This window comes from Streptomyces sp. NPDC042336 (assembly GCF_055581985.1).
On the sequence record NZ_JBVJEA010000001.1, the window covers coordinates 646,485 to 760,725 of the forward strand.

89 protein-coding genes and 3 tRNA genes (2 of these 92 only partly in view) are annotated in these 114,241 nt (G+C 73.0%); 44 read left to right on the plus strand and 48 right to left on the minus strand.

Annotated elements, in window-relative coordinates; all coding sequences use genetic code 11:
* Positions 1-3,419 carry the 3' portion of a cation-translocating P-type ATPase gene (locus ACZ6IM_RS03025; protein ID WP_469553974.1) on the plus strand. The gene continues 1,048 nt to the left of window position 1, outside the view, so only the last 3,419 of its 4,467 coding nucleotides appear in the window; its start codon lies beyond the left edge, outside the window; it ends in the stop codon at positions 3,417-3,419.
* A 37-nt stretch (positions 3,420-3,456) separates the two neighbouring features.
* Positions 3,457-4,023, plus strand: coding sequence for a hypothetical protein (locus ACZ6IM_RS03030; RefSeq protein ID WP_469553976.1), 567 nt, complete (start codon positions 3,457-3,459; stop codon positions 4,021-4,023).
* A gap of 7 nt (positions 4,024-4,030) precedes the next feature.
* On the opposite strand, the gene ACZ6IM_RS03035 is transcribed toward ACZ6IM_RS03030, so the two are convergent.
* Positions 4,031-5,476 (minus strand): MFS transporter, encoded by a 1,446-nt coding sequence (locus ACZ6IM_RS03035; protein ID WP_052838256.1) that lies wholly within the window; start codon positions 5,474-5,476, stop codon positions 4,031-4,033.
* Positions 5,477-5,583: 107 nt separating this feature from the next.
* Between ACZ6IM_RS03035 and dusB the strand changes: the two genes are divergently transcribed.
* Positions 5,584-6,750, plus strand: a complete 1,167-nt coding sequence (dusB, locus tag ACZ6IM_RS03040) for a tRNA dihydrouridine synthase DusB (protein ID WP_052838257.1) — start codon at positions 5,584-5,586, stop codon at positions 6,748-6,750.
* Here the strand turns inward: dusB and ACZ6IM_RS03045 are convergent, their stop codons facing one another.
* Complete coding sequence (locus tag ACZ6IM_RS03045) at positions 6,751-8,547, minus strand: alkaline phosphatase family protein (protein WP_469553978.1); 1,797 nt, start codon at positions 8,545-8,547, stop codon at positions 6,751-6,753.
* A 481-nt stretch (positions 8,548-9,028) separates the two neighbouring features.
* Between ACZ6IM_RS03045 and ppdK the strand changes: the two genes are divergently transcribed.
* Both ppdK and ACZ6IM_RS03055 read left to right on the plus strand, forming a co-directional pair.
* Positions 9,029-11,758, plus strand: a complete 2,730-nt coding sequence (gene ppdK / locus ACZ6IM_RS03050; protein ID WP_052838259.1) for a pyruvate, phosphate dikinase — start codon at positions 9,029-9,031, stop codon at positions 11,756-11,758.
* Positions 11,759-11,995: 237 nt separating this feature from the next.
* A complete protein-coding gene (locus ACZ6IM_RS03055) occupies positions 11,996-13,204 on the plus strand; it encodes an acyltransferase family protein (protein WP_469553979.1) in 1,209 nt (402 codons plus the stop codon).
* Between the two features lie 34 nt (positions 13,205-13,238).
* Here the strand turns inward: ACZ6IM_RS03055 and ACZ6IM_RS03060 are convergent, their stop codons facing one another.
* A complete protein-coding gene (locus ACZ6IM_RS03060) occupies positions 13,239-13,679 on the minus strand; it encodes an excalibur calcium-binding domain-containing protein (protein WP_052838261.1) in 441 nt (146 codons plus the stop codon).
* A gap of 183 nt (positions 13,680-13,862) precedes the next feature.
* On the opposite strand from ACZ6IM_RS03060, the gene ACZ6IM_RS03065 reads away from it, so the two are divergent.
* A complete protein-coding gene (locus tag ACZ6IM_RS03065; protein WP_052838262.1) occupies positions 13,863-14,795 on the plus strand; it encodes an oxidoreductase in 933 nt (310 codons plus the stop codon).
* A gap of 11 nt (positions 14,796-14,806) precedes the next feature.
* On the opposite strand, the gene nirD is transcribed toward ACZ6IM_RS03065, so the two are convergent.
* The 3 genes from nirD to ACZ6IM_RS03080 are packed head-to-tail and all read right to left on the minus strand — an operon-like array spanning position 14,807 to position 19,058.
* Entirely contained in the window at positions 14,807-15,196 is a 390-nt protein-coding gene (gene nirD, locus ACZ6IM_RS03070) for a nitrite reductase small subunit NirD (protein WP_052838263.1), read from the minus strand.
* Positions 15,193-17,805: a nitrite reductase large subunit NirB gene (nirB, locus tag ACZ6IM_RS03075; protein WP_469553981.1), complete on the minus strand. Its 2,613-nt coding sequence runs from the start codon at positions 17,803-17,805 to the stop codon at positions 15,193-15,195. Before nirB ends, nirD begins: the two co-directional genes overlap by 4 nt.
* Positions 17,805-19,058 carry an NAD(P)/FAD-dependent oxidoreductase gene (locus tag ACZ6IM_RS03080; protein WP_469553982.1) on the minus strand — a complete coding sequence of 418 codons (1,254 nt, stop codon included), beginning with the start codon at positions 19,056-19,058 and terminating at the stop codon, positions 17,805-17,807. The genes nirB and ACZ6IM_RS03080 overlap by 1 nt, the downstream gene beginning before the upstream one ends.
* 177 nt (positions 19,059-19,235) lie before the next feature.
* Here ACZ6IM_RS03080 and ACZ6IM_RS03085 point away from each other — a divergent pair, with 177 nt between their 5' ends.
* Positions 19,236-20,018 (plus strand): sulfite exporter TauE/SafE family protein, encoded by a 783-nt coding sequence (locus tag ACZ6IM_RS03085; protein WP_052838266.1) that lies wholly within the window; start codon positions 19,236-19,238, stop codon positions 20,016-20,018.
* A 26-nt stretch (positions 20,019-20,044) separates the two neighbouring features.
* Here ACZ6IM_RS03085 and ACZ6IM_RS03090 read toward each other — a convergent pair whose 3' ends face one another.
* Positions 20,045-20,674, minus strand: coding sequence for a class F sortase (locus ACZ6IM_RS03090; RefSeq protein ID WP_052838267.1), 630 nt, complete (start codon positions 20,672-20,674; stop codon positions 20,045-20,047).
* Between the two features lie 119 nt (positions 20,675-20,793).
* On the minus strand, positions 20,794-21,327 hold the full coding sequence (locus tag ACZ6IM_RS03095; protein ID WP_469553984.1) for a hypothetical protein: 534 nt from the start codon (positions 21,325-21,327) through the stop codon (positions 20,794-20,796).
* A 165-nt stretch (positions 21,328-21,492) separates the two neighbouring features.
* Here ACZ6IM_RS03095 and ACZ6IM_RS03100 point away from each other — a divergent pair, with 165 nt between their 5' ends.
* From ACZ6IM_RS03100 to ACZ6IM_RS03110, 3 genes are all read left to right on the plus strand, one after another.
* Positions 21,493-22,080 (plus strand): NADPH-dependent FMN reductase, encoded by a 588-nt coding sequence (locus tag ACZ6IM_RS03100; RefSeq protein WP_052838269.1) that lies wholly within the window; start codon positions 21,493-21,495, stop codon positions 22,078-22,080.
* Between the two features lie 110 nt (positions 22,081-22,190).
* Complete coding sequence (locus tag ACZ6IM_RS03105) at positions 22,191-22,958, plus strand: SDR family oxidoreductase (RefSeq protein WP_052838270.1); 768 nt, start codon at positions 22,191-22,193, stop codon at positions 22,956-22,958.
* 63 nt (positions 22,959-23,021) lie between these two features.
* Positions 23,022-23,765, plus strand: a complete 744-nt coding sequence (locus ACZ6IM_RS03110) for an SDR family oxidoreductase (protein WP_469553986.1) — start codon at positions 23,022-23,024, stop codon at positions 23,763-23,765.
* Here ACZ6IM_RS03110 and ACZ6IM_RS03115 read toward each other — a convergent pair.
* Complete coding sequence (locus tag ACZ6IM_RS03115) at positions 23,714-24,643, minus strand: LysR family transcriptional regulator (protein ID WP_469553988.1); 930 nt, start codon at positions 24,641-24,643, stop codon at positions 23,714-23,716. The genes ACZ6IM_RS03110 and ACZ6IM_RS03115 overlap by 52 nt on opposite strands.
* Before the next feature lie 68 nt (positions 24,644-24,711).
* Positions 24,712-26,355: a M4 family metallopeptidase gene (locus tag ACZ6IM_RS03120; RefSeq protein WP_469553990.1), complete on the minus strand. Its 1,644-nt coding sequence runs from the start codon at positions 26,353-26,355 to the stop codon at positions 24,712-24,714.
* Between the two features lie 166 nt (positions 26,356-26,521).
* Between ACZ6IM_RS03120 and ACZ6IM_RS03125 the strand changes: the two genes are divergently transcribed.
* Positions 26,522-26,941 (plus strand): gamma-glutamylcyclotransferase family protein, encoded by a 420-nt coding sequence (locus tag ACZ6IM_RS03125; protein WP_052842430.1) that lies wholly within the window; start codon positions 26,522-26,524, stop codon positions 26,939-26,941.
* Between the two features lie 6 nt (positions 26,942-26,947).
* Here ACZ6IM_RS03125 and ACZ6IM_RS03130 read toward each other — a convergent pair whose 3' ends face one another.
* Positions 26,948-29,089, minus strand: coding sequence for a molybdopterin oxidoreductase family protein (locus ACZ6IM_RS03130; RefSeq protein WP_052842429.1), 2,142 nt, complete (start codon positions 29,087-29,089; stop codon positions 26,948-26,950).
* A gap of 103 nt (positions 29,090-29,192) precedes the next feature.
* The gene (locus tag ACZ6IM_RS03135) at positions 29,193-29,879 is read right to left on the minus strand and encodes a SanA/YdcF family protein (RefSeq protein ID WP_052842428.1); all 687 of its coding nucleotides are present in this window, start codon (positions 29,877-29,879) and stop codon (positions 29,193-29,195) included.
* Between the two features lie 167 nt (positions 29,880-30,046).
* Between ACZ6IM_RS03135 and ACZ6IM_RS03140 the strand changes: the two genes are divergently transcribed.
* The 5 genes from ACZ6IM_RS03140 (at position 30,047) to ACZ6IM_RS03160 (ending at position 37,048) form a co-directional block, all read left to right on the plus strand.
* Positions 30,047-30,823, plus strand: coding sequence for a sirohydrochlorin chelatase (locus ACZ6IM_RS03140; protein ID WP_469553991.1), 777 nt, complete (start codon positions 30,047-30,049; stop codon positions 30,821-30,823).
* Positions 30,824-30,935: 112 nt separating this feature from the next.
* Positions 30,936-32,210, plus strand: a complete 1,275-nt coding sequence (locus ACZ6IM_RS03145; RefSeq protein WP_052842426.1) for a deoxyguanosinetriphosphate triphosphohydrolase — start codon at positions 30,936-30,938, stop codon at positions 32,208-32,210.
* A gap of 170 nt (positions 32,211-32,380) precedes the next feature.
* Positions 32,381-33,646 (plus strand): NAD(P)/FAD-dependent oxidoreductase, encoded by a 1,266-nt coding sequence (locus tag ACZ6IM_RS03150; protein ID WP_469553993.1) that lies wholly within the window; start codon positions 32,381-32,383, stop codon positions 33,644-33,646.
* Positions 33,647-33,809: 163 nt separating this feature from the next.
* Positions 33,810-35,735 carry a DNA primase gene (dnaG, locus tag ACZ6IM_RS03155; RefSeq protein WP_052842424.1) on the plus strand — a complete coding sequence of 642 codons (1,926 nt, stop codon included), beginning with the start codon at positions 33,810-33,812 and terminating at the stop codon, positions 35,733-35,735.
* A gap of 215 nt (positions 35,736-35,950) precedes the next feature.
* Complete coding sequence (locus tag ACZ6IM_RS03160; RefSeq protein WP_052842423.1) at positions 35,951-37,048, plus strand: RNA polymerase sigma factor; 1,098 nt, start codon at positions 35,951-35,953, stop codon at positions 37,046-37,048.
* An 8-nt stretch (positions 37,049-37,056) separates the two neighbouring features.
* On the opposite strand, the gene ACZ6IM_RS03165 is transcribed toward ACZ6IM_RS03160, so the two are convergent.
* The 4 genes from ACZ6IM_RS03165 to ACZ6IM_RS03180 form a co-directional block, all read right to left on the minus strand.
* Positions 37,057-38,985, minus strand: a complete 1,929-nt coding sequence (locus tag ACZ6IM_RS03165; protein WP_469553994.1) for an ABC transporter ATP-binding protein — start codon at positions 38,983-38,985, stop codon at positions 37,057-37,059.
* Entirely contained in the window at positions 38,985-40,718 is a 1,734-nt protein-coding gene (locus ACZ6IM_RS03170) for an ABC transporter ATP-binding protein (protein WP_052842421.1), read from the minus strand. The genes ACZ6IM_RS03165 and ACZ6IM_RS03170 overlap by 1 nt, the downstream gene beginning before the upstream one ends.
* Before the next feature lie 139 nt (positions 40,719-40,857).
* A complete protein-coding gene (locus tag ACZ6IM_RS03175; RefSeq protein WP_052842420.1) occupies positions 40,858-42,306 on the minus strand; it encodes a xylulokinase in 1,449 nt (482 codons plus the stop codon).
* A 44-nt stretch (positions 42,307-42,350) separates the two neighbouring features.
* Positions 42,351-42,656 (minus strand): YtxH domain-containing protein, encoded by a 306-nt coding sequence (locus ACZ6IM_RS03180; RefSeq protein ID WP_016326153.1) that lies wholly within the window; start codon positions 42,654-42,656, stop codon positions 42,351-42,353.
* A gap of 148 nt (positions 42,657-42,804) precedes the next feature.
* On the opposite strand from ACZ6IM_RS03180, the gene ACZ6IM_RS03185 reads away from it, so the two are divergent.
* The 3 genes from ACZ6IM_RS03185 to ACZ6IM_RS03195 all read left to right on the plus strand — a co-directional run bounded on the left by ACZ6IM_RS03185 (position 42,805) and on the right by ACZ6IM_RS03195 (position 43,227).
* Positions 42,805-42,877 (plus strand) — tRNA-Asn (locus ACZ6IM_RS03185).
* A 5-nt stretch (positions 42,878-42,882) separates the two neighbouring features.
* Positions 42,883-42,955: transfer RNA gene (locus ACZ6IM_RS03190), tRNA-Asn, on the plus strand.
* Between the two features lie 198 nt (positions 42,956-43,153).
* Positions 43,154-43,227 (plus strand) — tRNA-Ile (locus ACZ6IM_RS03195).
* Positions 43,228-43,274: 47 nt separating this feature from the next.
* Here the strand turns inward: ACZ6IM_RS03195 and ACZ6IM_RS03200 are convergent.
* From ACZ6IM_RS03200 to ACZ6IM_RS03230, 7 genes are all read right to left on the minus strand, one after another.
* Positions 43,275-43,439, minus strand: a complete 165-nt coding sequence (locus ACZ6IM_RS03200; protein WP_469553996.1) for a hypothetical protein — start codon at positions 43,437-43,439, stop codon at positions 43,275-43,277.
* A gap of 66 nt (positions 43,440-43,505) precedes the next feature.
* On the minus strand, positions 43,506-44,924 hold the full coding sequence (locus ACZ6IM_RS03205) for a GAF domain-containing sensor histidine kinase (RefSeq protein ID WP_052842419.1): 1,419 nt from the start codon (positions 44,922-44,924) through the stop codon (positions 43,506-43,508).
* A gap of 103 nt (positions 44,925-45,027) precedes the next feature.
* Complete coding sequence (locus tag ACZ6IM_RS03210; protein WP_052842418.1) at positions 45,028-46,092, minus strand: rod shape-determining protein; 1,065 nt, start codon at positions 46,090-46,092, stop codon at positions 45,028-45,030.
* Positions 46,093-46,234: 142 nt separating this feature from the next.
* The gene (locus ACZ6IM_RS03215) at positions 46,235-50,281 is read right to left on the minus strand and encodes an SAV_2336 N-terminal domain-related protein (RefSeq protein WP_469553998.1); all 4,047 of its coding nucleotides are present in this window, start codon (positions 50,279-50,281) and stop codon (positions 46,235-46,237) included.
* Positions 50,281-51,306, minus strand: coding sequence for an AAA family ATPase (locus ACZ6IM_RS03220; RefSeq protein WP_469554000.1), 1,026 nt, complete (start codon positions 51,304-51,306; stop codon positions 50,281-50,283). Before ACZ6IM_RS03220 ends, ACZ6IM_RS03215 begins: the two co-directional genes overlap by 1 nt.
* A gap of 112 nt (positions 51,307-51,418) precedes the next feature.
* Entirely contained in the window at positions 51,419-53,074 is a 1,656-nt protein-coding gene (locus tag ACZ6IM_RS03225; RefSeq protein WP_052842415.1) for a VMAP-C domain-containing protein, read from the minus strand.
* Complete coding sequence (locus tag ACZ6IM_RS03230; protein WP_052842433.1) at positions 53,071-53,457, minus strand: CU044_2847 family protein; 387 nt, start codon at positions 53,455-53,457, stop codon at positions 53,071-53,073. The genes ACZ6IM_RS03225 and ACZ6IM_RS03230 overlap by 4 nt, the downstream gene beginning before the upstream one ends.
* Before the next feature lie 226 nt (positions 53,458-53,683).
* Here ACZ6IM_RS03230 and ACZ6IM_RS03235 point away from each other — a divergent pair, with 226 nt between their 5' ends.
* Complete coding sequence (locus tag ACZ6IM_RS03235; protein WP_469554002.1) at positions 53,684-57,340, plus strand: S8 family serine peptidase; 3,657 nt, start codon at positions 53,684-53,686, stop codon at positions 57,338-57,340.
* Positions 57,341-57,592: 252 nt separating this feature from the next.
* Here the strand turns inward: ACZ6IM_RS03235 and ACZ6IM_RS03240 are convergent, their stop codons facing one another.
* The 3 genes from ACZ6IM_RS03240 to ACZ6IM_RS03250 all read right to left on the minus strand — a co-directional run bounded on the left by ACZ6IM_RS03240 (position 57,593) and on the right by ACZ6IM_RS03250 (position 61,888).
* On the minus strand, positions 57,593-58,969 hold the full coding sequence (locus tag ACZ6IM_RS03240) for a carboxyl transferase domain-containing protein (protein WP_469554004.1): 1,377 nt from the start codon (positions 58,967-58,969) through the stop codon (positions 57,593-57,595).
* Positions 58,962-60,419: an acyl-CoA synthetase gene (locus ACZ6IM_RS03245; RefSeq protein ID WP_052842412.1), complete on the minus strand. Its 1,458-nt coding sequence runs from the start codon at positions 60,417-60,419 to the stop codon at positions 58,962-58,964. Before ACZ6IM_RS03245 ends, ACZ6IM_RS03240 begins: the two co-directional genes overlap by 8 nt.
* An 89-nt stretch (positions 60,420-60,508) precedes the next feature.
* Positions 60,509-61,888, minus strand: a complete 1,380-nt coding sequence (locus ACZ6IM_RS03250) for an SLC13 family permease (protein WP_052842411.1) — start codon at positions 61,886-61,888, stop codon at positions 60,509-60,511.
* Positions 61,889-62,116: 228 nt separating this feature from the next.
* On the opposite strand from ACZ6IM_RS03250, the gene ACZ6IM_RS03255 reads away from it, so the two are divergent.
* Entirely contained in the window at positions 62,117-62,824 is a 708-nt protein-coding gene (locus tag ACZ6IM_RS03255) for a FadR/GntR family transcriptional regulator (protein ID WP_052842410.1), read from the plus strand.
* Positions 62,825-62,845: 21 nt separating this feature from the next.
* Here the strand turns inward: ACZ6IM_RS03255 and ACZ6IM_RS03260 are convergent, their stop codons facing one another.
* The gene (locus ACZ6IM_RS03260; protein ID WP_469554006.1) at positions 62,846-63,448 is read right to left on the minus strand and encodes a hypothetical protein; all 603 of its coding nucleotides are present in this window, start codon (positions 63,446-63,448) and stop codon (positions 62,846-62,848) included.
* 145 nt (positions 63,449-63,593) lie between these two features.
* On the opposite strand from ACZ6IM_RS03260, the gene ACZ6IM_RS03265 reads away from it, so the two are divergent.
* A complete protein-coding gene (locus ACZ6IM_RS03265) occupies positions 63,594-64,367 on the plus strand; it encodes an IclR family transcriptional regulator (RefSeq protein ID WP_052842408.1) in 774 nt (257 codons plus the stop codon).
* Positions 64,364-65,224: an SMP-30/gluconolactonase/LRE family protein gene (locus ACZ6IM_RS03270; RefSeq protein ID WP_469554008.1), complete on the plus strand. Its 861-nt coding sequence runs from the start codon at positions 64,364-64,366 to the stop codon at positions 65,222-65,224. Before ACZ6IM_RS03265 ends, ACZ6IM_RS03270 begins: the two co-directional genes overlap by 4 nt.
* A gap of 261 nt (positions 65,225-65,485) precedes the next feature.
* On the opposite strand, the gene ACZ6IM_RS03275 is transcribed toward ACZ6IM_RS03270, so the two are convergent.
* The 4 genes from ACZ6IM_RS03275 to ACZ6IM_RS03290 form a co-directional block, all read right to left on the minus strand.
* Positions 65,486-66,889, minus strand: a complete 1,404-nt coding sequence (locus ACZ6IM_RS03275; RefSeq protein ID WP_469554009.1) for an FAD-dependent monooxygenase — start codon at positions 66,887-66,889, stop codon at positions 65,486-65,488.
* Positions 66,879-68,090 carry an MAB_1171c family putative transporter gene (locus ACZ6IM_RS03280; RefSeq protein WP_052842405.1) on the minus strand — a complete coding sequence of 404 codons (1,212 nt, stop codon included), beginning with the start codon at positions 68,088-68,090 and terminating at the stop codon, positions 66,879-66,881. Before ACZ6IM_RS03280 ends, ACZ6IM_RS03275 begins: the two co-directional genes overlap by 11 nt.
* 94 nt (positions 68,091-68,184) lie before the next feature.
* Positions 68,185-69,369 carry an MAB_1171c family putative transporter gene (locus ACZ6IM_RS03285; RefSeq protein ID WP_052842404.1) on the minus strand — a complete coding sequence of 395 codons (1,185 nt, stop codon included), beginning with the start codon at positions 69,367-69,369 and terminating at the stop codon, positions 68,185-68,187.
* The gene (locus ACZ6IM_RS03290) at positions 69,366-69,905 is read right to left on the minus strand and encodes a hypothetical protein (RefSeq protein WP_052842403.1); all 540 of its coding nucleotides are present in this window, start codon (positions 69,903-69,905) and stop codon (positions 69,366-69,368) included. Before ACZ6IM_RS03290 ends, ACZ6IM_RS03285 begins: the two co-directional genes overlap by 4 nt.
* A 269-nt stretch (positions 69,906-70,174) precedes the next feature.
* Between ACZ6IM_RS03290 and ACZ6IM_RS03295 the strand changes: the two genes are divergently transcribed.
* From ACZ6IM_RS03295 to arfA, 4 genes are read left to right on the plus strand one after another with little or no spacing between them, the layout of a single operon-like run.
* Positions 70,175-71,533 (plus strand): extracellular solute-binding protein, encoded by a 1,359-nt coding sequence (locus ACZ6IM_RS03295; protein ID WP_469554012.1) that lies wholly within the window; start codon positions 70,175-70,177, stop codon positions 71,531-71,533.
* Positions 71,530-72,471: a carbohydrate ABC transporter permease gene (locus ACZ6IM_RS03300; protein WP_052842402.1), complete on the plus strand. Its 942-nt coding sequence runs from the start codon at positions 71,530-71,532 to the stop codon at positions 72,469-72,471. Before ACZ6IM_RS03295 ends, ACZ6IM_RS03300 begins: the two co-directional genes overlap by 4 nt.
* Positions 72,468-73,337, plus strand: a complete 870-nt coding sequence (locus ACZ6IM_RS03305) for a carbohydrate ABC transporter permease (RefSeq protein WP_052842401.1) — start codon at positions 72,468-72,470, stop codon at positions 73,335-73,337. Before ACZ6IM_RS03300 ends, ACZ6IM_RS03305 begins: the two co-directional genes overlap by 4 nt.
* A 53-nt stretch (positions 73,338-73,390) precedes the next feature.
* Entirely contained in the window at positions 73,391-74,899 is a 1,509-nt protein-coding gene (gene arfA / locus ACZ6IM_RS03310; RefSeq protein ID WP_469554014.1) for an arabinosylfuranosidase ArfA, read from the plus strand.
* A 39-nt stretch (positions 74,900-74,938) separates the two neighbouring features.
* Here the strand turns inward: arfA and ACZ6IM_RS03315 are convergent, their stop codons facing one another.
* Complete coding sequence (locus ACZ6IM_RS03315; RefSeq protein WP_052842399.1) at positions 74,939-77,716, minus strand: beta-galactosidase; 2,778 nt, start codon at positions 77,714-77,716, stop codon at positions 74,939-74,941.
* 96 nt (positions 77,717-77,812) lie between these two features.
* On the opposite strand from ACZ6IM_RS03315, the gene ACZ6IM_RS03320 reads away from it, so the two are divergent.
* Positions 77,813-78,271, plus strand: a complete 459-nt coding sequence (locus tag ACZ6IM_RS03320) for an Rrf2 family transcriptional regulator (RefSeq protein ID WP_052842431.1) — start codon at positions 77,813-77,815, stop codon at positions 78,269-78,271.
* Between the two features lie 52 nt (positions 78,272-78,323).
* On the opposite strand, the gene ACZ6IM_RS03325 is transcribed toward ACZ6IM_RS03320, so the two are convergent.
* Complete coding sequence (locus ACZ6IM_RS03325; RefSeq protein ID WP_052842398.1) at positions 78,324-79,892, minus strand: substrate-binding domain-containing protein; 1,569 nt, start codon at positions 79,890-79,892, stop codon at positions 78,324-78,326.
* A 261-nt stretch (positions 79,893-80,153) separates the two neighbouring features.
* Here ACZ6IM_RS03325 and ACZ6IM_RS03330 point away from each other — a divergent pair, with 261 nt between their 5' ends.
* Positions 80,154-81,122: an arabinan endo-1,5-alpha-L-arabinosidase gene (locus tag ACZ6IM_RS03330; RefSeq protein WP_469554017.1), complete on the plus strand. Its 969-nt coding sequence runs from the start codon at positions 80,154-80,156 to the stop codon at positions 81,120-81,122.
* A gap of 40 nt (positions 81,123-81,162) precedes the next feature.
* On the opposite strand, the gene ACZ6IM_RS03335 is transcribed toward ACZ6IM_RS03330, so the two are convergent.
* The 4 genes from ACZ6IM_RS03335 to ACZ6IM_RS03350 all read right to left on the minus strand — a co-directional run bounded on the left by ACZ6IM_RS03335 (position 81,163) and on the right by ACZ6IM_RS03350 (position 85,883).
* Positions 81,163-82,374, minus strand: a complete 1,212-nt coding sequence (locus tag ACZ6IM_RS03335; protein ID WP_052842396.1) for a PucR-like N-terminal domain-containing protein — start codon at positions 82,372-82,374, stop codon at positions 81,163-81,165.
* Between the two features lie 196 nt (positions 82,375-82,570).
* Positions 82,571-83,512, minus strand: coding sequence for a hypothetical protein (locus ACZ6IM_RS03340; RefSeq protein WP_469554019.1), 942 nt, complete (start codon positions 83,510-83,512; stop codon positions 82,571-82,573).
* Positions 83,513-83,559: 47 nt separating this feature from the next.
* Positions 83,560-85,140 carry a DUF6801 domain-containing protein gene (locus tag ACZ6IM_RS03345; protein ID WP_469554021.1) on the minus strand — a complete coding sequence of 527 codons (1,581 nt, stop codon included), beginning with the start codon at positions 85,138-85,140 and terminating at the stop codon, positions 83,560-83,562.
* A 110-nt stretch (positions 85,141-85,250) separates the two neighbouring features.
* Positions 85,251-85,883, minus strand: a complete 633-nt coding sequence (locus ACZ6IM_RS03350; protein ID WP_052842393.1) for a hypothetical protein — start codon at positions 85,881-85,883, stop codon at positions 85,251-85,253.
* A gap of 652 nt (positions 85,884-86,535) precedes the next feature.
* On the opposite strand from ACZ6IM_RS03350, the gene ACZ6IM_RS03355 reads away from it, so the two are divergent.
* The 14 genes from ACZ6IM_RS03355 (at position 86,536) to ACZ6IM_RS03420 (ending at position 99,976) form a co-directional block, all read left to right on the plus strand.
* On the plus strand, positions 86,536-87,546 hold the full coding sequence (locus ACZ6IM_RS03355) for an ABC transporter ATP-binding protein (RefSeq protein ID WP_052842392.1): 1,011 nt from the start codon (positions 86,536-86,538) through the stop codon (positions 87,544-87,546).
* A complete protein-coding gene (locus ACZ6IM_RS03360) occupies positions 87,543-88,307 on the plus strand; it encodes an MlaE family ABC transporter permease (protein ID WP_052842391.1) in 765 nt (254 codons plus the stop codon). The genes ACZ6IM_RS03355 and ACZ6IM_RS03360 overlap by 4 nt, the downstream gene beginning before the upstream one ends.
* A gap of 5 nt (positions 88,308-88,312) precedes the next feature.
* Positions 88,313-89,119, plus strand: coding sequence for an MlaE family ABC transporter permease (locus ACZ6IM_RS03365; RefSeq protein ID WP_052842390.1), 807 nt, complete (start codon positions 88,313-88,315; stop codon positions 89,117-89,119).
* Between the two features lies 1 nt (position 89,120).
* Positions 89,121-90,377 (plus strand): MCE family protein, encoded by a 1,257-nt coding sequence (locus tag ACZ6IM_RS03370; protein ID WP_469554023.1) that lies wholly within the window; start codon positions 89,121-89,123, stop codon positions 90,375-90,377.
* Positions 90,374-91,438 (plus strand): MCE family protein, encoded by a 1,065-nt coding sequence (locus tag ACZ6IM_RS03375; RefSeq protein ID WP_052842388.1) that lies wholly within the window; start codon positions 90,374-90,376, stop codon positions 91,436-91,438. Before ACZ6IM_RS03370 ends, ACZ6IM_RS03375 begins: the two co-directional genes overlap by 4 nt.
* Positions 91,435-92,475, plus strand: a complete 1,041-nt coding sequence (locus tag ACZ6IM_RS03380; protein ID WP_052842387.1) for an MCE family protein — start codon at positions 91,435-91,437, stop codon at positions 92,473-92,475. The genes ACZ6IM_RS03375 and ACZ6IM_RS03380 overlap by 4 nt, the downstream gene beginning before the upstream one ends.
* On the plus strand, positions 92,475-93,518 hold the full coding sequence (locus ACZ6IM_RS03385; protein WP_052842386.1) for an MCE family protein: 1,044 nt from the start codon (positions 92,475-92,477) through the stop codon (positions 93,516-93,518). The genes ACZ6IM_RS03380 and ACZ6IM_RS03385 overlap by 1 nt, the downstream gene beginning before the upstream one ends.
* On the plus strand, positions 93,515-94,750 hold the full coding sequence (locus ACZ6IM_RS03390) for an MCE family protein (RefSeq protein WP_469554025.1): 1,236 nt from the start codon (positions 93,515-93,517) through the stop codon (positions 94,748-94,750). The genes ACZ6IM_RS03385 and ACZ6IM_RS03390 overlap by 4 nt, the downstream gene beginning before the upstream one ends.
* Positions 94,747-96,030 carry an MlaD family protein gene (locus ACZ6IM_RS03395; RefSeq protein ID WP_052842384.1) on the plus strand — a complete coding sequence of 428 codons (1,284 nt, stop codon included), beginning with the start codon at positions 94,747-94,749 and terminating at the stop codon, positions 96,028-96,030. The genes ACZ6IM_RS03390 and ACZ6IM_RS03395 overlap by 4 nt, the downstream gene beginning before the upstream one ends.
* On the plus strand, positions 96,027-96,536 hold the full coding sequence (locus ACZ6IM_RS03400; RefSeq protein ID WP_052842383.1) for a hypothetical protein: 510 nt from the start codon (positions 96,027-96,029) through the stop codon (positions 96,534-96,536). Before ACZ6IM_RS03395 ends, ACZ6IM_RS03400 begins: the two co-directional genes overlap by 4 nt.
* On the plus strand, positions 96,536-97,249 hold the full coding sequence (locus tag ACZ6IM_RS03405) for a nuclear transport factor 2 family protein (RefSeq protein WP_052842382.1): 714 nt from the start codon (positions 96,536-96,538) through the stop codon (positions 97,247-97,249). Before ACZ6IM_RS03400 ends, ACZ6IM_RS03405 begins: the two co-directional genes overlap by 1 nt.
* Positions 97,250-97,275: 26 nt before the next feature.
* Positions 97,276-97,824 carry a nuclear transport factor 2 family protein gene (locus tag ACZ6IM_RS03410; protein ID WP_469554028.1) on the plus strand — a complete coding sequence of 183 codons (549 nt, stop codon included), beginning with the start codon at positions 97,276-97,278 and terminating at the stop codon, positions 97,822-97,824.
* A gap of 48 nt (positions 97,825-97,872) precedes the next feature.
* A complete protein-coding gene (locus ACZ6IM_RS03415) occupies positions 97,873-98,637 on the plus strand; it encodes a hypothetical protein (protein WP_052842380.1) in 765 nt (254 codons plus the stop codon).
* A 76-nt stretch (positions 98,638-98,713) separates the two neighbouring features.
* A complete protein-coding gene (locus ACZ6IM_RS03420) occupies positions 98,714-99,976 on the plus strand; it encodes a lytic transglycosylase domain-containing protein (RefSeq protein ID WP_469554030.1) in 1,263 nt (420 codons plus the stop codon).
* Positions 99,977-99,992: 16 nt separating this feature from the next.
* Here ACZ6IM_RS03420 and ACZ6IM_RS03425 read toward each other — a convergent pair whose 3' ends face one another.
* From ACZ6IM_RS03425 to ACZ6IM_RS03460, 8 genes are all read right to left on the minus strand, one after another.
* A complete protein-coding gene (locus ACZ6IM_RS03425; protein ID WP_469554032.1) occupies positions 99,993-101,657 on the minus strand; it encodes a pyridoxal phosphate-dependent aminotransferase in 1,665 nt (554 codons plus the stop codon).
* Between the two features lie 124 nt (positions 101,658-101,781).
* On the minus strand, positions 101,782-102,930 hold the full coding sequence (locus ACZ6IM_RS03430) for an aldose epimerase family protein (protein ID WP_469554034.1): 1,149 nt from the start codon (positions 102,928-102,930) through the stop codon (positions 101,782-101,784).
* Between the two features lie 65 nt (positions 102,931-102,995).
* The gene (mmsB, locus tag ACZ6IM_RS03435; RefSeq protein ID WP_052842376.1) at positions 102,996-104,240 is read right to left on the minus strand and encodes a multiple monosaccharide ABC transporter permease; all 1,245 of its coding nucleotides are present in this window, start codon (positions 104,238-104,240) and stop codon (positions 102,996-102,998) included.
* The gene (mmsA, locus tag ACZ6IM_RS03440; RefSeq protein ID WP_052842375.1) at positions 104,237-105,796 is read right to left on the minus strand and encodes a multiple monosaccharide ABC transporter ATP-binding protein; all 1,560 of its coding nucleotides are present in this window, start codon (positions 105,794-105,796) and stop codon (positions 104,237-104,239) included. Before mmsA ends, mmsB begins: the two co-directional genes overlap by 4 nt.
* A 32-nt stretch (positions 105,797-105,828) precedes the next feature.
* Positions 105,829-106,938 carry a multiple monosaccharide ABC transporter substrate-binding protein gene (gene chvE, locus ACZ6IM_RS03445; protein WP_052842373.1) on the minus strand — a complete coding sequence of 370 codons (1,110 nt, stop codon included), beginning with the start codon at positions 106,936-106,938 and terminating at the stop codon, positions 105,829-105,831.
* A gap of 95 nt (positions 106,939-107,033) precedes the next feature.
* On the minus strand, positions 107,034-108,005 hold the full coding sequence (locus tag ACZ6IM_RS03450; RefSeq protein WP_052842371.1) for a hypothetical protein: 972 nt from the start codon (positions 108,003-108,005) through the stop codon (positions 107,034-107,036).
* 135 nt (positions 108,006-108,140) lie between these two features.
* Entirely contained in the window at positions 108,141-109,157 is a 1,017-nt protein-coding gene (locus ACZ6IM_RS03455; RefSeq protein ID WP_052842369.1) for a zinc-dependent alcohol dehydrogenase, read from the minus strand.
* Positions 109,154-110,320 (minus strand): mandelate racemase/muconate lactonizing enzyme family protein, encoded by a 1,167-nt coding sequence (locus ACZ6IM_RS03460; RefSeq protein ID WP_052842368.1) that lies wholly within the window; start codon positions 110,318-110,320, stop codon positions 109,154-109,156. The genes ACZ6IM_RS03455 and ACZ6IM_RS03460 overlap by 4 nt, the downstream gene beginning before the upstream one ends.
* 215 nt (positions 110,321-110,535) lie before the next feature.
* Between ACZ6IM_RS03460 and ACZ6IM_RS03465 the strand changes: the two genes are divergently transcribed.
* A complete protein-coding gene (locus ACZ6IM_RS03465) occupies positions 110,536-111,294 on the plus strand; it encodes an SCO2400 family protein (RefSeq protein ID WP_469554036.1) in 759 nt (252 codons plus the stop codon).
* Between the two features lie 29 nt (positions 111,295-111,323).
* Here ACZ6IM_RS03465 and ACZ6IM_RS03470 read toward each other — a convergent pair whose 3' ends face one another.
* From ACZ6IM_RS03470 to ACZ6IM_RS03480, 3 genes are all read right to left on the minus strand, one after another.
* Positions 111,324-111,752 carry a hypothetical protein gene (locus ACZ6IM_RS03470; protein WP_469554037.1) on the minus strand — a complete coding sequence of 143 codons (429 nt, stop codon included), beginning with the start codon at positions 111,750-111,752 and terminating at the stop codon, positions 111,324-111,326.
* Between the two features lie 112 nt (positions 111,753-111,864).
* Entirely contained in the window at positions 111,865-113,160 is a 1,296-nt protein-coding gene (locus ACZ6IM_RS03475) for a GNAT family N-acetyltransferase (protein WP_052842886.1), read from the minus strand.
* A gap of 256 nt (positions 113,161-113,416) precedes the next feature.
* Positions 113,417-114,241, minus strand: the 3' portion of a protein-coding gene (locus ACZ6IM_RS03480; RefSeq protein WP_469554038.1) for a tetratricopeptide repeat protein. Its footprint extends 159 nt past the window's final position; 825 of the gene's 984 nt are visible here — the last part of the coding sequence; its start codon lies off the right edge, out of view; its stop codon occupies positions 113,417-113,419.

Genomic DNA, 114,241 nt, shown 5'->3' on the forward strand with positions numbered 1-114,241 from the left:
GGCCCGCCGCTTTCCACGCCGTACTGAGCGCCGCGCTGTCCCGCACGGGTGTGCTGGTGCGCGATCCCGGGCGGCTGCGGCAGCTGGAGATGGCCCGCACGGTCGTGCTGCACCCCAGCGCCCTGCGGGTGCCGGGCGCGGGCGCCGACCCGTGGACCGAGGACGTGCTGGACGCGGCGCGGCGCGCGGGGCTGCGCGTGGTCATGGTCGAGGACCCGGCGCTGGCCGACTTCACCGGCCTCGCCGACCAGGTCGTCGGCGCCGGGCGCCCGCTCGCGGACGTCGTGGCCGAACTGCGCGCCGAGGGCGGCGTCATCACCGTCGTACGGCCGCTGCCCGGTGACGACGGGTCGGTGTCGGCCGGACTGCTCGCCGGGGACGTGGCCGTCGCGCTGGCCGACGCGGGCTGCCCGGTGGCCTGGGGCGCGGACGTGCTCGCGCCGCAGGGGCTGGCCGACGTGTGGCGGGTGCTGCGGGCGGTGCCGGTGTCCCGGGCGGTCGGCAGCCGCTCGCAGACGCTGGCCCGGTCCGGGGCCGCGCTGTCCGGGCTGCTGGTGGCGGTCGGCGAGGCACGCGGCAGGAACCGGGGCGGCGTGTCGTCGCTGCTGGGGATGCGGCACGCGCCGGTGGACGCGAGCGCGGCGGTGGCCCTGCTGTCCGGGACGCGGGCCGCGATCGGCGTGGCGATGGCCCGCGCCCCGCGTCCCCGGGCCCGGGTGGCGTGGCACGCGCTGGACCCGGACGACGTACGGGAGCGGCTGGCGCGGGAGCGCGAGCCGCGGCCTACCGCCGTGGAGCAGGCCGCCGCCCGGCTGCGCGCCGCCGCCGACCGGGCCGGCCGGGTGCCCGTGCTGGCCCCGGTCCGCTGGTCGTGGCAGCTGGCCCGCGCCGTACGCGGGGAGCTGGACGACCCGCTCACCCCGGTGCTGGCGGTCGGCTCGGCCGCCTCCGCGATCCTCGGGTCGGTCGTCGACGCGCTGCTCGTCGTCGGCGCCCTCGACCTGAACGCGCTGGTCGGCGGCTTCCAACGGCTGCGTGCCGAGCGGGCGCTGTCCGGGCTGCTGGCCGAGCAGAAGCAGAAGGCCCGCGTCACCGAGGAGCCCGCGGGGGAGGGGCAACCCGCGCGGGACGGTGGCCGGTTCGGGGCGGAGGGAGAGCAGCGGGCCCGGGACGGCGGGGAGTTCGCCGCCCGGGGCGGCGAGCCGCGGATCGTGGACGCGGCCAGGTTGCACCCCGGTCACGTGATCGAGCTGAAGGCGGACGACGTGGTGCCCGCCGACGCCCGGCTCCTGTGGGAGGACGGCTTGGAAGTGGACGAGTCCGCGCTGACCGGTGAGTCGCTGCCGGTGGACAAGTGCGTGGACCCGGCCCCCCGCGCTCCCGTGGCGGAGCGGTACTGCATGGTCTTCGAGGGCACGACCGTGGTGGCCGGGCGGGCCCGGGCCGTCGTCGTCGACACCGGCGACCACACCGAGGCGGCGCGGGCGGTCGCGCTGGCGGCCCGTACGCCGTCGGCGGCCGGAGTGCAGGCCCGGCTCCAGGAGCTGACCCGCAAGGCGCTGCCGCTCACCCTGGCGGGCGGCGCCGCGGTGACCGGGCTCTCGCTGCTGCGCGGGGCGCCGATCCGGCAGGCCGTCGCCGGCGGCGTGTCGGTGGCGGTGGCCGCCGTGCCCGAGGGACTGCCGCTGGTGGCGACGGTGGCCCAGCTCGCGGCGGCCCGCCGGCTCAGCCGCCGGGGCGTCCTGGTGCGCACCCCGCGCACGCTGGAGGCGCTCGGCCGGATGGACACCGTCTGCTTCGACAAGACGGGCACCCTCACCGAGAACAGGCTGCGGCTGTCGCGGGTCGCGGGCACCGACGGCACGGTCCGCCGGGTGGGCGACCCGGAGACCGCCGGCACCGTACGGGTCGCCGCGCGGGCCTGCCCCCGGCTGAACGGCGACGGCGCCCGGCCCACCCACGCCACCGACGAGGCGGTCCTTGACGCGGCCGGGGACGACCCCGGGTGGACGCAGGAGGAGGGCCTGCCCTTCGAGACCTCCCGGGGCTACGCCGCCGCCGTCGGACGCGAGGACGGGGCAGGCCCCGCCGTACTGGTGGTCAAGGGCGCCCCCGAGACGGTGCTGCCCGCCTGCGCCGGCCTGCCCGCGCACACCGCCGAGGTGGCACAGCGCCTCGCCCGCGACGGACTGCGCATCATCGCGGTGGCGCGGCGGACCCTGGCCGAGGGCGAGGAGGCGTCCGACGTCCTCGAACAGCAGCCCTCCGAGCTGGAGTTCACCGGACTGCTCGCGCTGGCCGACGTGGCCCGCGAGACCTCCCCGGCGCTGGTGCGCGGGCTGCGCGAGGCGGGCGTACGGCCCGTGGTGCTGACCGGCGACCATCCGCAGACCGCCCACGCCATCGCCGTCGACCTGGGCTGGCCCGAGGACGCGGTCGTGGTCACCGGCGACGAACTCGCCGCCGCCGACCGCACCGCCCGCTCCCGGATGCTGCGCGACGCGGACGTGGTGGCCCGGGTGGCGCCCGAGCAGAAGCTCCTGGTCGTCGAGTCCCTGCGGGACGCCGGACGGGTCGTCGGCATGGTCGGCGACGGCGCCAACGACGCCGCCGCGATCCGGGCCGCGGACATCGGCGTCGGGATCAGCGCCCGGGGCTCGGCCGCCGCCCGCAACGCCGCCGACCTGGTCGTCACCGGCGACGACCTGCTGGTCCTGGTGGAGGCGGTGCGGGAGGGCCGGGCGCTGTGGCACAGCGTCGCCGACGCCATCGCCATCCTGATCGGCGGCAACGCGGGCGAGGTCGGCTTCGGCATCCTCGGCACGGTGCTGGGCGGCGCCGCCCCGCTGTCCACCCGCCAGATGCTGCTGGTCAACCTCTTCACCGACCTGTTCCCCGCGATGGCGGTCGCGGTGACGAAGACGGGGGACCCCGAGCAGGAGGCCGCAGATGCGGGCGCGCCGCTCGGTACGGCGGTGCTGGGCGAGCCCCTGCTCAGGCAGATCAGGCACCGGGCCCTGACCACCGCGCTCGGGGCCACCGCGGCCTGGCTGCTGGGCCGCTTCACGCCGGGCACCCGGCGCCGCTCGACGACCATGGCCCTGTGCGCCGTCGTCGGCACCCAGCTCGCCCAGACCCTCGCCGACCGCCGCGACAGCCGCCTGGTCCAGGTCACCTCCCTCGGCTCCGCCGCCGCCCTGGTCGTCCTCGTGCAGACCCCGGGCGCCAGCCGCCTCTTCGGCTGCACCCCGCTGGGCCCGGTCGCGTGGACGGGCGTGGCCGCGGCGATCGCGCTGGCGCTGGCGGGGCAGCGGGCGCTGCCGGGCGTGGAGGACGCGATCGTGAAGTACTGGCCGAAGGTGGCGCAGCGGCTGCCGGTGGCGAAATCCGGTGCGGCGCCGCGGGGCGCGGAGGGATGATGCGCGGGTCCGCCGTCGCTGACCGAAAGGCGTGTCCGTGCTCCCCCTGGACGAGATCCGGACGCTGCTGAGGGAACACGACGACCCGCGTCACCGGGAACGGCCCCGGGACTTCGACCCGGAGGTCGCGGCGCGCCGCTTGGCCCTGCTCACGGGCGCGCTCGAGCGGCGTCTCGGGCCGTCCGGCCGGGCGGGGCTGTACCAGGACTCCAGCGCGTGCGGACGGTTCTGGGCCTCCACCGACGGCGCCGGTCCCGCCGGGGGTCTGTGGGTCGAGCTGAGCAACTTCGGCGGCTTCGTCACCGCCGGGACGGGCACCGACTGGACCGCGGACTCCGCGGCGGGACTGAGCGGGGAGTTCGTGACCTGGCTGGACGAGGTGTGCACGGCGGCGGGGTGCGTCTTCGTCCCGCTCGACGTGCTGCTGGAGCCGTACGACGGCCCGACGCCGACCCTGGTGGACGAGGACCGGGCCTTCGCCCGGACACTCGCGGCGCTCGGCCACGACAGCCACGACAGCCGCGACGGCCACGACAGCGAGGACGGCGAGGACGGCGAGGAAGTGCTGCCGGTCAGGGCCGACCGGTACTTCGACTACGTCTGAGGCACCGTCAGGCCCCGGCCCGCGCCGCCTCCCGCACCTCCGGCGACGCCAGGCGCTCGGCCGTGCGCTCCGCAGTCCGGTGGGCCCAGCGGCCGCTCGTGACGGCGCCCAGGACGAGGACCGAGAGGCCGCAGGCGGCCAGGATCCACCAGCCGGGGCGGGCGGCGGAGACGAAGGTGTCGCGGTACGACGATCCGCTCACGCCCGCCGCCAGCACCGCGCCGATCACCGCCACGCCGAGCGTCTGGCCCAGCTGGCGGCTGGTGGAGGCGACGGCCGCGGCGACCCCGGCCTGCGCGCGGGGCATGCCGGAGACCGCGGTGTTGGTGATGGGCGCGTTGACGAAGCCGAAGCCGATGCCGAACAGGACGTAGCCGAGGAAGAGCGTGACGTCGGAGGTCTCGGCCTCGAAGGCGGCGAACAGCGTGCCGCTCGCGGTCAGCGCGCCGCCCGCGATCAGCAGGGGCAGGCGCGGCCCCCGGCTGCCGACCAGCCGGCCGGCGAGCGGGGCGCACAGGAAGGTCGGGACGGCCATCGGCAGCATCCACAGGCCGGCCTCCAGGGCGCTCAGACCGCGCACGTTCTGGAGATACAGCGTGGACAGGAACAGGAAGCCGCCCAGCGCCGCGAACGCGCTGATCGCGATCACGGTGGCCCCGCTGAACGGCGCCGACCGGAAGAAGCGCAGCTCGATGAGGGGGTCGGTGCGACGGGGCTCGTGGACGAGCAGGCCGATCAGCGCGGCGAGGGCCAGCACCGCGAAGGGCAGGACCGTCGTGAACCCGGCGTTCGGCGCCTCGATGATCGCGTACGTCAGAGAGCCGAACAGCACGATCACCATCAGCTGGCCCAGCGGGTCGGGGCGGCGGGCCTTCGGCGCGCGGGACTCGGGGACGAAGCGGAGGGTGAGCAGGAGGGCGGCCAGGCCCACCGGAAGGTTGACCCAGAAGATCGAGCGCCAGCCGACCGATTCCACCAGCACACCGCCCACCAGCGGACCGGCGGCCATGGATATGCCGACCACCGCACCCCAGACGCCGATCGCACGGGCCCGCTCGCGCGGGTCGGTGAAGGTGTTGGTGATGATGGACATCGCGACCGGGTTGAGCATCGAACCGCCCACCGCCTGCATCATCCGGAAGACGATCAGCGAGGACAGGTCCGGGGCCAGCGAGCACAGCAGCGAGCCGAGGGTGAAGATCACCAGACCGGTCATGAAGACCCGCTTGCGGCCGATCCGGTCGGCGGTGGAACCGGACAGCATCAGCAGGGCGGCCAGCACCAGCGTGTACGCGTCGACCGCCCACTGCAGGCCGGACGTGCTCGCGTGCAGGTCGCGCTGCATGGAGGGGAGGGCGACGTTGAGGATCGTGTTGTCGATACTCACGATCAGCAGGCTCATGCAGCAGATCGCGAGCACGAGCATGCGGCGGCGATGGGTGAGCTCGGGCATGGACTCCAGCCTACGCCGACTTCGATAGTGCGTCTAACTAATGACCGATGCATGGTCTTCGTCCACGGGGCACGACGGCACGGTCCCGCGTGCGTGACAATGGGGGAATGTCCACGCTCACCACGCCCGCCCCCGACACCACCGCCGCACCCCTGCGGATCGGCCCGCACACCGTCGCGCCGCCCGTGGTGCTGGCGCCGATGGCCGGTATCACCAACGCGCCGTTCCGCACGCTGTGCCGTGAGTTCAGCGGGGGCAAGGGCCTGTTCGTGAGCGAGATGATCACCACCCGGGCGCTGGTCGAGCGCAACGAGAAGACCATGCAGCTGATCCGCTTCGACGCGACCGAGACCCCGCGCTCGATCCAGCTGTACGGCGTCGACCCGGTGACCGTCGGCAAGGCCGTCCGCATGATCGCGGAGGAGGACCTCGCCGACCACATCGACCTGAACTTCGGCTGCCCGGTGCCGAAGGTGACCCGCAAGGGCGGCGGCTCGGCGCTGCCGTACAAGCGGAACCTGCTGCGCGCCATCGTCCGCGAGGCCGTCACCGGCGCCGGTGACCTGCCCGTCACCATGAAGATGCGCAAGGGTATCGACGACGACCACCTCACCTGTCTCGACGCCGGCCGGATCGCCGTCGAGGAGGGCGTCAGCGCCATCGCCCTGCACGGCCGCACCACCGCCCAGCACTACGGCGGCACCGCCGACTGGGACGCCATCGCCCGCCTCAAGGAGCACGTCCCGGAGATCCCCGTCCTCGGCAACGGCGACATCTGGTCCGCCGAGGACGCGCTGCGCATGGTGCGGGAGACCGGCTGCGACGGCGTCGTGGTCGGGCGCGGCTGCCTGGGGCGGCCGTGGCTCTTCGCCGACCTGGTCGCCGCCTTCGAGGGGCGCACCGACGCCTTCGTGCGGCCCACCCTGCGCGAGGTCGCCGACGTGATGGTGCGGCACGCCACGCTGCTGGGGGAGTGGATCGGGGACGAGGCGCGGGGCGTCATCGACTTCCGCAAGCACGTCGCCTGGTACCTCAAGGGCTTCGCCGTCGGCTCCGAGATGCGCAAGCGGCTCGCGATCACCTCCTCCCTCCAGGCGCTGCGCGCCGGGCTGGACGAGCTGGACCTCGACCAGCCCTGGCCGGCCGGTGCCGACGGTCCCCGCGGCCGGACGTCCGGCAACAACCGGGTGGTCCTGCCGGACGGCTGGCTGAAGGACCCGTACGACTGCGCGGGCATCGGCGAGGACGCGGAGCTGGACACCTCCGGCGGCTGATCAGCCCCCGGCCCCGGTGGGGTGCGGGACCGAGCCGTACGCCGTCAGGAAGCGGTCGCGGAAGGCGCTCATCTTCCACACCGGGGCGTCGTGGGCCGGTTTCAGGCCCTCCGTCCAGTTCCAGTCGCCGATCGCGTCGAGCACCTTCGGGTCCTTGGCGACGACCGACACGGGCACGTCCCGGCTGGCCTTGTTCCCGCTGACGCGGGCGAGCGGCTGGTGGTCGCCGAGGAAGACGAGGACGGTGTCGTCGGTGCCGTAGCGCTCCAGCCACTGGGTGAGGCTGGTGACCGAGTACTGGATCGACTTGCCGTACTCCTCCTTCGAGCGGGCGGAGTCGGTGATGACGTCGGACGCCTTCACGCCCGAGGCCTCGATGCCGTCGTACACCGACCCGTCGCCGACCTCGTCCCAGCCGACCATCCTCGGGACCGGCGCCCAGGGCTGGTGGCTGGAGGTGAGGATGACCTCCGCCATCAGCGGCTTGTCGCGCTTCCTGCCGTGCTCCAGGCGCTGGAAGGCCTCCAGCGCGTACTGGTCGGGCATCGTCGACCAGCTGAACTTCGGCCCCTGGTAGCCCACGTCGGAGGCGTCGTACACCTTGTCCAGGCCGTACCAGTCCGCCTCCGGCCAGGCCTTCTGCACCCCCGGCATGACCCCGACGGTGTCCCAGTCGCCGGTCTTGCGGAACGCCTTGGTGAGGGTGAGGTGGTCGCCGGCCGTGACGGTGCGGTAGCGCTGCTGGTTGTCCACCCACAGGCCGGACAGGAAGGTGGAGTGGCCGAGCCAGCTGCTGCCGCCGTACGTCGCCGAGGTGAGCCAGCCGCTGCGGGCGTGGAAGCCCGCCTTCGCCAGCGCCTCGGTGCTCGCGTCCAGCGTCCGGTCGACACCCGGTGCCATCACCGGGTCCTCGATCGCGCTGCGGCCGTAGCTCTCGATGAACGTGAAGATCATGTCCTTGCCGCGCAGGTCCGGGACCAACTGCGCGCCGGGTGTGGCGCCGAAGCGGTCCGCCTTCGCCTCCTTCGCGAAGGCCGCCTCGTCCCGCAGCGTGTCCACGACCCGGTGCGCCTGCGCCTCGGCGGCGCGGGACGCGCTCGTGGTGGCGACCGGCACACCGAAGGTCTGCACGCCCAGCGCCACGCAGGTCATCCACACGGTGGCCGCCATCAGCGCGCCCCGTGCCGCCCGCTCCCGGTGCGCGGCCAGCAGCTCGCCGAGCCGGACCGCCGCCAGCGCCGTGAGCACCAGCAGCGCGAGGGCCAGCACGACGGCGCCCACCGCGGCCCAGGCTGCCGCCGCCCCGCCCATCGAGTCCGCCACGAACGACTGCGCGTCGTCGAGCAGGCCCCAGTCCAGCACGAGGTTGAAGCTCCGGCCCAGGTACGCGGTGAAGCCCATGTCGAGCAGGTTCAGCACGGTCAGCGCCCCGAGGGCCGCCCCGAACAGCGCCGCCGCCACCAGGCGCGGCACGCGGGGCAGGCAGAGCAGCAGCACCGCCGCGACGACCGCCTCCGCCGGGATCCGCGCGAAGCGGCTGGGCTCCAGGGCGACCAGGGTGTTGGGCAGCAGGAGCGCCCCGAGCACCAGAATGGCCGAAAGGGCCGTGGTGACCCGGCGGACGGCCAGGGCGGCGCGCGGGTGCCGGGCGCGCCAGGCCCACCGGTGGGCCAGACGGGCCCGAAGGGCTTGGAGGGCCGCGAGGGCCTTGAGCGGGCCGGATTCGGGGGTGTCGGGGTCGTCGGGAGCGTTGCCGGAGGGCCGCGACGGCCGGCGGAAAGGCGTGATGACGGGCACCCGAAGGTCCTTCCGTGCGAAACCCGGTGGACGACGGGCCCCGGCGAGGGGGCCGGGACCCGCCGGACTCTCGTACGTCCGCCACCGGCGGTCCGTTCACCGGTCCGCATGGTGAAATCCCGAGGACTGTGGCAGCGTGATTCTCGCCACCTCTGATATGAGGGGCGCTCAGATGAGCGGATCTTGAGCGACTCCACTTCTCAAAGAGTGGCACTGAGTGCCATGCGCTGATCGTTCATCGAGCGAACTCAAACGTGGCGAATGCCGCTCATGTGAGCGAGGAGTCGGGCGTTCGAGAGTTCCCGCGTTCAAGAAGTGAAAACACAAGCGGCCGGTCGCTTGCCAAGCCTTGACTTTCGATCCGCTGGCGGACGAACGGTTACGGGCGCACGACACGCAAGTGGACGTACCCAGACGCCTTTGATCTGGGTACATTCCTCGCCGTCAGGGCAGCCACCGCGTCCTCGAGGAGTCGAGACCCGTGTCGGAAAACAAAGATCCCCAGGTAGCGAACGCACCCAAGTTCGTTTACGACTTCACCGAGGGCAACAAGGACCTCAAGGACCTCCTCGGCGGCAAGGGCGCCAACCTCGCCGAGATGACCAACCTGGGTCTCCCGGTCCCTCCGGGCTTCACGATCACCACCGAGGCCTGCAAGACCTACCTCGACAGCGGCGAGGAGCCCGCGGCACTGCGTGACGAGGTGAGTGCGCACCTCGACGCCCTTGAAGCGAAGATGGGCAAGAAGCTCGGGCAGGCCGACGACCCCCTCCTCGTGTCGGTGCGCTCCGGGGCCAAGTTCTCCATGCCCGGCATGATGGACACCGTCCTCAACATCGGCCTCTCCGACAAGTCGGTGCAGGGCCTGGCCAAGCAGGCCGGCGACGACCGCTTCGCGTGGGACTCCTACCGCCGCCTGATCCAGATGTTCGGCAAGACCGTCCTCGGCGTCGACGGGGACCTCTTCGAGGAGGCGCTGGAGGCGGCGAAGGCGGCCAAGAAGGTCGCGGTCGACACCGAGCTGGAGGCCGCCGACCTCAAGAAGCTCGTCACCAAGTTCAAGAAGATCGTCAAGACCGAGGCGGGACGGGACTTCCCGCAGGACCCGCGCGAGCAGATGGACCTCGCCATCAAGGCGGTCTTCGACTCCTGGAACGGCGAGCGCGCCAAGCTCTACCGCCGCCAGGAGCGCATCCCGCACGACCTCGGCACCGCCGTCAACGTCTGCTCCATGGTCTTCGGCAACCTCGGCCCCGACTCCGGCACCGGCGTCGCCTTCACCCGCGACCCCGCCTCGGGACACCAGGGCGTCTACGGCGACTACCTGCAGAACGCCCAGGGCGAGGACGTCGTCGCGGGCATCCGCAACACCGTCGCGCTGGCGGACCTGGAGCAGATCGACAAGAAGTCGTACGACCAGCTGATGCAGATCATGGAGACGCTGGAGAACCACTACCTGGACCTGTGCGACATCGAGTTCACCATCGAGCGCGGCCAGCTGTGGATGCTCCAGACCCGCGTCGGCAAGCGCACGGCGGGCGCCGCCTTCCGCATCGCCACCCAGCTCGTCGACCAGGGCCTGATCGACGAGGCCGAGGCACTCCAGCGGGTCAACGGCGCCCAGCTCGCCCAGCTGATGTTCCCCCGCTTCGACGAGGACGCCAAGGTCGAGAAGGTCGGCCGGGGCATCGCCGCCTCGCCGGGCGCGGCGGTCGGCAAGGCGGTCTTCGACTCGTACACCGCCGTCAAGTGGTCCCGCTCCGGCGAGAAGGTCATCCTGGTGCGCCGCGAGACCAACCCCGACGACCTGGACGGCATGATCGCCGCCGAGGGCATCCTGACCTCGCGCGGCGGCAAGACCTCCCACGCGGCCGTGGTCGCGCGCGGCATGGGCAAGACCTGTGTCTGCGGCGCCGAGGAGCTGGAGGTCGACACCAAGCGCCGCCGGATGACCGTGCCCGGCGGGCACGTCGTCGAGGAGGGCGACGTCATCTCCATCGACGGCTCCTCCGGCAAGGTCTACCTCGGCGAGGTGCCGGTGGTGCCCTCCCCGGTCGTCGAGTACTTCGAGGGCCGCATGCACGCCGGCGCCGAGGACGCCGACGAGCTGGTCGAGGCCGTGCACCGGATCATGGCCTTCGCCGACCGCAAGCGCCGGCTGCGGGTGCGCGCCAACGCCGACAACGCCGAGGACGCCCTGCGCGCCCGCCGGTTCGGCGCCCAGGGCATCGGCCTGTGCCGCACCGAGCACATGTTCCTCGGCGACCGGCGCGAGCTGGTGGAGCGGCTGATCCTGGCCGACACCGAGGCCGAGCGCGAGGAGTCCCTGAAGGAACTGCTCCCGCTCCAGAAGCAGGACTTCGTCGAGCTGTTCGAGGCGATGGACGGCCTGCCGGTCACCGTCCGCCTGCTCGACCCGCCGCTGCACGAGTTCCTGCCCGACATCACCGAGCTGTCGGTGCGCGTGGCGCTCGCCGAGTCCCGCCAGGAGCCGCACGAGAACGAGCTGCGCCTGCTCCAGGCCGTGCACCGGCTGCACGAGCAGAACCCGATGCTGGGCCTGCGCGGCGTCCGCCTCGGCCTGGTCATCCCCGGCCTGTTCACCATGCAGGTCCGCGCCATCGCGGAGGCCGCCGCCGAACGCAAGGCGGCCAAGGGCGACCCGCGCGCCGAGATCATGATCCCGCTGGTCGGCACCGTCCAGGAGCTGGAGATCGTCCGCGAGGAGGCCGACCAGGTCATCGCCGAGGTCGAGGCGGCCACCGGCGCCAAGCTCAAGCTGTCGATCGGCACGATGATCGAGCTGCCGCGCGCCGCGCTGACCGCCGGTCAGATCGCCGAGGCCGCGGAGTTCTTCTCCTTCGGCACCAACGACCTGACCCAGACCGTGTGGGGCTTCAGCCGCGACGACGTCGAGGCCAGCTTCTTCACGGCCTACCTGGAGAAGGGCATCTTCGGCGTCTCCCCGTTCGAGACCATCGACAAGGACGGCGTCGGCTCCCTCGTCGCCGCCGCCGCGAAGGCCGGCCGCGCCACGCGTCCCGACCTGAAGCTCGGCGTCTGCGGCGAGCACGGCGGCGACCCGGAGTCGGTGCACTTCTTCCACGAGGTGGGCCTGGACTACGTCTCCTGCTCCCCGTTCCGGATCCCGGTGGCCCGCCTGGAGGCGGGCCGGGCGGCGTCGCGGTCGAAGGGCAGCGACCACCGGTAACCCGGAAGGGGCCGAAGACCCCGGAGCCGCCGTCTGTCACCCGACCACCCTCACCGATCGGCGGCGGCTCCGGTCCACGAGAAAGGCGGCACCCGTGCGGGGGTGCCGCCTTTCGTGACGCGTTTTTTGTGACACGTTCAACGGTGTGAATCCCTGTGTGCTGAGCAGCAGCAAGCTGTCAGCAGTGTTGGAGGGCCCTGGCAGCGGACAGCGGCCGACACCCGGAACGGTGGTTGGATGACGCAGACGGATCACAGGGAACCGGCCGGCACGACCACCCGGGACGGGACCGGGGACACAACCGCCGACGCGGTGCCCAGTCCCCGGACCGTGGCGCGGGAGCGGGTCCCCGAGGCAGGGCCCCCCGTCCGCAGGAACCGGCTCGCGGCCCTGGACGGGCTGCGTTTCCTGGCCGCCCTGTCCGTCGTCTTCTTCCACTTCGTCGGCCAGGTGCCCTCCACGATGCAGACCATCTGGGACCGCCCCGTCGACACCGTCTTCCCCGAGGCCCACGGCTACTTCGCCTACGGCCGCCTCGGCGTCGAACTCTTCTTCCTGATCAGCGGTTTCGTCATCTGCATGAGCGCGTGGGGCCGCACCCCGCGCGACTTCTTCATCTCCCGCGTCACCCGGTTGTACCCGATGTACTGGGCGGCCATCGCGATCACGGCCTGCGTGATCTACTTCGCCGACAACCCGTTCGGACACCCGCACCCGCGCGTGCTCTTCGCCAACCTGACGATGCTGCAGACCCCGCTCGGGGTGGAACACCTCGACTCCGTCTACTGGACGCTCTGGCCCGAGCTGTGCTTCTACCTCACCTTCGCGGTGGTGGTGTGGAAGGGCCTGACCTACCAGCGCGTGGTGATCTACTGCGGCCTGTGGACGGTCGCCGCCGTGCTGGCCCCCAGCGCCGACATCCACCTGCTCACGCTGCTGGCGAACCCGCCGTCCGCGCCGTACTTCATCGCCGGCATGGCCTTCTACCTCATGTACCGCTACCGGCCGACCCCGCTGCTGTGGGGCATCGTCGCGATGTCGTGGCTGGTGGCGCTGCACTACCTGCTGACGCCCGACGGGGGCCGCCTCAACTGGGACTCCTGGCAGCCGGACCGCGCCTGGCTGGTCCTGATCGTCACGGTGTTCTTCCTGCTGATCGCCGCCGTCGCCCTCGGCTGGACCAGCCGCATCCGCTGGCGCGGCCTGACCGTCGCGGGCACGCTGACCTTCCCGCTGTACCTGCTGCACGACGCCATCGGCGTCAACGTCCTGCACCGCTTCGGCGACCGGGCCCACCCGTGGGTCGTGGTCTGCGTCACCGTCGCCGCCCTGGTCGCGCTCTCCTACGTCGTGCAGCGGTTCGTGGAGCGCCCGGTGGCCCGGGCCGCGCGGCGCTGGCTCAGCAGCGCCGCCTTCAGCCTCAAAGCGCCGGAGCCCCGCCGCTGAACGGTCGGGACTCCAGGAGTGCGCCGGGGCCGGGTCAGGCCGCGCCGTCGCCCCGGCGCCTGCGCGCGGCCAGCATCAGCCCGCCGCCCGCGAGCACGACGAGCGCGCCGCCCGCCGCGAGGTAGGGCGTGCTGTCGCCGCCGCCGGTCTCGGCCAGGTCGGTGCCCTGCTGCCCGGCGGCCTCTTCCCCGCCGCTCTGCTCGCTCCCGGAGTCCTCGCCGCTCCCGGCGCCCGCCGCGTCGTCGGCGGGCACGAAGCCGGCCGGCGGCTTGTCGCAGCCGACGCCGTCCTTGTCGCGGTCCAGGTGCCCGCCGTAGTGCTCGTCACCCTGCTTGATGTTGGAGTAGCCGTTCTCGTACGCCTCGGTGCAGTTCTTGAACGGGTGGGTGCCGTCGTGCGCCTGGGCGGCGGCCGGCAGGGCGGCCAGGGCCAGTGCGGCGACGGTCACGGCGGCGGGCTTGCGGAGCAGCTTCATCGAGAGTCCCGGGAATGGTGTGGAAGAGCGGACCTGAGGTGACGAAGCTATTGAGGTGACCAACATGTGGTGGGGTTATGAAGGACTCGTGATGGGAACGTGACGTGACCGGACGGTAGCTCTCCGCTCAGGCCCGCCGGGCGCGTACGGTGAGAGAGGTCCGGACCAGCGAAGGAGCCGCGGATGACCGGCTGGAGCACGGGCGACATCCCCGACCTGGACGGGCGCGTCGCCGTCGTCACCGGGGCCAACGGCGGCCTCGGCTACGTGATCGCCCGGGAGCTGGCGCGCAAGGGGGCGTGTGTCGTGCTCGCCTGCCGCAGCGGGGAGCGGGGGCGCGCGGCCGTGGAGCGCCTTCTCGGCGAGGTGCCCTCCGCCGCCGTGGAGCAGGCGCGGCTGGACCTCGGGGACCTCGCCTCGGTCCGGGAGTTCGCCTACGGACTGCCGTACGAGCGGGTGGACCTCCTGGTCAACAACGCCGGGGTGATGGCGCTGCCGCACAGCACGACGGTGGACGGCTTCGAGACCCAGTTCGGCGTCAACCACCTGGGGCACTTCGCGCTCACCGGGCTGCTGCTGCCCTCCCTGCTGGCCGCACCCGGCGCCCGGATCGTGACCGTCTCCAGCTTCCTGCACGTGCTGGCCAACGTCGATCCGCGCGACCTCAACAACGTGCGCCGGTACGGGCGCTGGACCGCCTACGCCCGCTCGAAGTCCGCCAACCTGCTCTTCACCCACGAACTGGCGCGCCGGCTCGCGGCACGGGAGGACGCCTCGGACGTACGCGCGGTCGCCGCCCACCCCGGGTACGCGGAGACCGGACTGGCGACCGCCGGGCCCCGCGCCGAGGGGCGCCGCCTCGCCGAGCGGCTGGCGCGGCTCGGGAACCGGGTCGTCGCCCAGTCCCCGGAGGCGGGCGCGCTGCCCGTCCTGTACGCCGCGACCGCGCCCGGCGTGCCCTCCGACTCCTTCACCGGCCCGTCCTTCGCGATGTGGCGCGGGGCGCCCGCACCGTCCTGGCGGGCGTCCTGGACCACCGACGACGCGCTGGGGGAGCGGCTGTGGGCCGCCTCCGAGCGGCTGACGGGCGTCGTCTACGACGCGCTGCTGCCCTGAGGAGGGCTGGGTCAGGCGGCCTTCACGGCCTGCACCTGGTACGTCTCCACGCGCATCGCCTCGTCGTCCAGGCACTCGCCGGTCGTGAGGTCGAAGCGCTGCTTGAGCAGCGGGGAGGCGACGAACGGGCGGCCCCGGTGGGTGCCGGTCAGGCCGCGGGAGAGGACCGCCGCGCCGGTGAACGGGTCCCGGTTGTCGATGGCGTACAGGCCGCCGTCCCGGTCGCGGAACAGGGCGACCTGGCCGCCGTCCGGGAGCAGCGCCGCCACGCCCCGGCCCGGGAGCAGGACGCCCAGGTCGCAGGCCGTGAACCAGTCGTCGGTCAGCCGGAGCCGGACCTTCAGGTCGGTCGTCTCGGTGGCCGGGGCCTCGGTGGCCAGGGGCTCGGGTGCCAGGGTCATCGCCGGGTGCTTCCTTCCAGGAGGTCGTCTTCCGAGGGGCGCCGCAGGCCGATGTTCAGCAGCGGCAGGTCGGGCTTGATCTGGTCGCGCTCGGGCACGAAGCCCACGACCGGGTCCGGGGTGTCGGGCGCGTTGACGAACGACACGAACCGGGCCAGCTTCTCGGGGTCGTTGATGGTCTCGGCCCACTCGTCGCGGTAGTGGGACACGTGCCCCCGCATCAGGGACTCCAGCTCGTCGCAGATGCCGAGCGAGTCGTGCACCACCACGTCCCGTACGTGGTCCAGGCCGCCGGGGATGCGATCCAGCCAGGTGGAGGTGCGCTCCAGCTTGTCGGCGGTGCGGATGTAGAACATCAGGAACCGGTCGATGAGGCGGACCAGTTCGGCGTCGGAGAGGTCCTGCGCGAGCAGGTCCGCGTGGCGCGGGGTGGCGCCGCCGTTGCCGCCGACGTACAGGTTCCAGCCGTTGGAGGTGGCGATCACCCCGAAGTCCTTCGACTGGGCCTCCGCGCACTCGCGGGCGCACCCGGAGACCGCCGACTTCAGCTTGTGCGGGGACCTCAGGCCCCGGTAGCGAAGCTCCAGGTCGATCGCCATGCGCACCGAGTCCTGGACGCCGTAGCGGCACCAGGTCTGCCCCACGCAGGACTTCACCGTGCGCAGCGACTTCCCGTACGCGTGCCCCGACTCGAAGCCGGCGTCCACCAGCCGCGCCCAGATCAGCGGCAGCTGCTCGACGCGGGCGCCGAACATGTCGATGCGCTGGCCGCCGGTGATCTTCGTGTAGAGCCCGAAGTCCCGGGCGATCTCGCCGATCACGATCAGCTTCTCCGGCGCGATCTCACCGCCGGGGATGCGCGGGACGACGGAGTACGAGCCGTTCTTCTGGAGGTTGGCCAGGAAGTGGTCGTTGGTGTCCTGGAGGGCCGCCTGCTCGCCCTCCAGGACGTAGCCGCTCGCGCCGATCGCCGGGGCGAGGGAGGCGATGATCGAGCCGACCGCCGGCTTGCACACCTCGCAGCCCTCACCGCCCCGCGCGCCGTCCCGGCCGTGCCGGTCGAGCAGCTCCCGGTAGGAGGTGATCCGCAGGGCGCGGACGATCTCGTACAGCTCCTCGCGGGTCTGCGCGAAGCAGCCGCACAGGCCCTTGTCGACCTCGACGCCGCTCGCCTCCAGCTCCGCGGTGACCAGCTGGCCGAGCACCTTGACGCAGGAGCCGCAGCCGGTACCGGCCCGGGTGCACTTCTTCACCTCGGGCACGGTCGTGCAGGAGTGCTCCGTCACCGCGCCGCGGATGGTGCCCTTGGTGACGTTGTGGCAGGAGCAGATCACCGCGTCGTCGGGCAGCGCGGCCGGGCCCAGCTGGGCCGGGGCACCGGCACCGGCGGGCAGCACCAGGGACTCGGGGGAGACCGGCGGGACCGAGCCGGTGAAGGCGCGCAGGGTGCCGTACGCCTCCGCGTCGCCGACCAGGATGCCGCCGAGCAGCGTGCCGTCGCGGCCGACGACCAGCTTCTTGTACAGGCCCGCGCGGGAGTCGGAGTAGACGACGTCCAGGCAGTCGGCGGTGGCGCCGTGCGCGTCGCCGAAGGACGCCACGTCCACGCCGAGCAGCTTCAGCTTGGTGGACAGGTCGGCGCCGGTGAACGCGGCCTCGTCCCGGGCGATGGTCGCGGCTGCCGTCTCGGCCTGCTCGTACCCGGGGGCCACCAGGCCGTACACCCGGCCGTCGGCGGCCAGCGCGCACTCGCCGATCGCGAACACGTGCGGGTCGGTGACCGTGCGGCACTGCTCGTCCACGCTGATGCCGCCGCGCTCGCCGACCGCGAGGCCGCAGTCGCGGGCCAGCTGGTCGCGGGGGCGGACACCGGCGCTGAACACCACCAGGCCGGTGGCGAGTTCGGAGCCGTCGGACAGCTTCATGCCGGTGACCGCGCCGTCCTCGCCGGTCACGACCTCCTGCGTGCCGACGCCCGTGTGGACGGACAGGCCCATGTCCTCGATGGTGCGCAGCAGCGCCGCGCCGCCGCCCTCGTCGACCTGCACCGGCATCAGGCGCGGCGCGAACTCCACGATGTGCGAGGTGAGTCCGAGGCCCTGGAGCGCGCCGGCCGCCTCCAGGCCGAGCAGCCCGCCGCCGACCACCGCGCCGGTCGTCACGTTCTTCGCGTACTCCTCGATGGCGAGGAGGTCCTCGATCGTCCGGTAGACGAAGCAGCCCTCGGCGTCCTTGCCGGGCACCGGCGGGACGAAGGGGTAGGAACCGGTGGCCAGCACCAGGACGTCGTAGTCGACGGTCAGGCCCGAGCGGGCGGTCACCCGGCGGGCCTCGCGGTCGACGGTCTCGGCCGGGTCCCCGACGCGCAGCTCGATGCCGTGCTCGGCGATGAACGCCGGGTCGGTCATCGACAGGTCCTCGGGGGTCTTCCCCGAGAAGTACGAGGTGAGCTGGACGCGGTCGTAGGCGGGGCGCGGCTCCTCGCACAGGACGACGACGCGGTGCGTGCCGGTCAGGCCGCGCTCGGCGAGGGCCTCCAGGAAGCGCTGGCCGACCATGCCGTGGCCGACCAGCACGATCGTGGGGGTGTGCCCCGGGGTGGCGGTCATCAGGAGCCTCCGTCTTGGGTGAGCAGGTGGAGCAGGGGGCCGCCGTCGGAGGGGAGCGGCTCTGCTCCCTCCCAGGCGCGTGCCAGCGCGCCGACGGTGCCGAGTTCGCCGACCAGGACCCCGCCGACCAGCCGGTCGTCGCGGACGACGACCTTGCGGTAGGTGCCCCGGGTGGCGTCGGCGAGCTGCACGACGTCGTCGCCGGGGCGGGGGTCGGTCTCGCCGAACGCGGCGAGGTCGAGAGGGCTGTCCGGCCCGTCGAAGGGGCCGCCGGGCCGGGGGCCGGCGGGCCCGGTGAGGGTGAGCCGGGTCAGCGAGCGGGTGCCGGTGTAGCGGGCGGTGCCGTCGTCGGCGAGCAGCTCGGCCAGCACCTGCGCCTGTTCGAGGGCGGGCGCGGCCAGCCCGTACACGTGTCCCGCGTGCTCGGCGCAGTCGCCGACGGCGCGGATGTGCGGGTCCGAGGTGCGCAGCTCGTCGTCGACGAGGACGCCCTTGCCGACGTCGAGTCCCGCCTCCCGGGCGAGCCCGACCCGCGGCCGGACCCCGCACGCGAGCACCACCAGGTCGGCGCCGAGGGCGTACCCGTCGCCCATCTCCACGGACCGCACCGCTCCGCCGACGCTGCGCACGTCCCGTACCCGGCTCTCGGTGTGGACCTCGACGCCGAGGCCCTCCAGGTGCCGCCGCACCAGCGCGGAGGCCGCCGGGTCGAGCTGCCGCTCCATCAGCCGCTCGGACTGCTGGGCCAGGACGACCTGGGCGCCGCGCTCGGCCAGCGCACGGGCGGCGGACACACCGAGCAGCCCGCCGCCGACGACCACGGCCCTCGCCCCCGGCCGCACCGCCTTGGACAGCCCCAGGCAGTCGTCCATCGTCCGGAACGCGTGCACGCCCTCGGGCAGCTCGTGGTCCGGGGTGAACAGCCCGCGCAGGGGCGGCAGCACGGCGTTGGAGCCGGTGGCCAGGACCAGCGTGTCGTAGGCGGTCACGGACCCGTCGGCGCACCGCACGGTCCGCCCGGCCCGGTCGATGGCGGTGACCCGGCCGCGCAGCAGCCCGGCGGGCGCCGGCAGCGCGATCACCTCGGGGCTGTACCGTCCGGCCAGCACCTCGGCGAGCAGCACCCGGTTGTACGGGCGGTGCTCCTCGTCGCCGAGCAGCAGCGCGGGCGTGCCCAGTTCACCGAGCCGCCGGGCGAGCGTCACGCCCGCGAGTCCGGCGCCGATCACCACCACACGCGTTTTCGAGGTCATGCCGTCGAGCCTGCGGTGCGGGTGTTACCCGGCCGCATCCCTTCTGTTTCCCACGGGGAACGCTGCCCTCAGCGGCAGCGGGGCAGGGGTGTGAGGGCGGCGGCCCAGCGCGCGGGAACCTCAGAAGTCCCTCATCTCGATGGACGGCACATCCATCCCGTCCATAGGGTCGCGATCATGCCCGACATATCGCTGACCACGGTCGTCCTGCTCTGCCTCGCCGCGCTCGCGGCCGGCTGGATCGACGCCGTGGTCGGCGGCGGGGGCCTCCTGCTGCTGCCCGCGCTGCTGCTCGGCCTGCCCTCCGGCACCCCGGCCGCGCACGCGCTGGGCACCAACAAGGCGGTCGCCATCGTCGGCACCACGGGCGCGGCGGTGACGTACGCCCGCAAGGCGCCGGTGGACGTGCGCACCGCCGTACGCATCGGCCTGGCGGCGCTGGCCGGATCGTCCGGCGGGGCGTTCTTCGCGGCCGGGATGAGCACCGAGGTGCTCAAGCCGGTGATCATGGTGGTGCTGCTCGCGGTGGCGGCCTTCGTGATCCTGCGCCCCGCCTTCGGCACCGCGCCCGCCACCGGACCGGCCACCCGCCGCCAGATCCTCGCCGCGATCGGGCTCGCCGGTCTCGGCATCGGCTTCTACGACGGCCTCATCGGCCCCGGCACCGGGACCTTCCTGGTCCTGGCCCTCACCGCGCTGCTCCACCTGGACCTGGTGACCGCCTCCGCCACCGCCAAGATCGTCAACTGCTGCACCAACGCGGGCGCCCTCGCCACCTTCGCCTGGCAGGGCGCGGTGCTGTGGCAGCTGGCCGTCCTGATGGCCGTCTTCAACCTGGCCGGCGGCATGTTCGGCGCCCACACGGCCCTCAAGAAGGGCAGCGGCTTCGTCCGCGTCGTCCTGCTGACGGTGGTCTTCGCGCTGGTGGCGAACCTGGCGTACGAACAGTGGGTGGCCTAGAGCGGGCGCGGGGTGTCCCGGGTGGCTCAGCGGCTCCCCGTGAGGTGGGCGAAGACGACCACGTTGCCCTGGTACCCGGTACCGCGTGAGTAGGGGCCGCCGCAGGTGATGACCCGCAGTTCGGGACGGCCGGCGGCGCCGTAGACCTTCTCGTCGGGGAAGGCGTCGGCGGCGTAGACCTCCACCGCGTCCACCGTGAACACGGCGACGCCGCCGTCGCGCCGGTCGACCTCGATCGCCGCGCCCTTCGCCAGCGCGCCGAGGCGGTAGAAGACGGCGGGGCCCTCCGCGTTGTCGACGTGCCCGGCGACGATCGCGGTGCCCTTCTCACCGGGGGTGGTGCCCGCCTCGTACCAGCCCGCGAGGTTCTTCTTCTCGGCCGGCGGCACGTCCAGGCTGCCCGTCCCGGTCAGGCCCAGGCCCGTCAGCGGGGCGTCCACGCCGATCGCCGGGATGCGGATGCGGTCCGGCGGGGAGGGCGGCAGCGCGGGCGCGGCGGCCCCCCGGTCGGCCTGCCCGGCCCGGTCGGTGCGGGCCTGCGCGGCCGAGGGCTGGGGCGGGGCGTCGGGACGGGCGCCGCCGATCAGCAGCCACCCGCCCGAGCAGAGGGCGACGGCGGTGACGGCCGCTATCGCGGTGTCCTTGACCCTGCGCATGACGTCCCCTCTCCCTCGCGTCCCTGGGGATCCCCTGCCCCCTCCGGGCCGCGAGGGGCGTCGGACCCGGAGGGGGTGGGGAAGTGCGGTACCGGCGGACGGGCAGCGGAGGGTGCCCGTCAGATCCCGTCGCCTCTCGCCCGGCGATGCAGGAGCCAGGTACCGCCCGCGGCGGCGACGGCGAGAGCCGCCACGCCGGCCGCGGTCTGCACGGGGTCGGGGCCAAGAGCGCCGCCGACCCCCGTCTTCACGCTTCCTCGGGGGTACACCTGCTCGGCGGCCGAGGTGAGCGTGACCACCAGGTCGCCCGTCACCCGCCGCTCGTCGTCCCCACAGGTCGCGACGATCTCGTACGTCCCCGGCTGCGCGCCCGGCGGCACCTCGAAGTGCCCCGTCGCCTCGCCCTCGCCCGTGCCCGGCGCCAGCGGGAACGCGCCCGCGCCGACCGCGCTGGCGTCGCCCGCCGCCGAGCCGGCCTTTCCGCACACCGCGGTGGTCACCACCGCCCGGTCGCCCGGCACGACCGAGGACGGATACACCGTCAGGCCGCCGGTGACGACGGTCTCCCCGGCGTACACCGGGGCCGCGGTGGTCAGACCCACGGCCGCGGCGGCGAGCGCGGTACCGGTCAGCAGGCGGGCGGTACGTCGCATCGGTGCTCCTTTGAGCTCTTCGGTGGCCCCTGCCCTACCGAGGAAAGTGGCACCGGGCCCGGCCCGCCCCCCGAGCGGGGGTGAACGGGTGACCGGTGCCTCCGAACGAGCCCGGGAGCGAGACGGCTTGACCTCGACCAAACTTGAGGTACCAGGCTCTGCCGCATGGACACCACTACCGCACCGCTCCGCGTCACCCTGCTCGTCGGCAGCAACCGCCACGGCCGCTTCGGCCCCGTCGTCGCCGACTGGCTCCTGGACCACCTCGGGGCCCACGACGACCTGGTCCCCGACGTGGTGGACGTCGCCGCGACCGACCTGCCCACGACCCTCGCCCCGACCCCGGAAGCGACCGCCGCGCTGGCGGAGATCACCCCGAAACTGGCGGACGCCGACGCGTTCGTCGTGCTGACCCCCGAGTACAACCACTCGTTCCCGGCGGGTCTGAAGAACGTCATCGACTGGCACTACACCGAGTGGCGGGCCAAGCCCGTCGGTCTGGTCTCCTACGGCGGTCTGGCCGGGGGCCTGCGGGCCGCGGAGCACCTGCGTCAGGTCTTCGCCGAACTGCACGCCGTCACCGTCCGCGACACCGTCTCCTTCCACAACGCGGGCGCGTCCTTCGACGACGGGGGCAGGCTCAGGGACCCGGCCGGTCCGGACGCGGCCGCCAAGACGATGCTCGACCAGCTGGTGTGGTGGGGACGGGCCCTGCGGGAGGCGAGGGAGAGGCGGCCCTACGACGGCGCGTGAGACGCCATAGGAGCTTCCTATGGCAGCCGCTGCAATTTCGTCTTTGCCCCCGGATATTTCCCGGAACTACCGTGAGTGCGTCATCACGAGATTCCGGAAAGGCCAGTGGAATGACCACGAACGAAAACGCGGCGGAAAATCGGGAACTCGCCGGAAAGCGGGCCCTCGTCACCGGCGGCACTCGGGGAATCGGGGCGGCGATCGTCCGCCGCCTGCTGGACGCCGGCGCCGAGGTGATCACGACCGCCAGGTCGGCGACGGACCCGGCACCGGAGGGGGCGGGCTTCGTGCAGGCGGACGTGCGGACGCCCGCCGGGACCGAGGCGCTCGCCACGGCCGCGCGGGAGCGGCTCGGCGGGGTCGACATCCTGGTCCACAACGCGGGCGGCGCGCGGCCCCACAGGGACGGCCTGGTCATCCCCGACGAGGAGTGGCTGGACACGCTGAACCTGAACCTCCTCGCGTCGGTCCGGCTGAACTCGCTTCTGGTGCCGGGCATGCGGGAACGGCGCTCGGGGGCGATCGTGCACATCTCCTCGGCCGCGGTCGCGCCCCCGGCGCCCCCGTTCCTGCACTACCAGGCGGCGAAGGCGGCGCTGGACAACTACAGCGCCGGACTGGCCGCGACGCTGGCCCCCTTCGGTGTCCGGGTCAACACCGTCAGTCCCGGCCGGACCTCCACCCCCGGCGGGGAGGAGACCCGGGAGCACTGGGCGAGCCTGGACGCCGGACCGGCCGCGAGCGGCACCGCACCGCTGGGGCGCGACGGCCTGCCCGACGACATCGCCCACGCGGTGCTGTTCCTCGTGTCCGACCGGGCGGGCTGGGTGACCGGGGCCGGCCTCGCCGTGGACGGCGGGGAATATCCCCGGGGCTGACATTCCAGGGGTGCACCCTCCGAAAAAACGAAGCTGCAAAAGTCTGCGAAAAGGGACCCGGAAATGGGAATGTACAGCAACAAGAATGCCGTGATCACGGGTGGCGGCAGTGGAATGGGTCTCGCGATGGCGGAACTGCTGGTGGCCGGCGGAGCCCGCGTCGTGATCACCGGCCGTTCGCAGGCCACGCTCGACGCCGCGCGGGACCGGCTCGGCGACAACGCCGTGGCCGTCCGCGGCGACGTGGCCTCACTGCCGGACCTGGACGCCCTCGCCGACCGCGTGAAGGCCGAACTGGGCACGGTGGACGCCCTGTTCGTCAACGCCGGCGTCGCGGCCCTCACGCCGCTCGACTCGACGACCGAGGAGGCGTACGACGAGCTGTTCGCGATCAACGTCAAGGGTGCCTGGTTCACCGTGCAGAAGCTCGCCCCGCTGCTGAGCACGGGCGCCGGAGTCGTCCTCACCACCTCGGTCGCGAACGTCGTCGGCATGGCGGACACCAGCGTCTACGCGGCCGGGAAGGCGGCGCTGCGCTCGATGGCCCGCAGCTTCTCCCGCGAGCTGCTGCCCCGCGGCATCCGGGTCAACGCGGTCAGTCCGGGACCCGTCGACACGGGAGCCCTGGACGCGACGATGACCGCCGAGGAGGCCGAGCGGTTCAAGGCGGAACGGGTCGCGGACAACCCCATGCGGCGCTTCGGCACCCCCGAGGAGATCGCCCGGGCCGCCGCCTTCCTCGCCTTCGACGCCACCTACACGACCGGCGCCGAGCTGGCCGTGGACGGCGGCGCCACCCAGCTCTGAGCGAACCGGTACCAGGTCTCCTGCCGCAGGAACTCCAGCAGCGCCGTCTCCGCCGGGCCCGCGCCGGGCCGGACCGCGGCGACGACGGGCTGGGACACGGCCGGGGACACCGGCCGCACCAGGTGCTCGTGGCCGGGGGGCACCGCGGAGGCCGGGACGAACGTCACCCCGAGGCCGTGGGCGGCCCAGCGCACGGCCGTCGCCGTCTGGGAGACCCGGGCGACGGTGGTCGGGGAGAGCCCGTTCTCCCGGAGCACGTCCACCAGTACGCCGTCGAGGGCGCTGGCGGGGTCGAACCGCACCCACGGCTCCCGCTCCAGGTCCCGCAGCGCGACCCGGTCCGCGGCGAGCTGCGGGTGCCCGGCCGCCAGCACCACGACGAACTCCTCGTCGCCGAGGTGGTGGCCGTCGTACAGGCCCTCGTCGCACGGTCCGGCCATGATGGCGAGGTCCAGCACGCCGCCGCGGGCCAGCCGCTCCAGCTCGGTGGGGTTCGGCTCCTCGAAGACGGTGATCTCGAGCCGCGGGAAGCGGCGGCGCAGCGCGCTCAGGGCGCCCGGCAGCTGCCGCGTGCCCAGGCCCATCTGCACCGCGACCACCAGCTCGCCCGCCAGCTCCTCGGCGCCGGCCCGCGCCGTCGCACGCGCCCGGCGCGCCGCGTTCACCGCGACCTCCGCCTCCCGCAGGAAGGCGCGGCCGGCCACGGTGGGCACCAGCCCGGTCGGGGTGCGGGAGAACAGCTCCACGCCGAGGTCCCGCTCCAGGCCGCGGATCTGCTGGGACACCGAGGGCTGGGCGACGCGCAGCGCCTCGGCCGCGGCCGTCACCGAGCCCTCCTCGGCGACGGCCAGGGCGTACTCGAACTGCCTCAGGCTCATCGCGGCCGTCACCCCTCGCTTGTGGTCTCGCCGCAAGGGTAAGCGAGCGCGGGACGGCGCCGTCGCCGTCAGCCGACGTCCACCGCGCTCCACGCCGCGCCGACCGCGGCGTACTCGGCGCTGCCGGTGCCGTACAGGTCACCGGCCGCGCTCAGGGTGGCGGCGCGGGCGCCCGCGTAGTCGGTGGACGAGGTCATGTAGACCGTGAGCGCCCGGTACCAGATGTCGCCGAGCTTGTCCCGGCCGATACCGGAGACCGTGGAGCCGTCGCAGGTCGGCGAGTCGTAGGCCACGCCGCCCACGGTCCGCGCACCGCTGCCCTCGGCCAGCAGGTAGGCGAAGTGGTTGGCGACGCCGGAGGAGTAGTGGACGTCCAGGTCGCCCAGCGAGGTGCTCCAGCAGTCGGCCGAGCTGCCGTCCCGGCTCGGCCGGTCCAGGTAGCGCAGGGCGTCCCGGCCGAAACCGTCCCGGACGACCTTCTCGCCGATCAGGTAGTCCCCGGGGTCGGCGGAGCTGTCCGCGTGCCATTCCACGAGGGCGCCGAAGATGTCCGAGGTCGCCTCGTTGAGGCCGCCGGACTCGCCCGAGTACGTCAGGGCGGCCGTCTTCGACGTCACCCCGTGCGACATCTCGTGCCCGGCGACGTCCAGCGAGACCAGCGGCCCGAAGGCCGTCCCGTCACCGTCGCCGTAGGTCATGCAGAAGCAGCCGTCGTCCCAGAAGGCGTTGTTGTACCGGGTGCCGTAGTGCACGCGGTTGTACGAGCCCTTGCCGTCGCCCGCGATGCCGCGGCGCCCGTGGACGTCCTCGTAGTAGTCCCAGGTGGCGTCGGTGCCGTACTGCGCGTCCACCGCCGCCGAGACGCGGTCGTCCGCGTTCCCCGTGCCCCAGTGGTTGTCGGCGTCGGTGAACGGCGTGGCGGGCGCCCGGACCAGGCAGAGGGTGAGGAAGCACAGGTCGGTCCGGTTCTCCGCGTCACCCGTGTACGTGCCGCCGCGCGTCGGGTCCGTGAGCCGGTACGACGACCCCGACGGCGTCGTCTCCAGCGGCACCGTGCCTCCGTACAGCGACTTCCCGTCGCCGGACGCCGACTCGATGCTGTCCCAGGCGTCGATGCGGGCGCCGGTGCCCGCGTCGGTCAGCACGGTGCGCGCGACCGGGTTGCCGAGGGAGTCCAGTGCCGCGGCGTCGGTCCGCCAGGCCAGCTTCGGGGCGCCGTGCAGGGCGTCGACGACCAGCTCGGGCTCGGCGGTGAGCTTCCTCAGCAGCTCGCCCGGGTTGGCGGCGCGCAGCGCGTTCGCGGCCAGGCCGGCGGCCCTGGGCGCCGACAGCCTCGGGGTGACGGTGGGCGGGGAGAGCGGGGTGTCCGTCGCGCGGTCGGCGCCGCGGAAGTCGCCGTCGGGAGCGAGGTGGACGACGAAGTCGCCGCCGAGCACGGGGAGGTGGCGGTAGGTGCGGTCGTAGCGGACGTGCTGGGTGCCGTCCGCGTCGACGATGACGTCGCGGACCGCGGTGTCCTGGGCGTCCGTCAGGTCCAGGGCCGCGGCGTGGTCCGACAGGGCCGCCGCCGCGTGGCCGAGGGCGACGGCCCGGGACGGGCGGCCGGCGGCCGTGGCGCCGGGCGCGAGGGCGGCGATCAGCAGGGCCGCGGTGGTGGCGGCGGTACCGGCCAGGACGAGACGGGGGCCTCTGACGTGCCGTATTCGGCTCATCGGACTCCTTGTGGGGAGGAGCGCTCCAGGGCGCGTGGGGGAGGGGGAGTTGGGGGAGAGGGGGGAGGGGGTGATGTCGACTCAGGTTTAAAGGTCCATGACATGTCATGTCCATAGGTCCTCCGGTGAAGATCGCGGGAGGCATGGGGGGAGAGAATGACCCTCCGTGGACACCGCGCGACTTCCGTTCTTCGTCTACGGCACGCTGCGCCCCGGCGGCCGCAATCACGACGCCCTGCTGCGCGGACGCGTCCGCGCCGAGGAACCCGCACGGCTGCACGGAGCCGTGCTCTACGAGGGGCCCGGATACCCCTACGCCGTCGAGGCGGGCGAGGGGACCGTGCGCGGGGAGATCGTCACCGCCCGGCCGGCGGAGTACGACGCGCTGCTCGCCGAACTGGACCGGCTGGAGGAGTACGCGCCGGGCGACCCGCGCAACCTCTACGACCGCGTGGCCAGGACGGTCGTCAGGGACGGCGACGGGGCGTCCGTCCGGGCCTGGGTGTACGTCGCCGCGCCCGCGGTCGCCGGCCGGCTCAGGGCGCGCGGCCGCCGCGTCGAGGGCGGGGACTGGGCGGTGCGCTGACGGCTGCTACCGCGCCACCGTCTCCACCCGCACCGCGCACACCTTGAACTCCGGCATCCGCGAGGTCGGGTCCAGGGCCGGGTTGGTCAGCGTGTTGGCGCGGCCCGCGCCCGGCCAGTGGAAGGGCATGAACACGGTGTCGGGCCGGATGCCGGTGGTGATGCGGGCCGGTGCCACCGCTCGCCCCCGCCGGGACACGACCGCCAGCTCGTCGCCCTCCGCTGCCCCCAGCCGCGCCGCGAGCCGCGGGTGCAGCTCCACGAACGGGCCGGGCGCGGCGGCGTTCAGCTCGGCCACCCGCCGGGTCTGCGCGCCGGACTGGTACTGCGCCACGACCCGGCCCGTGGTGAGCAGCACGGGGTACTCGTCGTCCGGTTCCTCGGCGCTCGGCCGGTGCGCCACGGGCACGAAGCGGGCCCGGCCGTCGTCGGTGGCGAAGCGGTCCAGGAAGAGGCGCGGGCTGCCCGGGTGGGGCACGGCGTCGGCGTCGGCGGAGTCCGCGGCCGGCGCCGGGCAGGGCCAGAAGACACCGTTCTCCTCCGCCAGCCGGCGGTAGCCGATCCCGGAGTAGTCCGCCGGGCCGCCCGCGCTCGCCCGCCGCAGCTCCTCGAAGACCTCCTCGGGCTCGGTCGGGAAGCCCTTCTCCACGCCGAGCCGCCCGGCCAGCCCGTGCAGCACCTCAAGATCGCTGCGGACCCCGTCCGGCGGGGTGATCGCGCGCCGCCGCAGCAGCACCCGCCCCTCCAGGCTCGTCGTGGTCCCCGTCTCCTCCGCCCACTGCGTCACCGGCAGCACCACGTCCGCCAGTTCGGCCGTCTCGGAGAGCACCACGTCGCAGACGGCGAGGAAGTCCAGCGAGCGCAGCCGCTCCTCGACGTGCGCGGCGCGGGGCGCGGAGACGACCGGGTTGGACCCCATCACCAGCAGCGACCTGATGTCGGTGCCCAGCGCGTCCAGCAGTTCGTACGCGCTGCGCCCCGGCCCCGGAAGCGAGTCGGGGTCCACGCCCCACACCTCGGCGACGTGCCGCCGCGCCGCCGGGTCGGTCAGCTTGCGGTAGCCCGGCAACTGGTCGGCCTTCTGGCCGTGTTCGCGCCCGCCCTGCCCGTTGCCCTGCCCGGTCAGACAGCCGTACCCGGACAGCGGCCGCCCGGCCCGCCCGGTCGCCAGGCACAGGTTGATCCACGCGCCCACCGTGTCCGTGCCCTTGGACTGCTGCTCGGGCCCGCGCGCGGTGAGCACCATCGCAGCCTCGGGCGCGCAGAACAGCCGTACCGCCTCCCGCAGTTCGGGGACGGACACCCCCGTGATCCGCTCCACGTACTCCGGCCAGTGCGCCATCGCCGCCGCCCGCGCCTCCTCCCAGCCCGAGGTGCGCTCCTCGACGTAGTCCGCGTCGACGCGGCCCTCGGCGACGACCAGGTGCAGCATGCCCAGCGCGAGGGCGAGGTCGGTCCCGGGCCGGGGCGCGAGGTGCAGGTCGGCCTGCTCGGCGGTCTTCGTGCGGCGCGGGTCGACGACGATCAGCGTGCCGCCGTTTTCCCGCAGCTCGGTGAAGTAGCGCAGGGACGGCGGCATCGTCTCCGCCGGGTTGGACCCGACGAGGATCACGCACCCGGTCCTCGGGATGTCCTCCAGCGGGAACGGCAGCCCCCGGTCGAGTCCGAACGCCCTGGTCCCGGCCGCCGCGGCCGACGACATGCAGAACCGTCCGTTGTAGTCGATCTGCGAGGTGCCCAGTGCCACCCGGGCGAACTTGCCGAGCGCGTACGCCTTCTCGTTGGTCAGCCCGCCCCCGCCGAACACCCCGAGCGCGTCCGCGCCGTACCGCGCCCGCGTCCGCTCCAGGTTCCCGGCGATCCGGTCCAGCGCCTCGTCCCAGCCGGCCGGCACCAGCGCGCCGTCGTCCGACCGCACCAGCGGCGAGGTCAGCCGCGCCCCCGGCGCGAGCAGCTCCGGCGCGGTACGCCCCTTGCCGCACAGCGCGCCCCGGTTCACCGGGAAGTCCGCCCGCTCGGACACCTCGACGGTGCCGCCCTCGACGGGCGTCAGGTTCATCCCGCACTGCAGGGCGCAGTACGGGCAGTGCGTGGGCGTGGACGTGGCGGTGCCCGGGGCGGCGGTGCGGTGCGTGCCGGTGTTCTGCATGCCGCCCAGCCTGCGGCTTCCGTGTTACGCGACCGGGCGGCGCTCTGTTACACCGCCGGGACGGCGACCTCCCCGCCGCCGCCGGGCCGCGGTGAGGCAGGCGTCATCCGGCGTCGGCCAGGGCCCGCGCCACCCCCGGCTCACGGGGACCGAGGAAGTGCGGGTCCGGCTCGAAGACCGCGTCCAGCGCCGCCTTGCCCGCCGCGAGGATCTCCCGGGCACCCCCGTAGTACCAGGTCACGTCGTGCTCGTCGGCCACCCCGACCCCGTACGACGTCACCCCCGCCTCCTGGCACAGGGCGACCGCCCGCCGGATGTGGAAGCCCTGGCTGATCAGCACCGCCCGGTCGACGCCGAAGATCCGCTTGGCCCGGACGCAGGAGTCCCAGGTGTCGAACCCCGCGTAGTCGCTGACGATCCGCCCGTCCGGGACGCCGTGCCTGACCAGGTAGGCGCGCATGGCGTCCGGCTCGTCGTACTCCTCGCGGCTGTTGTCCCCGGTCACCAGCACCACCTCGATCCGGTCCGCCCGGTACAGCCGCGCCGCCGCGTCCAGCCGGTGCGCGAGGTACGGCGACGGCTCCCCGTCCCACAGCCCGGCGCCGAAGACGACCGCGACCTCGGTGCGCGGCACGTCGGCGACGGTGCGCAGCCGGTCGTCCGTGACCAGGCGCAGCCACGTGGCGGGCAGCAGGGCCAGCACGCACCCGGCCACGACCGCCCGTACCAGCCGCCGCCGCCCCTTCCGGGTGCGCGGCAGGCGCGGGCGGCGAAGTCTCGGGCGGCGCATCGAACGGTCCCCTCCTCGGTCGGTCCCTGACACCAGGGACGTCCGGGCGGGCCGTCCGGTTCACCCGGCATCGCTCACACGAGGGGGGCGGTGCCGTGTGAACCGACGGAAAATCCCCGTGACACCCACGCAACCGGGAGGCAACGTCCGGCGGCCACTCTCGGTACATGACGGCGACGACAGTGACGAGCAACAGGACCAGAGCGGCCACCGGCGGCACCCCCGCCCTGGTCGTCGTCGCCCACGGCAGCCGCGACCCCCGCGCGCTCAGCACCGTACGGGCCCTCCTGGACCGGGTCCGCGCCCTGCGCCCCGGACTGCCGGTGCACCTCGGCCACATTGAACTGAACGCCCCGCTCCTCCCCGACACCCTGGCCGCCCTCGGCGACGGGGAGGCGGTCCTCGTCCCCCTCCTGCTCAGCCGCGGCCACCACGTCGGACGGGACATCCCGGAGATGGCCGCCGCCGCACCGGCCCGCACCCGCGTGGCCGCCCCGCTCGGCCCGCACCCCCTGCTCGTCGACGCCCTGCACGACCGCCTCACCGAGGCCGGGTGGCCCGCGCACGCGGGCCCGGAACACGCCGTCGTCCTCGCCTCGGCGGGCTCCCGCGCCCCGGCCTCCCGCAGGGACACGGCCCGCACGGCGGCGCTCCTCGCCACCCGCCTCGGCGTCCCGGTCGTCCCCGCGTACGCCTCGGCGGCGACCCCGACGGTCCCGGAGGCCGTGCGCGCGCTGACCGCCCGGGGCCACCGCAGAGTGGCCGTCGCCTCCTGCTTCACGGCCCCGGGCCGCTTCGCGACCGAGTGCGCGGCGGCGGCCCCGTGGATCGCATCGGCCCCGTTGGGCACCCACCCGTCGATGGCCCACCTGCTCCTGCGCCGCTACGAAGAGACCAGGAAGACGCGCGGCACTTCTGAATGCCTGGCGATGGCCGCCCCCTGAGCGGCGCGGGGAACCGCGCGACAAGCCACGGACGGCCCGTGGTCGCACGACTGCAGAACCCGGCGGACGAGCAGGCCCCCGACTGTCACACCTTCCCCTTACTGTTCATGACATGGAAGGCACCGCACCCCCCACCCCGTACGACCCCGCATCAGTGGCCCGCTACGCCCCCGAACCCGACAAACGCCCCGGCCGCACCGCCTTCCAGCGCGACCGCGCCCGCATCCTGCACTCCTCCGCGCTGCGCCGCCTCGCCGGGAAGACACAGGTCGTCGCGCCGGGGGAGGGCAGCCCCGTATGGGACGCCAGCCCCCGCACCCGCCTCACGCACTCCCTGGAGTGCGCCCAGGTCGGCCGGGAGCTGGGCGCCGCCCTCGGCTGCGACCCGGACCTCGTGGAGGCGGCCTGCCTCGCGCACGACCTCGGCCACCCGCCCTTCGGACACAACGGCGAACAGGCGCTCAACGCCTTCGCCGAGGACTGCGGCGGCTTCGAGGGCAACGCCCAGTCCCTCCGCCTGCTCACCCGCATCGAGCCCAAGCGGTTCACCGAGGACGGCTCCGTCGGGCTCAACCTCACCCGCGCCACGCTCGACGCCGCGACCAAGTACCCGTGGCCGCGCGGCGCCCACCCGCACGACCCGCTCTCGCCCAAGTTCGGGGTGTACGACGACGACCGCCCCGTCTTCGAATGGCTCCGCAAGGACGCCCCCGACGCCCGCACCTGCTTCGAGGCCCAGGTCATGGACTGGGCCGACGACGTGGCGTACTCCGTGCACGACGTCGAGGACGGCCTGCACGCCGGTCACGTCGACCCGAACTGCCTGCTCGCCGACCCCGAGCGCGAGGCGGTCTTCGAGGCCGCCGTCGGCCGCTACGTCCCGGCCGGCACCGACCACGCCGAACTCGCCGCCGCCCTCGACCGGCTCCTCGCCCAGGACTGGTGGCCGCACGGCTACGACGGCTCCGCGGTCGCCCAGGCGCGGCTGAAGGACGCCACCAGCCAGCTCATCGGCCGTTTCTGCCTGGCCGCCGAGGCCGCCACCCGGGCGGCGTACGGCGGCGGCCGGCTCACCCGGTACACCGCCGAACTGGTGGTGCCCCGCGGGACCCGCATGGAGTGCGCCGTCCTCAAGGCGGTCGCCGTCCGCTACGTCATGCAGCGCACCGAGCAGGAGCGGCTCCGCGCCGACCAGCGGATCGTCGTCGCGGAGCTGGCCGAGGCGCTGACCGCCCGCGCACCCGACGGACTCGACCCCCAGTTCCGCGCCCTGTTCGACGCGGCCGACGGCGACCGGGCGCGCAAACGGGTGATCGTCGACCAGATCGCCTCCCTCACCGACGCCTCGGCCCGCTCGCTTCACGCCCGCCTGACGGGGCATCCATGAGACTGGCGGCGGGACGGGTGTGACCCGGCGGCGCCACGATCGCCCGGAAGGCGGTACTCGGGCGGTCGGAACGCTTCAGGTCGTGGCCTGATCGGGTCGTTCCCCCTTCCCGCACCACGCCGCGTGCGGGACGCTCGCATGTGGCGGCACCCTGACGAGGAGGCAAACAAGTGGTCGACGCGGATCAGACATTCGTCATCGTCGGAGGCGGCCTGGCGGGCGCGAAGGCGGCCGAGACACTCCGCACGGAGGGCTTCACCGGCCGGGTGATCCTCGTCTGCGACGAACGCGACCACCCCTACGAGCGCCCGCCGCTGTCCAAGGGCTTCCTGCTCGGCAAGGAGGAACGGGACAGCGTCTTCGTGCACGAGCCCGCCTGGTACGCGCGGCACGACATCGAGCTGCACCTCGGCCAGACGGTCGTCGCGATCGACCGCGCCGCCAAGACCGTCCACTACGGCGACGACGGCACCCACGTCAGGTACGACAAGCTGCTCATCGCGACCGGCGCCGAGCCCCGTCGCCTGGACGTCCCCGGCACCGACCTCGCGGGCGTCCACCACCTGCGCCGCCTGGCCCACGCCGAGCGCCTCAAGGGCGTCCTCGCCTCCCTCGGGCGGGACAACGGGCACCTGGTGATCGCCGGCGCGGGCTGGATCGGCCTGGAGGTCGCGGCCGCGGCCCGTGAGTACGGCGCGGAGGTCACCGTCATCGAGCCGTCCCCGACCCCGCTGCACGGCGTCCTCGGCCCCGAACTGGGCGCCGTCTTCGCCGAACTGCACGAGGCGCACGGCGTCCGCTTCCGCTTCGGCGTGAAGCTGACCGAGATCGTCGGCCAGGACGGCATGGTGCTGGCCGCCCGCACCGACGACGGCGAGGAACACCCCGCGCACGACGTGCTCGCCGCGATCGGCGCCGGCCCGCGCACCGCGCTCGCCCAGGCCGCCGGTCTGGAGATCGCCGACCGCGTGCACGGCGGCGGCATCGCCGTCGACGAGAACCTGCGCACCTCCGACCCCGACGTCTACGCGGCGGGCGACGTCGCCTCCTTCCACCACGCCCTCTTCGACACCAGCCTGCGTGTGGAGCACTGGGCCAACGCCCTGAACGGCGGCCCGGCCGCCGCCCGCGCGATGCTCGGCAAGGGCCTCGCCCAGGACCGCGTGCCCTACTTCTTCACCGACCAGTACGACCTGGGCATGGAGTACTCCGGCTGGGCGCCGGCCGGGTCGTACGACCAGGTGGTGATCCGCGGGGACGCGGCGAAGCGCGAGTTCATCGCCTTCTGGCTGAAGGAGGGGCGGGTGCTGGCCGGGATGAACGTCAACGTGTGGGACGTCACGGAGCCGATCCAGCAGCTGATCCGCTCGAAGACCCGGGTGGACCCGGAGGCGCTGGCGAACCCGCACGTAGCGCTGGAAAGCCTCGTCGCCTAGCTGCCGTACCGTCGCCGACCCCGACTCCCGGGGACAGCCCCCGGACCCCCGGCCGAACCCCGGGGGTACCGCGCCGGACAGCCGCCGCGCGGCGAGACGCACCGCCGGCGGAGCCCGCCCGGCCGGGCCCGGACATGTCGGTGCCGCCCCGTAGACTTCACGCGTGGCAGGACGGATCAACGACGAGGACGTGAAGGCGGTACGGGACGCGGTCCCGATCGACGCCGTCGTCTCGGAGTACCTCCAGCTGCGCAACGCGGGCGGCGGCAACCTGAAGGGGCTGTGCCCCTTCCACGACGAGAAGTCGCCGTCCTTCCAGGTCAGTCCGAGCAAGGGGTTCTTCCACTGCTTCGGCTGCCAGGAGGGCGGCGACACCATCACGTTCGTGATGAAGATCGACCACCTCACCTTCTCGGAGGCGGTCGAGCGCCTGGCCGGCCAGGCCGGCATCACCCTGCGGTACGAGGAGGGCGGGTACAACCCGGCGCACCAGCGCGGCGAGCGCATCCGCCTGGTCGAGGCCCACAAGATCGCCGCCCAGTGGTACGCGGAGCAGCTGGCGACCGGCCCCGAGGCGGACACCGGCCGCGCCTTCCTCGCCGACCGCGGCTTCGACCAGGCCGCCGCCGAGCACTTCGGCGTCGGCTACAGCCCCCAGGGCTGGGACCACCTCACCCGCTACCTGCGCGGCAAGGGCTTCAGCGACAAGGAGCTGCTGCTCTCCGGCCTTGCCCAGGAAGGCCGCCGCGGCCCCATCGACCGCTTCCGCGGCCGGCTGATGTGGCCCATCCGCGACATCGGCGGCGACGTCGTCGGCTTCGGCGCCCGCAAGCTCTACGAGTCGGACAACGGCCCGAAGTACCTGAACACCCCCGACACCGCGATCTACAAGAAGTCCCAGGTCCTCTACGGCATCGACCTCGCCAAGAAGGACATCGCGAAGGCGTCCCGCGCCGTGGTCGTCGAGGGCTACACCGACGTCATGGCCTGCCACCTCGCCGGGGTCACCACCGCCATCGCCACCTGCGGCACCGCCTTCGGCGGCGACCACATCAAGATCCTGCGCCGGCTGCTGATGGACAACGGCTCGGCCCGCGTGATCTTCACCTTCGACGGCGACGCGGCCGGACAGAAGGCGGCCCTGCGCGCCTTCGAGGACGACCAGAAGTTCGCCGCCGAGACGTACATCGCCATCGCCCCCGACGGCATGGACCCCTGTGACCTGCGCCTGGCCAAGGGCGACGACGCGGTCGCCGACCTGGTCGAGCCGCGCACCCCGCTCTTCGAGTTCGCCCTGCGCCAGATCGTCTCCCGCTACGACCTGGACACCCCGGCCGGCCGCGCCTCGGCGCTCGACGAGGCCGCCCCGGTCGTCGCCCGGATCAAGAACAGCGGCGCCCAGCACGAGGTCGCCGTGCAGCTCGCCGGGATGCTCGGCATCCTCGACACCCAGTTCGTGGTCAAGCGGATCGCCCAGCTGGCCCGCTGGGCCCGCGACCGCGGCGGCAAGGGCCCCGCCCCCGACCAGCGGCAGCGCGGCAGCGGCCCGCAGCAGCAGGCCGGGCCCGCCCGGACCGCCCCCCGGGGCCCCGCCCTCAACCTCCGCAACCCGGTCTTCGCCACCGAGCGTGAGCTGCTCAAGCTCGCCCTCCAGCGCCCCGAGCTGGTCTCCCCGGCCTTCGACGCGTACGGCGTCGACGAGTTCACCGCCCCGCCCTACGCCGCCGTACGCGAGGCGATCATGGAGGCGGGCGGCGCCGAGTTCGGCGTCCAGGACCCGCAGGACTACCTGGTCCGGGTCCGCGAGGCCGCCCCCGACGACGCCGTCCGCGCCATGGTCACCGAACTCGCGGTCGAGGCGATCATGCTGCACCGCGGCGTCAAGGGCGTCGACGAGGTCTACGCGGGCGCCCAGCTCGTCACGGTCCGCCGCCGGGCCGTCGAGCGCCGCATCCGCGACATCACCGGCCGCCTCACCCGCCTGTCCGGCCACGGCGACCCGGCCGAACTGGCCGCCGTGCAGAACGAGCTGTGGATCCTCCAGCAGTACGACCAAAACCTGCGCGAACACGGCGCCGCCGCGCTCTAGGACCGACCCGGGGAACACCCGCGGGCCACCCCTCGGTCACGGCGCGGACGCAAAAAGTCACCGCACGCCCCTCGTGGCGGTGATGTGTCGTACCCCACACTGGGGGCGGTGCCCGAGGGCACGCGTGCGAGGCGGACAGCGGCGAGCGAGCCGGCTCCGCCCCCGTCGTACCGCCGCCGGCCCCCGCCGGCCGCGTCCATCCTGGAGGTCGCCCCGTGCAGACCCAGACCCTCACCCAGACCGACACCGGTACCGGCGGCGCGGAGCCGGACGCGGAGCGCGACGTGCTCGTCGCGATGCCCGCGCAACCCGGTGCCGGGGCGGCCGGACACCACCCCGGCGCCCCCGAGGACGTGCCCGAGCCCCCGGAACCGCCGCCGCCCACCCGTACGGAGTCCGGCGGCCCCTCCTCCGACCTGTTCCGGCAGTACCTGCGCGAGATCGGGCGGATTCCGCTGCTGTCCGCGGCCGAGGAGGTCGACCTCGCCCGGCGGGTGGAGGCCGGGCTGTTCGCCGAGGAGAAGCTGCGGCGCACCCCCGACCTCGACAGCCGCCTCGCCCACGACCTCGACCGGCTCGTCGTCATGGGCCGCCTCGCCAAGCGCCGCCTGATCGAGGCCAACCTGCGGCTCGTGGTGTCGGTGGCCAAGCGGTACGTCGGCCGCGGGCTGACCATGCTGGACCTGGTCCAGGAGGGCAACCTGGGCCTGATCCGGGCGGTCGAGAAGTTCGACTACGCCCGGGGCTACAAGTTCTCCACCTACGCCACCTGGTGGATCCGCCAGGCCATGTCCCGCGCCCTGGCCGACCAGGCCCGCACCATCCGCGTCCCCGTCCACGTCGTGGAGCTGATCAACCGGGTCGTCCGCGTCCAGCGCCGGATGCTCCAGGAACGCGGCTACGAGCCCACCCCGCAGGAGGTCGCCGCCCACCTGGACCTGGCCCCCGAGCGCGTCGGCGAGGTGCTGCGCCTGGCCCAGGAGCCGGTGTCCCTGTACGCCCCGGTCGGCGAGGAGGACGACGTCGCCCTCGGTGACCTCATCGAGGACGGCGACGCCGCCAGCCCCGTCGAGTCGGCCGCGTTCCTGCTGCTGCGCCAGCACCTGGACGCGGTGCTCTCCACCCTCGGCGAACGCGAACGCAAGGTCGTCCAGCTCCGCTACGGCCTGGTCGACGGCCGCCCCCGCACCCTGGAGGAGATCGGCCGCCTCTTCGGCGTCACCCGCGAACGCATCCGCCAGATCGAGTCCAAGACCCTCAACAAACTCCGCGACCACGCCTACGCGGACCAGCTGAGGGGCTATCTGGAGTAAGAGCGCGGTCAGCCCACCTCGGCCACCGCCTGCGCGAACTGGGCCTTGTACAGCCGCGCGTACGCACCCCCGGCCGCGAGCAGCTCGGAGTGCGCCCCCTGCTCCACGATCGCCCCGTCCTCCATCACCAGGATCGTGTCCGCGTCCCGGATCGTCGACAGCCGGTGCGCGATCACGAACGACGTCCGCCCGTGCGCCAGCTTCGCCATCGCCTTCTGGATCAGCACCTCCGTCCGCGTGTCCACGGACGACGTCGCCTCGTCGAGGACCAGGATCACCGGGTCGGACAGGAACGCCCGCGCGATGGTGATCAGCTGCTTCTCACCCGCGCTCACCCCCGTGCCCTCGTCGTCGATCACCGTGTCGTAGCCGTCGGGCAGCGTCCGTACGAACCGGTCGGCGTGCGCCGCCCGCGCGGCCTCCTCGATCTCCCCGCGGGTGACCTCCCGCGACGCCCCGTACGCGATGTTCTCCGCGATGGTGCCGCCGAACAGCCAGGTGTCCTGGAGCACCATGCCGATGCCGGCCCGCAGCTCGTCCCGGGACATCTTCGCTATGTCGACGCCGTCCAGGGTGATCCGGCCGCCGGACACCTCGTAGAACCGCATCAGCAGGTTGACCAGCGTGGTCTTGCCCGCGCCCGTCGGGCCGACGATGGCGACCGTGTGACCCGGCTCCACCTTCAGCGACAGATCCTCGATCAGCGGCTTCTCCGGGTCGTAGCGGAAGGACACGTGGTCCAGCTCCACCCGGCCGCGCAGGTCCTCGGGCCGCACGCCCGGGATCGGGTCCGCCGACTGCTCCTCGGCGTCCAGCAGCTCGAAGATCCGCTCCGCCGACGCCACGCCGGACTGCACCAGGTTCGCCATCGAGGCGACCTGCGTCAGAGGCATCGAGAACTGCCGGGAGTACTGGATGAAGGCCTGCACGTCGCCGATGGACAGCTGGCCCGAGGCCACCCGCAGCCCGCCGACCACCGCGACCAGCACGTAGTTCAGGTTGGACACGAACATCATCAGCGGCTGCATGATGCCGCTGTTGAACTGCGCCTTGAACCCGGCCTCGTAGAGCGCGTCGTTCTGCTCGGCGAACTGCTCGGCCGACTCCTCCTGCCGCCCGAACACCTTCACCAGCGCGTGCCCGGTGTACATCTCCTCGATGTGCGCGTTCAGCTGCCCCGTCGAGCGCCACTGCTGCACGAACTGCGGCTGCGACCGCTTGCCCACCCGCGTGGCCACCACGAACGACAGCGGCACCGTCACCAGCGCGACCAGCGCCAGGATCCAGGAGACGTAGAACATCATCGCCAGCACACCGATGATGGTGAGCAGCGAGTTGATCAGCTGGCCCATCGACTGCTGGAGCGTCTGCCCGATGTTGTCGATGTCGTTGGTGGCGCGGCTGAGCACCTCACCGCGCTGGCGCTTGTCGAAGTACGACAGCGGCAGCCGGGACAGCTTGGTCTGCACGTCCTCGCGCAGCCGGAACATCGTCCGGTTCACCGCGCGGTTCACCAGCCGCGTGGCCACCGCCATCAGCAGCCCGGCCACCGCGAACGTCGCCAGCGCGAGCAGCAGCACCTCGCCCACCGCGCCGAAGTCGATGCCCTGGCCCGGGGTGAAGTCCGTGCTGCGGAGCATGTCGGCGACATTGCCGTCACCGCGCTCCCGCATGGAGGCGAGGACCTGCTCCTTCGTGGCACCCGACGGCATGTCCCGCCCGACGATGCCCGCGAAGACCAGGTCGGTGGCCCGGCCGAGGATCTTCGGCCCCACCACGTTGAGGCCGACGCTGACGACGACGCACGCCAGCAGCGTGAACAGCGTCGCCCGCTCCGGCCGGAACTGGGCGACGAGCCGTTTGCCCGACCCCTTGAAGTCCATCGAACGCTGGTCGGGTCCGCCCCCGGCCATCATGCGACCCGCAGGCCCGGCCATCAGGCAGCCTCCGCTTCCGTCAGCTGGGAGAGCACGATCTCCCGGTAGGTCTCGTTGTCCGCCATCAGCTCGTGGTGCCGGCCCACGCCGACCACCCGCCCCTCGTCCAGCACGACGATCCGGTCCGCGTCCCGGATGGTCGCCACCCGCTGCGCCACGATCACCACCGTCGCCTCGGCGGTCTCCTGCGCCAGCTCGGCCCGCAGCGCCGCGTCGGTGGCGTAGTCGAGGGCGGAGAAGGAGTCGTCGAAGAGGTAGATCTCCGGGCGCTGGACCAGCGTCCGGGCGATGGCGAGCCGCTGCCGCTGACCGCCCGACACGTTGGTGCCGCCCTGCGCGATCGGCGCGTCGAGCCCGCCCTCCAGCTCGGAGACGAAGTCCTTGGCCTGCGCCACCTTCAGCGCGTGCCACAGCTCCTCGTCGGTGGCGTCCGGATTGCCGTAGCGCAGATTGGTCGCGACCGTGCCGGCGAAGAGGTACGGCTTCTGCGGCACCAGGCTCACGACCTTGGCCAGCGTCTTCGGGTCGACGGTCCGCACGTCCACCCCGTCGACCAGCACCTCGCCCTCGGTGGCGTCGAAGAGGCGGGGGACCAGGCCCAGCAGCGTCGACTTGCCGCTGCCGGTCGAGCCGATGACGGCGGTCGTCTCGCCCGGCTTGGCCACCAGGCCGATGTTCCTGAGCACCGGCTCCTCGGCCCCCGGGTAGCGGAAGCCCGCCTCCCGGATCTCCAGGTGCCCGTGCCTGCGCAGCTCGGTGACCGGGGCCAGGGGCGGCACGACGCTGCTCTCGGTCTCCAGGACCTCCTGGATGCGCTCGGCGCACACCTCCGCGCGCGGCACCATCATGAACATGAAGGTGGCCATCATCACGGACATGACGATCTGCATGAGGTAGGCGAGGAACGCGGTCAGGTCGCCGATCTGCATCCCGCCGCTGTCGATCCGGTGGGCGCCGAACCACACCACCGCGATCGACGACAGGTTCACCACCGTCATGACCACCGGGAACATCAGCGCGAGCAGGTTGCCGGTGCCGAGGGCCACCTCGGTCAGCTCGGTGTTGGCCTTCCGGAAGCGCTGCTGCTCGTACTCGTCGCGCACGAAGGCGCGGATGACGCGGTTGCCGGTGATCTGCTCGCGCAGCACCCGGTTCACCGTGTCGAGGCGCACCTGCATCTTCCGGAACAGCGGGCGCAGCCTCCGCACGATCAGCGTGACGCAGATCGCCAGCACCGGCACGACCCCGAGCAGCACCCCGGACAGCGGCACGTCCAGACCGAGCGCCATCACGATGCCGCCCACGCACATGATCGGCGCCGACGCCATCAGCGTGAACGTCATCAGGGCCAGCATCTGGACCTGCTGGACGTCGTTGGTGGTCCGGGTGATCAGCGAGGGCGCGCCGAAGTGGCCCACCTCGCGCGCCGAGAAGGACTGCACCCGGTCGAAGACGGCACCCCGCACGTCCCGGCCGAGGGCGGCCGCGGTGCGCGCGCCGTAGAAGACGGCACCGATGTTGCAGACCACCTGGGCCAGCGAGATGCCGATCATCAGGGCGCCGTAGCTCAGGATGTAGCCCGAGTCACCCTTCACGACACCGTCGTCGATGATGTCCGCGTTCAGGGTCGGCAGGTAGAGGGAGGCACAGGTCTGCAGGAACTGCAGCGCCACCAGCAGGGCGATGGGTTTCTTGTAGGGCCTGAGATAGGTCCGCAGTAGTCGTATGAGCACACTGAGTCTCTCGGAGTCGGCGACAGGGGCCGCGGTTGGTTGCCCCTGGCCCCTATCGTCGAACACTCCACCCGCGTTACCTAAACCGATTAACCCAAGAGCGCGGCAAATTCCGGCCTACGGGCGGTAAGCCTCCGCTTCACAGCGCGCCGGGGTGCGTCTGCTCGCGCACCGACACGAACTGCTGGCGCACGGCCTGCCCCACCGCCAGCTCCTCGCCCGGCTCCAGGACCTGCGCCACCGCGCCCCGCCAGACCGGGGGAGTGCGCGGGTCCAGCGTGCCCCGGGAGACGCCCAGCGCCCAGGCCGCCTGGCGGGCCGAGCCGATCGCCGCGTAGTCCGCCGGCTGCGGCACGACGACCTGCGTCCCGAACAGCGCCGGCGCCGCCGCCTGCACGGCCGGCAGCTCGGCCGCCGCGCCGAGCAGGAACACCCGCCGTACGTCCACGCCCCGGCCGCGCAGTACGTCCAGGGCGTCGGCGAGACCGCACAGCATCCCCTCGAACGCGGCCCGCGCCAGGTGCTCCGGCCTCATCGACTCGCGCCGGAGACCGGCCAGGGTGCCCGCGGTGTGCGGCAGGTTGGGCGTCCGCTCACCCTCCAGATAGGGGAGCAGCACCAGCCCGTGCGACCCGGGCGTCGACTTCATCGCCAGCTCGGACAGGCTCTCCAGGTCCGGCACCCCGAGCAGTTCGGCGGTCCCGCGCAGGGCACGTACGGCGTTCAGGGTGGTGACGACCGGCAGGTGCATGCCGGTGGCGTCCGCCAGGGCGGTGATCATCCCGGACTGGTCGACGAGCGGCTCGGTGTGCACGGCCATCACGGACCCGGACGCGCCCAGCGACACCACCGCGTCGCCGAGGCCGATCCCGAGCCCGAAGGCGGCGGCCTGGGTCTCACCGGTGCCCGCGGAGATCAGCAGCCCCTCCGGCGTCGTACCGGCCGCGTCGGCCGGGCCGATCACCTCCGGCAGCACCGCCTGGTGCCCGAGCGCCAGCTCGACCAGGTCCGGCCGGTAACCGCCGGTCGCCGCCGACCAGTACCCGGTGCCCGACGCCCCGCCCCGGTCGGTGCTCCGCCGGGCCGGCCGCCCGAGCAGCTGCCACACCAGCCAGTCGTGAGCCTGCAGCAGTACGGCGGTCCGCGCGGCGGCCTCCGGCTCGTTCCGCGCCAGCCAGCGCAGCTTCGTCACCGGCTGCCCGGCCTGCGGCACCGAGCCCACGGCCTGCGCCCAGGCCTCCCGCCCGCCGAGCGCGTCGATCAGGTCGGCCGCCGCCACCTGGGAGCGCTTGTCGCCGCCGACCATGGCCGGGCGCACGGTGTTGCCCTGCGCGTCCAGCGGCACGACCGAGTTGGCCTGCGCCGACACGCCGATGGCCTGCACGCCCTCCAGGAGCCCGCCGCCGGCCGCCTCCCCGAGGGAGAGGAGCCAGGCCTGCGGATCGACGTCCGCGGGCCTGCCCCCGCCCTCGGGGCTCTCCAGCGGGTGCGGCGCGTAGCCCTGGCGCAGCACGGCACCCGTGTCCGAATCGCAGACGACGATACGCGTGAAATCGGGCGAACTGTCCAACCCGGCGACTATCCCCATACCCGAAATTCTGCCGCACCGGCCGAGGTCCCCGTACCGGGACCTCAGGTGTTGCTGGTGCCCCAGTCGTCGGGACCGCTGCCGTTGCTGCCGCGCTCCCGCAGTGAGCGGACCCGGTGGGCCACCGAGTCGGGCATCCGGTCACCGACCTTGTCGCTCACCACGTGGTACGCCTTGTCGGCGAAGTGCCTGCCCTGCTGGGCCGCGGACTCCGCGGTGTTGCGCACGGCCGGGTTCTGCGCGACCTGCTGCGCGGACTTCCGCAACTGCTCGTAACGCTCCCGCCCGGCCTTCGTGCCGAGCACGTAACCCACCGCTAGTCCGACGACGAACGTGAGCCGGTAACGCATGGCGGCCACCCTTCCCTTCACTGGCTCCGGGGTGCTGGCGAGTACCGATTGGCGGAGCACCCCCCTGCTTGCGCTAATGTATGTGTCGCAGCGAGCGCGCGCCCCCTGGCGAATACCCAGGCTGACGCGTTCGATGCGACACCGACATTCCTCGGTAGCTCAATTGGCAGAGCAGCCGGCTGTTAACCGGCAGGTTACTGGTTCGAGTCCAGTCCGGGGAGCTCGGTCCTCCGTAGCTCAATTGGCAGAGCAGCCGGCTGTTAACCGGCAGGTTACTGGTTCGAGTCCAGTCGGGGGAGCACCGTGAACGAGGACCCTTCGGGGTCCTTTTTCATGTGCCCCTCATGTGTTCTCAAGTCCCGGGAACCACGCGGCACGCTGCGGAGTCTTCAAGGTCATGAAGGCAGCCGTGGAAGCCGACCATCCGAGGCAGGAGATCGTATGAGCGGCTATGCTGCGGCAGACGGCGCGCACAGGTGTACGCGACACGCCGCTATGGGGCGGTAGCTCAGCCGGTTAGAGCAGCGGACTCATAATCCGTCGGCCGTGGGTTCGAGTCCCACCCGCCCCACTCCGCATCACCTCTGCAGAAACCTTCTGGCCCGCGGTGGCGCCGCGTCACCGGGATTCCGGTTCCTTCTCGGTGCTCTCGGCGTTCACAGCGCTCCCGGCTTCGTCCTCGCGTTCGCCCTCCGCCTGGGAGGGAGTGGTGTGCGGCACGTCCGGGGTGTCGGGCTCGTCGTCGCGTTCGCCCTCGGCCTGGGACGGGGTCGACTCGCTCATCGTGCTACCTCCTCCTGTGGGGCGGTCACGGGACGGGTACCCCCTCCGGGAGGCCGGCACCATCCGCTAGAGCGGCGCCCACCACGTGACCGTCGTCCCCCGCGCCTCGGCCCGCCCGTCGTCGACGAGGACGCTCAGGCGTACGCCCTCCCGGCCCTCCGGCAGCGTGGCGGGTGTCTCCACGGTGACCTCGACGCGGGAGACGTCCGGGCGCGCGGAGGCGTCCGCCAGGGCCCGGCGGAGGGCGGTGAGGAGGCGGTCGGCGACCCGGTCGGGGACCAGGGCGTCGACGGGACCCCTGAAGCGGGCCGACGGCGTGGTGCCGAGCCGGGCGGCGGCGGAGGCGGTCTCGCGCAGGACCCGGCCGCGCAGCCCGGTCGACGGGTCCGCGGGCGGCTGCTGGAGCGCGAAGATGGTGGTGCGGACCTCCTGGACCGTGGAGCGCAGCTCGTCCACCGCACGGCCGAGGATGTCGCGGACGTCGTCGGCGCCCGGCCGGCGCTGGGTGGACTCCAGCATCAGGCCGGTGGCGAACAGCCGCTGCACCACCAGGTCGTGCAGGTCGCGGGCGATCCGGTCGCGGTCCTCGTAGACCGCCAGCCGCTCCCTGCCGCGCCGGGCGTCGGCCAGGACGAGGGCGAGTGCCGCCTGTGAGGCGAACTGCGTCGCGAGCAGCCGTTCCAGGTCCGTGTACGGGCGCCCGCCGCGCCGGCGGGGCAGGGCGAGGGTGCCGATGAGCCGGCCGCCCGCCCGCAGCGGCAGCATCATGCTCGGCCCGAAGCGGTGCCGCACATGGGTCGTCATGCGGGGGTCGGTCGCCGAGTCGTCGATGAACACCGGCTCGCCGCCGAGCAGTTGCTCCAGTACGGGGCTGCCCGGCGCGATGGTCGCGCCGACGATGCCGTCCGGGTCGTCGGGCGTCGAGGCGGTCACGATCGCCATGCCGCCCTCGGCGGTCGGGTGCAGGATGACGCCCGCGGAGGCCCCGGCGAGCAGCCGGGCCCGTTCGGCCACCGTGGTCAGCGCGTCGTCGGCGCCCTCCTCGGTGAGCAGCGCGGTGGTGACGGCCGCCGCGCCCTCGATCCAGCGCTCGCGCTGCCGGGCCGTCTCGTACAGCCGGGCGTTGCCGATCGAGACACCGGCCTGGGTGGCCAGGACCCGCAGCAGCTGCTCGTCCTCGACGGTGAACGGGGCGTCGCCGGGCCGCCGGGCCAGCCGCAGCTCGCCGAACTCCTCGTCCCCTACGTGGATCGGCACCCGCAGCAGGGGCGCCGTCCCCGGTGCCGGATCCGGGCCCGGGGTGCGGATCTCGGCGAGGCCGCCCCCGGCGGGGTCGGCGACTTCCAGGGCCGCGCGGGCGGCGCCGGTCAGTTCGGCGGCGCCGTCCACGATGTGCTGCAGGACGCTGCGCAGATCGAGCGCGGTGCCGACGTCCAGGAGGGCTTCGAGGAGACGGGTCAGTCGGGGCGCGGGCTGCGCGGTCATGCGTCCGGCTTCCTCGGCTTCCTCGGTCCTTGGGCCCTCTCGGCCCGCCCGCGTCCCTCCAGTGCCCCGGGCGCATCCGCCGTCCGGGGCTCCGGGCGGCGGATCAGTCGGAGTCGGCGGTCGTCGGGTGCAGGACGAGCGGCTCGACCCGGCCCTCCAGCATGCTGCCGAGGCCCTGGACCGCGCACACGTCGGGCCGCTCCGCGATGTGCACCGGCATGCCGGTGGCCTGGCGCAGCATCTGGTCGAAGCCCGGCAGCAGCGCGCTCCCGCCGACCATCATGATCCCGCGGTCGGCGAGGTCCGCCACCAGGTCCGGCGGGCAGTCCCGCAGCACCTTGCCGATGCCGTCGAGCACGGCGGTGAGCGGCGTCTGGATGGCGTTGCGCACCGTGGCGGTGTCGACCCGCACACTGCGGGCCAGCCCGGTCGCCACGTCCCGGCCGTGGATCTCGGTGGACGCCGGCCCCTGCGGGGTCAGCCCGTTGCCGGACAGGGCGAGTTGCAGCGGGCGCACGGACTGGCTGGGCAGCACCAGCTCGTGCTGGTGGCGCAGCAGCTGCACGATCGCGTGGTCCACGGCCTCGCCGCCCACCGGGATGCGCTCGGCGGTCACGATCGAGCCGAGGGAGAGCACCGCGACCTGCGTGGCGTGCGCGCCGCACACCATGATCATGGTGGCCTCCGGCTGCTCCACCGGCAGTCCGCAGCCGACCGCCGCCGCGATGAGCGTGTCGACCAGCTCCACGCGGCGCGCGCCCAGCCCGACCAGCGTCTCGATCGCCGCGCGCTGGGACAGCGGGTCCGCGTCGTGCGGGGTGCAGACGGCGGCCCGCAGCCGGGGCTTGCGGCGCAGGGCCCGGCGGACCCGGTCGCCGAGCAGGTGGCGCAGCATGCGCTGGGCCATCTCGATGTCGACCACCGTGCCGCCGGAGACCGGTCGCACGACGCGGATGTAGCCGGGGGTGCGGCCGGTCATCTTCTCCGCGAGCTCGCCGACCGCGATGAGCGCGCCGGTGCGGGTGTTGACCGCCGCGGCGGACGGCTGGTCGACGACGAGCCCGGCACCCTTCACGTAGACGCGGGTCCGCGCCGCGCCCAGGTCGACGGCGAAGTGGCAGCGGCGCAGCGCCTCCAGACTGGCGGTGTTGGCAGTACTGGCGGTCATGGCGAATCCTCCCGAGAGCGCGGACCGTGCGGGACCGCCCGGTGGACGGCCTCCTAGGCACCGATCGTGCGCGGCCCAGCGGGCGGGCGCCCGCTGGAGGGGGCCGGGCGGGGTGCCGCTGAACGGGGGGCGCGCGAGGCGTTCAGCGGTTCCGGGTGGCCGTGGGCGCCTCCCGGGTGCCGGCATCGCCGACCAGGTGGTACCAGCCGGTGTCGTCGGGCAGCGGTCGGAAGAGGTCCGGCGGGAAGACGGGGCCGTCCTGGCCCTCCTCGCACACCTCGTCGTAGTAGAGGGAGTCGGAGAGGGCGACGACCGCCCGCGCGGGGGAGGCGTCGAGGACCGCGCCGACCGACTCCTCGGCGGCCCGGAAGGCCTGCTCCCCGATGCCGTCCAGCCAGAACTCCAGCTGCCAGAACTCCGCCCGCAGCCGTCGGCCGCCCAGGTGCGGCAGCAGCCCGGGCAGGCCCGCCACGGTCGCCCTCAGCAGCGGGGCGGCCTCGGCGCGCGGCGACAGCAGCACCAGCAGGCCGCCGTCGTCGTCCAGGAGCTGGTAGGAGGCGCCGTCCATGCCGCTGCCCGCCAGCAGGTCAGCGACCACGCCGTGCAGGGCCGCGCGGGCACCGGAGTCCACCGGGGTCCCCGGGCTCCCACGGCTCTCCGGCTCTGCGGCGAAGGCGTAGCGGGCGCAGGCGCGGAAACCGGTGTCGAGGTCGTACTCCGGGTCGTCCGGTTCCCCGTCCCCCGGGTCGGGTCCCGGCTCCCCGTCCAGTTCCGGTTCCGGTTCCGGTCCCTCGTCCCGCATCGCGTCCCGCAGCGCTGCCCGTCGTGCCTCGCGCTCCTCCCTCTCCTCCCTCTCCTCTCTTTCCTCCCGCTCCGCCCTGTTCTCCGGGGCCCGTGCCGTGTCGTGCTCCGCGTCGTCCGCCAGCAGCGGTGTCCACAGGCGGTCCTCCGTGGGGAAGGGGCCCTCCGGCAGCTCGTCCGGCGCGGCCACGACGGATTCGGTGCCGTCCGGGCCCTGGGGCCGCTCCTCGTACTCCGACCACGGCGCGTCGTCCGCCGGCCCGGCGTGCTCCTCGCGCAGCTCCCGGCCCAGCGCCGTCAGGGCCGGGCTGCGTCCCCCGGACAGCTCGTACTCCTCGTACACCTCCAGGGCCTCCTCGCCCCGGCCCTGGCGGCGCAGCGCGATCAGATACAGGCGGCGGAAGTCCTCCCGGTGGGGGTGGGCCCGCAGCAGTTCGGACAGTTCGGTGGAGGCCCGGTCGTACTCGCCGAGGGCCAGGTCGAGCTCGGCGCGCTTGGTGTGCAGGGCGAGCCGCAGCCGCAGCAGACGGGTGCGGGCGGTGCGGGCGGCGGGGCCGGGCACGTCCGCCAGGGGCGCGGCGTCGTGCCACAGCGCCAGCGCCTCGGTGACCAGACCGTGGGCCTCGGTGAGCGCGTCCCGCAGCCCGGCCGCGTCGGCGCGCCGCACCAGCTCGTCGCAGCGCACCAGGTCCAGGTCGTCGGCGCTGGTGTGCAGGGCGTAGCCGTGGGCGGACTTCGCGAGGACGCCCGGGCCCAGGACGTCCGCCAGCCGCGTCGCGAGGCGGGTCACCTCGGCCCGGGGGTTGCGGGGCTCGTCGCCCGGATCCCACAGCCCCCACCGCAGCTCCTCGTGCGTCACCGTGCGGCCGTGCTTGAGCAGCAGCATCGCGAGCAGCGCGCGCAGCTCGGGGCCGGGGCCGGACGAGCCGTCCGGGAGGGTGACCCGCAGCGGGCCCAGGGCACGGTAGCGGCGCGGCCGGTACGCCTCCTTCGCCCGGGCCGGCAGGTGCGGGTCCGCGAGCAGTTCCAGACCGCGGGCCTGCGCCGCCGCCGAGGGCGACATCAGCTGGTCGAGGGCGTGCGCGTAGTGGATGCGCAGGGCGTGGGGCAGCCGGTCCAGGCGGCGGGAGTCGATCGGGACGGTCAGGTGCGAGGAGCCCGAGGTCAGCCCCAGCAGGAGGTCGCACAGGGCCCGCAGGTCCGCGGAGCGCCTGCCCGGGCCCGAGCCCAGCGTCGGCTCGAAGAGGCTGAGCCGGACCGTGCCGTCCGGCAGGAGGACCACGCGGGACGCCTCCGGGCCGCCGTGGGCGAGGCCCGCCCCGTGCAGGGCGGTGAGCGCCCGGGCCAGCTGCGCCCCCACCGACACCGTCAGCGGCACCGGCAGCAGCCGGCCGTCGGACCGGGTGAGGGCGCCCAGCGCTATGCCGTCGAGATGCTCCATGACGACGTAGGGGACGTCGTCCTCGATGCCGGCGTCGAGCACCGTCACCAGGTTCGGGTGGGACATCCGCGTCAGCCGCGCCGCGTTGCGCAGGAACGTCCGGCGCGAGGCAGGGTCGGTGTCCGCGTCGTGCAGCCGGATCGCCACCGTCCGGTTCGTCGGCGACGGGTCCGGAGCCGTCCGGTCCGGCGCCGCCCGCTCCGGTCCGGTGTCCTCCGCCAGCCAGATCCTCCCCGACGGGGTGAGCCGGCGCGTGGGCCGGTAGCGGGCGCCGAGGGCGGGCGGGAAGGGCGCCGGGACGGCGGGCCGCGCCCGCACCGTCAGCTGCCGGGCGCTCTCCTCGCTGATCGCCGCGAACGACTCGCTCCCGTCGGCCCGCTCGGTGCCCTCGCGGGAGGGGATGAGCGCCCGGAACTCGCCGGGCGAGCGGCCCGCCCGCTCGTCGATCAGGCCGCCGGTGCGCAGCAGCAGGTCGTGGGTGCGGTTGCGGGCGGTGCGGGGCAGCCCGCGCAGGAGCAGCTCGCGCACGCCGGGGCGGAAGGCGTAGGAGCCGGGCGGCCCGGGGACCGTGGTGAGCAGTCCGCCGAGGATGACCTCGGCCAGGTGCTGGGGCCGCGGGTCCGGCTCGACCGCCGCCTGCACCAGCCGCATCACCGGCAGGTCGGGGCGTCCGAGCGCGAGGTGGCCGGCCAGCCGGTAGGCCTGCGGGGAGGCGCTGGCGCGAAAGCGCAGGACGAGTTCCCCGGGCGACAGCCGCGCGAGGTCGGTGCGGTCGTCGGCGTCGGCGGGCAACGGCTGGTGCAGCGCTGCGGCGGCGCCCGGGTACGGGGTGCCGCCCGGACTCGCCACCAGCGCGGCCCAGTTCGCCAGCCACTCGGGGCCCGGCTCCAGCACGGGGACGTACACGGCGCCCTCGGGGGCCCGGGGCGCGGTGCCGTCGTAGGGGGTGAAGGCGAGCGAGGCGCTGGGCGCGGCCCGGTGCGGGGCGGACAGCCGGCCCGGGACCGGCGGCAGGGCGGTGTCCCGCCACAACTGCTCGGGCAGCGGCTGGAGAACGGCCAGCGGTGTGCGGCGCGCCCAGCGGCGCAGCGTGCCGAACCAGCGGGTACCGGCCGGGCCCTCGCGCCACTGCGGCCCCATGCAGTCGCTGATCAGCAGCATGACCGTACGGCCGTCGGCGGGGATCTGGGCACCGTCCCCGCGGACGGTGCCGTCGGGTTCCGCGCGGTGCAGGGTGACGGTGCGGAAGACGCCCGACTGGGCGAGCGCGGCGTGCAGTTCGCGTACCAGGGGCTGCCAGACGGGCATCGTGGGGCCCGCGTCGTGCACCAGGTGCAGGCACAGCCACCGCTCCCGTACGGGGCGCAGCACGGGCAGCCACCACTCGGGCCCGGCACCGAGGCGTGCGATGCGGTCGGCCGTCGCGGACTCGTCCACCTCCTGGCCCACGGGTGCGTCGCTGCGGCGCTTCAGTGGACGCAGGGAGCGCTGCAGCGCCAGCGTGTGGCGCAGCATCGGCGGCGCGGGCGCGAGCAGGGCGCTGTGCGGCTGGGCCGCCGAGGTGCCCGGGGCGGGGGCCGGGGACGGCAGGCGCAGGGGGGTGCGGGGGGCCTCGGACGGGGGAGGGGGTCCGGCCGGCCGGTCGTCCCGGGAGCGGCGCCCGTGCGGGTCCCGGTCCCGGTCCCGGTCCGGGCGCCGGTCCGCCCGGTGGTCCCGGTGCTGCTCGGGGGTGGCCGCACGGGCCGGGGGCGGTTCCTCCGGTCGGGGCCCGGACGCCGGGGGGTTCGGGGAATCGGGCGCCGTGGGCTCCATCTGCCCGGCCAGCCACAGGAGTTCGGCCAGCTCCAGCGGGGTCGGCCGGTCCCCCGTGGCCGCCGACCGGCCGAGGATGTCGGCGAGGCGGGGCAGGGGTGGCGGGCCCGGTGCGCCGGGGCGGTCGGTGGGCATCAGAAGGCGTCGGGCTGCGCGGACCGGCCGAGGTACGGCATCAGCTGCTCGGCCAGCCCGTCCAGGGAGTCGGCGCCCAGACCGGAGGAACGGGCCAGGTAGATGGCGTTGAGCAGCTGGTCCGTGGCCAGTTCGCCGCTGCCCACCCGGGACAGGAACCGGTGGATCAGCTGCCGCGCGTACCCGTCGGGCTCGCCCAGGTGGGCGCGGACGATCTCGGCGAGGTGGTCGTCGTCCGGCTGCCGCAGCCGCAGCGAGACGCAGCGGCGCAGGAAGGCGGGCGGGAACTCGCGCTCGCCGTTGCTGGTGAGGACGACGAAGGGGAAGGCGTTGCAGCGGACCCGGCCGTGCTCCACCGGCACCCGCTGGTCGGCGCCGTCGATCAGGACCTCGGCGTGACCGCCGGGGATGTCCCGGGAGGCACGGACCAGTTCGGGGATCTCGTACTGTCCCTCCTCCAGGACGTGCAGCAGGTCGTTCGGCAGGTCGAGGTCGCTCTTGTCGATCTCGTCGATGAGCAGGGCGCGCGGCCGGGCGTAGGGCAGCAGGGCGGTGCCGAGCGGGCCCAGCCGCAGGTGGTCCTCGACGCCCGTGGCCGCGGCGGGGGCGTCGGACGGCTGCGTGGTGTGGCGCGCCGCGTACAGGCGGGAGAGCGGGTCGTAGGTGTAGAGGCCGTCGCCCAGGGTGCTGCGGCTGGTGATGTTCCACCTCAGGACCGGGCCGAGCCGCAGCTCACGGGCGACCGCGTAGGCCAGCGACGACTTCCCGGTGCCGGGCGGCCCGGTGACCAGCAGCGGCCGCCGCAGATACAGGGCCGCGTTGACCAACTGCACCGTGTCCTCGGTGGCCTGGTAGGTCGCGGCCCGGTGGGCGCGGTCGGGCGAGGCGGCAGCGGCGTCGCCGTCCGCGTCCGGCGGATCGAGCAGGGGCCCGCCGTCGAAGGCCCGCCAGGGCGGGGGCGGGGGCAGCCGGGTGATGCCGTCGTGGGGGGCAGGCGCGCCGGTGTAGACGGGCCACAGGGGCATGGGTTCTTCTCTCCGGGCGGTCGGTGCGGCGGGTACGTCGTCGGGTCCGGCGGTCGGTTCGTCGCGGTCGCGGTTCGTCGGGGTGCGTCGGTGCATGGGCGCGGCGGGCGGTTCAGCCGACCGGGGAGTGGAGAAGGGCGGGCGGCTCGGCGAAGCAGCGGGGATCGTCCCACAGGAGCTGTACGTCACGCGCCCAGTGCTCGTCCGGGGCGTCCGCCGCGTCCGCCGTCTCGCGCAACTCCATCACCAGCCGGGGGAGTTCGGACGGCGGCACGCCCGCCACGGACGCCGCCAGCTCGTCGAGGAACGCCGTGCCGGCGCACCGGCCGTCGGGACCCTCCTCGCCGGGGCAGTCCCGGCGCGGCCACAGCAGCACCGGGACCGGGAGGTTGAGGCCGACCTCGAAGTACTCCGGCGCGGCCGAGGGCGGGGTGGCGAACCCGGCCAGCTCCGCGTCGTCCCGCAGCCGTTTGCGCAGTCCGGCCGGCCGCTCCCGGGTGTCGCAGTCCACCCGGTGCAGCCTGCCGCCCGGACCGGAGCCGAGCCGGTGCCACTTCTTCCGCAGCTGGTGGCGCAGGCGTCCGCTGCGGTGGCGGTACCGGTCGGTGACCACCAGCGGGTAGGCGCAGCCCAGCGGCGTGGAGTCGTCCTCCCCGCACTCCCAGTGCGCCACCGGTTCGTTCAGCCACTCGCGCGGGAGCACGAAGGTGAGCAGTTCGTCGGCGCCGGGATCGAGCTGGGCGCAGGCCTCGTCGATGCGTTCCTGCACGAAGGAGCGCACCGCGCCGCGGGGCAGCCGGCGCGAGCCCACCGGGCGGCGCTGCCCGTCCCGGTAGGCGGACACCTCGACGGTGACCTGGTCGGCGCCTGCCCCGCTGTGGTCGATCTCCACGACGATGGGCGACCAGGTCGCGGGGCGCGGCGGCGGGGCGTGCAGCCGCTCCGCCAGCCGGTCGGCGAACCGGGCCACGGCCGCCGGGTCCGGCACCTCCCACTGCACGTACGCGGCGGCCTCCCGCAGGGAGGCGAAACCGCCCTCCGGCAGCGGTGGGTCGAAGGCGTCCATGGCGGAGACGTACAGCCGGTTCGGATCGCAGTCCAGGCCGACCTCCTCGGCCCGGCGCACCAGCGCGTACAGCCGCCTGCGGGCGTCCGCCCGATGGCCGGGGGTGGGCACCAGCTCGCCCAGCTCCGGCCAGTAGCGCGCCATGACCTCGACGGGCAGCATCCTGCCGACGCGCACGTCCCGGGCGCCGGCGACGGCGGAGACCATGCCGACGACCGTGCCGTCGGCCAGCGTCAGCGCCGCGCCGCTGAACCCGGCGGCCAGCGGCTGCCCGTGCGCCGTGAGCGCCTCCAACTGGACCCACTCGCCGGAGATGAGCGGTCCCGGCAGGGCGCGGTAGGAAGCGAGCATGCCCTCGTCGTACCCCTTGGGGAAGCCGTAGGCGATCAGCTCGGGGGCGGGTGCGGTCCGCTCCGTGCCGGGTCGGGCGAAGACGGCCGGGGCCAGCGGCACCTCCCGGTCCAGTTCCAGTACGGCCAGGTCGCCGAGGTCGGCGGCGCCGTCCCGCCAGCCGCCGTGCACGGCGACCGTGCAGGACAGCTCGCCCAGCTCCCGGCGCCCCGGGAAGGTCACCGTCACCGGCGCGCGGTCGGCCCACCTGACGACATGGGCGCAGGTGAGCAACCGGCGGGCGGAGACGAGGAATCCGGCACCGACCTCCTTGCCGCACTCGACGCGGGCGTGCCACTCGGCACCGCTCATGACAGCGCGGCGGCGTCCGGGGTCTCGGGACCCGCCGGGGACGGCCGCGGCTCGGAACGGGCCGGGGACGGCTGTGGCGACCAGCTCAGTCTCACCACCAGATGGCCCTCCGCCGAGCCCTTGGCGATGACCGCGCCGGCCTCCGCGCTCAGCTTGACCCCGAACTCCAGCTCCACCGCGTCGGGTCTGAGCGTGCCGTCCCGGAAGACCCGCAGCGCGGACGCGGCCGCCGCCCGCACACCATCCAGGGAGTCCTCGAAGGTGCGGGCCGCGCGGGCCGGGCCGTCGCCGCGCGAGACCAGCCGCGCGCCGTCCTCGTCCTCGACGCCCTCGACGACCACCCGCACGCCGTCCTCGGTCTTGAACTCGACCAACCCGTCCATGACGCCGCTCGCTCCCCGTGTGCCGTACGTGTCCGTGCGCAGCACCATTGTGACGGACGGTACTCGGCCGTGTCCCCTCCCGTGCCGCCGGGCCGTCCGGCCGCTGGCGGGAACCCGCCAGGGCGACTAACCGCCGCCCCTGGTCAACTCCCCTGCCCCACGGGCCCCCTGAGACTGCTCACAGCACTCGTCACAGCACTCTACGACGACACGAAGAGAGACGTGGATGAGCACAGGACCAGTCAGACGTGGGGCGACCCTCCTGTCGGCGGGGCTCGTGATCGCGCTGCTGCCGGCCGGGACGGCGGCGGCGCAGGATCCGCCCCCGGACCCGCCGCACCCCCGGACGGCGGCCGCCCGCGCGGCCGGCGCGGCCCGCACCGTCACCCTCGTCACCGGCGACCGGGTGACCGTCGCCGATCTCGGCGGCGGCCGGAAGACCGTCACGGTCGAGCGGCCCGAGGGCGCCACCGGGGCCGTGCGCACCAGCAGTTCCGGCGGCCGGACCACCGTCGTACCGGACGAGGCCCTGCCCTACCTGCGCGACGGCAGCCTCGACGCACGGCTTTTCGACGTCGGTGAACTGCTGGAGCAGGGGCTCGCCGACAGCGAGACCGGCGAACTGCCGCTGATCGTGACCTACGGCAAGGGGGTGCGGGCGGCCACCCCGCGGGGCGTCGAGCGGACCCGGTCGCTGCCCAGCGTGCGCGGGGCCGCCGTCGAGGCCGTCAAGGGGCGGGAATTCTGGCGGGAATTCACCCGTGGCGGCACCGGTGTCGACGGGGTGTGGCTCGACGGGCGGGTCACCGCGGCCATGGCCGAGTCCAACGCGCAGATCGGCACACCCGAGGCCTGGCAGGCCGGACTGACCGGCAAGGGCGTCACCGTGGCCGTGCTGGACAGCGGCGTCGACGCCGGGCACCCCGACCTCGCGGGGCGGATCGCGCAGAGCCGGAGCTTCATCCCGGGCGAGGAGGTCGCCGACCGGCACGGTCACGGCACGCACGTCACCTCCACCGTGGGCGGCAGCGGCGCGGCCTCCGACGGCAAGGAGAAGGGCGTCGCGCCCGGCGCCACGCTCGCGGTCGGCAAGGTCCTCGACGACGAGGGCTTCGGCAGCGAGTCGGAGATCATCGCGGGCATGGAGTGGGCGGCCCGGGACGTGGACGCCGACATCGTCTCCATGAGCCTCGGCTCCACCGAGCCCAGCGACGGCACCGACCCGATGGCCGAGGCCGTCGACACCCTGTCCCGCGAGACCGGCGCCCTGTTCGTGATCGCGGCCGGGAACACCGGTTCCCCGTCCTCCATAGGCTCGCCCGGCGCGGCCGACGCCGCCCTCACCGTCGGCGCCGTCGACTCGGCCGACCAGGCCGCCTGGTTCACCAGCGCGGGGCCCCGGTACGGGGACAACGCGCTCAAGCCCGACCTGTCGGCACCGGGTGTCGGCATCCTCGCCGCCCGCTCCCGGCTCGCCGAGGGCAGCGGCGACTACACCAGCATGGACGGTACGTCGATGGCGACGCCGCACATCGCCGGGGTGGCCGCCCTGCTCGCCGAGGAGCACCCCGACTGGAGCGGCGCGCGGCTCAAGGACGCGCTGATGTCCACGTCGAAGGAACTGGACGCCTCCGTCTACCAGTTGGGCGCGGGCCGGGTGAGCGTGCCCGACGCGGTCCAGGCCGACGTCACCGCCACCGGCAGCGCCGACCTGGGCTTCCACTCCTGGCCGTACGCGTCGAACGAGCCGGTCACCAGGACGGTCACGTACACCAACTCCTCGGACGCCGCAGTCGAGTTGAAGCTGTCCGTGCGGGGCGCCCCCGAGGGCGTCGCCACCCTCGCCGACACCTCCCTGACCGTGCCCGCGCACGGCACCGCCGCCACCACGGTCACCGGGGACGGGTCCAGGGCGCCGGTCGGCACCACGGGCGGGCAGATCGTCGCGGCCGACGCGAGCGGGAAGACCCTCGCGCACACCGCGTTCGGGCTGGTCAAGGAGGACGAGCGGTACTCGCTCACGGTGCACGTCAAGGACCGCTCCGGCGCCGCGACGCCGGCCGACCTGACCGTCCAGCGGCTCACCGAGGGCGTCGATCCCGTCCCCGCGCACGTCCGGGAGTCCGGCACCCTGGAGCTGCGGCTCCCGCGCGGGACGTACAGCCTGTCGTCCTTCCTCGACGTGCGCGGCAGCCACGGCGCCGACTCCCTCGGCCTCGGCTTCCTCGCCGCACCGGAGGTCGTCCTCGACCGGGACCGCGAGATCACCCTGGACGGCCGCGAACTGCGTGAGATCAGCGCCGACGTCGACCGGCGCACCGAGACCCGGCAGCTCCTCATGGAGTACGACCGCAGCGCGAACGGCTCCGATCTGTTCGGAGCCGTCCAGGTGCCGCTGACGTACGACAGCGTCTTCGCCGCGCCCACGAAGAAGGTGACCCAGGGCGGCTTCGAGTACCGGACCGTGTGGCGGCTCGGCAAGCCGCTCCTCGAGGTCGAGGGCATCGGCGAGGCCGTCGTCCAGTCCGGCGGCACCCTGATCGAGGGCCGCACCCGGCTGCCCCTGGTCGACGTCGGGGACGTCGGGGCCGGGCCCTTCCCGGGCGGTGTACGCGGCAAGGCGGTCCTCGCCCGGCTCACCGAGGGGACGGAGCCGGCCGCGCTCGCCCAGGCCGCGCAGGACGCGGGCGTCAAGGCGCTGTTCGTGACCGACGACGCCGCCGGACGGCTGATGTCCTGGTGGGGCACCGACGACAACGCCGACCGGCCGCTCCAGATCGCCACGGTCTCCGCGGCCGACGCCCGCCGGCTGCACCGGGCCGGACGGGTCGACATGACCGGCACCCGCAACACGCCCTACGTGTACGACCTGTCCGAGGGACACAAGGGCGCCGTGCCCGACCGGGACCTCACCTACCGGCCGGGACACCGCGACCTCGCCGTGCTGCACACCAGGTACCACGCCGCCCGACCGGCGAGCGGCGGCGAGTTCCGGTACTCGATCACCGACACTTTCCCGATCGGCCTCGGCTTCCGGGAGCGGATCGACTACCCCGCCGAACGCACCGAGTACGTGTCCACCGGGCCCGGCCAGCTGTGGCACGAGACCGTGACGAGCGCCGGCGAGGCACTGGAGGAGCGCGGCGGACTGGTCGACTACCGGGGCGGCTCGCGCGCCGAGCTGGACTGGTTCAAGCCGGTGTGGCACCCCTACCTCGGCACCGGGCTCGGCTGGGGACAGCAGCGCGCCGGGAACCGGCTCCAGTTCAACGCGCCCGGCTGGGGCGACTCGGGACCCGACCACACCGGCTTCGGCGACGTGTGGAACGAGGACAGCGGCATGTCGCAGACCACGTCGGTGTACCTGGACGGTGAACTGGCCGACCAGGGGCCGAGTTCCGCCGCGTACGTGTGGGACGCGCCGGCCGACGAGCACACCTACAAGCTCGTCACCGACACCGCGCTGGACGCGGCACGCTGGCCGCTCGCGACGAGGGGCCACGCGGAGTGGACCTTCCGGTCGGCGGCCACGCCGGACGACCGGTGGACCTTCCTGCCGCTGATCAACCTCTCCTTCGACGTGGACACCGACCTCGCGGGGAAGGTGCGCGCCGGCAAGAAGCTGCCGATCGGGCTCGGCGCCGGGTACGTGGCGGGCGCCCCGGACACCGGGACGATCGGCGGCGGAAAGCTGGAGGTGTCGTACGACGCGGGGAAGACCTGGCGGCAGGTCGCGCTGCGCGGCGGTGACGGGAAGGCGTCCTGGCAGGGGACGCTGAACGTGCCGCGCGACGCCGAGCACGTCTCGCTGCGGGCCTCGGCGCGCGACGAGAGGGGTGGCTCGGTCACCCAGGAGATCGTGCGGGCGGTGGCCGTGCGGTAGGCCGCACCGCATCCGCCCGCCCACACGCGGACGGCGCCGCCTCCCTGGGACGGGGAGGCGGCGCCGTCGGTTTCTCGGACCGTCAGACCAGCCAGCCGACGAAGTGGACGAGACCGGCGAGGATGTCGGTGAGAAGGTTCATGATCGTGCAGCTCCTTGCGCTGTTCATGTGTGGGACCTACGTGGGACAGATGCGCGACTACGGTCTGCAGCCCGTCGCTCGCACACCGTAAGTATCGTTGGTCCCTGCAGTCACATGCGCTCTTCAGAGCGACGATCACCTGTTCCAGGGAACACCTGCTCGCTTGTTCGGATCACGCCAAGCTGGGCCAAGTCCTGCGGGTGCAGCCGCAGTTGACCGGCCGTCGCCTCCACCTCCTCGGGCGGGCGCTTCAGGATCGCCGCCGCGTGCTCCGGCGCGATGACGGAGAAGTAGCTGTCCGGGGTCGCCCAGGTCCTGCCCGGCGCGGCCAGGGCCAGCGCCCCGCCCGAGCCGCCCTCGCCGATCACCAGCGTGGTGACCGGCGTGCGCACCGAGGCCATGGCACCGAACAGGTCCGCGACCGCCGGACCCACCCCCGCCCGCTCCGCCTCCGCGTCGTTGGCCGCGCCCGGGGTGTCCACCAGGGTCAGCACCGGGATGCCGAGCCGGTCCGCGAGACGGAGCAGCCGGGTCGCCGTGCGGTACCCGGCGGGCCGGGTCGCCGTGCCCGTCTGGGCGGCGTACGCCACCGTCCGGCCCGCGTGCGTGCCGAATCCGCAGAGCATGCCCTCCGCGTCCCGGCCGCCGCAGCGGTCGCCTGACAGGGCGACGCGGTCGGTGAAGTAGGCGTCCAGGTAGGCCCCCGCGCGCGGGCGTCCGGCGGCGCGGGCCCGCCGTACCGCCTCCCAGCCGTCGGCCGGCAGGTCCCGCACGCCCAGCGGCCCGGGCACCGGCGCCGGACCGTCCGACGGCGCCGCCAGCAGCCGCAGCCACCTCCCCAGGGTCGCGCGCAGCTCCCCGGGCGGTACGACGGCGTCCACGCTGCCCGCCGCCAGCTGGGCCTCGGCCGTGTACGCCGCCGGGTCGGCGTCGGGCGGCCTGACCCGCGAGCCCGCGAAACCGACCTGGGCGCCGGGCAGGGCGAGGACCACGTCGGCGCCCGCGCCCAGCGTCGCCCAGCCGCCCCCGGTCGCCGGGTCCCGCACCACCGCGATCTGCGCCAGCCCCGCCGCCCGGGTGAGCGCCGACTGCCGGGCCACCCGCTGCAACTGGGTCAGCGCGAGCATCCCCTCCTGCATCCGGCTGCCGCCGGTGGCGACCAACGGCACGACCGGCAGCCGGTGTTCACGGGCGTACGCGTACGCCGCCTCGATCCGGTCGCCGGTGCGGTGGCCCAGGGAGCCGCCCAGGAAGCCGAACTCGAAGGAGACCAGCACGGCCCGGGTGCCCTCGACGCGGCCGGTGCCGCAGACGGCGGACTCCGCCTCGCCGGTGCGTTCGGCGGCACGGGCCCGCGAGGCGTCGTAGCCGGGCCAGCCGAGCGGGCCGTCGGGCGGCCAGGCGCCGTCCGCGTGGGGGAGTTCGGCGAAGGTGGCGTCGTCGGTGACGAGGGCGAGGAACTCCCGCGCGGTCAGGCGCTCAGCCACGGTCCAGCGCCCGCTTCATGATCTTCCCCATGTCGTTGCGGGGCAGCGCGTCGAGGTACCGGACGACCCGGGGCCGCTTGTGCGGAGCGAGCCGGGCGGCGACGTGGTCGGCCAGCGTGCCGAGGGCGGGCGGCGCGGCGGGGTCGGCCGGGACGATCCAGGCCACGATCCGCTCCCCGAGGTCGGGGTCGGGCTCCCCGGTGACCGCGGCCTCCCGCACCCCGGGGTGTTCGAGCAGCGCGTTCTCGATCTCGCCCGCCCCGATCTTGTACCCGCCGCTCTTGATCAGGTCGGTGGCCTTGCGGCCCACGATGCGGACATAGCCGTCGGGGTCGCGCACCGCCATGTCGCCGGTGCGGAAGAAGCCGTCCTCGGTGAAGGCGGCGGCGGTGGCGTCGGGGCGGCCCAGGTACTCGGTGAACAGGTTGGGGCCGCGCACCTGGATCTCGCCGACGCTCTCCCCGTCGAGCGCCGCGATCGGGGTGCCGTCCTCCTCCACCAGCCGCAGCTCCACGCCGGGCAGCGGCACGCCCACCGTCCCGGCGCGCGGCTCGCCGTCGGCGCGCACGCTGGTGTTCATCAGCGTCTCCGTCATGCCGTACCGCTCGACGACCCGGCGGCCCGTGGCGGCGGCGATCCGCTCGTGGTCGTGCACCGGCAGCGCGGCCGATCCCGACACCAGCAGCCGGGCCCCGGCGAGTGCCTTGGCCAGCTCCGGGTCGCCGGGGAGCGATTCGGCGATCCGGTGGTACATCGTCGGCACGCCGAACAGCATGGTCGCGCCGTCGTTCAGCTCCCGCGCCGCGCCCTCGGTGGAGAACCTGCCCAGGTGCCGCACCGACCCGCCCCGGCGCAGCGGGCCGAGGATGCCGAGGACCAGCCCGTGCACGTGGAACAGCGGCAGCCCCTGCACCAGCACGTCGTCGCCGGTCCACTGCCAGGCGTCGGCGAGCGCGTCCAGGGTCGCCGCGAGCGCCCGCCGGGGGATGACGGCGCCCTTGGGCGGCCCGGTGGTGCCGGAGGTGTAGACGACCAGCGCGGGGTCGCCCTCGTCGGCGCGGTCCTCGGGGACGCTCCCGCGGGCCCGCACGTCGACGTCGACGCGCTCCAGGGCGCCCAGGGCGGACGGGAGTTCGCTGCCTGGGGGTGCCAGGACCAGGGAGGGCGCGCTGTCGGAGAGGATGTGCGCGAGTTCCCTGTCGCCGGACTTCGGGTTGAGCGGCACGGCCGCGACCCCGGCCAGTAGCGCCGCGACCACGGCGACGGCGGTCTCCATCGCCGGGGCGGCCCAGACCGCGACCCGGCCGGCCCCGCCGATCCGCCCGGCCGTGGCGCCCGCCGCGGCGGCGAGTTCCGCGTACGTCAGGGAGCGCTCGCCGAACCGCAGGGCGGGCCGGCCGGCCGGAGCGCCGGCCGGGGCCGGGGAGAGGGCCGGGAAGAGAGAGGACACGCGTCGTACTCCTTAACTGTTGCCCGAGTGCTGTTGCCCGAGTGCTGTCGTTCAAGGCTGCCGGATCGCGCCGGATCCGCGAGGCGGGCCTACCCGAATCCGGGCACGACCAGTACGAGCCACGCCAGCGCCGGCACGGCGGCCACCACGATCCCCCCGTAGACCATCAACTGCCGGAAGAAGCGCTCCCGGTCCACGTCCGGGGCGGCGGCCAGCACCAGCGCGCCGTTCGTCGAGAACGGGCTGACGTCCACCACCGTCGCCGACACCGCCAGCGCCGCCACCATGCCGGCCGCCCCGATCTCGCCCTGCGCGAGGAAGGGCACCGCCAGCGGGATCAGCGCGCCCATGATGCCCACGGAGGAGGCGAAGGCCGACACGATGGCGCCGATGTAGCAGAGCAGCACGGCGGCCAGCAGCGGCACGCCGATGCCGCCGACGCCCTCACCGGCCCAGGCGATGGTGCCCATCTCCTCCAGCACGCCGACGTAGGTGAGGACACCGCAGATCAGCAGCACCGTGGACCAGGCGATCTCGCCGACGGCGCGGCGGCTGTCGTCCGGCCAGGCGGTGCTCAGTACGACGGCCAGGGTGACCGCGGTCAGACCGGCGTCCAGGTCGAAGCCGAGGACGGCCACGACCAGGGCGACCAGGGCGACGAGGGTGGCGATCCGGGAGGGGGTGAGACGCAGGCCGGTGTCTTCGGGGCCGCCGGTCGCCCGGTCGGGCCGGACGGCCACGGCGGCGGGGGCGGCGCCGCCGGTGCCCGCGTCCTTTCCGGTGCCGGTCCCGGTGCCCGCGCCGGTGGGTTCCGCACCCTCGCCGGCGGCGGTGCCGCCGTCCTCGGGCGGCACCGCCCCGCGCGCCCACAGCTTCCGCCCGCCGAGCACCGCGAACAGCACGGCCGCGATGAGGAGGTTGGCGACCAGGGAGGCGAGGAAGAGGCCGATCTCGCTGCCGGGGAGCTTCTCCCGCTCCACGATGCCGTTGACGATCGAGCCGTAGATGCTGATCGGAGAGAAGCCGCCGGCCTGCGCGCCGTGCACCACCATCGTGCCCATGAGCAGCGGGCTGATCGAGTACCGGGTGGCGAAGCTCAGGGCGATCGGCGCGACGATCGCGACCGCGGCCGGGCTGACCGCGCCGATCGCCGTGAGCGCGCCGGTGAGCGCGAACATCACCCACGGGATCAGCGCGAGACGGCCCCTCACCAGCCGGACGGCCGCGTGCACCAGCCAGTCGGTGGTGCCGTTGGCCCGGGCGATGGCGAACAGGTAGGTGACGCCGACGAGGACGACGAACAGGTCACCGGGGAAACCGGCGAAGATGCCGTCCGCGTCGAGGTCGGCGACGAGCGTGCCCACCCCGAACGCGGCGGCGAAGGCGAGCGCGCCCATGTTGACGGAGCGGGTGGTGGCGATGACGAACACCACGACGAGGACGAGGATCGAGATGAGTTCGGGGGACATGCGGGGGCTCCCGAGTGCTGACCTGGTTGTTCGGGCGGGTGACTGCCGGGGTGGCCGGGCTGGGGACGAGTGGCCGAGTGGCTGAGCCACTTGAACAGTGCGGTTGGCTGGTCAGCGTGGGCCCGGCCCCCGGCCACGTCAAGGGGTCGCGCAATAATTGGCTCAGCCACTCGGCCACCAGGCCACCGTCGGCCCCGGTGCTACGCTCCCGGCGAGAGGGGGGACCTCATGACCGACGCCCTGCGTCCCATGACCAAGCAGCGCCTGTACGAACAGGTGCTGGAGCGGCTGCGCCAGTACGTCACCGACGGCGGCCTGCGGGCCGGCGACCGGCTTCCGCCCGAGCGGGACCTCGCCCAGCGCCTCGGTGTCAGCCGCGCCTCGGTGAAGCAGGCGATCGTGGTCCTGGAGGTCCAGGGCCTGGTGGAGGCGCGGCACGGCGGCGGGACCTATCTGGTCCGGGACAGCCTCGACGTCGAACCGGTCGAGAAGATGGTGGAACGCCGCCGGCGCCTCCCGGACGTCCTGGAGGCCCGCGAGGCCCTGGAGACCAAGCTCGCCGAACTGGCCGCCGAGCGCCGCACGGAGGACGACCTCGCCGCCATGCGGTCCGCGCTGGCCGTGATGGCCGAGGAGATCGACGGGGGCGGGCACGGCGTCGAGGGGGACCGGCTGTTCCACGCGGCGGTGACGGCGGCGGCGCACAGCAGCCTGCTCGCCGAGTTCATGCGCTCCATCGCCCACCAGATCGCCGAGAGCCGCACCGAGTCCCTGCGCCAGCCCGGCCGTCCCGGCCGCTCCCTGGCCCAGCACCGGGCGATCCTGGACGCGGTGGCCGACCGGCAGCCCCGGCAGGCCGCCACCGCGATGCGCCGCCACGTCCGTACGGTTGCCAAGGTCCGCCTGCTGGACTGGGACCCGGAGGGCGAACGCTGACGCTCCCCCGCGGGGCCCGTCTCACCCGCCGACCGCGGTGCGCTGCAACAGCCCCCAGGTGAACTCCGCGACCACCTCGTGCCGTAGGCCGTCCCGGTCCGGGGCGGCGAAGGCCAGCCCCCACCGGGTCGGGGCCGAGCCCTGGAGCGGCCGGGCGGGGGCGAAGGCGCGGGCCGCCTCGTCGACCGTGCACGACCAGGGCGTGAGGTCGTCCAGCGTGCGCAGCTCGGGCCCGCTCGCGCCCGGCGCGCGGACCAGCCACTCGTTCCAGACCACGCCCTTGTCCGCGACCAGCACCTCGAAGCGCAGGTCCGGCCACAGGGGCAGCACCCACTGCCTGGCCTCGCACTCCAGGTCGCCGATCCGGCGGGCGGCCACCGACTCCGGCTCCCCCAGCACGGAGCGGTAACGGGCGGCGGCCGAGCGGGACCGGGGGGAGCGGAGCATCGCCTGCCAGCGCCGGTTGGCCTCGCGCATCTGCGCGACCGACGCGCCCAGCTCGCGGCGGGCGTCCTCCACCGGGCCGGGGTTGTGGTCGGCCATGCGGCGCAGCAGGACCAGCTGGAAGTCGCGCGGGGTGAACGGTCCTGCGGGCTGCTTTCCGGTCGGCATGGCAGCCATCATCGCGGACGAGGCGGACCATGGGGGGTATGGGGGCGGACCCGGGCTCCCGCCGGCCCATTGCCCAGGCAAACGCGATATGAGTAGCCTGTGTTCGCTATTCCGATCGCCTGTTGAAATCTCGAACATATCTAGGGAGGGGGCTGACATGGGTCGTCTCGTGCCGGCCGTGACCCGGGCTCTCGACATACTGGAGCTCTTCCTCGACGGGGACGGCACGCTCTCCGCCCCCGACATCGTGCGCAGGCTCCAGCTGCCGCGCACCACCGTGCACGAGCTGGTCACCACGCTCGCCGCCCGCAAGTACATCGTCCCGGTCCCCGGGCAGTCCGGACGGTACCGGCTCGGCGTGCGTCCGTACCAGCTCGGCGCCCGCTACGCCGAGCACCTCGACCTCGCCGCGGAGGGCCAGCAGGTCGCCCGGACCGTCGCCGAGACCTGCGACGAGACGGTGCACGTGGCGATCCTGGAGGACACCGACGTCATCTACATCGCCAAGGTCGACTCCACGCACGCGGTGCGCATGGTCTCCGCGGCCGGGCGCCGGCTGCCCGCGCACTGCACGTCCGTCGGCAAGATGCTGCTGGCCTCCCTGCCCGAGCCGGAGGTCGCCGCGCGCTTCCCGGACGGCGCCGAGCTGACCGCGATGACGCCGAACAGCATCACCGACCCGGCCGCCCTGCGCGAGGCCCTGGCCGCGATCCGCGAGCGCGGCACCGCCGTGGAGAGCCGGGAGTCCAACCCGGACGTCTCCTGTGTGGCCGCCCCGGTCCGCGACCGCACCGGCCGCGTCGTCGCCGCGCTGTCGATCTCCGTGCCCATGATCCGCTGGAGTGAGGAGCGCCGCGCCGAACTGGAGCAGCTCGCCGTCAAGGGCGCCGCGGACCTCTCCGAGCGGCTCGGCCACCGGAGCGCGGCATGACGGCGACCGGCACGGCCTTCGACGTGGCCGTCCACGCGGCGGCGTCCCTCGGCGAGGGCCCCACCTGGGACCCGGCGACGGGCCGCCTGCTGTGGCTGGACATCCTGAACTCCCGCGTCCACACCTTTGACCCGGCCACCGGCCGGCGCACGCTGCGCCGCACCGACCAGCACGTCGGCGCCGTCAAGCCCCGCGCGGGCGGCGGCCTGGTCCTCAACCTGCGGGACGGGATCGGCCTGCTCGACCCGGACGACACCTTCCGCTGGCTGCACCGGGAGCCCGTCCCCGGCCGCCGCGGCAACGACGCCGCCGTCGCCCCCGACGGCAGCCTGTGGGCGGGCACGATGCGCTACGACGAGGCACCGGGCGGGGGCACGCTGACCCGGTTCACCGGCGACGGCGGCGCCGAGACCGTCCTCGACGACGTGACGGTGAGCAACGGCACCGGCTGGAGCCCCGACGGCACGCTGATGTACTACGCCGACACCCCGACCCGCCGCGTCGACGTCTTCGACGTCACGGCCGAAGGCCGGATCGCGAACCGCCGTCCGCTGGCCGTGATCGAGGACGGCGCGGGCTTCCCCGACGGGCTGTGCGTCGACGCCGACGGCTGTGTGTGGGTCGCCCTGTGGGACGGCGGCGCGGTACGCCGCTACACCCCGTCCGGCGACCTGGACCGGGTGGTCGCCCTCCCTGTCCCCCGGGTCACGGCCTGCGCCTTCGGCGGCCCGGACCTCACCGACCTGTACCTCACCACGGCCCGCGTCGGCCTGCCGGCCCCGCACCCCCTGGCGGGCTCGCTGCTGGTGGTGCCGGGCGCGGGCCGGGGGGTGGCGCAGCCGGCCTTCGCGGGGTGAGGGGCGCCGCCGGCCGGCCGTGACGAACCGCGGCGGCCGCCCCCGGGCGCCCGGCCCGGCCCGGCGCGGCGGCGGCCCGCCGGTGTTCCCGCTTCCGACCGGCGCGGGTGTCACGGCACGCCGGTGCGCGTGCACACCGTGCCGCGGGACGGCAGCGCCATGGTGCCGCGCCCGGGCGCGAGCTTCGCCGGGTGCGCGACGCTCCCACGGCCGGGGTCGTCCGTCACGCGGACGCTGGGGGCCGGTCGCGGGACCGGCCGCTCACACCCCCGTGCGGTCGAGTCCGGCGAGTACCTCGCGCTCGCCGGGGGTCAGCGGCGGGCCGGTGAGCACGGGGAGCGGGGGGCCGGCGAGGGCGGCCAGGAGCGCCGACGGGTGGAACATGCGGGTCGGCGGGGTGCGCATGCTGGTGACGTCCCAGATCGCCGAGGCCGCCGCGAAGTTGCCGGTCGCCGCCCTCGTCATGCGCCGCGTGTACGCCGTCACCGCCCGGTCGGCGATCCCCGGGCGCCCGCCGCGCGTGCCGGGGTAGAGGACGTCCTGCCCGACGGCCATGGCCCAGGCCGCGTCCACCGGGCGTGCCGCGCCCCGCAGTACCCGCCGGGCCAGGCCGGGCGTGCCGAGATCTCCGGCCCGTTCCAGCTCCCGGCCCAGGACGCGGGCGCCGAACGCCGCCACCGACATGCCCTGCCCGTAGGCCGGGTTGAAGGTGCCGAGCGCGTCGCCGAGGACCACCAGGCCCTCCGGCCAGTGCGGCGCCTTGTCCAGGTAGTGCCGCACATTGCTGGTGGACCGGCTCAGGTGCACGTCGGTGAGCGGTTCGGCGCCGGAGATCAGCCGGCCGACGATCGGGTCCGGCAGGTCGAGCGTGTACCGCAGGAAGCCCTCGGGATCGGCGGGCGGTTCACCGCCGCGCGTGCCGCCGCAGCTGACCAGCCAGCGGTCCCCTTCGACCGGCATGACCATGGCGCTCCGGCCCGGCCGGGACACGTACGGATCGGCCTGCACGATCGTCAGCGGGAACCGCTCCGCCCCGGCCGGTACCCGGTACATGCGCGAGGCGTTGACCAGCCCCGAGTCCACGGTCCGCGTCCGGACGCCGGACAGCCCGAGCCCTGCCAGCCAGGTGACGATCCGTGTGCCGCGTCCGCCGGCGTCGACGACCAGGTCGGCGTCCAGGTCCGCCTCCCCGTCCGGCCCCGAGACCCGCACGCCCCGCACCCGCCCCGCGGACCCGGTCAGCCCGACCGCGGCCGCCCGGCGGACCTCGACCCGCGTGTCTTCGAGCACCGCGGCCCGTACCGTCCAGTCCACCAGCGCCCGGGTGCAGGTGAGCATGACGGGCCCCTCGCGACGCCACCGGCGCAGCCAGCCCTCGGGGGTGCGGGCCAGCATGCCCGAGCTGAGGGATATCTCGTGGGCCCCGGCGGCGAGCAGCCGTTTGCGCAGGCCGACGCCCGGCACGAGCTCCTCCATCGCGGTCAGCCCGCCGGTCATGAGCAGGTGCGCGTGCCGCCCCTGGGGCAGCCCGCGGCGCTGACGGGGACCGTCGGGCAGTTCGTCGCGCTCCAGTACGACGACCTCCTCCACGCCCGCGTCGGCCAGTACGGCTGCGGCCAGCATCCCGGCCAGTCCGGCACCGACGACGACTGCTCTACGCGACATGGGGCTCCTCGGGTTCGGTCAGGGTTCCGGTCAGGGAAGACGGGCCGGTGCCGCCGGGCGCGGTCGCCGGGCCGGGCGGGCGGTGCAGTGCCTGGGACAGTTCCACCAGCCCGCTCGGGCCGGGCACCTCGGTGGCGTGCAGCCGGTAGGACCCGCCGGCGTCGGGCGGTTCCTCGTGGGCGGCGGCCCGGCGCGCCGCGTCGGCGAGCATCACCGCCTCCGCCGCCAGCCGGGCCTCATGGGGGGAGTGGCCGGCCCCCAGGGCGGCGTCCCGCGCCCGTTCCCGGACCCGGTGGTCGAAGTACGGGGCCAGGGTGAGCAGGGCGTCGTGGATGGAGACCTCACGCCACTGGAGCCGGGCCCGGGGGAGCTGCCACCAGGCGGACGGCTGCCTGGGGGCTGTGGACGCCGACTTCACCAGCGACCACAGCGGACCCAGCCGCCGGTAGTCGTCCAGTCCCCGCCAGTGGGCGAGCACGGACGGCAGCAGCCGGGGCAGGGCGAAGCCCACCGAACACACCAGTGCCGCCAGCGACGCCATCGGCGGGGCCACCGTGGTGGACAGGAAGTCCAGGTCGTGGCCCGCCCACCGGGCCGCCACGGCCGTGTACTTGGTGAGCTGGAACCCCACCAGGTCCAGCAGCGCGCCGAGCAGGATGAGCCGCAGCCCGGCCCGCAGCAGGCCGTCCACCTCACGGCTCCACTTGACGCAGACGACGCACATCACCAGCATCGCCGCGCTGTGTCCGAGCAGGTACAGCAGGATCATCTCCCGCATGAACGGGGTCCCCGCGTAGTACGTGTCGAGGTCGGTCAGCCGCTCGGTGTCCGCGTCGGCGAGCAGGAACAGCACGACGATGGCGGCCACCAGCAGACCGTAGGCGGCCATGCTGCGGATCACCGCGCGCCGCACCACCGGCCGGGGGCCGCCCCGCCAGTTGATCAGCAGCACCAGCACCGCGCAGCTGTACGCGGAGAGCATGCCGTAGGTCAGCGGGGCCCCGAAGTTGGTGACGCCGGTGAGTGCGTTGACGGTGCCGAGGGTGGCCGGGGCGGCGCACACGAAGACCAGGGCACCGAGGACGATCGCCACGCACGTGGACAGGGTCAGCGGATTGCTCATGGCGGTGCGCGGGCGGCGGAAGAGCAGGACGGAGGTCATGCCGAACACCACTGCCGCCAGGTAGACGACGAGACTCACGTCCGACCACTCCTCTCGTGCGGGACTCGAGCGTCCCGGCCGTGCCGGGTGCCCGCGCGGCCGCCCGTGTCACCGTCGGTGAAGCCGCCGGCCGTCACGCGGTGCCCGCCGTCGTCGTACCGCTCGGCACGGCGGACGCGGCCGGTACGGGCACGGCACCGGCGAGCACGTCGGCGATCCTCGCGAGGGTCGCCGGGTCCGGCGACGGGGCCGGGGGGCGACCGGCGCCGGCGGCGGGCGGCGGCCATGGCCCGGGGTCGGCCTCGCGCCGCAGCGCGTCGAGGATCACCGCGGCCCAGGCACTGGCCCCGGCCAGTTCGGGATCGCCCGTCGCCGCCAGCGTGTCGGCGCGGGTGCGGTCGTACAGGTCCCGGTCGCCGTACGCGTCCAGGTGACCGAGTGCGTTGTGGATGCTCGTCCGGCGCCACATCAGGAGGGTGACGGGCGAGGCGAACCGCGGGCGCGGCAGCCGCAGCGCCCGGCGGACGAGCAGGTCGTCCAGGGCTCGCTCCAACGGCCGGAGCCGGGCGTACGCGCGCCCCGCCCGACGCCACTCGGCCACCCGCGGCGTCACCAGCGGCACCAGCACCCCGACGACCACCAGCAGGGCGCCGAGGCCGGCGGCGGCCGGGGAGACCGTGGTGCCGAGCACCGGCCAGTCGTGCCCGGACCAGCGGGCGCTCACCGCGACGAGCTTGGTGACGCTGTAGCCGGCCCCGCACAGCGAACCGGCACCGAGCAGTGTCAGGCCCGCCCGCAGCCCGCCGCGCACCTGCCGGGCCCAGCGCAGCGCGGACACCGCCGTGACGGTCACCGCGGTCAGGTGCGCGACCAGGTACAGCACGATCATCTGGGCGATGAACGGGGTCGTCGCGTAGTAGGTGTCCAGATCGGTGCGGCGCTCCACGGGCGCGTCGCCGAGCGCGAAGGTCACCGCGATGCCGAGGACCACGGCGGCGTAGGCGAGCGTCCACCGGCGGGCGGTGCGGCGGACCCCGGGTCCGCCGCGCCAGTGGACGACCAGGACCTGGGAGGCGGCGCAGTAACCGGTGATCGCCGCGTAGGTGAGCGGGGCCGCGAGGTTGGGCACGCCGCTCAGCCGGTTGACGGCTCCGACCGTCGGCGGTGCTCCGAGCAGGAAGCAGAGCCCGGCCAGTCCCAGCACCGCGCACAGGGCCCGCAGATACGGATCGTGCCGGTGCCGCAGCAGGTCGGGGGCCCGTACCGCGAGGCCGAGCCAGAGGGCTCCGCAACTCGGGTAGTTGATCAGGCTGTTCATCTGGCCGTCCCGCGGTAGTTGAGCGCGGCCCCGATGCGGCCGGCGAGGCTCTGCGGGCTGTCCGGGCCGCCGCCCTCCGCGGCGAACACCGAGTCGGTGGAGGCGTCCAGCCAGGTGCGCAGCCGGCTGCCCATCAGCATGCCGAAGCGGTCCGCCTCCTGTTCCTCGGCCAGGGAGAAGTCGGTGCGCGCGGCCACCGGCCGACGACGGTCGCCCGCCAGGTCGTCGGCCTGGGCGCTGTCCTCGGCCTGACGGCGGCTCATGTGCCACACCTCGTGGCAGAGGATCACGATCTGGTGCCAGACGGCAGCGCGTTCGTCCACCACCACGTCGTCGTGGCTCTCGCGCTCCAGCCACAGTCCACTCGCGGTGTGCGGCGGGAACGCCGCCCGGTGCACGACGACCTCCCGTCCCCGCCACGCGCTGACGGAGGCGACGAGCGCCTCGAACAGCACCTCGGGGTCCGCCGGCACGGCCACCTGGATGGGGTCGATGAGGGCGTCAGCGAGACGACGCATCTCCTTCCTGGTCCGCACCGCTGTCTCCTCGTCCCCCCGGCCGTCCGTCGGTCACCCCTGCAATATGCCAAGACGCGCGGCCTCCCGGCCAGTTCCGGGGACCCGTCGTTCGCCGGGTGGCCGAGACGGAGCCCTCGTCACGTCCCCGCCTTCCCGCGAAGTGCGGCCCGATCCTGCCCGAACCATTGACGGGCAAGCGCTTCCCACCTACGTTTCCCGTTCGAAGTTACGAGCAGCATCCGAAATACCGAACGACGACTCCCGAATGACGACAGATGGGGCAGGGCATGGGACGACCTGGCCTGAATCGCAGGCACTTTCTGGCCGCGGCCGGCGGGCTGACGGTCGCGGGCAGCTTCGGCTTCGCGGCGCTCGGCACCGGCGCCGACGCACTCGCCTCCGGGGCCGACACCCGGGTCCGCTACTGGAACCTCTTCAGTGGCGGCGACGGCTACAACATGATCGCGATGCTGGACTCCTTCCGTAAGGACAACCCCGGCATCGACGTGAAGGACTCCACCCTCCAGTGGGGCAGCCCCTTCTACACCAAGCTCGCCATGGCCGCCGCCGGCAACCGCGCGCCCGACCTCGGCGTCATGCACCTCGGCCGCGTCACCGGCTTCTCGCCCGGCCGCCTCCTCGACGCCTGGGACCCGGCTCTGCTCGCCAAGTACGGCGTGCGCGAAAAGGACTTCAATCCCGAGCTGTGGAAGCGCGCCGTCATCGACGGCAAGCTCTACGCGCTGCCGCTCGACGTCCACGTCCAGCTCTGCTTCTACCGCAAGGACGTGCTGAAGAAGGCGGGCCTGCTCGGCGAGGACGGCCGGATGGTCCCCGTCACCTCCACCGACGAGTGGTTCGACGTGCTGAAGGAGGCCAGGAAGGCCACCGCGAAGGGGCTGCAGACCATCGGCCTGTGGCACAACGACCAGAACTTCCAGTGGTGGTTCTTCGTCGCCTTCTACACCCAGCTCGGCGGCACCTGGTTCAACCGGGCCAACACCGAGGTCACCTTCGACACCGACAAGGCCGTGCGGGTCCTGGAGTTCCTGCGCAAGCACGTCGCCGACGGCTACGCCAACCCCTCCTTCGGCGGCAACGCGGGCGCCGAGCAGTTCGTCAACGGCTCCCCCTTCGCCTGGGAGGGCAACTGGTCCGTGCCGGTCTTCGACGCCGCGAAGCTCGACTACGGCGCCACCCCGCTGCCGCCCGTCTTCGGCGAGCGGGCCACCCACGCCGAGTCCCACTCCTTCGTCCTGCCGCACCAGGCGGGCCGCGGGGGCACCACCAACGAGGGCGCGCACCGGCTCGCCGCCTACGTCGTCAAACACGCCCGGCAGTGGGCGGCCGGCGGGCACATCCCCGCCTACACCCCGACCCTGTCCACGGCCGCGTACCAAAAGCTCCAGCCCCAGAACGAGTACGTCTCGGCCATGGACCACCAGGCCACCGAGCCCAAGGTGTGGTTCGCCGGGTCCACCGGCATCCTCGCCCAGCGGGTCGGCCCGGTCGTCGTCTCCTCGACGACGGGCTCCGCGAAGCCCGAGGCCGCCGCCCGCCGGATGAAGGGCACGCTCACCGAACTGCTCGCCATGAGGAACCCCATGGACGGCCGCACCGCCGCACAGGGAGGTGCCGGCGCATGACCACCACCAGCGCCGAGACGATCGTCCGCCCGGCCCGCGCGAGGACCGCCGCCGACAGCGCAGGCCTGCGGCGACGGCAGGGATTCCAGCACGGCGGCTGGTTCGTCGCCCCGTTCCTCGCCCTGTTCGCGCTCTTCGTGGTCTGGCCGCTGCTGCGCGGCCTCTACCTCAGCTTCACCGACGCCAACATCTCCGGCGACGACGCGGGCTTCGTCGGCCTCGACAACTACCGCGAGGCGCTGAAGGACCCGCTGATGTGGGACGCGCTCGGCCACAGCGCGTACTTCACGCTGCTCGTCGTGCCCTGCATCACGGTCCTCGCCTTCCTCCTCGCGATGCTGGCCCACCACATCGAGCGCGGCAAGTGGCTGTGGCGGCTGTGCTTCTTCCTGCCGTTCCTGCTGCCGTCCACCGTCGCCGCCAACCTGTGGCAGTGGCTGTTCAACCCCGGCACCGGCATGGTGAACCACGTCTTCGGCCTCGACACACCGTGGCTGACCGACAAGTCGTACGCCATGCTGGCGGTCGTCATCACCACCCTGTGGTGGACCGTCGGCTTCAGCTTCCTGCTCTACCTCGCCGCGCTCCAGGGCATCCCCGCCCACCTCTACGAGGCCGCCAAGCTCGACGGCGCCAACGCCTGGCACCGCACGGTCCACATCACGCTGCCGATGCTGCGCAACATCACCGGCCTCGTCGTCGCCCTCCAGATCCTCGCCTCCCTCCAGGTCTTCGACCAGGCCGTCGTGATGCAGGACTTCGGGCCGGGCCCGGAGGACTCGACCCGCACCTTCGTGCAGTACACACTCGAACAGGGCTTCACCAGCTACCGCGTGGGCTACGCCTCCGCGATCTCCATCATCTTCTTCGTGCTCATCGCGGCCGTCGCCCTCGCCCGGATGTGGCTGCTGCGCAACCGTGAGGAGGGCGGCCGATGACCACCGCCGCGGCGCAGACGACCCGGACCACCAGGCCGCGCAGGGCCTGGACGCCCGCCCAGATCGTGCTCACCCTGCTGGGCACCGCCGTCGCCGCGGTGTTCCTCGCCCCGCTGGCCTGGGCCCTGTTCACCTCGCTCAAGTCGGAGACCGAGGCGGTCGAGGTGCCCACGCACTGGCTGCCCCGGGACTGGACCGGCCAGGCATGGAAGGCCCTCTTCGAGACCGGCAACATCACCAACTGGTTCGTCAACTCGCTGGTCGTGTCCGTGTGCGTGACGGCGATCGTGCTGCTGGTCGCCGCGCTCGCCGGATACGGTTTCGCCCGCACCGAGTTCCGGGGCAAGGGCGTCCTGATGGGCCTGGTGATGACCGGCCTCATGGTCTCCCCGGCCGTGCTCGGCGTCCCGCTGTTCACCAGCGTCCAGCAGATGGGGATGGTCGACACCTACTGGGGCATGATCCTGCCGCAGTGCGCGCCCGCCGCGATGGTCTACATCCTCTACAAGTTCTTCCAGGGCATCCCGCGCGAGCTGGAGGAGGCCGCCTTCATCGACGGCGCGGGCCGCTGGCGCGTCTTCTTCACGATCATCGTGCCGCTGTCGCGCCCCTCGCTCGCGGCGGTCGGCATCTTCACCTTCATCAGCTCCTGGAACAACTTCCTGTGGCCCTACATGGTCACCAACAACCCCGACCTGATGACCATGCCGAACGGCATCGCGACCGTCATGAACTCCTACGGCATCCAGTGGGCCCAGCTCATGGCCGGCGGCCTGATGGCCGGCCTGCCGCTGATCGTCGTCTTCGTCTTCTTCCAGCGCCAGATCGTGGCGGGCGTGGCCCACACGGGCCTGGCCGGCCAGTAGAGAGCCCCGTAGCGAGCCCCGTACGAGGACACGTCACCCCCCGAAAGGAAAAGATGCGCACCGCCCGCTTCACCCTCGACCCCGCCTTCACCGTCGGCGCCGTCAACCCCCGCCTCTTCGGCTCCTTCGTCGAACACCTCGGACGCTGTGTGTACACCGGCGTCTTCGAACCCGGCCACTCCACCGCGGACGCCGAGGGCCTGCGCCAGGACGTGCTGGAGCTGGTCCGGGAACTCGGCGTCACCGCCGTCCGCTACCCCGGCGGCAACTTCGTCTCCGGCTACAAGTGGGAGGACTCCGTCGGCCCGGTGGAGGACCGCCCGCGCCGTCTCGACCTCGCCTGGCGCTCCACCGAGACCAACCGCTTCGGCCTCTCCGAGTACATCGCCTTCCTGAAGAAGATCGGCCCCCAGGCCGAGCCCATGCTGGCCGTCAACCTCGGCACCCGGGGCGTGGCGGAGGCCCTGGAACTCCAGGAGTACGCCAACCACCCCGCCGGCACGGCCCTGTCCGACCTGCGCGCCGAGCACGGCGACAAGGACCCCTTCGGCATCCGGCTCTGGTGCCTCGGCAACGAGATGGACGGCCCCTGGCAGACCGGCCACAAGACCGCCGAGGAGTACGGCCGCCTCGCCGCCGAGACCGCCCGCGCCATGCGCCAGATCGACCCGGACGTCGAACTGGTCGCCTGCGGGTCGTCGAGCCAGGCGATGGACACCTTCGCCGCCTGGGAGGCGACCGTCCTGGAGGAGACCTACGACCTGGTCGACCACAACATCTCCCTGCACGCCTACTACGAGCCGCACGACGGCGACGTCGACTCCTTCCTCGCCTCCGCCGTCGACATGGAGTCGTTCATCGAGAACGTCGTCGCCACCTGCGACCACGTCGGCGCCCGCCTCAAGTCGAAGAAGCGGATCAACCTCTCCTTCGACGAGTGGAACGTCTGGTACATGAGCCGGACCGAGGCCCAGGTGAGCGCCCTGGACTGGCCGGAGGCGCCGCGCCTGCTGGAGGACAACTACAGCGTCATGGACGCGGTCGTCTTCGGCTCACTGCTGATCGCCCTGCTGCGGCACGCCGACCGCGTCACCGTCGCCTGCCTCGCCCAGCTCGTCAACGTCATCGCCCCGATCATGACCGAGCCGGGCGGCCCGGCCTGGCGCCAGACGACCTTCTTCCCCTTCTCCCAGGCCTCGAAGTACGGCCGCGGCGAGGTGCTCGACGTGCGCGTGGACTCGCCGGCCTACGAGACCGCCAAGTACGGCGAGGCCGACCTGCTGCACGCCACCGCCGTACGCGCCGAGGACGGCTCGGTGACCGTCTTCGCCGTCAACCGTTCCCGCACCGAGGCCCTCCCGCTGGAGGTCGCCCTCGGCGGCCTGGAACTGACGGAGGTCGTCGAGCACAGCGCCCTCGCGGACGCCGACCCCGACGCCCGCAACACGCTCGCCGAGCCCGAGCGGGTCGTCCCCCACCCGGTGGACGGCACGGCCCTGAGCGAGGGCAGGCTCACCGCCGCCCTGGAACCGCTGTCCTGGAACGTGATCCGGCTGCGCTGAGCCGGACCCGCCCCTCTTGGCCGTCGGCCGCGCGGTCCGTCACCCGCGGGGCCGGGCCGGGGAGGGAACGGGCTTGACCGGTACCCCTCCGGCCGCGCGGCCCAGCAGCTCCAGGCGCACCGGGCCGGGGCCCGACGGAGTGTCGCCGCCGGACAGGACCGCGAGGGCCAGGGTGTTGGCGGCGGCGCGGGTGCGCAGGATGCCGTTCGGCAGCACGAAGGTGTGCGGGGCGCCTTCGCGGCCGCCCGCGTACTCGCCCATGTTCCAGCCGTTCAGGAAGACCTGGACGCGCACGTCGCGGTCCGGGGCGCCGTCGAGGACCAGGCCGACCGAGGCGTCGGTCTCCGGCGGGACGTCCAGGCGGAACGTGGTCCGGTACCAGGTCACGCCCTGGTGCCGGTCCCCGTCCGGGGAAGCCGCCGGGGACGCCGGCTCCCAGGCGCCGTCGTCGTACCCGGGCAGGTGCCAGCCGTGGCGTTCCCCGTACAGGCCACCGGTGTTGAGCGGCCCGCGCACCGGGTCGGGGGCGGCCGCGCCCATGATCCGCCAGCGCACCTCGGGCGAGGCGCCCTCGAAGCGGACCGACGCCAGCCCGCGGGCCGACCGGTACGCGTCCTGGTCGTGCTGCGTGCGCCGGACCAGGACGGAGAGGACGGGCGCGGCGCCCTCGCCGCTCCGCCCGCGCAGCGCCGCGCGCAGGGACCGGGGCAGCGGGAAGTCCGCCGTGGCCGTCCAGGTGCCCGCGCCGTCCTTCCGCCCGCCGGACCGGTCCACGCGGTGCGTGCCCAGCGGCTCCCCGTCCAGCCAGGCCATCAGCAGGCCGTGCGCGCCCGTGCGGTACGACAGGGACACCGACTCCAGGCCCGAGGCGTCGCTGAGGCGGCCGCGGTACCAGACGTCGCCGTAGTGGAAGCCGTAGTCGTCGGCGAAGAGCACCGGCTGTCCGTCGGGGACCGGGGTCGTGCCGTGCGAGGTGCGCCGGTCGGCGACCGTCCAGCCCTCGTCGCCGTAGTCGGGCCGCGACTCGAAGTTCTCCGTGCGCCGCCGCCAGCCGTCGAGCGCGGGCAGCACCAGGTCGGGCACTCCGGGCAGCGGCCACACGGTCATCAGGCTCAGGGCGCGGCCCAGGCCCGACTGCACCGGCTCGCCGTTCCAGGTGATGTCGGTGATGCCGGGCGGTGCCCACACCTCCAGCTCACGCTCGTCGACCGTGTCACCGGTCAGCCGGACGGTCGCGCCGTCCAGGACGGCCTCGCGCAGCAGCTCGGGGCCGCGCACCAGGACCCGGCCCGACGGGGTCTCGTACGGCCACAGCCGCAGGGAGGCGGCGTCGTCGGCGAAGAGCAGCAGCAGGGTGCGGTCGGACGCGCCGCTGCGCACCCGCACCCGGGTCAGCCGGTCCCGGGCGAGCGGCACCGTCACGTGCAGCCGGCCGCGGTCGAAGGCCCAGGCCGCCTCCTCGTCCAGCCGGGTCGGCCACGGCTCGTCCGGGCAGTCCAGGACCAGGTGTGCCATCTCACCGGCCCGTCCCACGAACGCGGCGATGTCCAGCTTCCCGACGCTCAGCGACAGCATGGGCTGCACGGTGGCGTACCCGAGCTTGCGCCCCGCGCCCAGGTGGAGGCCGGTGGCGAACAGCTTGGCGTCCCGGGCCGGGACGGTGACCTCCACGTCGGTGCCGCCCATCGGCAGCTTCGAGGTGACGTCGGCGGCGGAGTCGTTGCGCAGCACGTAGGCGTGCGCGCCGGTGTCCGGGTTGGCCAGGTGCCGCACCCGGATCCGGGGATCCGCCGCCCGGACCGCCCGTGCCTCGGTCATGCGGGTGAAGTCCGGTACGTGGCGCAGGAGGTGGCCGATCTGGTGGAGCGGCGCGAGCTTGTCCGTCGGCCGCCGCGCCTCGTCGATCGCCGCGGTGGGGTCGTACGTCGGGGAGGGTGCCGACGGCGCGGGCAGCCACCCCCACGAGGTGCCGCCGAACGCCATGCGGACGTTGTGCAGGGTGCCGCCCCGCGCCACGCGGTCGAGGTGGGCCCGCCGCGCCTCGGCGGCGTCCCGGGTCCGCTCCGGCTCCTGCCAGGCCAGCGGGGAGCCGGCGTGCAGCAGCGGCACCTCGATGCCGTCGGTGCCGAGCCGCTCGCGCAGGTGGTCCAGGCCGGCGCGCCCGGGGGTGTCCGCCCGGTAGAGCAGCACGGTGCCGGTGCCCCGGGTGAACTGGTGCCGGGCGGCGATCGCGTTGACCCGGCCCAGCCATTCGTCGGCGTGGCGCAGATGGGCGGGGTCGGTGGTCCTGGCCCGCCCCTCGGCCGTCGTCAGCCAGCCGGGCAGGCCCCCCGCGTCCACGTCGGCGCCGATGTACGGGCCGGGGTGCAGGACGACGTACAGACCGCACTCGGCGGCCGTGCGCAGGAACAGGTCGAGATCGCGGACGCCGGTGAAGTCGTACCTGCCCGGGGCGGGGGAGTGCTGGTTCCAGGCGAGGCGCACGCTGACCGCGTTGTGGCCGTACGCCCGCATCTTCTGGAGCACGTCCCGCCACAGGGACGGGCTCGGCAGCCGGAAGGGGTGCAGTTCGCCGGACCACAGGGCCAGCCGCCTGCCGTCCACCAGGAGGGAGTACCGGTCCAGGGCGACCCGGTGGCGCCGGCCGTCGGCGCCGGGCGGGCCGGGCGGCGGCCCGGTGGGCACGGGGCCCGGAGCGCCGGAGGCGGGCAGCGCCGCGCTGCTCACGCTGCCGCCGAGCGCGAGACCGAGGACGGTGGTGCCCGCGAGGGCGCTGAACGCTCGTCTGCCGAGCTTGCTGGGCCTGCTGAGCTCCAAGGGAGCCTCTCCTGTTGCGCGCGTACCTCTGGTCCCGTCAGCTGCGCGGGACGCCTGTGCCGGGCCATTGTCCCAGCGCGCGCCACAATGGTCGGCATGAGGATCTCGGCGCGTGCGGACTACGCGGTACGGGCGGTACTGGAACTGGCCGTCCGGCAGGACGATGCCCCGGTCAAGGCGGAGGACGTGGCCGCCGCGCAGGACATTCCGCACAAATTTCTGGAGGGGATCCTCGGGGACCTCAGGCGCGGCGGCGTCGTGGAGAGCCGGCGCGGCGGGGGCGGCGGGTACCGGCTGGCGCGCGGGGCGGCGGCCATCACGGTGGCGGACGTGATCCGGGCGGTGGACGGCCCGATCGTCTCCGTGCGCGGGGAACGGCCGACGGGGCTGGTGTACACGGGCACGGCGGGGCCGCTGCTGCCGCTGTGGGTGGCGCTGCGCGCCAACGTGCGCAGGATCCTGGAGGGCGTGACGATCGCGGACCTCGCGGCGGACGCGCTGCCGGCCCCGGTGCGGGAGCTGGCGGCCGAACCGGCGGCCTGGGAGAACCCGTAGGCCGGGCCCGCGAAGCGGAGCCCGCGGTCCCGCCGCCGGGCAACTCGCGGGGTCACCTCCCGGCGGGCGTGCCGTCCGGCCGGCACAGCAGCGGCTTGTCCAGCTCGGCGCAGGGGCGGTGGCCCTTGGAGCGGATGACGTCCTTGCCGACCTCGTCGGCGAGGTAGCGCAGGAAGCCCGCCGCTACGGAGTCGGCCGGCGGTTCGCCGTAGGTGTAGGCGATCTCCGTCTGCCAGTACGGGTACGCCCCCTGGTCGGCGCCCTCCAGGGTGGCCGGGTAGCCGTCGATGCGGACCTGCCGGACGTGGTCGTGCGCGGCGGCGGCGCCGACCTCGCTGTGCCCCAGGGCCCCCGGGGTCGAGGCCACCGTGTCCAGCAGCGTCCCGGTGCCGCCCACCTCGCAGCGCCCCGGCCGGCCCCGGTCGAGCCCGGCGCAGTCGGGCGTGGTGACCGCCGGGAGGGGGCGGCCGCCGAGGACCTGCCGTTCGAGCGTGGTGCGGGTGCCCGAGCCGGGGTTCCGGCTGACCAGGTGGATGGGGACGTCGTTGCCCTTGACCTGGCTCCAGTTGGTGACGTGCCCGGCGTAGATGTCCCGCACCTGCTTCAGGGACAGGTCCTCGACCCCCGCGTCCTCGTGCACGACCAGGGTGAACAGGGACAGCGCGACGGGCCTGGGCAGCAGCCGCGGGCGGCCGTCGGACTTCGGTCCGTCGCTGAACGCCAGCCGGTCGCCCAGGCCCCGGCCGTCGGGGAGCCGGGCGCCCGCACCGGCCGCGGCGAGTGTGTCGAGCCCGTCGACACTGCCCTTGAAGGAGGTGGCGGTCAGCGGGATGCGGGCGTCCGGGCAGGTCCGTTCGTACTGCCTGGCGGCCTCCCTCAGCACCGGCGCGAAGGCCGTGGAGCCCGACAGGTGCAGGGTCCCGGCGGCGCAGTCCAGCGGCGCGGCCGCCTCGTCGCTCCCGGCCAGGGTGAACGCGGACTGGGTGGCGCTCACCAGGATGAGCGAGGCGAGCAGCCAGCGGACCTGGCGCGAGGCGAAGGGGTAGTACGCGGTCTTCTTGATGTTCCCGCCGCGCACCCCGCCGACGACCCCCGCGGTGACCTCCGCCTCGGGGAACTCCGGCTCGGTGAAGCCCTCCTCCCGGTCCAGGACCGCCAGGACCTTGTAGTGGGCCCGGCGGTTGAGTATCACCTTGGGCAGCCTGATCTCCCGGCCCGTGGTCTCGAAGCCCTCGGCCCCCGGTACGAAGAAGGTGGGCGGGACCTGCGGGCTGCGTTCGGTGACGGTCATGCCGACCACGCGGCGGCCGGGGAAGGCGATGCGTATGCCCACGGGGTCGCTGGCGGGAGCGACGTAGTCACCGGCGACGACGGGGCTCCAGCCGGCGTTCTCGATCCGCAGCAGCACGACCGAGGGGTCGCGCAGGCTGGTGCCGTCCCACTGCATGCGCTGCAGCACCGTGGTGTCGGGCCCCGAGGCGGCCGAGTCACGGATCGTGGTGTCCAACTGGACGCGGTAGCCGAGCCGCTTGCGGCCCGCCAGCACGAACTCCCACAGCGCGGCCACGACGGGCACGGCCAGGCCCAGGACGGCGGCCACGGAACCCCAGGACAGACTCACGCCCGGCTCCCCCTCAGGACGGTGGCATGGGAGGCCATGGTGACGGGGGAGGGGCCGAAGCGGGCGCGGCCACGGTGACTGTCCGGTGCGAATTCACGCCCCGGCCATCTTCGACACCCGGTGTTTTCCGGACATCGGCCGCCGCCCGTGCCCGGGCCATTGACGCGCAAGCGCTTCGATCCTAGGTTCCGTCACTGCGCAACGTCCGACAACACGACCGTTGTTCGACATACGGAACACGATGTGGAACAGGAGCCCCCCATGCGCCGCAGACGAGCCGCACTCCTCGTCCTCCCCGCCGCCGCCCTGCTCGCCCTCGTCCCCTCCGCGGCGTCGGCCTACCCGAACCCCGGCCGGGTCACCGGCTCCGTCGTCACCCACGACCCGACGATGATCCGCACCCCGTCCGGGCAGTACCGGCTCTACGCCACCGGCGGCGGCATCAGCAGCAAGGCGTCCACGGACCGCACCGCCTTCGCCGCGGGCGCCGACGCCTTCGGCTCCCGGCCCGGCTGGTGGTCCCGCTACTCCTCCGTCCCGGAGGCCTGGGCGCCGGACATCTCCTACCACGGCGGCACGTACCTGATGTACTACTCCGTCTCGTCCTTCGGCTCCAACACCTCCGCCATCGGGCTCGCGGTCTCCACCACCGGAGCGCCGGGCAGCTGGAGCGACCGCGGCATCGTCTACACCTCGGGCTCCGCCGACGACTACAACGCCATCGACCCGAACCTCTTCGTCGACGACGACGGCAAGTGGTGGCTCTCCTTCGGCAGTTGGTGGACCGGCATCAAGATGATCCGGATCGACCCGGCCACCGGCAAGCAGCACGCCTCCGACACCGCCCGCCGCTCCCTCGCCTCCCGCCCGACCGGGACCAAGGCCGTCGAGGCCCCGTACGTCGTCAAGCGGAACGGGTACTACTACCTCTTCGCCTCGTACGACACCTGCTGCGCCGGCACCGGCTCCACCTACAAGGTCAGGGTCGGCCGGGCGACGAGCGCCACCGGGCCCTACCGGGACCGCAACGGCGTCGCGATGACGGACAACGGCGGGACACCGGTCCTGGAGTCGCACGGCGGCGTCATCGGCCCCGGCGGACAGTCGATCATGAACGACGTGGACGGCGACCTGATCGTCTACCACTATTACGACGGCAACGACAACGGCACGCCCAAGCTCGGCATCAACCTCCTGGACTGGAGCAGCGGCTGGCCCGTGGCGTACTGAGCCGCACACCGGTACGGTCGCGCCCGACCCGCCCGAGGCCTCACTCGGTGTCGTCGTGCCCGCGCAGGTGGAGCGAACGGAGGGCCACCTCAATGGCGAAGCGGTGGTCGGGGTCGGCGAGCCGGTCGCCCAGATAGGTGTCCAGCGTCCGCAGGCGGTAGCGGACGGTCTGCGCGTGCACGCCCAGCATCTCGCCGACCTGCTCCGCGGGCGCCCGGGTGGACACGTGCACGCGCAGGGTCTCCACGAGCCGGTCGCGCCGCCTGGCCGGCAACGCGTCGAGCGGGGCCAGTTCACGGGCCGCGATCCGGTCGACCAGCGCGGAGTCGGACAGCAGCCACAGGGTCGTCAGGTGGTCCTCGCAGCGGAGCAGCGGGGCGTCGGGCAGGACTTCGTCGTCGACGAGCTGCAGCACCCGGCGGGCCCAGCGGACGGAGTCGGCGGCCTGGCCGACCGGCACGGTCAGGCCCACCGCGGCGCGGGTGCCGGCCAGGGCCGTGCGGATCATGTCGAGGCGGGCGGGGGTGAGATCCCCGGGCACCAGCAGGTGCGGCTGCGGTATGTCGAGGTCGGCGAGGACGTCCCGGTCGAGGCCCGCCTGGATGTGTTCCGGCGCCGGGGACCGCAGGGCGACCAGGAAACACGACCGGGGCAGCTCCCAGGCGGCGGCCTTGCACAGTTCGGAGACGGCCGTGCGGGGCAGCGGCGAGGCCGCCAGGAGGAAGTGGAGTAACTGTCTTCGTAACGCGGACTCCTCGGAGGCGGCCCGCTCCCGGACCTCCGCGTACCCCTCGCGGGTGATCGCCTCCAGTTCCTCGACGTAGGCGAAGAGCGCGTCGGCGAAGGCGAGGATCAGCGAGGGGGAGAGGCTGTACTGCCGTCCCAGCGTCTTGGCCCGGCGCAGCGCGATGCGGGCACCGAGCCGGTAGGCGCCCTGGAGGACCTCCAGGTCGCGGCCCTCGTAGGCCTCCACCCGGCCGAACCTGCGCAGCAGTTCGTCCCGCAGCTCCGAACTGCTGGAGGGGTCGGCCACCCGGTCCACGAAGGCGGTCAGCGCCTGCTCGACGCCCTGGCGGATCGCGTCCCCGTCCGGGCCGTTGAGCAGCCTGCCGTAGACCGGATAGCTGCGGGTGACCTCGGTGCGGATCTCGTTCAGCAGCCCCGGAAGCAGCGGGCGCATGAAGGCCGCGAACTTCTTGGGCAGGGGGTCGAGCGGTTCACCGAGCACCGAGGGACGCGCGATTGAGGGCATGAGTGATCCCTTGCCGTCGACATGTCCGGTGGGTGGGCCGACCGGGCCCCGCCCTCGGCGGGCGGAGCCTGGACCGGCCCACTGGTCGTTCACCGGTCTGGCAAGCAGACGGTAAATCAACTTTGTTGTGTTGTACATCTCTTGGGGAGGAATCGTGTCACGGTTGTGTACGTCGCCAACCCCCTTGCTGTGAGGGCTACTTGGCGGCGGAGTGCCAGTTCCTCGAGAGGACCTTGCCGGCGTCGGGGACGACCGTCCCAGGGGCGTTGAGGCCGGTGAGGTGGGTCCGGGTGTCGTTCAGGGTGAGGCTGTTGTTCCCGGCGGCGGAGGGCAGCCGGGTCTTCGCGTTCACCGCGGCGTTGATCAGACCGACGTTCAGGCCGCAGCCGGTGGCCCCGGGCACCGCGAAGGTGCTGTCGTTCTGGGTGGCCCCGGTGAGGTTGATCCGGCTCATCTCGCCGGCCGCGTCCTCGGTGCCGTCGCCCCGGAAGAAGGTCATGCCGAACTCGGGGTAGGTGCGGTTCTCCGGGCGCAGCACGATCGGGTTGGCGGCCGTACCGATGTAGCACTTGTCGCCCAGCAGCGGGTTCTCCAGATGGATGCGGACCGGCAGGGCGACGATGGGCTGGTCGGTGAGGACGCCCGCGGTCTGGTCGAAGGCGTAGGGCGCGCCGACCGACTCCATGGTCGCGGTGATCTTGTTGAGGCTGGAGTTCTCCAGCGACTTGCAGATGCCCGTGATCACGAAGATGTCGCTCGGGCACATCAGACCGAGCAGTCCGCCGGGCACGGCGGCGGGCTCGGCCACCAGCGCGCCGGAGGCGGGGGCGACCACGCTGCTGGTGCCGTCCGCGTTCTGCACGACGCCCATCTGGAGGTTGGTCCTGCCGGTCGTCACGGTGGTGTCGCCCAGCTTGATGGAGCCGCTCGCCGAGGTGGACACCACACACTGCGGCGTCTTCTCGAAGCCGTCGGCCGCCAGCATCGCCGGGGCGTCCACGGGGCAGCGGGTGAAGGGGGCCCACTCGCCGTTCAGCGCGGGGTCGGCCGCGGTCGCCGTGCCCAGCGAGGCGAAGGCGCCGAGCGCGGTCAGCGCGGACACGGTGGCGAGCCGGGTGCGGGTGGAGATCCGGGGCATGGTGGTGGCCTTCCGTGGAGGTGGGAGGGGTGGGGTGGGGCGCCGGGTCAGCGCTCGGCGACGGGGATCTGGGCGGGCTGGAGGTCCTCGGTGCACTCCAACGGGTTGACGTTCATGACCGCGCACGTCTGCCCCTGGACCTGCTTGATGTAGTTGCCGGGGCCGGACACGGAGGCGGTGAGCAACCGGTCGAGGTCCTCGCCGCCGGTGCCGCAGCCGGTGAAGGCCGGGATGGTCGCCTCGCCGGACAGCACACCGCCGGAGGTGAGCTGGTAGCCGGTGGCCGGCTGGCCGGTGACTTGCTCGCCGCGCCCGAACAGCACCAGGTGGTCACCGGGGAAGTTCGCGGGGTCCGGGTCGACGGAGCTGAGGGACTTCTCGGTACGGCACCCCGGACCGACGTCCAGGGGCGTCCCGTTGACCTCGAGGGAGGTCACATGAAGGACCAACGGAGCCCGGACATAGGTGTCCATGGTCGTCAGACCCTCCAGGAGGTACAACTTCAGACGCGAGTCGATCCTGACGGGGCCCGTCTGCTCCAGCACCATGGTGGCGGTCACCGGAACGAAGTCGAAGGACAGGAAGGTGCTCCGGAACGGCGGTGTCTGCTTGCGCCCCCGGTAACTGAAGTCGCCCCACGACACGGTGTCGAAGACGAGGGCTTCCGGGTCGAGCGGACCCGCCACGGGGTCGCCCTGTTCGATCAGCATGCAGGACGGCGGCAGGTACGAGGCGGCCTTCTGCTTCCGCACGTTGGTGTAGCCGGTGATGTAGGCGTTGAGCGACTTCGAGGTGGGCGGGTGCTGCTCGTCGTAGCGGCACGGCGGGACGTCGTCGCGGTCCACGGCGGCGCCGGGGGTGTTCTCCAGCACCTCCGGCGAGCGCTCGGACTGCCGCTCCCGCGTCCGGTCCCCGGGTGCCTCCCGCTGCCCCTCCCCGGCCGGCTCCGAGGCCGGCGGGGACCCGGACGGGGAGGGCGAGCCGCTCGCCCCGGGGACGTCCGTGCCGACCGGTACGGTGGCCAGCAGCCCCTGGCCGGGCGCGTCCTCGGCGAGGGCGCAGTCGACGGTCAGCGAGCCGGGGTCCGCGGTGGCCGGGTCGGCCGCCCCGAGCGCCAGGTCGATCGCGAGGGCGCCCGCGGAGAACGTCAGGTCGCCGTCGCTCCGTCCGGCCACCGAGGGGACCTCGCCCCGCGCGACCAGCGTCAGCGGCCCCGACGCGGGCAGCGTGACCGGCTCGGAGCCGCCCCGCCAGGTCGCCGTGGCCGTGGCCGCGTTCTGGGCGACGCCGACGGTGAGCCGGGTGGCCGCCCGTACCTCGGCCGCGTCGCGCGCGGTGAGGTCCGCGACCGCCTCCGCCGGGAGCTCCACGGTGGTGGTGACGTCGGACGGCGTGAACGCCTCGCCCGCCCCGGCCCGCTCCGGGAAGTCCGCCGAGACCCGCACCGTCGCGGGCAGTCGCCCCGAGGGGAGGGTGCAGACGTAGGGGAACTCGGCCTCCACCTCCTGGGTGCCCGAGGCGGTGGCCGTGGTCGGCACCAGGGCGGCGAGCACGACGAACGCGGCGATCGACGTGGTCCGGGCCCGGGCCCGGGACGGCCGCGGGGCGGCGACTGGCTTGGCTGTCATGCGACTCCGCTCGGATGGCTCGGACGGGAGGCCGGTCCTCTCGGGCGCGGCACGGGGCCCGCGAACGCCCGGCCGGGGTGCCGGCCGGGCGGACAGGGCTGGTCGGCGGCCTACGGGTTGGAGCCGACGATGGTCGGGATGGCGCCGGTGCTGGCCACCGTGACGGCGTAGTTGCCCTTGAAGGTGGGCTTGGTGGCGGTCGTGACGATCGCGCCGCAGTTGACGGGGTTGGTGACCGTCAGTTCACCGGCGGTGCTGTTGATCGCCAGGACGCCGGTGGAGTTGGTGTACGTGCCCGAGGCCTTGCCCGTCACCGTGAACTTGCAGGCGCCGGCGGTCACGTTGGCCTTGACGTTGCCGACGTAGCCCTTGGTGACACCGGTGGAGGCGTTGTAGTCCACCGCGATGACGTCCCACGGGGTGACCGAGGTGGTGGTGACGTTGCCCAGGACGCTGGTGCACGGCGAGCCGGACGCGCCGAAGTTCATCGTGGTGATGTCGGCGACGTCCCCGGGGTTGCCGGTGGCGCTCGCCATCGTCCCGGTGGCGTTCGAGGTCGTACACGTCATGGGGATGGTGGCGGTGAGCACGATGTTGCCGACGTTCACGGCCTTGAAGGCGGCCGGCGAGGGGTTGACCGTCCACACCGTGGAGGGCACCGCCGAGGAGGGGACGGCGGCGAGGCCGAGCGCCGACGCGGCCGCACACACCACGAGGGCCGACCTTCTGATGCTCTTCTTCATGACTCGGACTCCTTGAGGGTTGACCTGCATTGCGCCGTGACGTTACTCGCCGGAAACATAGCCGAACAATGCGGAAGTCCATGATTCTTTGAAAAGTGGAACAAGCTGTTTCCGGGGTGAGTGAAACGCGATTCGGCTTAGTCATCTGCTGCCAAGGTCGAAACGTCCCGCCCGTGCCGCTCCCGACCCGTGACCGTCGCACGCGCCGGGGTTCCCGTGCTCATCCGATGACAAGTTACCGAGTGGTTCTTGTGCCCTCCCTGACAGGTTCCGGATGACCGGAGTCGGTATCCCGGAAAACTCCGATTCCGGTGTTGCCCGTCGAGGTTACCCGGCCGTAACGTGCCGGTGCGGTGCTCGGTTCCAGGTCGGTGGCCCCCGTCGGCCGGAGCCATGGCGGACGTGTCCGGGCCCTTCATCCCGTCGGGCCGGGGTGTCCGCCGGCGGGGTCCCGCGGGATCCACACCCCCCGGAACCGCGAGACCCCGCCCTGTCTCCCCGGAGACAAGTGCGGGGCGGGCGGGTTGTCTGCGCGGTGACAAGTTCCACCGGGGTGCCGGTGATCCGTGCCGCACCCGTTGTCAGTGCGCTCCGTGCCGACTTAACGTGCGGGCCCGCAGCGCGTATCCGATCGGCGTCCGCTGGAGGTGATATGGGAATCGAAGTGGTGGTCGAGGGCCTGACCAAGTCCTTCGGTAAGCAGAGCATCTGGCGGGACGTGTCACTCACTCTTCCGGCCGGAGAGGTCAGCGTGATGCTGGGCCCGTCCGGAACCGGTAAGACCGTTTTCCTGAAGTCGCTGATAGGACTGCTCAAACCCGAGAAGGGCCGTGTCCTCATCAACGGGGTGGACATGGTGAACAGTCCGGAAAGAGACATCTACGAGACCCGGAAACTGTTCGGTCTCATGTTCCAGGACGGCGCCCTCTTCGGCTCCATGTCCCTTTTCGACAATATCGCCTTCCCGCTGCGGGAACACACCCGCAAGAAGGAGTCCGAGATCCGCCGCATCGTCATGGAGCGGATCGAGGTCGTCGGGCTGCTGGGCGCGGAGGGAAAGCTTCCGGGAGAGATCAGCGGAGGCATGCGCAAGCGGGCGGGGCTGGCCCGCGCGCTCGTCCTCGACCCGCAGATCATCCTGTGCGACGAGCCGGACTCCGGGCTCGACCCGGTCCGCACCGCCTACATCTCGCAGCTGCTGATCGACCTGAACGCCCAGCTCGACGCGACGATGCTGATCGTCACCCACAACCTCGACATCGCCGCCACCGTGCCCGACAACATGGGGATGCTCTTCCTGCGCGAACTCGTCACCTTCGGCCCGCGCGAGGTGCTGCTCACCAGTGACGAGCCGGTCGTGGCCCAGTTCCTCGGCGGCCGGCGCGAGGGACCCATCGGGATGTCCGAGGAGAAGGACGCGGCCACCCTCGCCGCCGAGGCGGACGCCGCCCCCGCGGCCCCGGCCGCACCCCGGGAGATCGTGCCGCAGCTGGAGCCGTCGCCGGGCCTGCCGCCGCGCCGGGCCGTCGCCCGCCGACGCGAGCGTGTCATGGGCATGATCGACACGCTGCCGCCCGCGGCCCGGTCCGCCATCCGCGAGACGTACGCGAAGAGTTCCGAGGCGGCCACCCTGCCGATGCCCGCCGCCGGGAGCGGCGCGTGATCACCGGCGCGCTGCGGCAGACCGGGCGGCTCTTCGCACTCGCCGCCGAGGTCACCCGGGCCGTCTTCCGAAGACCCTTCCAGTTCCGCGAGTTCGTCGAGCAGTTCTGGTTCGTCGCCAGCGTGACCATCCTGCCCGCCGCCCTGGTCTCGATCCCCTTCGGCGCCGTCATCGCCCTCCAGGTCGGCTCCCTGACCGAGCAGCTGGGCGCCCAGTCGTTCACCGGGGGCGCCAGCGTCCTCGCCGTCGTCCAGCAGGCCAGCCCGCTCATCGTCGCCCTGCTCATCGCCGGGGCCGGCGGCTCGGCCATCTGCGCCGACCTCGGCTCCCGCAAGATCCGCGAGGAACTCGACGCCATGGAGGTCATGGGCGTCTCGCCCGTGCAGCGCCTGGTGGTGCCCCGGGTCCTGGCCGCCATGGGCGTCGCGGTCCTGCTCAACGGCCTGGTCTCCGTCGTCGGCATCCTCGGCGGCTACTTCTTCAACGTCGTCATGCAGGGCGGCACCCCCGGCGCCTACCTCTCCAGCTTCTCCGCCCTCGCCCAGCTTCCCGACCTCTACGTCAGCGAACTCAAGGCGCTGGTCTTCGGGTTCATCGCGGGCATCGTCGCCGCCTACCGCGGCCTCAACCCGCGCGGCGGCCCCAAGGGCGTCGGCGACGCCGTCAACCAGTCCGTCGTCATCACCTTCCTCCTGCTCTTCTTCGTCAACATGGTGATGACGGCCGTCTACCTCCAGATCGTCCCGCCGAAGGGAGGCTGAGGTCGATGGCCTCCCCGCTCGTCTGGCTCGACCGCTCCGGCGACCAACTCCTCTTCTACGTCCGGGCGCTGCTGTGGATCCCGCGGACCCTGCGCCGCTACCTCAAGGAGGTGCAGCGCCTGCTCGCGGAGGTGGCCTTCGGCTCCGGCGGCCTCGGCGTCATCGGCGGCACCATCGGCGTGATGATCGCGATGACGCTCTTCACCGGGACCGTCGTCGGACTCCAGGGCTACGCGGCCCTCGACCAGATCGGCACGGCCGCCTTCACCGGATTCGTCTCCGCCTACTTCAACACCCGCGAGATCGCGCCCCTGGTCGCCGGACTCGCCCTCTCCGCGACCGTCGGGGCCGGCTTCACCGCCCAGCTCGGCGCCATGCGCATCAACGAGGAGGTCGACGCGCTGGAGGGCATGGGCATCCGCTCCATGCCGTACCTCGTCACCACCCGCATCATCGCCGGCGTCGTCGCCATCATCCCGCTCTACGCCATCGGGCTGCTCTCCTCCTACCTCGCCTCCCGCTACGTGACCGTCCTGTTCAACGGGCAGTCCCGGGGGACGTACGACCACTACTTCAACCTCTTCCTCTCGCCGACGGACGTGCTGCTGTCCGTACTGAAGGTGCTGATCTTCAGCGTGATGGTGATCGTCGCCCACTGCTACTACGGCTACCGCGCCTCCGGCGGACCCGCCGGGGTCGGCGTGGCCGTCGGCCGGTCCGTGCGCAACGCCATCGTGCTGATCAGCGTCACCGACTTCTTCCTGTCCCTGGCCCTGTGGGGCGCGACCACGACCGTGAAGGTGGCGGGGTGAGATGAGCGGACCGAAGGGATCCACCCTGCGCCACCGGCTGGCCGGAGTGGTGTTCGTGCTGGTGCCCGCCCTGCTGATCTGGCTGGCCGTCGCCGTCTACGACAAGAAGTTCACCGACTCCGACCCGGTGGTCGTCGAGACCGGCAGCGCCGGCAACCAGATGCACCCGGGCGCCGAGGTGAAGCTGCGCGGGGTCGTCGTCGGCGAGGTCCGCGCCATCGACGCAACCGGCGACGGGGCCCGGCTCACCCTCGCCATGAAACCCGGCGCGCTGGACGACGTACCGTCCGACGTCCGCGCCCAGATGCTGCCCACCACCCTGTTCGGCGAACGGTTCGTGGCCCTCGTCCCGCCCGCGGACCCCTCGCCCGAACCCCTGGCCGCCGGGGCCGTCGTCCCCCAGGACCGGTCCGCGAACGCCATCGAGCTCCAGCAGGTGCTCGACGACGTGCTGCCGATGCTCACCGCCGTCCAGCCGCAGAAGCTCTCCGCGACCCTGTCCGCCGTCTCGCAGGCCCTCGAAGGCCGCGGACAACGGCTCGGCGAGACGCTGAGCCTGCTGGACGAGCACCTGGCCGAGTTCAACCCCAACCTGCCCGCCCTCAACCGTGACCTCAAGGAACTCGTGAAGGTCAGCCATGTCTACGCGGACGCCGCGCCCGAAGTCATCACGGCGCTCACCGACTTCACCACCACCAGCGGCACCCTCGCCGAGCAGGAGGCGGAACTCGCCGCCACCCTCGGGTCCACGACTCGGACGGCCGAGGACGTGACGGCCTTCCTGCGCAAGAACAAGGACAACATCATCCGGCTCGGCGACACCGGCCGCCCCACCCTGGAACTGCTCGCCGAGTACTCCTCGGCCTTCCCCTGCACCCTGCGCACCCTCGCCGACTTCGTGCCGGCCATGGACAAGGCGCTCGGCAAGGGCACCGACCGGCCCGGCATCCACGTCGACGTCACCAGCGTCGCCTCGCGCGGGGCCTACCGGCCCGGCCGCGACAGCCCGGTGTACGACTCCGGCGGCGGGCCCCGCTGCCCCTCCGTGCCCTACCTGGGCGCCCTGCCCCGGCCCACCGCCCGGGCCGCCGCCCCCGCGGCCGAGCAGGACCTCGGGCCCGCCAACTCCCCGCAGGAGAACGACCTCGTCAACGAACTCCTCGCCCCCGCCGCCGGGAAGAGCCCCGGCGACCTGCCCGACTGGAGCAGCCTGCTCGTCGGCCCCGTCTACCGCGGTACGGAGGTGACCCTCGGATGACCGGCGCCGACCACGCCCACACCCGGCGCCGCCCGCTGACCGGACCGCTGGTCAAGTCCCTCGTCTTCGTGGTGGTCACCGCCCTCGCCACCACCGTGCTCGGGCTGAGCGTCGCCGGCACCAGCGTCGACTCCGGCGGCGGCACCAGCACCTACAAGGCCCTGTTCACCGACGTCACCGGCCTCACCGACGGCGACAGCGTGCGGATCTCCGGGGTGACCGTCGGCGAGGTGACCGACGTGCGCGTGGTGCACCGGCGCACCGCGCAGGTCACCTTCACCGTCCGCGACGACCGCAGGCTGCCCCGGTCGACCACCGCCGCCGTGAAGTACCTCAACATGGTCGGCCAGCGCTACGTCTCCCTCGCCCGCGGCAGCGGCGACCTCACCGGCAGCCTCCCGGAGGGCGGTACCGTCCCGCTGGAGCGCACCACGCCCGCGCTCGACCTGACCCTGCTCTTCAACGGCTTCAAGCCGCTGTTCGAGGGACTCTCCCCGAAGGACGTCAACGAACTCGCGGGATCGATCGTGCAGGTGCTCCAGGGCGAGGGCGCCACGGTCGACAGCCTGATCCGCCACATCGGTTCGCTCGGCACGACCGTCGCCGCCAAGGACAAGGTGATCGGCCAGGTCGTCGACAACCTCACCACCGTCCTGGACACCCTCAACGACCGCGAGGACGGCTTCGACGACCTCGTCGTCACCCTCCGGCAACTGGTCAGCGGCTTCAACCAGGACCGCAAACCCCTCGGCGAGGCCGTCACCGCCATGGGCGACCTGACCACCGTCACCGCGGACCTCCTCCAGGACGGACGGGCGCCGCTCAAGAAGGACATCCGCGAACTGGGACGGCTCTCGGCCGGTCTCGGCGAGCACACCCCGCAGATCGAGGACTTCCTGGAGAAGACCCCCGCCAAGATGACCGCCCTGGCCCGCCTGTCCTCCTACGGATCGTGGTTCAACCTCTACCTCTGCGAGGCGCGCGTGAGCGCAGTGACCACCTCCGACGGCTCGAAGCCGCCGACCGGCATCGCGATCACCGAATCGAGGTGCCACGGATGAAGCGCCCTCGCATCAGGCCGGTCAAGGAACGCAACCCCGTGGCCGTCGGCGTCGCCGGGCTGCTCGTCATCGCCCTGATCGCCCTGCTCGCCTACAACGTCGACCGGCTGCCGTTCGGCGGCGGCACCACCTACAGCGCCGACTTCTCCGAGGCCGCCGGCCTGGACGAGGGCGACGAGGTGCGCATCGCCGGCGTCAAGGTCGGCCGCGTCACCGGCGTCGCGCTCGACGGCGCCAAGGTCAAGGTCACCTTCGAGGTCGAGGACGCCTGGCTCGGCGACCGCACCACCGCCGCCATCGCCATCAAGACCGTCCTCGGCGACAAGTACCTGGCGCTCGACCCGCTCGGCTCCGGCCGCCAGGACCCGGGCAGCCGCATCCCGCTCGCCCGCACCACCTCCCCCTACGACGTGACCCAGGCATTCCAGGACCTCAGCGGCACCGTCGACGACATCGACACCGGCCGGCTCGCGGAGAGCTTCGAGACCATCTCCGACACCTTCAAGGACTCCCCGCCGCACGTGCGCAAGGCGGCCACCGGCCTGTCCGACCTGTCGAAGTCCCTCTCCAAGCGCGACGCGAAGCTCTCCGAACTCCTCAAGGGCAGCGCCCGGTTCACCAAGACGCTGGAGGACAACAAGTCCAGCTTCGAGACCCTCATCGAGGACGGCGGCCCGCTGCTCGGCGAACTGCGCGACCGCCGCACCGCCATCAGCGCCCTGCTCAAGGGCAGCCAGGACCTCGGCACCGAACTCGGCGGCCTGGTCAAGGACAACGAGAAGCAGCTCGGCCCCACCCTCAAGGCGCTCGGCCGCGTCACCAGCGTCCTGGAGAAGAACAACACCCAGCTGGGCGAGACCCTCGCGCTGGTCGGCCCCTACTACCGCCTGGTCGGCAACACCCTGGGCAACGGCCGCTGGTTCGACAGCTACCTGTGCGGCGTCGTGCCCCGCGACTACCTGCCCGCGACCTCCCAGCCCGATACCGGATGCCAACCGCCGAAACAGCCCGCGGCGGCCCAGGGGAGCGGTGAGTGATGACCCGACGCCGAAAGATCCTCACCGGGCTGCTCGCCCTCGTGGTGCTCGCCGCCGGCGGCCTGGTCGCCGCCCGGGCCCTCGAAGCCGACGGCACCCGCGTCACCGCGTACTTCGACCGCGCCATCGGCGTCTACGCCGGTTCGGACCTGCGCGTCCTCGGGGTGCGGGTGGGCGAGGTGGAGTCGGTGCGGCCCGAGGGCACCCGGGTCCGCGTCGGCCTCCGCCTGGACGAGGGGATCAAGGTCCCCGAGGACGCGCGGGCCGTCGTCGTCGCGCCCAGCGTCGTCGCCGACCGGTACGTGCAGCTCACCCCCGCCTACCGCAACGGCCCCGCCCTCGCCGACGGCGCCGTCCTGCCCGCCTCCCGCAACCACGTCCCCGTGGAGATCGACCAGATCTACGACTCGATCACCGAACTCGGCGACGCCCTCGGCCCGGACGGCGCCAACGCCGACGGCGCCCTGTCCGACCTGCTGAGGACCGGCGCCGACAACCTCGACGGCAACGGTGAGGCCATCGGCGACGGCGTCGAGGAGTTCGGCAAGGCCGCCAAGACCCTCGACGGCAGCAGCGGCGACCTGTTCAAGACGCTCTCCAGCCTTCAGACCTTCACCACCATGCTGAAGAACAAGGACACCGACGTGCGCACCGCGCAGGAACGCCTGGACGAGGTCGTCAGCTTCTTCGCCGACAACAAGGACGACCTCACCGGCGCCCTGGAGGAACTCGGCAAGGCCCTCGGCCAGGTCAAGACCTTCATCGAGGACAACCGGGGCGAGCTGAGGAAGAACGTCGACCGGCTCGTCCCCATCACCCGGACCCTGGTCGAGCAACGCGCCTCGCTGGCCGAGGCGCTGGACGTGGCACCGCTGGCCGCCGACAACGTCGTGAACGCCTACAACCCCGACACCCGCACCCTCGACGGCCGCGCCAACCTCAACGAGATCAGCGGCGGCGGCCCGCTGCTGCCGCTGCCCGTGGCCGGTGCGGCCGGCGGCACGGCCGATGCGGACAAGACGGAGAAGGGGGCCGGACGATGAGGCGCGGCAGGATCGGCGCGGGCCGGGCAGCGGGCCTCACCGCCGGGGGCCTGGTCGCCGTCGGACTCGCCCTCGCCCTGACCGTCGGCGGGGTCACCGTCGTACCGAGCGGCTTCGACGGCATCGAGGACCTGCCGCTGCCCGGCGGCGCCGACCTCGGCGACCACCCCTACACCGTCACCGCGGAACTCCAGGACGTGCTCAGCCTCGTCCCGCACGCCGCGGTACGGGTCAACGACGTCGCCGTCGGCCGGATCACCGGCATCGAACTCGGCGAGGACGACTGGTCGGCCCGCGTCACCATGGAGATCAACGGCAAGGTGCGGCTGCCCGCCGACGCCACCGCGCGCCTCGAACAGTCCAGCCTGCTGGGCGAGAAGTACGTCCAGCTCGTCGCGCCGGCCAAGGAGACCGGAACCGGCCGGCTGACGGACGGCAGCGTCATCCCGCTGTCCCGCACCAGCCGCAACACCGAGGTCGAGGAGGTGTTCGGCGCGCTGTCCCTGCTCCTCAACGGCGGCGGCGTCAACCAGCTCAAGACCATCACCCGGGAGCTCAACGCCGCGCTCGGCGGCCGCGAACCCGAGGTCCGTTCCATGCTGAGACGGGTCAACACCCTGGTGGGCGACCTCGACGACCACCGCGGAGACATCACCGACGCCCTCGACGCCGTCAACCGGCTCTCCTCGACGCTCGCCACCCGCAAGGACGACGTCGGCACCGTCCTCACCGACCTCTCGCCCGGACTGAAGACGCTGGAGGAGCAGCGCGGCTCCCTGCTGACCATGCTGCGCTCCCTCGACACGCTGTCCGGCGTCGCCGTCTCCACCGTCAACGCGAGCAAGGACGACATGATCGCCGACCTCAAGGCCGTCGCACCGACGCTGAAGGCCCTGGCCGACGCGGGCACGGACCTGCCCGACTCGCTCCAGGTGCTGCTGACGTACCCGTTCACCGACGAGGTGCTGCGCGGGGTGAAGGGCGACTACCTCAACACGTATCTGAGCATGGTCGCCGTGCCGGGGACCGAGGTGATCCCGCCGCTCGTGTCTCCGGGCACGCCTTCGCCGTCCGCGTCCGCGTCCGCGTCCGCGACGGCGCAGGGCGGGCCGGACCCGGCCGCGGAGAAGCGGTCCTCGGGGCGGCGGGGCTCCGCCTCGCCCCTGCCGCTGCCCTCGGTGTCCGGGGCCGGGGCGACGTCCGGTACCGCGTCGGGGGGTGAGCACGGATGATCACCCTCGCCGTACGGCTGAAGAACCTCGCCTTCCTGCTCATCGCCGTCCTCGCCCTCTCCTTCCTCGGCATCCGCTACGCCGACCTCGGCCGGTACGTGGGCGTCGCCGACTACTACACCGTGGACGTCGAACTGCCGAGCACCGGCGGCCTGTTCACCCACTCGGACGTGACCTACCGGGGCGTCTCGGTGGGCCGTGTCGGCCCGATCGACCTCACCGCCGAGGGCGTCGTCGCCGAACTCCGCATCAAGAAGTCCGCACCCCGCATCCCCGCCGACACCAAGGCCGTGGTCGCCGGGCTCTCCGCCGTCGGCGAGCAGTACGTCGACCTGCGGCCCGAGAGCGACGGCTCCCCCTACCTGGCCGACGGCACCCGCATCGACCAGGCCGACACCGAGGTGCCCGCACCCGTCACCGACGTGCTCACCAGCGTCGACGACCTCGTCGGCTCGGTCCCGCTGGAGGACCTGCGCACGGTCGTCGACGAGTTCGGCAAGGCCTTCGAAGGGCACGGTGACGACCTCCAGGTGCTGCTCGACAGCGGCAGCGACTTCGTCGAGGCCGCCGACCGCGCCCTGCCGTCCACCACCCTGCTCATCAACGACGGCGAGACCGTCCTGCGCACCCAGGCCCAGGAGTCGCGGGCCATCCGCGACTTCGCCGTCGGGGCGAAGGACCTGGCCGCCGCGCTCAAGGGCTCCGACGCCGATCTGCGCCGCCTCCTCGCGGTCACCCCCGAGGCCGCCACCCAGGTCAGCGGCCTGCTGCGGGACCTCGACCCGAGCCTCGGCGTCGTCCTGGCCAACCTCCTGACCACCTCCGAGGTCGCCGTCACCCGGCAGCGCGGCATCGAGGAACTGCTGGTGAAGTACCCGGCGGCCGTCTCCGCCGGCGCCACCGCGGTCGACGGCGGCAAGCTGGACCTCGGCCTGGCCGTCACCTTCTTCAGCCCCCTGCCCTGCACCGACGGCTACGGCGGCACGCGCTACCGCAACGGTCTCGACCTCGGCACCGCGCCCGCCCTCAACACCGACGCGGCCTGCACCGCCCCGGCGTCGAGCGGGAAGAACGTGCGCGGCTCGGCCAACGCCCCGAAGAGCGGCGCGGTGCCCGAACCGGCCACACCCGGCTCCCTGCCCTCGGGCAGCGGCCGGACCACCCCGGCCAAGGACGGCACCCCGGACCTGCCCGGCGCGCTCGCCCTGCCCGGACAGCGCGGTGAGGCACCGGCCGGCCTGGCCGGTCTCCTCGCCCCGGATTCCGGGAGCACCCGATGAGGCGGGCCCGGATCCTCACCGGGGCGGGGCTCGTGCTGGCCCTCGGCGTCTGCGGCACCGGCGCGTGGACATACGCGCAGGCCCGCACCGACGACGCGCTCGCCTACGGCCGCCAGCGGGACGAGGCGCTCGCCGACGGGCGGGACGGCATCGCCGTACTCACCACGCTCGACGCCACCACCCGGCAGCGGGCCGAGCGGAGCATCCGGGACTGGCGCACCGTCTCCACCGGGCCGCTGCGCGAGGAACTCGGCGACACCGAGGCGGCGGCCGGGACCTCGGCGCGCGGCACGGTCACCGAGGCCGCCGTCACCGCGCTCGACACGCGGTCCGGCACGGCCAAGCTCATCGCCACGGTGCGCGTCCAGGTCACCCCCGCCGGGGCGAAGAAGCCGTCCACCGACCGCAAGCGCCTGGAGGCGGTCCTGGCCCGCACGGGCGAGGGGGAGTGGAAGGTGCGGGCACTGAGCGCCGTACCGGTGGCGGAAGGGAAGGCCGAGGAGTGATGACACCGACGTGGCTGCCGCGCAGGGGCGGTGCCCCCGGGCCCGACACGGAGCCGGAGCCGGACCCGGCCCCGGCCCCGGGAGCGGACTTTGCCGACGCGCCCGCCGAGCCGCAGACCGCCGAGTCCGGGAGCGTGGCGTCCGGGAGCGTGGCGTCCGCCGGGGGCGCCTCCGGCGAAGGGCTCGGCGAAGTGCCCGGCCGCCGTGGGCCGGGCGGGCGGCTGCGGCAGGTCGCCCTGGCCGGGACCGCCGCGGTCCTCGTCCTCGGCGGCTGCGGATTCTTCTACGCCGCCCACCAGTTGGGGTCACAGGCGCCCGCCCGGAACCACGCGCTCACCGACACCGGGGCCACCTCACGCGTCGCGGGCGACGTCGGCAACGCCCTCGCCCGGATCTTCTCCTACACGCCGGACGGCACCGCGGCCGCCCAACGCTCCGCGAACACCGTCCTCGACGGCCGCGCCGCCCGCCAGTACGAGACCCTCTTCGCCCGGGTCCGCGACGACCTCACCGAGCAGCGCGTCACCCTGAGCACCCGCGCCGTGCGCACCGGAGTGATCGAACTCGACGGCGACCGTGCCCGTCTGCTGGTCTTCCTCGACCAGACCTCCCACCGGAACAAGGGCAAGGCCACCACCGCGGCGGCCCAGCTCACCGTCACGGCCCGGCTCGACGACGACCGGTGGCGGATCGTCGACATCAAGGCCCGCTGACCATGCGCGGGAGACTGGAGCACCCCATGAAACGCGCGGTCCGCCTCCTCGACGCCGGCCGTTCCCGGCCGCTGCCGGCCCTGGCCCTCGCCCTCACCCTCGCCGCGGGCGGCTCCGCCGCCTGGGCCGGTCAGGACTGGTACCGGGCGGCCCACGACGAGCAGGCCGCCTACGCCGCCCAGCGGGACGCGGCCCTCTCCGCCGGCGAGCAGGCCGTGCAGAACCTGAACACGCTCGACCACCGCGAACTGAAGCGCGGCCTGGACCTGTGGGAGTCGTCGACCACCGGCGAACTGCACGAACAACTCGCCTCCGGGCGGGGCGAGTTCGCCGACCAGGTGAAGGAGGCGAAGACGGTGAGCACGGCCCGCGTGCTCTCCGGCGCCGTCACCGAACTCGACGACCGCGCCGGACGCGCCCGGGTGCTGGTCGCCCTGCGCGTCACCGTCAAGGCGGCCGACGGAGCGAAGACCGACAAGGACAGCCGCATGCTCGGCGAACTCACCCGGACCGACGGGCGGTGGAAGCTGAGCGCCCTGGGACAGGCACCCGTGGGCGGCACATCGACCGGCTGACCCGGTCCCGTACCGCGAAGCCGGCCGCAGCGAGGAGGACACCGCACCATGTCGACGACCCGTCACCACATCAACCGCCAGCGGCGCCGCCAGGCCCGCGAGACCCGGCCCGCCGCCCCGGCCGGGCCCCCGGAAGGCACCCCGGTGCGGACCGGTGGACGCGGCGCCACGGCCGTCCTGACGCACGCGGACGCCGTCACCGCCGACTCGCCCCCGGTCGACGAGGAGGAGACCGCCCCGGCCCGGCCGCGCCGCCGCCCCCCGGTCCTCGTACTGCTCTGCGCGCTGACGGTGCTCCTCGGCGGCTTCGCGGGCTGGGCGCACGCGGAGGCCGAAGGACTCAGGTCCGAGCCGGCGCGGAGCAACACCGCGCTGACCGACCTCGCCCGCACCAGCGAGATCAAGGGACAGGTCGGCAAGGCCGTCGACCGGCTCTTCTCCTACGACCACGCGGACCCTGGCGCCCTCGACGAGGCGGCGAAGGACCTCCTGACGGGCAAGGCCGTCGCCCAGCACCGCGGCCTGCTCGCCGACGTCCGCGCGCGGGCCGACGAGCAGAAGGCCGTGATCACCACGACGGTCACCGAGAGCGCGGTGGAACGGATCGACGGCGACCGGGCCCGGGTCCTCGTCTACGCCGACCAGAGCAGCGTCGCCACCACCGGGAAGAAGGCCGCGACGGACCCGAAGGACAAGGCGGGAGCGGAGGCAGCGCAGGACGAGGGCGTGTACGCCGCGGCCATGCTCGCCGTCGACGTCGTGCACCGCGACGGACGCTGGCTGGTCTCCGCCCTCGACACCTTCGGCCGCTAGGCCGCCCGCCCGCACCCCGGACCGCCTCCCGCCCCGCCCTCCCGCACCTCCGACGGAACCGACAGGAGTGACGACCATGTCCGTACGCCGTGCCCGACGCCTGTACCGCCGGCGGGCCCGCAAGGGACTGCGCACGACCGCCCTCGCGGTGGCGGCCATGGCGGCCCTCACCGCGTCCCAGGCCCCCGGCCTCACCGGCGAGGCGGAGGACACCCACGCCGGACCGGCGGCCGACGACCTGAGCCTGCCGACGGCGGACGGCCCGTACGCCGAGCCGGCCCCGCCGGGCGACGGCTCCTACCACACCGAACTCCCGCCGCTGACGACACGGGACGGCGGATCGGCCGCCCCCGCGCTCGGGCCGCAGATCCGCGCCCAGTCGGGGATCCCGGCCACCGTGCTGCGCGCCTACCGCGCCGCCGAGACGGCCGTCGGCAGGACGGACCCGGGCTGCCGGCTGCCCTGGGAACTGCTCGCGGCGATCGGCAAGGTCGAGTCCGGCCAGGCACGCGGCGGCGCGGTCGACCGGAACGGCACGACCCTCGGCCGGATCACCGGACCGCCCCTGGACGGCCGGGGCTTCGCCCTGATCCTGGACACGGACGGCGGCGCCCACGACGGCGACACGGTCTACGACCGGGCGGTGGGCCCGATGCAGTTCCTGCCGTCCACCTGGGCCCGCTGGGGCGCGGACGGCAACGGCGACGGCCGCGCCGACCCGAACAACGTCTTCGACGCGGCGCTGGCGGCCGGGCACTACCTGTGCGCCGGCGACCGGGACCTGGGTCGGGCGGCGGACCTGGACCGGGCCGTCCTCAGCTACAACAACTCCCGCGCCTACCTCGCCCTGGTCAGGCACTGGCTGGAGTTCTACAGCCGCGGAGTCCACACCGTCCCCGACGGCAAGGGCGTCGTCCCGAAGAGCCCCGGCGCGGGCGGCGCCACCCCGGCGACCGAGCCCGTCGACGGAGGGAGCGGCGGCAGCGGCGGGGGCCACGGGAACGGGAACGGTGGTGGAGGCGGGGGCGACGGCATCGACATCGGTCCGGACCCGGGCACCACGCCGGGCGGCCCCGGGTCCCCGTCCCCGTCTCCGTCCCCGTCCCGCCCCGTGCCGTCCACGGCGCCGCACCCGTCCTCCCCGACGGGCCCGGGCCACTCCCAGCCGCCCACGAAGACGCCGGACCCCTCGCCGGACCCGACCGGCCCGAGCCCTTCGCCGACGGCCACGGACGACTGCTCCCCGGAACCGGGGAGCGCGTCCCCCGACCCCACGGCCTCCCCGACGGCGTCACCCTGCCCGACCCCGTCGCAGACCCCGGCCGTCTCGGCCGGGTAGGGACACCCGGCGAGGATCAGCCCGCCCGGCCCATCCCCGCCGCGTTCGGCCAGCCCGTCGCCGGGACCGACTCCAGACCGTTGGTGCCGCGGACCTGGGCGGCGGTGAGGCCGCCGCGGGCCGGCACGCCGGGCGGGGTGGGGCCGTCGGGCGGTGGATACGCGGCGGCCGCGGCCGGCGCCGGAACCGGGGCCGGCGCGGGCTGCGGGGCCGGTGCCGGGTGGGGGACCGGCACCGGCCCGGGATACGGCACCGGCCCGGGATACGGCACCGGCCCCGGCTGGGGGCCCGGCAGCGGCCGGTGCGCCGGCGCGGGGCCGGGCACGGCGGCCGCCGCCGGGGCGACCGGCACCGCGGCGGGGAGCGGCACGCCGGTGCCGGTGCCGGTGCCGGTGCCGGGGGACGGAGCGGCGGCGAGCCCCAGGGCACCGGCACCGGCGGTCTGTGCGGTGATCGCGCGCATACCGGAGCCGTTGGTCTCGTGCATCAGGCGGTCCACCGCCGCCGTGCCCGAGCTGTAGCCGGTCCCTGTGGCCGGCCCGGGCACGGCGGCTCCCCTCCCGGCCCCGTAGAGCACCTGTTCCAGGCCGGACACCAGGCGACGTACGTCGGCCTGGGGGCGCACCACGAGACGCAGGAAGCGGCTGGACGAACCGATCTTGTTGCCGCACTCCCGGACCAGCACCCGGTGCTCGGTGAGCATGCGGTCGCGCACGGCGGTGCCCTCCGAGCCCACGGGGAGGCGGACGAAGAGGAAGTTGCCCTGGGAGGGATAGACGGTCAGGCCGGGCAGCGCGGACAGCTGGGCGGCCATCTCCAGACGGTCGCGGCGCACCTGGTGCAGGCTCCGCGCGTACTCGGGACCGTGGTCGCGCAGCATGAACACCACATGCTCGGCGAAGGAGTTGAGGTTCCACTTGGGGAGCATGGCGCGCACCCGGCCCGCGAGCGCCGGATTGGCGACCAGGTAGCCGAAGCGGATGCCGTGCAGCCCGAAGTTCTTGCCGAGGCTGCGCAGGACGACGACGTTGGGGCGCAGCATCGCCTCCTGGACCACGCTGGGTTCGGCCTCCGCGTCGGCGAACTCCAGGAAGGACTCGTCGATCACCACCAGGTCCCGGTCGGCCATCGCGTCCATGAACTGCACCAGCGCCTGCTTGTGCAGAAAGCCGCCGTCGGGGTTGTTGGGGTTGCAGACCACCACGGTCCGGGTGCCCCTGGCCCGGACGAACTCGGCGTACCCGGCGAGGTCGAGGGCGAAGCCGCCGGCCTCCTGGAGCGGGAACATGTCGACCCGCTTGCCGGTCTCCATGGGCTGGTCGGTCCAGCGGCCGAAGGTGGGGACGGGCACGGCGAGGGAGTCCCGGACCAGCAGGTGGTCGATCCAGGTGATCAGCTCCGTGGAGCCGTTGCCCATCGCCACGCACTGCGGCGGGAGCTGGAGCAGGCCGCACAGTTCGGCGGTGATGGTGTCGGCGCTGCTCGGGTAGTAGGTGATGATCTCGCGCAGCCGGCCCGCCAGCTCGTCGAACATCGCCGGGGTGGGGAAGTACGGGTTGCAGGGGATGCAGAAGTCCACCGGACCGGCGCCCGCCGCCTCGCCGCTCTCCCGCGTCAGCGCCGCCATCGAGGGGCTGTGCGCCGCGGTGCTGCGGAACAACGAGGTGACGTTGCCGGACAAGTGGACCTCCGTAAGTGGGCGGCCCGCGCGGGGAACGCGGGCCGCCCTTGAATACGGAGGCGGACGGGGCACTGTTCAACGGGTGTGAAGAAAGTGTGCCCTCACGCCGTCACGCGCCCGCCCCTCAGGCGTCGAAGGAGTGCACCGTCGACGTCCGGTAGGTCTCGCCGGGCCGCAGCACGGTCGACGGGAACGACGGCTGGTTCGGCGAGTCCGGGAAGTGCTGGGTCTCCAGGCACAGGGCGTCGCCCTGGCGGTAGAGGGAGCCGCCGGTGCCGGTGAGGGTGCCGTCGAGGAAGTTGCCCGAGTAGAACTGCAGGCCGGGCTGGTCGGTGGCGATGCGCAGGGTGCGGCCCGAGGCGTTCTCGCGCAGGGTGGCGATGTGCTCGGGGCGGTCGGTGATGCCCTTGTCGAGCACCCAGTTGTGGTCGAAGCCCTTGGCGGTGACCAGCTGCGGGTGGGCGTCGCGGATGTCCCGGCCGATCGGCTTCGCCCGGCGGAAGTCGAAGGGCGTGCCGGACACCCGGGCCAGCTCGCCGGTCGGGATCAGGCCGGCGTCGGTGGGGGTGAAGCGGGAGGCGGCGATCGACAGCTCGTGGTCCTCGATCGTGCCGCTGCCCTCACCGGCCAGGTTCCAGTAGACGTGGCTGGTGAGGTTGACGACGGTGGCCTTGTCGGTGGTGGCCTCGTAGTCGATGCGCCAGTCGCCGCGCCGGGTGAGGGTGTACGTCACCTTCGCCTTGAGCGTGCCCGGATAGCCCATCTCGCCGTCGACGCTGGTGTAGTGCAGCACCAGGCCGGTGTCGGAGCCCTCGGTGAAGGGCTCGACGTCCCACACCCGGTAGTCGAAGCCCAGGGCGCCGCCGTGCAGGGAGTTCTCCCCGTCGTTGACGGAGAGCTGGTAGTCCTTGCCGTCCAGGGTGAAGCGGCCCTTGGCGATGCGGTTGCCGTACCGCCCGATCAGGGCGCCGAAGTGCGGGCTGCGGGCGACGTAGTCCTCGAGGTTGTCGAAACCCAGCGAGACGTTCGCGTACCGGCCCCGGCGGTCCGGGATCTCCAGGGACTGCACGACACCGCCGTACGACAGCACCTTCATCCGCGTGCTGCCGTTCTCCAGCGACCAGCGGTACACCTTCGTCCCGTCGGCCAGTTTGCCGAAGAGCTCCTTCACCGGTTTCCTGCCTCCCGACGCGTGCGCCGTGCCGCCGACCGCGGTGGCGGCCACGCCGGCCGCTGCCGCCGACGCGATGACCGTTCGTCTGCTCAGTTCCATGTGCGGCTCCTGTACTTCCGTGAAAAGAAGCGGGCCCCGCCGTCGGTGGCGGGGCCCGAGATCCGTTACGAACCGACCCTGCGCTTGTTCCACACGTCGAACCCGACCGCCGCCAGCAGCACCGCGCCCTTGATGACCTGCTGCCAGTCGGTGCCGATGCCGACGAGGTTCATGCCGTTGTTCAGCACGCCCAGGACCAGACCGCCGATGATCGCGCCGAGGACCGTGCCGACGCCGCCGCTCATCGACGCGCCGCCGATGAAGGAGGCGGCGATGGCCTCCAGCTCGAAGTTGAGGCCCGCCTTGGGCGAGGCCGCGTTGAAGCGGGCGGCGAAGACCAGACCCGCCAGGGCCGCGAGCATGCCCATGTTCAGGAAGACCAGGAAGGTGACCTTCTTGTCCTTCACGCCCGACAGCTTGGCCGCGGGCAGGTTGCCGCCGATGGCGTAGATGTGGCGGCCGACGATCGCGTTGCGCATCAGGTAGCCGAAGCCGACCACCAGCACGCCCAGGATGAGCAGCACGATCGGGGCGCCCTTGTAGCTGGCCAGCAGCAGCGTGACGACGAGCACCGCGGCGATCAGCGCGACCAGCTTGAGCAGGAACAGCTTGACCGGCGGCACGTCCAGGGAGAACTCCTGCTGCCGCTTGCGGTCGCGGACCTCCTGGTACACCACGAAGGCGATCAGGGCGAAGCCCAGCAGCAGGGTGAGGTTGTGGTAGTTGGTGTTCGGGCCGACCTCGGGCAGGAAGCCGTTGGCGATCTTCTGCAGGTCCTTCGGGAACGGGCCGAGGGTCTGGCCCTTGAGGAAGATCTCCGTCAGACCGCGGAAGAGCAGCATGCCCGCGAGGGTCACGATGAACGACGGTATGCCGAGATAGGCGATGAAGAAGCCCTGCACCGCGCCGGCGGCGGCGCCGATGGCCAGGCAGAGGACCACCGCCACCGGCCAGGGCAGGTCGTGGTTGACCATCAGGACGGCGGCCGTCGCGCCGACGAAGGCGGTCAGCGAGCCCACCGACAGGTCGATGTGGCCGGCGATGATGACGAGCATCATGCCGATCGCGAGGATCAGGATGTAGCTGTTCTGCAGCACCAGGTTGGAGACGTTGCGCGGCAGCAGCAGGTCGCCGTCGGACCACACCGCGAACAGCACCACGATCAGGCCGAGGGCCATCAGCATGCCGTACTGGCGCATGTTGCGGCGCATGCCGTCGAGCATCAGCTGCAGCAGGCCGCCGCCGGAGGCCGAGCCCTCTCTGCCGGGCGGCGCCGGGGCCGGGGTCTTGGCGGTCACGTCCGTGCTCATCGGCTTACCTCTTTGTCCTTCTTGTCCTTCGTCATCTGCCGCATCAGCGCTTCCTGCGAGGCCTCGGCCCGCGAGAACTCACCCGTCAGCCGCCCGGCGGCCATCGTGTAGATGCGGTCGCACATGCCGAGCAGCTCGGGCAGCTCGGAGGAGATGAACACGACCGCCTTGCCCTCGGCCGCCAGGCGGTCGATGACCGTGTAGATCTCGTACTTGGCGCCCACGTCGATGCCGCGCGTGGGCTCGTCCAGGATCAGCACCTCGGGACCCGCGAAGATCCACTTGCTGAGGACGACCTTCTGCTGGTTGCCGCCGGACAGCTTGCCGACCGGCTCGAAGACGGTCGGCGCCTTGATGTTCATCGACTTGCGGTAGCCCTCGGCGACCTGACGCTCGCCGTGCTCGTCGACCACGCCCCGCTTGGAGACCTTGCCCAGCGCGGTCAGCGAGATGTTCCGGTTGATGGTGTCGATGAGGTTGAGGCCGTAGTGCTTGCGGTCCTCGGTGACGTACGCGATCCCGTGCCCGACCGCCTCAGGGACGGTCTTGGTACGGATCTCCTTGCCGTCCCTGAGCACCGTGCCGCCCGCGTGCCGGCCGTAGGTGCGGCCGAAGACGCTCATCGCCAGCTCGGTGCGGCCGGCACCCATGAGTCCGGCGATGCCGACGATCTCGCCGCGCCGCACCTCGATCGAGACGTCGTCGACGACCTTGCGCTGCTGGTCGATGGGGTGGTGCACGGTCCAGTTGCGGATCTCCAGGGCCGGGGCCGCGCCCTGCTCGGGCTGGTGCGGGGTCCGGTCCGGGAAGCGGTTCTCCAGGTCGCGGCCGACCATTCCGCTGATGATCCGGTCCTCGGTCGTCTCCGCCGCCTTCACGTCGAGCGTCTCGATGGAGCGCCCGTCGCGGATGATGGTCACCGAGTCGGCGACCGTGCGGATCTCGTTCAGCTTGTGCGAGATGATGATCGAGGTCATGCCCTGTTCCTTCAACTGAAGGATCAGGTCGAGGAGTTTGCCGCTGTCCTCGTCGTTGAGCGCCGCCGTCGGCTCGTCGAGGATGAGCAGCTTCACCTTCTTCGACAGCGCCTTGGCGATCTCCACCAGCTGCTGCTTGCCCACGCCGATGTCGGCGACCCGGGTCTCGGGGTGCTCGTCGAGACCGACCCGGCGCAGCAGTTCGGTGGCGTGCCTGAGGGTGTCGTTCCAGTTGATCAGTCCGCGCTTGGCGTGCTCGTTGCCGAGGAAGATGTTCTCCGCGATCGACAGGTACGGCACCAGCGCCAGCTCCTGGTGGATGATCACGATGCCGTGCTGTTCGCTCGCCCGGATGTCCTTGAACCGGCAGGTCTCGCCCTCGAAGAGGACGTCACCCTCGTAACTGCCGTACGGGTGGACTCCGGAGAGCACCTTCATCAGGGTCGACTTGCCGGCGCCGTTCTCCCCGCAGATGGCGTGGACCTCGCCCTGGCGAACGGTCAGTGTGACGTCCGACAGCGCTTTGACACCGGGAAAGGTCTTGACGATCGAGCGCATTTCCAGGACGGGTCCCGCCATGGTCGTGCCTTCCAATCCTTGATGGGGCCCGGTCAGTTGAGCTGGCCCGCGGTGTAGTACCCGCCGTCGACCAGGATCTTCTCGTAGTTGGACTTGTCGACGCTGACCGGCTGGAGCAGGTAGGCGGGGACGACCTTGGAGCCGTTGTCGTACGACTTGGTGTCGTTGACCTCGGGCTTCTTGTCGTTCAGAACCGCGTCGACCATGTTCGCCGCGACCTTGGCGAGCTCGCGCAGGTCCTTGAAGACGGTCTGGGTCTGCTGGCCCGCCTTGATCGACTTCACCGAGGCGATCTCGGCGTCCTGGCCGGTGACGACCGGCATGGCCTTGCTGCCGGAGCCGTAGCCGTCCGACTTCAGGGCGGACAGGATGCCGATGGAGATGCCGTCGTAGGGCGAGAGCACCGCGTCGACCCGGGCGCTGCGGTAGCTGGAGGTGAGCAGGTCGTCCATGCGCTTCTGTGCGGTGCCGCCGTCCCAGCGCAGGGTGGTGACCTGGTTGAGCGCGGTCTGCTTGGAGCGGACGACCAGCTGGCCCTTGTCCATGTAGGGCTTCAGCACCTTCATGGCGCCGTTGAAGAAGTACTTGGTGTTGTTGTCGTCGTTGGAGCCGGCGAACAGCTCGATGTTGAAGGGGCCCTTCTCGCCGGCCTTCAGGCCGAGCTTGTCGACGATGTAGCCGCCCTGCAGCTCGCCGACCTTCTCGTTGTCGAACGAGGCGTAGTAGTCGACGTTCTCCGTCCCGAGGATCAGCCGGTCGTAGGAGATGACCGGGATGTCGGCGTCCTTGGCCTGCTGCATGACGTTGCCGAGGGACTTGTTGTCGATCGCGGCGACGATCAGCGCGTCCACACCCTGCGTGATCATGTTCTCGATCTGCGAGACCTGCTGGTCCGGGTCGTCCTCGCCGTAGACGAGCTTGGTCTTGAGCCCCTTGGCCTTCAGTTCCTTCTCGACGTTGGCGCCGTCGGTGATCCAGCGCTCGGAGGACTTGGTCGGCATCGCGATACCGACGGTGGCGCCGTCGCTGCCACCCTTGTCCTCCTCGCTGCCGCCCTCGCTGTTCTGGCCGCAGGCGGTCAGCGTGAGGGCGAGCGAGGCGGCGGAGGCTATCGCGGCGAGTGCGGCTCTGCGGTTGCGCATGGTCATCATCCTTGATGTGAGGACTGGGTCGGCGAGGCAGGTGTGTGGGATTGTGCGCGGTCGTGTCGTCTTTTGAGAAGGGAGTTTCCGGAACGTTATGACGAGATCTCGAACCGGTTGAGCGGCCCCGGCAGCCGGGTGCCGAGCGGAGCCATGTCCCCGTCCGCCCCGTGCCGGGCGAGCAGGTCCAGGGCGAGCCGGCCGCGTCGCACCCGCTCCTTCGCGGTGGCCAGCGTCAGTTCCCGCAGGTGGTGGCCGTACGGATAGATCCCGGGCGCCTTGGACAGGCCGAACTTCAGGTACAGCGGGGCGCCGCGCCGGATCAGCTCGGCGACCTCGTACATGCGGACATAGCCGCCGAGGTCGTCGGGAGCCTCGATGTACATGTCCATCGGCGCGGCCGAAACCCGCCGTATTTCGGTCAGATGATCCAGCGTCAGATCGCTGGGCACGTTGATCGAGTCGGCGCCGAGCCGCTCGTACACCGCGTACGAGGCCGGGTTGACCGGTCCGACGAGCGCCGAGAGCTTCAGCGTGGTGTCGGCGGGCAGGAGGCCGGCGGCGCGGGCCCGGTGCAGCGTCCACAGCACGCCCTCGTCGGCGACGAGCAGGCACTTCACACCCAGCTCGCTCGCGCGCACGGCGTCCTCGACGCACCCGGCGACCGCGTCGTGGCCGCGGGCCCGCAGGCCCGCGCCGCCCGAGTCGGACCGGGTGGAGCCGCCGATGTCCCAGGTCCCGCGCGGGCCGGTGAACAGGCAGAGCTCTATGTCGCGTTCGGCGGTGGCCTCGACCATCTCGGTGATCTCGGCGTCGGTCAGCATCCACACGCCGCTGCCCTGGCTGATCCGGTGGATCGGCACGTCCAGTCGCGAGGACTCCTTGAGCACCACCCCCAGCGCCTCCGGCCCCTCGCAGGAGGGGACCTCGGTGCGCCACCGGCCGCCGCCCGGGAAGGAGTGCGGCGAGGCGTCGGCGGGATCGGGGGCGGGCGCGGCCAGGCCGAGGGCGGTGAGGGCCTGCTCACCGGGCCTGCGTGCGGCGGCCGTGGCGGATGCGTCGGTCACAAGCGTTCCTTTGTGTTCGATATGTCGGACGAAGTTCGCGGCCGTGGGCGTGGGCGGCCTGGGCGCGCGACGCCCGGTCCGGTGGGTGTACGCCGGTGCGGAGGCCGTCAGGTCGCCCCCGCACCGGCGTACGGCTCAGGGGTGGGCGTCCGGGCGCAGCAGCACCTTGCCGACCTTCGGATCGCCGGAACCCACCAGCTCGATGGCCTCCGAGAACTCCGCGAGCGGCAGTTCGTGCGTTACCAGCGGCCGCGGATCGAGCAGACCGGCCGCGAAGACCCGCACCGTGTGCGCCCAGGCGTCCGGGGGCGCCCCGAAGACCGTGTGCACCTCCAGCTGCCGTACGACGAGATCGGTCGGGTCGAGCCCGTCGGCGCCCGGCGCCGGGATGCCGGTCAGCACCAGCCGCCCGCCCCGGCGCAGCAGCGCGGCGGCGGTGCGGGCGGCGTCCGCGGACCCGGCGGTCTCGATCACGACGTCGAAGTCGTCCGGGAGCGGCCGGTCCTTGGTGCGGAAGTCGCTGGCGCCGAACTGCCGCGACAGCGCCTCCCGGTCGCCGCGCGTACCGACGACCAGCAGCTCGGCCGGGGAGGCGGCGCGCAGGAACTGCACGGCGAACATGCCGAGCGTGCCCGTGCCGACGACGGCGACCCGCTCGCCGGGCCGGGCGTTCGCCTTGAGCGCGGCGGCGGCGATGCAGGCCGCGGGCTCCAGCAGGGCGGCGGCGGTGAGGTCGGCGTCGTCGGGCAGGACGTGCAGCAGCCGCGCGGGCAGGGTCAGCGTCGGCGCCATGGCGCCCGGCTGGGTGAAGCCGGTCTCCTCGTACCCGGCGGTGCACAGCGTCGTCTCGCCCGCGTGGCAGCGGTCGCACACCTGGCAGTTGCGGAAGCCCTCGCCCACGGCCTTCCGGCCGACGAGCGCGTCCGGCACCCCCGCGCCGACCCGCTCCACGGTCCCGGACCACTCGTGGCCGGGGGTGAGCGGGTAACGCACGTATCCCTCGGGCCGGTTGCCCTGGTAGACCTCCCGGTCGCTGCCGCAGATCCCGGCGGCGTGCACCCGCACCAGCGCCTCGCCGGGCCCCGGTTCACGCGGCTCGTGCGGCACGAGCCGGTGCGTCCCCGGCGCCTCGACGACGACCGCGCCGCTCATGCCCCGGTCCCCTTGGGGTTGCGCTGCTCCCAGCCCTCGGCCCACAGGTCGAACCGCGCCTGCTGCTGCGGGAACTCGGCCGCCGCGTCGGTGTCCAGCTCGACCCCGAGACCGGGTGCGTCGGAGAGGTGGAAGCACCCGTCCTCCGGGTTCACCTGCGGCGCCCCCTTGACGACCTTCTTGATCTCGGCGTCCGCGAAGTCGTTGAAGTGCTCAAGGATCTTGAAGTTCGGCGAGGTGAACCCGACCTGGAGGCTCGCGGCGGTGAGCACGGACCCGCCGACGTTGTGCGGGGCGACCAGCGTGTAGTGCGTCTCGGCGGTCGCGGCCAGCTTCCGGGTCTCCCAGATGCCGCCGATGTGGCCGACGTCGGGCTGGATGACGTCCACCGACTGGTCCTCGAACAGCTCGCGGAACTCGATCCGGTCGTGGATGCGCTCACCGGTGGCGATGGGGATCTCGACCTTCTCGGCGACCTTCCTCAGCGCCTTGAGGTTCTCCGGCGGGACCGGCTCCTCCAGCCAGGCCGGCTTGAACGGCGCGAGTTCCCGCGCGAGCCGGACGGCCGTGGAGGGCGAGAACCGGCCGTGCATCTCCAGCATCAGCTCGGCGTCCGGTCCGATGGCGTCCCGCACGGCCTCGATCAGCGACACCGCGTAGTTCGTCTGCTGCTGGTCCAGCTCGAAGTGCCCGGTGCCGAACGGGTCGATCTTCAGCGCCCGGTACCCGCGCTCCATGACCCCCTGCGCGGCCTTGTGGTACGCCTCCGGCGTCCGCTCGGTGGTGTACCACCCGTTGGCGTACGCCTTGACCTTGTCGGTGACCTTCCCGCCCAGCAGCTGCCACACGGGGACACCGAGGGCCTTGCCCTTGATGTCCCAGCACGCCATCTCGACGACGGCGATGCCGGACATCACGATCTCGCCCGCTCGGCCGTAGTCGCCGTACTTCATGCGGCGGACCAGGTCCTCGACAGCGAACGGGTCGGAACCGAGAATGTGGTTGGCCTCGGCCTCCTTCAGATAGCCGAGGAGTGCGTCGGTGTGCCCCAGCATCCGGGTCTCGCCGACTCCGGTGATGCCCTCGTCGGTGTGCACCTGGACGTAGGTCAGGTTGCGCCACGGCGTCCCGACCACGTGTGTGCTGATTCCGGTGATGCGCACGGCAGCTGCCCTTCGCTCTGTTCGATATTTCGTCACTCGTTCGAAATGCTGGCGTGACAGTAAGGATGGGGTGCTCGGAGTGTCAATGGGTCGGACACATAACGGTTTCGGCAGTTTCACGGGCGGGGAAGAAGGAGCCCTCGCCCGCTTCCCCACACAACTTTCACAGTGGCCTCTAGGAACGCGCCCTTCCCGGAACTTAACCTTCCCGCGTCATGGACTACTGCCACCCGTGCCGACGGCACCTCAACGGCGCCCTCGCCTGCCCGGGCTGCGGCACGCCCGCCCACGAACTCCCTTCGGCGGATGACCGGTTGACGGCGAGTGAGAACCCCGGACCGCGATTTGGGACCGAGGCGGCGGCCGTGGACACCCTCCCTCGGGACCCGGGGGAGAGGCTCGACGAGGAGCCCGACGAGGAGCCCGACGAGGGTGCGGGCGACGCCGCCCCCGGCGCCCGGTCCAGCCGCCGTGACCGCAAGGCCGCCGCGCACCGCAGGCGCCGCCGCCGGACCCTGCTCGTCGCCGCGGGCTTCGTCCTGGCGGCCGGCGGACTGAGCCTCGCCGAACTCGGCATGGACGCCCCGCACTCCCCGGACAAGCCGGCCGCGGCGGGTGGCGAGACGACGGACGGCGAGGCGACGCGCGAGGTGGGGGAGGCGTCGGCGGTCCCGGCCGACGACACCTCGGGAACGACCACGACCTCGGACACCCCATCCCCCGACGCCTCCGCGTCGACAACGGCCTCGGCGTCCCCTTCGTCCTCCCCGAAGACCACCGACTCCGAGACGACGACCGACTCCGCCCCTCCCTCGGCCTCCCGCCCCGACCCCTCGGACCCCACCGCCCCCACGGACCCGTCACCCCCCGAATCCAGCGACGCCCCACCCCCGACGACGACCCCCACCCCGCCGGAATCCCCGGACCCGACCCCGACGGAAACCTGCGACCGCTTCCTGTGGTGGTGCACGTAAGGGCTTCAGTCGTCAGCGTGAGGTCGGCGTCAAAGGCTCGTCGCGTCCCACGCATGGGGTACGACCACGACCTGTACATCGTCCTCGTAGATGACCCGTCCCGGATCCGCGGAACGAAGGGCCCGACAGTCGACGCCGTGCGCGGAAAGGATCTCCAGATAGCCGGAGACGCGAGCGAGGAGATGAGTGGCCGACGGCTTGAACCAAGCCGCCGCGCCGGGGTTGACCGCTTCGTCGTAGACGCGGGGATCAACGGTCGAGGGGTCGGTGTACGCGGCGTCGTACCACCTGTTGTTGCGGCGGCGGAAGGTCTCCTGCTCGTCCGAGAGCCTTCCCTCCCTCGCCAGATTGTTGACGAGCCCGAAAACACCGGTGAAATGGCCTCGGCTGTTCCGGTGAGGCGATTGGAACCGTAGATACTGGACGGCTGCCTCGGTGCCGCTGTCGATCATCCCCATCAGCACATCGTGCCACTGCCCCACTCGGGACCCAACGGCGTCCTGTACGGGGGTACACACATGAGTGGTAAGGCGTCCTGGAGCGACGGATCATCCACCACGCACCGCCCCGTCAGAAGCCGAAGGTGTTGTGCGGTTCGAGGTCGGTCCAGAACATTCGGGCAAGCTGTCCGATTGCGCCGTCGGTGTGTGCAGTGATGTGGCCCGCATAGGCCAGGTGGCGCGCTGACATGCCGCCGAAGTAGAGGGAGCTGAGCGCCGAGAGCGTAATGGTCAGGTCTGCCGTCTCGTCCGTGGGAACGCACGTTGCCGTGGAACCAGCCGCACTCAGATGCCACGTACCGTTGTTGTGCGGGCACATTCGGTCGTCATCAATGGTGAACTTTACCTCGCCAGGTGTCAGGTACGAGCGTTGTGGCAGGACACGGGGAACGTCGAGGAGGCGGGCCCAGAGATTGTCCGTCTGACGGGTGATGCGCATCGCTCGCGGGTTCGTGAGCATCCACCGCAGGGGTTCATTGCGCGGGCGTCCGGCCGCCACGACGGTCTTGGTGAGGTCGAAGTCGATCAGTAGTTCCCACAAAGCGCGGTAGGCCGCAGGGTTCGTGGCCTCCAAGGCTTCCACCACAAGTGTCCCGGCCCGGTCCGCTGTCGGGGACCACGGCAGTCGGAAGTTGGCGATGCCATCCACGTTGCCCTGCTGATCGCGGTGGATGAGATAGCGCAGCGGCCCATCGGTTCCGTCTGCGTCATCGGACAGCCCGTCCCAGCGTCCGGCGCGAGGGCGGAGTTCCCCAACTCGGTGGGCGCGCACCTCTTCATGCACCCGCGGCCAGGCCTGTCTCGCACGCATGGCGTCGACCAGCTCAAGTGACCCGGGATCGGGCTGTGCCGGCAGAAGAGCGGCTTCGTGGCGGGCCAGCTCCCATCGGGTGCGGTAGGTCACGGGGGAGAAGCCGAACCGACCGTAAATACTGCCCTCGCTCGCGCTGAGCATCGCCAACGGCTCGCCTCGCTCCAGGGCCGCCTCGAACATGGCTTGCATCATCTGCCGTAGGTACCCTCGCCGACGATGTGTCGCGATCACTCCGGTGGCAGTGACGCCGGCCATCTTCCCTGCTCCTCCGCCGGGAACCGTCACCTCAAAAGAGATTGTCGCCGATGCGCCGACACATCTGCCATCGACGAACGTCGCGATCGGGTGGAAGAACGCGTCCTCGATGTCGGCTGCGGCCCACTTCTCGAGCTGCTCCGCGTTCGCGGGCGCGCGTTGTGGGGGCCAAGGCTCGGGGCCGCCGTGCCACGCCGCGTCGGCGGGCTCCCAGCTCGGCAATCCGTTGGCGTACGGCAATGCTCGGTAGTAGGCAGCCATCTCGTCATGCCGCGGGGTGCGGACCTCAGTCACCATGCCGGACATTGCATCGACCGCTCGTGCAGGTGGGCAACCGAATACGCACTCACGAGTGCAGCCGCGCCATGTTGAACGGCTTGACGTTGACCGCTTCGCCACTCGCAGGTCCGCCTCAGTCCATCCGCACCCACCCGTGCCTCAAGGCGTCCATCTAGGAGTACAGCGGGCCAGGGCCAGGTACTGTCCGGCGGATCACGTAACTAGGAGCCGGAGGCCAACCTGACTGACCGGCACCTATTGGTGCGACAGCCCTTCAGTTCCCACGGAGGCGGTGGGCCTTGGCAACGAGTCTCCGTGGCAGCTTCGGCCCTGCACATGCGTGGTCGATCAGCAGGTTGCGGTAGACGGCGTTTGCTAGCTCTGGCGCCAGGGCGATCAGGGCCCTCAGGTCGCCGGACGAACCGGAAAGGCGGGTGCGGTAGGCGGCGCCTGCCGCGCGCAGGGAGACTTCGTGAGGTTCGTGTTCCAGGCCTCGTTCGACGAGGCTCACGGCTGCGGCGAAATCGCCCTGCTCGGCACGCACGTCCGCCAGGTCCAGGTAGAGGGACCAGTTGGTGGAGTCCAGGAGCAAGGCGCGTTCGAAGGCCGCAGCAGCCTGACCCAGGTCCCCCATCACGCGCCAGGTGGTCGCTCGTGCGACCGCGGTCCACATGACCCGGTCGACGGCATCGGCGCGGTCGCACAGAGTGAAGGACAGTTCGTACCGGCCGCAGGCCCGGGGCAGCCGGGCCATGGCGGCCAGCGACTCCGGTACGGGATTCCGTTCGGATACCACGTCGAGTGCATGGAACCAAGGGGCGAACCGCTCCCGCATCTCGTCGGTGTCCAGGTCGTGGCCGTAGTCCAGTGTGCGCAGACACGCCTCCGCCAACGCCTCGGCACTCACCACGCCGAGAAAGCGCGCGTCGCCGAACCAGGGCGCTGCGCCCCATGCCACGTCGGGCCGTGCACCGGTGACCGAACCAAGGGCCATCACCGCGTTGTCCATGTCGCCATCGAGGAAAAGGAAGTACGCCTGCGCCGGCACAGTGCTCAAGGAGCCGTCCTCTTCGAGGCTCTCCTTCAGTTCCGAGCGTCG

Bases quoted from the DNA above. Each gene is read 5' to 3' on its own strand.
- ACZ6IM_RS03035 (WP_052838256.1), bottom strand. From the start codon at position 5,476: ATGCCCGAGCTCACCCATCGCCGCCGCATGCTCGTGCTCGCGATCTGC.
- dusB (WP_052838257.1), top strand. From the start codon at position 5,584: ATGTCCACGCTCACCACGCCCGCCCCCGACACCACCGCCGCACCCCTG.
- ACZ6IM_RS03055 (WP_469553979.1), top strand. From the start codon at position 11,996: ATGACGCAGACGGATCACAGGGAACCGGCCGGCACGACCACCCGGGAC.
- ACZ6IM_RS03060 (WP_052838261.1), bottom strand. From the start codon at position 13,679: ATGAAGCTGCTCCGCAAGCCCGCCGCCGTGACCGTCGCCGCACTGGCC.
- ACZ6IM_RS03065 (WP_052838262.1), top strand. From the start codon at position 13,863: ATGACCGGCTGGAGCACGGGCGACATCCCCGACCTGGACGGGCGCGTC.
- nirD (WP_052838263.1), bottom strand. From the start codon at position 15,196: ATGACCCTGGCACCCGAGCCCCTGGCCACCGAGGCCCCGGCCACCGAG.
- nirB (WP_469553981.1), bottom strand. From the start codon at position 17,805: ATGACCGCCACCCCGGGGCACACCCCCACGATCGTGCTGGTCGGCCAC.
- ACZ6IM_RS03080 (WP_469553982.1), bottom strand. From the start codon at position 19,058: ATGACCTCGAAAACGCGTGTGGTGGTGATCGGCGCCGGACTCGCGGGC.
- ACZ6IM_RS03085 (WP_052838266.1), top strand. From the start codon at position 19,236: ATGCCCGACATATCGCTGACCACGGTCGTCCTGCTCTGCCTCGCCGCG.
- ACZ6IM_RS03090 (WP_052838267.1), bottom strand. From the start codon at position 20,674: ATGCGCAGGGTCAAGGACACCGCGATAGCGGCCGTCACCGCCGTCGCC.
- ACZ6IM_RS03095 (WP_469553984.1), bottom strand. From the start codon at position 21,327: ATGCGACGTACCGCCCGCCTGCTGACCGGTACCGCGCTCGCCGCCGCG.
- ACZ6IM_RS03100 (WP_052838269.1), top strand. From the start codon at position 21,493: ATGGACACCACTACCGCACCGCTCCGCGTCACCCTGCTCGTCGGCAGC.
- ACZ6IM_RS03105 (WP_052838270.1), top strand. From the start codon at position 22,191: ATGACCACGAACGAAAACGCGGCGGAAAATCGGGAACTCGCCGGAAAG.
- ACZ6IM_RS03110 (WP_469553986.1), top strand. From the start codon at position 23,022: ATGGGAATGTACAGCAACAAGAATGCCGTGATCACGGGTGGCGGCAGT.
- ACZ6IM_RS03115 (WP_469553988.1), bottom strand. From the start codon at position 24,643: ATGAGCCTGAGGCAGTTCGAGTACGCCCTGGCCGTCGCCGAGGAGGGC.
- ACZ6IM_RS03120 (WP_469553990.1), bottom strand. From the start codon at position 26,355: ATGAGCCGAATACGGCACGTCAGAGGCCCCCGTCTCGTCCTGGCCGGT.
- ACZ6IM_RS03130 (WP_052842429.1), bottom strand. From the start codon at position 29,089: ATGCAGAACACCGGCACGCACCGCACCGCCGCCCCGGGCACCGCCACG.
- ACZ6IM_RS03135 (WP_052842428.1), bottom strand. From the start codon at position 29,879: ATGCGCCGCCCGAGACTTCGCCGCCCGCGCCTGCCGCGCACCCGGAAG.
- ACZ6IM_RS03140 (WP_469553991.1), top strand. From the start codon at position 30,047: ATGACGGCGACGACAGTGACGAGCAACAGGACCAGAGCGGCCACCGGC.
- ACZ6IM_RS03145 (WP_052842426.1), top strand. From the start codon at position 30,936: ATGGAAGGCACCGCACCCCCCACCCCGTACGACCCCGCATCAGTGGCC.
- ACZ6IM_RS03165 (WP_469553994.1), bottom strand. From the start codon at position 38,985: ATGGCCGGGCCTGCGGGTCGCATGATGGCCGGGGGCGGACCCGACCAG.
- ACZ6IM_RS03175 (WP_052842420.1), bottom strand. From the start codon at position 42,306: ATGGGGATAGTCGCCGGGTTGGACAGTTCGCCCGATTTCACGCGTATC.
- ACZ6IM_RS03180 (WP_016326153.1), bottom strand. From the start codon at position 42,656: ATGCGTTACCGGCTCACGTTCGTCGTCGGACTAGCGGTGGGTTACGTG.
- ACZ6IM_RS03200 (WP_469553996.1), bottom strand. From the start codon at position 43,439: ATGAGCGAGTCGACCCCGTCCCAGGCCGAGGGCGAACGCGACGACGAG.
- ACZ6IM_RS03205 (WP_052842419.1), bottom strand. From the start codon at position 44,924: ATGACCGCGCAGCCCGCGCCCCGACTGACCCGTCTCCTCGAAGCCCTC.
- ACZ6IM_RS03210 (WP_052842418.1), bottom strand. From the start codon at position 46,092: ATGACCGCCAGTACTGCCAACACCGCCAGTCTGGAGGCGCTGCGCCGC.
- ACZ6IM_RS03215 (WP_469553998.1), bottom strand. From the start codon at position 50,281: ATGCCCACCGACCGCCCCGGCGCACCGGGCCCGCCACCCCTGCCCCGC.
- ACZ6IM_RS03220 (WP_469554000.1), bottom strand. From the start codon at position 51,306: ATGCCCCTGTGGCCCGTCTACACCGGCGCGCCTGCCCCCCACGACGGC.
- ACZ6IM_RS03225 (WP_052842415.1), bottom strand. From the start codon at position 53,074: ATGAGCGGTGCCGAGTGGCACGCCCGCGTCGAGTGCGGCAAGGAGGTC.
- ACZ6IM_RS03230 (WP_052842433.1), bottom strand. From the start codon at position 53,457: ATGGACGGGTTGGTCGAGTTCAAGACCGAGGACGGCGTGCGGGTGGTC.
- ACZ6IM_RS03235 (WP_469554002.1), top strand. From the start codon at position 53,684: ATGAGCACAGGACCAGTCAGACGTGGGGCGACCCTCCTGTCGGCGGGG.
- ACZ6IM_RS03250 (WP_052842411.1), bottom strand. From the start codon at position 61,888: ATGTCCCCCGAACTCATCTCGATCCTCGTCCTCGTCGTGGTGTTCGTC.
- ACZ6IM_RS03255 (WP_052842410.1), top strand. From the start codon at position 62,117: ATGACCGACGCCCTGCGTCCCATGACCAAGCAGCGCCTGTACGAACAG.
- ACZ6IM_RS03260 (WP_469554006.1), bottom strand. From the start codon at position 63,448: ATGATGGCTGCCATGCCGACCGGAAAGCAGCCCGCAGGACCGTTCACC.
- ACZ6IM_RS03265 (WP_052842408.1), top strand. From the start codon at position 63,594: ATGGGTCGTCTCGTGCCGGCCGTGACCCGGGCTCTCGACATACTGGAG.
- ACZ6IM_RS03270 (WP_469554008.1), top strand. From the start codon at position 64,364: ATGACGGCGACCGGCACGGCCTTCGACGTGGCCGTCCACGCGGCGGCG.
- ACZ6IM_RS03275 (WP_469554009.1), bottom strand. From the start codon at position 66,889: ATGTCGCGTAGAGCAGTCGTCGTCGGTGCCGGACTGGCCGGGATGCTG.
- ACZ6IM_RS03285 (WP_052842404.1), bottom strand. From the start codon at position 69,369: ATGAACAGCCTGATCAACTACCCGAGTTGCGGAGCCCTCTGGCTCGGC.
- ACZ6IM_RS03295 (WP_469554012.1), top strand. From the start codon at position 70,175: ATGGGACGACCTGGCCTGAATCGCAGGCACTTTCTGGCCGCGGCCGGC.
- ACZ6IM_RS03300 (WP_052842402.1), top strand. From the start codon at position 71,530: ATGACCACCACCAGCGCCGAGACGATCGTCCGCCCGGCCCGCGCGAGG.
- ACZ6IM_RS03305 (WP_052842401.1), top strand. From the start codon at position 72,468: ATGACCACCGCCGCGGCGCAGACGACCCGGACCACCAGGCCGCGCAGG.
- arfA (WP_469554014.1), top strand. From the start codon at position 73,391: ATGCGCACCGCCCGCTTCACCCTCGACCCCGCCTTCACCGTCGGCGCC.
- ACZ6IM_RS03320 (WP_052842431.1), top strand. From the start codon at position 77,813: ATGAGGATCTCGGCGCGTGCGGACTACGCGGTACGGGCGGTACTGGAA.
- ACZ6IM_RS03330 (WP_469554017.1), top strand. From the start codon at position 80,154: ATGCGCCGCAGACGAGCCGCACTCCTCGTCCTCCCCGCCGCCGCCCTG.
- ACZ6IM_RS03335 (WP_052842396.1), bottom strand. From the start codon at position 82,374: ATGCCCTCAATCGCGCGTCCCTCGGTGCTCGGTGAACCGCTCGACCCC.
- ACZ6IM_RS03340 (WP_469554019.1), bottom strand. From the start codon at position 83,512: ATGCCCCGGATCTCCACCCGCACCCGGCTCGCCACCGTGTCCGCGCTG.
- ACZ6IM_RS03345 (WP_469554021.1), bottom strand. From the start codon at position 85,140: ATGACAGCCAAGCCAGTCGCCGCCCCGCGGCCGTCCCGGGCCCGGGCC.
- ACZ6IM_RS03350 (WP_052842393.1), bottom strand. From the start codon at position 85,883: ATGAAGAAGAGCATCAGAAGGTCGGCCCTCGTGGTGTGTGCGGCCGCG.
- ACZ6IM_RS03355 (WP_052842392.1), top strand. From the start codon at position 86,536: ATGGGAATCGAAGTGGTGGTCGAGGGCCTGACCAAGTCCTTCGGTAAG.
- ACZ6IM_RS03365 (WP_052842390.1), top strand. From the start codon at position 88,313: ATGGCCTCCCCGCTCGTCTGGCTCGACCGCTCCGGCGACCAACTCCTC.
- ACZ6IM_RS03370 (WP_469554023.1), top strand. From the start codon at position 89,121: ATGAGCGGACCGAAGGGATCCACCCTGCGCCACCGGCTGGCCGGAGTG.
- ACZ6IM_RS03375 (WP_052842388.1), top strand. From the start codon at position 90,374: ATGACCGGCGCCGACCACGCCCACACCCGGCGCCGCCCGCTGACCGGA.
- ACZ6IM_RS03380 (WP_052842387.1), top strand. From the start codon at position 91,435: ATGAAGCGCCCTCGCATCAGGCCGGTCAAGGAACGCAACCCCGTGGCC.
- ACZ6IM_RS03385 (WP_052842386.1), top strand. From the start codon at position 92,475: ATGACCCGACGCCGAAAGATCCTCACCGGGCTGCTCGCCCTCGTGGTG.
- ACZ6IM_RS03390 (WP_469554025.1), top strand. From the start codon at position 93,515: ATGAGGCGCGGCAGGATCGGCGCGGGCCGGGCAGCGGGCCTCACCGCC.
- ACZ6IM_RS03395 (WP_052842384.1), top strand. From the start codon at position 94,747: ATGATCACCCTCGCCGTACGGCTGAAGAACCTCGCCTTCCTGCTCATC.
- ACZ6IM_RS03400 (WP_052842383.1), top strand. From the start codon at position 96,027: ATGAGGCGGGCCCGGATCCTCACCGGGGCGGGGCTCGTGCTGGCCCTC.
- ACZ6IM_RS03405 (WP_052842382.1), top strand. From the start codon at position 96,536: ATGACACCGACGTGGCTGCCGCGCAGGGGCGGTGCCCCCGGGCCCGAC.
- ACZ6IM_RS03410 (WP_469554028.1), top strand. From the start codon at position 97,276: ATGAAACGCGCGGTCCGCCTCCTCGACGCCGGCCGTTCCCGGCCGCTG.
- ACZ6IM_RS03415 (WP_052842380.1), top strand. From the start codon at position 97,873: ATGTCGACGACCCGTCACCACATCAACCGCCAGCGGCGCCGCCAGGCC.
- ACZ6IM_RS03420 (WP_469554030.1), top strand. From the start codon at position 98,714: ATGTCCGTACGCCGTGCCCGACGCCTGTACCGCCGGCGGGCCCGCAAG.
- ACZ6IM_RS03430 (WP_469554034.1), bottom strand. From the start codon at position 102,930: ATGGAACTGAGCAGACGAACGGTCATCGCGTCGGCGGCAGCGGCCGGC.
- mmsB (WP_052842376.1), bottom strand. From the start codon at position 104,240: ATGAGCACGGACGTGACCGCCAAGACCCCGGCCCCGGCGCCGCCCGGC.
- mmsA (WP_052842375.1), bottom strand. From the start codon at position 105,796: ATGGCGGGACCCGTCCTGGAAATGCGCTCGATCGTCAAGACCTTTCCC.
- chvE (WP_052842373.1), bottom strand. From the start codon at position 106,938: ATGCGCAACCGCAGAGCCGCACTCGCCGCGATAGCCTCCGCCGCCTCG.
- ACZ6IM_RS03455 (WP_052842369.1), bottom strand. From the start codon at position 109,157: ATGAGCGGCGCGGTCGTCGTCGAGGCGCCGGGGACGCACCGGCTCGTG.
- ACZ6IM_RS03465 (WP_469554036.1), top strand. From the start codon at position 110,536: ATGGACTACTGCCACCCGTGCCGACGGCACCTCAACGGCGCCCTCGCC.
- ACZ6IM_RS03470 (WP_469554037.1), bottom strand. From the start codon at position 111,752: ATGGGGATGATCGACAGCGGCACCGAGGCAGCCGTCCAGTATCTACGG.
- ACZ6IM_RS03475 (WP_052842886.1), bottom strand. From the start codon at position 113,160: ATGGTGACTGAGGTCCGCACCCCGCGGCATGACGAGATGGCTGCCTAC.